This is a genomic window from Sphingomonas sp. GC_Shp_3, assembly GCF_026540945.1.
Taxonomy (GTDB): Bacteria; Pseudomonadota; Alphaproteobacteria; order Sphingomonadales; family Sphingomonadaceae; genus Sphingomonas.
The window spans coordinates 346,030-458,718 of sequence record NZ_JALNUT010000002.1 but is presented as its reverse complement, the minus strand read 5'-3'; the positions used below and the strand labels follow the sequence as shown (position 1 = coordinate 458,718).

110 protein-coding genes, 2 tRNA genes, 1 other RNA gene and 1 pseudogene (2 of these 114 cut by a window edge) are annotated in these 112,689 nt (G+C 67.2%); 79 read left to right on the top strand and 35 right to left on the bottom strand.

Annotated features, from left to right (window positions below):
- Together OXR00_RS07850 and OXR00_RS07845 are read right to left on the bottom strand one after the other, a co-directional pair.
- Positions 1-695, bottom strand: the 5' portion of a protein-coding gene (locus OXR00_RS07850; RefSeq protein WP_267387637.1) for a tetratricopeptide repeat-containing protein. 517 nt of this gene lie to the left of the window's left edge; only the first 695 of its 1,212 coding nucleotides appear in the window; its start codon is at positions 693-695; its stop codon lies beyond the left edge, outside the window.
- Between the two features lie 9 nt (positions 696-704).
- On the bottom strand, positions 705-2,186 hold the full coding sequence (locus OXR00_RS07845) for a pyridoxal-dependent decarboxylase (RefSeq protein WP_267387634.1): 1,482 nt from the start codon (positions 2,184-2,186) through the stop codon (positions 705-707).
- 225 nt (positions 2,187-2,411) lie between these two features.
- Here OXR00_RS07845 and OXR00_RS07840 point away from each other — a divergent pair, with 225 nt between their 5' ends.
- The 3 genes from OXR00_RS07840 to OXR00_RS07830 are packed head-to-tail and all read left to right on the top strand — an operon-like array spanning position 2,412 to position 4,925.
- Positions 2,412-2,969, top strand: a complete 558-nt coding sequence (locus OXR00_RS07840) for a hypothetical protein (RefSeq protein ID WP_267387631.1) — start codon at positions 2,412-2,414, stop codon at positions 2,967-2,969.
- Positions 2,969-4,687, top strand: coding sequence for a hypothetical protein (locus tag OXR00_RS07835; RefSeq protein ID WP_267387630.1), 1,719 nt, complete (start codon positions 2,969-2,971; stop codon positions 4,685-4,687). Before OXR00_RS07840 ends, OXR00_RS07835 begins: the two co-directional genes overlap by 1 nt.
- 13 nt (positions 4,688-4,700) lie before the next feature.
- Entirely contained in the window at positions 4,701-4,925 is a 225-nt protein-coding gene (locus OXR00_RS07830) for a hypothetical protein (RefSeq protein WP_267387628.1), read from the top strand.
- A gap of 30 nt (positions 4,926-4,955) precedes the next feature.
- On the opposite strand, the gene OXR00_RS07825 is transcribed toward OXR00_RS07830, so the two are convergent.
- Positions 4,956-6,509, bottom strand: a complete 1,554-nt coding sequence (locus OXR00_RS07825; RefSeq protein ID WP_267387626.1) for a carbohydrate porin — start codon at positions 6,507-6,509, stop codon at positions 4,956-4,958.
- A 184-nt stretch (positions 6,510-6,693) separates the two neighbouring features.
- Between OXR00_RS07825 and uvrA the strand changes: the two genes are divergently transcribed.
- The 4 genes from uvrA to OXR00_RS07805 all read left to right on the top strand — a co-directional run bounded on the left by uvrA (position 6,694) and on the right by OXR00_RS07805 (position 11,568).
- Entirely contained in the window at positions 6,694-9,642 is a 2,949-nt protein-coding gene (gene uvrA / locus OXR00_RS07820) for an excinuclease ABC subunit UvrA (protein WP_267387625.1), read from the top strand.
- Between the two features lie 114 nt (positions 9,643-9,756).
- The gene (locus tag OXR00_RS07815; protein WP_267387624.1) at positions 9,757-10,611 is read left to right on the top strand and encodes a DUF4747 family protein; all 855 of its coding nucleotides are present in this window, start codon (positions 9,757-9,759) and stop codon (positions 10,609-10,611) included.
- 3 nt (positions 10,612-10,614) lie between these two features.
- Entirely contained in the window at positions 10,615-11,274 is a 660-nt protein-coding gene (locus OXR00_RS07810) for a hypothetical protein (protein WP_267387623.1), read from the top strand.
- A 75-nt stretch (positions 11,275-11,349) separates the two neighbouring features.
- Positions 11,350-11,568, top strand: a complete 219-nt coding sequence (locus OXR00_RS07805) for a hypothetical protein (RefSeq protein ID WP_267387622.1) — start codon at positions 11,350-11,352, stop codon at positions 11,566-11,568.
- 224 nt (positions 11,569-11,792) lie between these two features.
- Here OXR00_RS07805 and OXR00_RS07800 read toward each other — a convergent pair whose 3' ends face one another.
- Complete coding sequence (locus OXR00_RS07800; protein ID WP_267387621.1) at positions 11,793-12,233, bottom strand: UrcA family protein; 441 nt, start codon at positions 12,231-12,233, stop codon at positions 11,793-11,795.
- A 171-nt stretch (positions 12,234-12,404) separates the two neighbouring features.
- Here OXR00_RS07800 and OXR00_RS07795 point away from each other — a divergent pair, with 171 nt between their 5' ends.
- The 4 genes from OXR00_RS07795 to OXR00_RS07780 are packed head-to-tail and all read left to right on the top strand — an operon-like array spanning position 12,405 to position 15,300.
- Complete coding sequence (locus OXR00_RS07795) at positions 12,405-12,773, top strand: hypothetical protein (protein WP_267387620.1); 369 nt, start codon at positions 12,405-12,407, stop codon at positions 12,771-12,773.
- A gap of 58 nt (positions 12,774-12,831) precedes the next feature.
- Positions 12,832-13,404, top strand: a complete 573-nt coding sequence (gene hslV, locus OXR00_RS07790; protein ID WP_267387619.1) for an ATP-dependent protease subunit HslV — start codon at positions 12,832-12,834, stop codon at positions 13,402-13,404.
- Positions 13,405-13,418: 14 nt separating this feature from the next.
- Positions 13,419-14,714, top strand: a complete 1,296-nt coding sequence (gene hslU / locus OXR00_RS07785) for an ATP-dependent protease ATPase subunit HslU (RefSeq protein WP_267387617.1) — start codon at positions 13,419-13,421, stop codon at positions 14,712-14,714.
- Between the two features lie 52 nt (positions 14,715-14,766).
- Positions 14,767-15,300: a TlpA disulfide reductase family protein gene (locus tag OXR00_RS07780; protein ID WP_267387615.1), complete on the top strand. Its 534-nt coding sequence runs from the start codon at positions 14,767-14,769 to the stop codon at positions 15,298-15,300.
- A 1-nt stretch (position 15,301) separates the two neighbouring features.
- Here the strand turns inward: OXR00_RS07780 and OXR00_RS07775 are convergent, their stop codons facing one another.
- Genes OXR00_RS07775 through OXR00_RS07755 form a run of 5 tightly spaced genes read right to left on the bottom strand, consistent with a single transcriptional unit; the run spans position 15,302 to position 18,433 of the window.
- Entirely contained in the window at positions 15,302-15,706 is a 405-nt protein-coding gene (locus OXR00_RS07775) for a hypothetical protein (protein ID WP_267387613.1), read from the bottom strand.
- 39 nt (positions 15,707-15,745) lie between these two features.
- Positions 15,746-16,480 carry a hydroxyacylglutathione hydrolase gene (gene gloB, locus OXR00_RS07770; protein ID WP_267387611.1) on the bottom strand — a complete coding sequence of 245 codons (735 nt, stop codon included), beginning with the start codon at positions 16,478-16,480 and terminating at the stop codon, positions 15,746-15,748.
- A 4-nt stretch (positions 16,481-16,484) separates the two neighbouring features.
- Positions 16,485-16,901, bottom strand: coding sequence for a VOC family protein (locus tag OXR00_RS07765; RefSeq protein ID WP_267387609.1), 417 nt, complete (start codon positions 16,899-16,901; stop codon positions 16,485-16,487).
- 60 nt (positions 16,902-16,961) lie between these two features.
- Complete coding sequence (locus OXR00_RS07760) at positions 16,962-17,717, bottom strand: hypothetical protein (protein ID WP_267387607.1); 756 nt, start codon at positions 17,715-17,717, stop codon at positions 16,962-16,964.
- A complete protein-coding gene (locus OXR00_RS07755) occupies positions 17,714-18,433 on the bottom strand; it encodes an alpha/beta hydrolase (protein ID WP_267387605.1) in 720 nt (239 codons plus the stop codon). The genes OXR00_RS07760 and OXR00_RS07755 overlap by 4 nt, the downstream gene beginning before the upstream one ends.
- A 107-nt stretch (positions 18,434-18,540) precedes the next feature.
- Between OXR00_RS07755 and OXR00_RS07750 the strand changes: the two genes are divergently transcribed.
- From OXR00_RS07750 to OXR00_RS07715, 8 genes are all read left to right on the top strand, one after another.
- Positions 18,541-19,809, top strand: a complete 1,269-nt coding sequence (locus OXR00_RS07750; protein WP_267387602.1) for a hypothetical protein — start codon at positions 18,541-18,543, stop codon at positions 19,807-19,809.
- A gap of 190 nt (positions 19,810-19,999) precedes the next feature.
- Positions 20,000-20,881, top strand: a complete 882-nt coding sequence (rfbA, locus tag OXR00_RS07745) for a glucose-1-phosphate thymidylyltransferase RfbA (protein ID WP_267387599.1) — start codon at positions 20,000-20,002, stop codon at positions 20,879-20,881.
- Positions 20,878-21,423 (top strand): dTDP-4-dehydrorhamnose 3,5-epimerase, encoded by a 546-nt coding sequence (rfbC, locus tag OXR00_RS07740; protein WP_267387596.1) that lies wholly within the window; start codon positions 20,878-20,880, stop codon positions 21,421-21,423. The genes rfbA and rfbC overlap by 4 nt, the downstream gene beginning before the upstream one ends.
- Positions 21,420-22,277 carry a dTDP-4-dehydrorhamnose reductase gene (gene rfbD, locus OXR00_RS07735; RefSeq protein ID WP_267387593.1) on the top strand — a complete coding sequence of 286 codons (858 nt, stop codon included), beginning with the start codon at positions 21,420-21,422 and terminating at the stop codon, positions 22,275-22,277. Before rfbC ends, rfbD begins: the two co-directional genes overlap by 4 nt.
- Positions 22,270-24,399, top strand: coding sequence for an acyltransferase family protein (locus OXR00_RS07730; protein WP_267387590.1), 2,130 nt, complete (start codon positions 22,270-22,272; stop codon positions 24,397-24,399). The genes rfbD and OXR00_RS07730 overlap by 8 nt, the downstream gene beginning before the upstream one ends.
- 52 nt (positions 24,400-24,451) lie before the next feature.
- Positions 24,452-25,516 (top strand): dTDP-glucose 4,6-dehydratase, encoded by a 1,065-nt coding sequence (rfbB, locus tag OXR00_RS07725; protein ID WP_267387589.1) that lies wholly within the window; start codon positions 24,452-24,454, stop codon positions 25,514-25,516.
- A 5-nt stretch (positions 25,517-25,521) separates the two neighbouring features.
- Positions 25,522-26,691: a glycosyltransferase family 4 protein gene (locus tag OXR00_RS07720; protein ID WP_267387911.1), complete on the top strand. Its 1,170-nt coding sequence runs from the start codon at positions 25,522-25,524 to the stop codon at positions 26,689-26,691.
- Between the two features lies 1 nt (position 26,692).
- Complete coding sequence (locus tag OXR00_RS07715; protein WP_267387588.1) at positions 26,693-27,910, top strand: glycosyltransferase; 1,218 nt, start codon at positions 26,693-26,695, stop codon at positions 27,908-27,910.
- Between the two features lie 27 nt (positions 27,911-27,937).
- Here OXR00_RS07715 and OXR00_RS07710 read toward each other — a convergent pair whose 3' ends face one another.
- Positions 27,938-28,693, bottom strand: coding sequence for a glycosyltransferase (locus OXR00_RS07710; RefSeq protein ID WP_267387586.1), 756 nt, complete (start codon positions 28,691-28,693; stop codon positions 27,938-27,940).
- A 41-nt stretch (positions 28,694-28,734) separates the two neighbouring features.
- Positions 28,735-29,037: a DUF1972 domain-containing protein gene (locus tag OXR00_RS07705; protein ID WP_267387584.1), complete on the bottom strand. Its 303-nt coding sequence runs from the start codon at positions 29,035-29,037 to the stop codon at positions 28,735-28,737.
- Positions 29,038-29,550: 513 nt separating this feature from the next.
- Here OXR00_RS07705 and OXR00_RS07700 point away from each other — a divergent pair.
- The 3 genes from OXR00_RS07700 (at position 29,551) to OXR00_RS07690 (ending at position 33,657) form a co-directional block, all read left to right on the top strand.
- Entirely contained in the window at positions 29,551-30,105 is a 555-nt protein-coding gene (locus OXR00_RS07700; protein WP_267387910.1) for a polysaccharide biosynthesis/export family protein, read from the top strand.
- Positions 30,106-30,218: 113 nt separating this feature from the next.
- On the top strand, positions 30,219-31,478 hold the full coding sequence (locus OXR00_RS07695; protein ID WP_267387583.1) for an outer membrane beta-barrel protein: 1,260 nt from the start codon (positions 30,219-30,221) through the stop codon (positions 31,476-31,478).
- Between the two features lie 46 nt (positions 31,479-31,524).
- Complete coding sequence (locus OXR00_RS07690) at positions 31,525-33,657, top strand: AAA family ATPase (protein ID WP_267387582.1); 2,133 nt, start codon at positions 31,525-31,527, stop codon at positions 33,655-33,657.
- 72 nt (positions 33,658-33,729) lie between these two features.
- Here OXR00_RS07690 and OXR00_RS07685 read toward each other — a convergent pair whose 3' ends face one another.
- Positions 33,730-34,503, bottom strand: coding sequence for a hypothetical protein (locus tag OXR00_RS07685; protein ID WP_267387581.1), 774 nt, complete (start codon positions 34,501-34,503; stop codon positions 33,730-33,732).
- A gap of 22 nt (positions 34,504-34,525) precedes the next feature.
- Between OXR00_RS07685 and OXR00_RS07680 the strand changes: the two genes are divergently transcribed.
- The 29 genes from OXR00_RS07680 (at position 34,526) to OXR00_RS07540 (ending at position 62,342) form a co-directional block, all read left to right on the top strand.
- Entirely contained in the window at positions 34,526-35,161 is a 636-nt protein-coding gene (locus tag OXR00_RS07680; RefSeq protein ID WP_267387568.1) for a response regulator transcription factor, read from the top strand.
- Positions 35,158-36,897, top strand: coding sequence for a CHASE3 domain-containing protein (locus OXR00_RS07675; RefSeq protein ID WP_267387567.1), 1,740 nt, complete (start codon positions 35,158-35,160; stop codon positions 36,895-36,897). Before OXR00_RS07680 ends, OXR00_RS07675 begins: the two co-directional genes overlap by 4 nt.
- A complete protein-coding gene (locus OXR00_RS07670) occupies positions 36,894-37,274 on the top strand; it encodes a response regulator (RefSeq protein WP_267387565.1) in 381 nt (126 codons plus the stop codon). Before OXR00_RS07675 ends, OXR00_RS07670 begins: the two co-directional genes overlap by 4 nt.
- 498 nt (positions 37,275-37,772) lie before the next feature.
- Positions 37,773-38,495 (top strand): hypothetical protein, encoded by a 723-nt coding sequence (locus OXR00_RS07665; RefSeq protein ID WP_267387564.1) that lies wholly within the window; start codon positions 37,773-37,775, stop codon positions 38,493-38,495.
- A gap of 11 nt (positions 38,496-38,506) precedes the next feature.
- Positions 38,507-38,995 (top strand): hypothetical protein, encoded by a 489-nt coding sequence (locus tag OXR00_RS07660; protein WP_267387563.1) that lies wholly within the window; start codon positions 38,507-38,509, stop codon positions 38,993-38,995.
- Between the two features lie 50 nt (positions 38,996-39,045).
- Entirely contained in the window at positions 39,046-40,143 is a 1,098-nt protein-coding gene (locus OXR00_RS07655) for a hypothetical protein (RefSeq protein ID WP_267387561.1), read from the top strand.
- 80 nt (positions 40,144-40,223) lie between these two features.
- A complete protein-coding gene (locus OXR00_RS07650) occupies positions 40,224-45,221 on the top strand; it encodes a hypothetical protein (protein WP_267387560.1) in 4,998 nt (1,665 codons plus the stop codon).
- Complete coding sequence (locus OXR00_RS07645) at positions 45,218-45,745, top strand: hypothetical protein (protein WP_267387559.1); 528 nt, start codon at positions 45,218-45,220, stop codon at positions 45,743-45,745. The genes OXR00_RS07650 and OXR00_RS07645 overlap by 4 nt, the downstream gene beginning before the upstream one ends.
- A 10-nt stretch (positions 45,746-45,755) precedes the next feature.
- Positions 45,756-46,589 carry a PilZ domain-containing protein gene (locus OXR00_RS07640; RefSeq protein WP_267387558.1) on the top strand — a complete coding sequence of 278 codons (834 nt, stop codon included), beginning with the start codon at positions 45,756-45,758 and terminating at the stop codon, positions 46,587-46,589.
- 92 nt (positions 46,590-46,681) lie between these two features.
- Positions 46,682-47,116, top strand: a complete 435-nt coding sequence (locus tag OXR00_RS07635; RefSeq protein WP_267387557.1) for a hypothetical protein — start codon at positions 46,682-46,684, stop codon at positions 47,114-47,116.
- On the top strand, positions 47,113-48,435 hold the full coding sequence (locus OXR00_RS07630; protein WP_267387556.1) for a terminase family protein: 1,323 nt from the start codon (positions 47,113-47,115) through the stop codon (positions 48,433-48,435). Before OXR00_RS07635 ends, OXR00_RS07630 begins: the two co-directional genes overlap by 4 nt.
- A 46-nt stretch (positions 48,436-48,481) precedes the next feature.
- Positions 48,482-49,150: a spermidine synthase gene (locus OXR00_RS07625; RefSeq protein ID WP_267387555.1), complete on the top strand. Its 669-nt coding sequence runs from the start codon at positions 48,482-48,484 to the stop codon at positions 49,148-49,150.
- Positions 49,151-49,286: 136 nt separating this feature from the next.
- Positions 49,287-50,417, top strand: a complete 1,131-nt coding sequence (locus tag OXR00_RS07620) for a phage portal protein (protein WP_267387554.1) — start codon at positions 49,287-49,289, stop codon at positions 50,415-50,417.
- A complete protein-coding gene (locus tag OXR00_RS07615; RefSeq protein ID WP_267387553.1) occupies positions 50,414-50,722 on the top strand; it encodes a DUF6127 family protein in 309 nt (102 codons plus the stop codon). The genes OXR00_RS07620 and OXR00_RS07615 overlap by 4 nt, the downstream gene beginning before the upstream one ends.
- On the top strand, positions 50,719-51,084 hold the full coding sequence (locus tag OXR00_RS07610; RefSeq protein ID WP_267387551.1) for an HK97 family phage prohead protease: 366 nt from the start codon (positions 50,719-50,721) through the stop codon (positions 51,082-51,084). Before OXR00_RS07615 ends, OXR00_RS07610 begins: the two co-directional genes overlap by 4 nt.
- 73 nt (positions 51,085-51,157) lie before the next feature.
- Positions 51,158-52,207: a phage major capsid protein gene (locus tag OXR00_RS07605; protein WP_267387549.1), complete on the top strand. Its 1,050-nt coding sequence runs from the start codon at positions 51,158-51,160 to the stop codon at positions 52,205-52,207.
- A gap of 58 nt (positions 52,208-52,265) precedes the next feature.
- Positions 52,266-52,823 (top strand): hypothetical protein, encoded by a 558-nt coding sequence (locus tag OXR00_RS07600; RefSeq protein WP_267387547.1) that lies wholly within the window; start codon positions 52,266-52,268, stop codon positions 52,821-52,823.
- Positions 52,817-53,014: a hypothetical protein gene (locus tag OXR00_RS07595; protein WP_267387546.1), complete on the top strand. Its 198-nt coding sequence runs from the start codon at positions 52,817-52,819 to the stop codon at positions 53,012-53,014. The genes OXR00_RS07600 and OXR00_RS07595 overlap by 7 nt, the downstream gene beginning before the upstream one ends.
- Positions 53,011-53,397, top strand: coding sequence for a DUF3168 domain-containing protein (locus tag OXR00_RS07590; RefSeq protein WP_267387545.1), 387 nt, complete (start codon positions 53,011-53,013; stop codon positions 53,395-53,397). Before OXR00_RS07595 ends, OXR00_RS07590 begins: the two co-directional genes overlap by 4 nt.
- 34 nt (positions 53,398-53,431) lie before the next feature.
- Entirely contained in the window at positions 53,432-53,839 is a 408-nt protein-coding gene (locus OXR00_RS07585) for a phage major tail protein, TP901-1 family (RefSeq protein WP_242147461.1), read from the top strand.
- Positions 53,836-54,147, top strand: coding sequence for a GTA-gp10 family protein (locus OXR00_RS07580; RefSeq protein WP_267387543.1), 312 nt, complete (start codon positions 53,836-53,838; stop codon positions 54,145-54,147). The genes OXR00_RS07585 and OXR00_RS07580 overlap by 4 nt, the downstream gene beginning before the upstream one ends.
- Entirely contained in the window at positions 54,144-54,341 is a 198-nt protein-coding gene (locus OXR00_RS07575; RefSeq protein ID WP_267387541.1) for a phage tail assembly chaperone, read from the top strand. The genes OXR00_RS07580 and OXR00_RS07575 overlap by 4 nt, the downstream gene beginning before the upstream one ends.
- On the top strand, positions 54,334-54,915 hold the full coding sequence (locus tag OXR00_RS07570; protein WP_267387540.1) for a tail tape measure protein: 582 nt from the start codon (positions 54,334-54,336) through the stop codon (positions 54,913-54,915). Before OXR00_RS07575 ends, OXR00_RS07570 begins: the two co-directional genes overlap by 8 nt.
- Before the next feature lie 4 nt (positions 54,916-54,919).
- Complete coding sequence (locus tag OXR00_RS07565; RefSeq protein WP_267387539.1) at positions 54,920-57,205, top strand: DUF2460 domain-containing protein; 2,286 nt, start codon at positions 54,920-54,922, stop codon at positions 57,203-57,205.
- Positions 57,202-58,011: a DUF2163 domain-containing protein gene (locus tag OXR00_RS07560; protein WP_267387538.1), complete on the top strand. Its 810-nt coding sequence runs from the start codon at positions 57,202-57,204 to the stop codon at positions 58,009-58,011. Before OXR00_RS07565 ends, OXR00_RS07560 begins: the two co-directional genes overlap by 4 nt.
- A complete protein-coding gene (locus OXR00_RS07555; protein ID WP_267387536.1) occupies positions 58,008-58,403 on the top strand; it encodes a peptidoglycan endopeptidase in 396 nt (131 codons plus the stop codon). The genes OXR00_RS07560 and OXR00_RS07555 overlap by 4 nt, the downstream gene beginning before the upstream one ends.
- Before the next feature lies 1 nt (position 58,404).
- Positions 58,405-60,582, top strand: coding sequence for a phage tail protein (locus OXR00_RS07550; protein WP_267387535.1), 2,178 nt, complete (start codon positions 58,405-58,407; stop codon positions 60,580-60,582).
- Entirely contained in the window at positions 60,579-61,082 is a 504-nt protein-coding gene (locus OXR00_RS07545) for a DUF2793 domain-containing protein (protein WP_267387534.1), read from the top strand. The genes OXR00_RS07550 and OXR00_RS07545 overlap by 4 nt, the downstream gene beginning before the upstream one ends.
- 135 nt (positions 61,083-61,217) lie before the next feature.
- Complete coding sequence (locus tag OXR00_RS07540; protein ID WP_267387533.1) at positions 61,218-62,342, top strand: OmpA family protein; 1,125 nt, start codon at positions 61,218-61,220, stop codon at positions 62,340-62,342.
- 176 nt (positions 62,343-62,518) lie between these two features.
- Here the strand turns inward: OXR00_RS07540 and OXR00_RS07535 are convergent, their stop codons facing one another.
- Complete coding sequence (locus OXR00_RS07535) at positions 62,519-63,256, bottom strand: folate-binding protein (RefSeq protein WP_267387532.1); 738 nt, start codon at positions 63,254-63,256, stop codon at positions 62,519-62,521.
- Positions 63,257-63,300: 44 nt separating this feature from the next.
- Here OXR00_RS07535 and OXR00_RS07530 point away from each other — a divergent pair, with 44 nt between their 5' ends.
- Entirely contained in the window at positions 63,301-64,626 is a 1,326-nt protein-coding gene (locus tag OXR00_RS07530) for a dihydroorotase (RefSeq protein WP_267387531.1), read from the top strand.
- Between the two features lie 22 nt (positions 64,627-64,648).
- Here OXR00_RS07530 and OXR00_RS07525 read toward each other — a convergent pair whose 3' ends face one another.
- From OXR00_RS07525 to OXR00_RS07515, 3 genes are all read right to left on the bottom strand, one after another.
- A complete protein-coding gene (locus OXR00_RS07525; RefSeq protein WP_267387529.1) occupies positions 64,649-65,752 on the bottom strand; it encodes an ATP phosphoribosyltransferase regulatory subunit in 1,104 nt (367 codons plus the stop codon).
- Positions 65,753-65,901: 149 nt separating this feature from the next.
- Entirely contained in the window at positions 65,902-67,479 is a 1,578-nt protein-coding gene (gene serA, locus OXR00_RS07520; protein ID WP_242147437.1) for a phosphoglycerate dehydrogenase, read from the bottom strand.
- Positions 67,480-67,575: 96 nt separating this feature from the next.
- On the bottom strand, positions 67,576-68,718 hold the full coding sequence (locus OXR00_RS07515; RefSeq protein WP_267387527.1) for a phosphoserine transaminase: 1,143 nt from the start codon (positions 68,716-68,718) through the stop codon (positions 67,576-67,578).
- A gap of 144 nt (positions 68,719-68,862) precedes the next feature.
- On the opposite strand from OXR00_RS07515, the gene OXR00_RS07510 reads away from it, so the two are divergent.
- The 3 genes from OXR00_RS07510 (at position 68,863) to OXR00_RS07500 (ending at position 70,702) form a co-directional block, all read left to right on the top strand.
- Positions 68,863-69,522, top strand: a complete 660-nt coding sequence (locus OXR00_RS07510) for an extensin family protein (protein WP_267387526.1) — start codon at positions 68,863-68,865, stop codon at positions 69,520-69,522.
- A gap of 44 nt (positions 69,523-69,566) precedes the next feature.
- The gene (locus OXR00_RS07505) at positions 69,567-70,451 is read left to right on the top strand and encodes an LOG family protein (RefSeq protein WP_267387525.1); all 885 of its coding nucleotides are present in this window, start codon (positions 69,567-69,569) and stop codon (positions 70,449-70,451) included.
- A gap of 184 nt (positions 70,452-70,635) precedes the next feature.
- A tRNA-Pro gene (locus OXR00_RS07500) sits at positions 70,636-70,702 on the top strand.
- Between the two features lie 3 nt (positions 70,703-70,705).
- On the opposite strand, the pseudogene OXR00_RS07495 reads toward OXR00_RS07500, so the two are convergent.
- A pseudogene (locus OXR00_RS07495) lies at positions 70,706-71,188 on the bottom strand (cytochrome c family protein); the annotation flags it as partial.
- A 107-nt stretch (positions 71,189-71,295) separates the two neighbouring features.
- Here OXR00_RS07495 and OXR00_RS07490 point away from each other — a divergent pair.
- Positions 71,296-72,186 carry a prephenate dehydratase gene (locus tag OXR00_RS07490; protein ID WP_242147428.1) on the top strand — a complete coding sequence of 297 codons (891 nt, stop codon included), beginning with the start codon at positions 71,296-71,298 and terminating at the stop codon, positions 72,184-72,186.
- An 18-nt stretch (positions 72,187-72,204) separates the two neighbouring features.
- On the opposite strand, the gene nudC is transcribed toward OXR00_RS07490, so the two are convergent.
- Genes nudC through OXR00_RS07475 form a run of 3 tightly spaced genes read right to left on the bottom strand, consistent with a single transcriptional unit; the run spans position 72,205 to position 75,424 of the window.
- Positions 72,205-73,074 carry an NAD(+) diphosphatase gene (gene nudC / locus OXR00_RS07485; RefSeq protein ID WP_267387519.1) on the bottom strand — a complete coding sequence of 290 codons (870 nt, stop codon included), beginning with the start codon at positions 73,072-73,074 and terminating at the stop codon, positions 72,205-72,207.
- Positions 73,071-74,390, bottom strand: coding sequence for a serine hydrolase domain-containing protein (locus OXR00_RS07480; protein WP_267387517.1), 1,320 nt, complete (start codon positions 74,388-74,390; stop codon positions 73,071-73,073). Before OXR00_RS07480 ends, nudC begins: the two co-directional genes overlap by 4 nt.
- On the bottom strand, positions 74,387-75,424 hold the full coding sequence (locus OXR00_RS07475) for an A/G-specific adenine glycosylase (protein WP_267387516.1): 1,038 nt from the start codon (positions 75,422-75,424) through the stop codon (positions 74,387-74,389). The genes OXR00_RS07480 and OXR00_RS07475 overlap by 4 nt, the downstream gene beginning before the upstream one ends.
- 26 nt (positions 75,425-75,450) lie before the next feature.
- On the opposite strand from OXR00_RS07475, the gene OXR00_RS07470 reads away from it, so the two are divergent.
- Genes OXR00_RS07470 through OXR00_RS07450 form a run of 5 tightly spaced genes read left to right on the top strand, consistent with a single transcriptional unit; the run spans position 75,451 to position 81,417 of the window.
- On the top strand, positions 75,451-75,981 hold the full coding sequence (locus tag OXR00_RS07470; protein ID WP_267387515.1) for a DciA family protein: 531 nt from the start codon (positions 75,451-75,453) through the stop codon (positions 75,979-75,981).
- Positions 75,978-76,655 (top strand): thioredoxin domain-containing protein, encoded by a 678-nt coding sequence (locus tag OXR00_RS07465; protein ID WP_267387514.1) that lies wholly within the window; start codon positions 75,978-75,980, stop codon positions 76,653-76,655. The genes OXR00_RS07470 and OXR00_RS07465 overlap by 4 nt, the downstream gene beginning before the upstream one ends.
- Before the next feature lie 29 nt (positions 76,656-76,684).
- Positions 76,685-77,434 carry a thioredoxin domain-containing protein gene (locus OXR00_RS07460; RefSeq protein WP_242147418.1) on the top strand — a complete coding sequence of 250 codons (750 nt, stop codon included), beginning with the start codon at positions 76,685-76,687 and terminating at the stop codon, positions 77,432-77,434.
- Between the two features lie 23 nt (positions 77,435-77,457).
- Positions 77,458-80,871 (top strand): chromosome segregation protein SMC, encoded by a 3,414-nt coding sequence (smc, locus tag OXR00_RS07455; RefSeq protein ID WP_267387511.1) that lies wholly within the window; start codon positions 77,458-77,460, stop codon positions 80,869-80,871.
- Between the two features lie 60 nt (positions 80,872-80,931).
- A complete protein-coding gene (locus OXR00_RS07450) occupies positions 80,932-81,417 on the top strand; it encodes a hemerythrin domain-containing protein (protein ID WP_267387510.1) in 486 nt (161 codons plus the stop codon).
- A 252-nt stretch (positions 81,418-81,669) separates the two neighbouring features.
- Here OXR00_RS07450 and ssrA read toward each other — a convergent pair.
- Positions 81,670-82,019: a transfer-messenger RNA gene (gene ssrA, locus OXR00_RS07445) on the bottom strand.
- 42 nt (positions 82,020-82,061) lie between these two features.
- On the opposite strand from ssrA, the gene OXR00_RS07440 reads away from it, so the two are divergent.
- A complete protein-coding gene (locus OXR00_RS07440; protein WP_267387509.1) occupies positions 82,062-82,496 on the top strand; it encodes an Rrf2 family transcriptional regulator in 435 nt (144 codons plus the stop codon).
- A gap of 7 nt (positions 82,497-82,503) precedes the next feature.
- On the opposite strand, the gene mscL is transcribed toward OXR00_RS07440, so the two are convergent.
- Entirely contained in the window at positions 82,504-82,944 is a 441-nt protein-coding gene (mscL, locus tag OXR00_RS07435; RefSeq protein WP_267387508.1) for a large conductance mechanosensitive channel protein MscL, read from the bottom strand.
- Positions 82,945-83,029: 85 nt separating this feature from the next.
- Between mscL and OXR00_RS07430 the strand changes: the two genes are divergently transcribed.
- The 4 genes from OXR00_RS07430 to OXR00_RS07415 are packed head-to-tail and all read left to right on the top strand — an operon-like array spanning position 83,030 to position 85,672.
- Complete coding sequence (locus tag OXR00_RS07430) at positions 83,030-83,614, top strand: LemA family protein (protein ID WP_267387507.1); 585 nt, start codon at positions 83,030-83,032, stop codon at positions 83,612-83,614.
- A 14-nt stretch (positions 83,615-83,628) separates the two neighbouring features.
- Positions 83,629-84,495, top strand: coding sequence for a TPM domain-containing protein (locus OXR00_RS07425; RefSeq protein ID WP_267387506.1), 867 nt, complete (start codon positions 83,629-83,631; stop codon positions 84,493-84,495).
- Positions 84,495-85,160, top strand: coding sequence for a hypothetical protein (locus OXR00_RS07420; RefSeq protein ID WP_267387505.1), 666 nt, complete (start codon positions 84,495-84,497; stop codon positions 85,158-85,160). The genes OXR00_RS07425 and OXR00_RS07420 overlap by 1 nt, the downstream gene beginning before the upstream one ends.
- Positions 85,157-85,672: an NUDIX hydrolase gene (locus tag OXR00_RS07415; protein ID WP_267387504.1), complete on the top strand. Its 516-nt coding sequence runs from the start codon at positions 85,157-85,159 to the stop codon at positions 85,670-85,672. The genes OXR00_RS07420 and OXR00_RS07415 overlap by 4 nt, the downstream gene beginning before the upstream one ends.
- 72 nt (positions 85,673-85,744) lie before the next feature.
- Here the strand turns inward: OXR00_RS07415 and OXR00_RS07410 are convergent, their stop codons facing one another.
- The 3 genes from OXR00_RS07410 to hrpB all read right to left on the bottom strand — a co-directional run bounded on the left by OXR00_RS07410 (position 85,745) and on the right by hrpB (position 88,935).
- On the bottom strand, positions 85,745-85,999 hold the full coding sequence (locus tag OXR00_RS07410) for a hypothetical protein (RefSeq protein WP_267387503.1): 255 nt from the start codon (positions 85,997-85,999) through the stop codon (positions 85,745-85,747).
- A gap of 153 nt (positions 86,000-86,152) precedes the next feature.
- Entirely contained in the window at positions 86,153-86,434 is a 282-nt protein-coding gene (locus OXR00_RS07405; protein ID WP_267387502.1) for an ETC complex I subunit, read from the bottom strand.
- 32 nt (positions 86,435-86,466) lie between these two features.
- Positions 86,467-88,935, bottom strand: coding sequence for an ATP-dependent helicase HrpB (gene hrpB, locus OXR00_RS07400; protein ID WP_267387501.1), 2,469 nt, complete (start codon positions 88,933-88,935; stop codon positions 86,467-86,469).
- 142 nt (positions 88,936-89,077) lie between these two features.
- On the opposite strand from hrpB, the gene OXR00_RS07395 reads away from it, so the two are divergent.
- Entirely contained in the window at positions 89,078-90,019 is a 942-nt protein-coding gene (locus OXR00_RS07395) for a cation diffusion facilitator family transporter (RefSeq protein ID WP_267387500.1), read from the top strand.
- Here OXR00_RS07395 and OXR00_RS07390 read toward each other — a convergent pair.
- Positions 90,016-90,801, bottom strand: coding sequence for an alpha/beta fold hydrolase (locus OXR00_RS07390; RefSeq protein WP_267387499.1), 786 nt, complete (start codon positions 90,799-90,801; stop codon positions 90,016-90,018). The two genes, OXR00_RS07395 and OXR00_RS07390, sit on opposite strands and share 4 nt — an antisense overlap.
- Before the next feature lie 91 nt (positions 90,802-90,892).
- On the opposite strand from OXR00_RS07390, the gene OXR00_RS07385 reads away from it, so the two are divergent.
- On the top strand, positions 90,893-91,789 hold the full coding sequence (locus tag OXR00_RS07385) for a LysR family transcriptional regulator (protein WP_267387498.1): 897 nt from the start codon (positions 90,893-90,895) through the stop codon (positions 91,787-91,789).
- A gap of 120 nt (positions 91,790-91,909) precedes the next feature.
- Entirely contained in the window at positions 91,910-93,250 is a 1,341-nt protein-coding gene (locus OXR00_RS07380; RefSeq protein ID WP_267387497.1) for a cation:proton antiporter, read from the top strand.
- Positions 93,251-93,278: 28 nt separating this feature from the next.
- On the opposite strand, the gene OXR00_RS07375 is transcribed toward OXR00_RS07380, so the two are convergent.
- A tRNA-Gln gene (locus OXR00_RS07375) sits at positions 93,279-93,353 on the bottom strand.
- Between the two features lie 69 nt (positions 93,354-93,422).
- Complete coding sequence (locus OXR00_RS07370; RefSeq protein WP_267387496.1) at positions 93,423-94,547, bottom strand: branched-chain amino acid aminotransferase; 1,125 nt, start codon at positions 94,545-94,547, stop codon at positions 93,423-93,425.
- 71 nt (positions 94,548-94,618) lie between these two features.
- Between OXR00_RS07370 and OXR00_RS07365 the strand changes: the two genes are divergently transcribed.
- Positions 94,619-95,107: a helix-turn-helix domain-containing protein gene (locus OXR00_RS07365; protein ID WP_267387495.1), complete on the top strand. Its 489-nt coding sequence runs from the start codon at positions 94,619-94,621 to the stop codon at positions 95,105-95,107.
- A gap of 10 nt (positions 95,108-95,117) precedes the next feature.
- Here the strand turns inward: OXR00_RS07365 and OXR00_RS07360 are convergent, their stop codons facing one another.
- Positions 95,118-96,668, bottom strand: a complete 1,551-nt coding sequence (locus tag OXR00_RS07360; protein ID WP_242147384.1) for an MFS transporter — start codon at positions 96,666-96,668, stop codon at positions 95,118-95,120.
- 179 nt (positions 96,669-96,847) lie between these two features.
- Positions 96,848-100,444, bottom strand: a complete 3,597-nt coding sequence (putA, locus tag OXR00_RS07355) for a trifunctional transcriptional regulator/proline dehydrogenase/L-glutamate gamma-semialdehyde dehydrogenase (protein ID WP_267387491.1) — start codon at positions 100,442-100,444, stop codon at positions 96,848-96,850.
- Between the two features lie 98 nt (positions 100,445-100,542).
- Here putA and OXR00_RS07350 point away from each other — a divergent pair, with 98 nt between their 5' ends.
- Both OXR00_RS07350 and OXR00_RS07345 read left to right on the top strand, forming a co-directional pair.
- Positions 100,543-101,013, top strand: coding sequence for an Lrp/AsnC family transcriptional regulator (locus tag OXR00_RS07350; RefSeq protein WP_267387490.1), 471 nt, complete (start codon positions 100,543-100,545; stop codon positions 101,011-101,013).
- Between the two features lie 66 nt (positions 101,014-101,079).
- Positions 101,080-101,598, top strand: a complete 519-nt coding sequence (locus OXR00_RS07345; RefSeq protein WP_267387489.1) for a phosphoribosyltransferase family protein — start codon at positions 101,080-101,082, stop codon at positions 101,596-101,598.
- Between the two features lie 7 nt (positions 101,599-101,605).
- Here the strand turns inward: OXR00_RS07345 and OXR00_RS07340 are convergent, their stop codons facing one another.
- Positions 101,606-102,589, bottom strand: a complete 984-nt coding sequence (locus tag OXR00_RS07340) for an alpha/beta hydrolase (RefSeq protein ID WP_267387488.1) — start codon at positions 102,587-102,589, stop codon at positions 101,606-101,608.
- Between the two features lie 174 nt (positions 102,590-102,763).
- On the opposite strand from OXR00_RS07340, the gene OXR00_RS07335 reads away from it, so the two are divergent.
- Positions 102,764-103,423: a DUF6250 domain-containing protein gene (locus OXR00_RS07335; protein WP_267387487.1), complete on the top strand. Its 660-nt coding sequence runs from the start codon at positions 102,764-102,766 to the stop codon at positions 103,421-103,423.
- Between the two features lie 25 nt (positions 103,424-103,448).
- Here the strand turns inward: OXR00_RS07335 and OXR00_RS07330 are convergent, their stop codons facing one another.
- Both OXR00_RS07330 and kdsA read right to left on the bottom strand, forming a co-directional pair.
- Positions 103,449-103,754 carry a hypothetical protein gene (locus tag OXR00_RS07330; RefSeq protein WP_267387486.1) on the bottom strand — a complete coding sequence of 102 codons (306 nt, stop codon included), beginning with the start codon at positions 103,752-103,754 and terminating at the stop codon, positions 103,449-103,451.
- A 38-nt stretch (positions 103,755-103,792) separates the two neighbouring features.
- Positions 103,793-104,650 (bottom strand): 3-deoxy-8-phosphooctulonate synthase, encoded by an 858-nt coding sequence (gene kdsA, locus OXR00_RS07325; RefSeq protein WP_267387484.1) that lies wholly within the window; start codon positions 104,648-104,650, stop codon positions 103,793-103,795.
- Between the two features lie 226 nt (positions 104,651-104,876).
- Here kdsA and OXR00_RS07320 point away from each other — a divergent pair, with 226 nt between their 5' ends.
- The 5 genes from OXR00_RS07320 to OXR00_RS07300 all read left to right on the top strand — a co-directional run bounded on the left by OXR00_RS07320 (position 104,877) and on the right by OXR00_RS07300 (position 110,145).
- Entirely contained in the window at positions 104,877-105,800 is a 924-nt protein-coding gene (locus OXR00_RS07320; protein ID WP_267387483.1) for a KpsF/GutQ family sugar-phosphate isomerase, read from the top strand.
- Positions 105,801-105,858: 58 nt separating this feature from the next.
- Positions 105,859-106,662 carry a manno-octulosonate cytidylyltransferase gene (locus tag OXR00_RS07315; RefSeq protein WP_267387909.1) on the top strand — a complete coding sequence of 268 codons (804 nt, stop codon included), beginning with the start codon at positions 105,859-105,861 and terminating at the stop codon, positions 106,660-106,662.
- Positions 106,662-107,270 (top strand): histidine phosphatase family protein, encoded by a 609-nt coding sequence (locus OXR00_RS07310; protein WP_267387482.1) that lies wholly within the window; start codon positions 106,662-106,664, stop codon positions 107,268-107,270. Before OXR00_RS07315 ends, OXR00_RS07310 begins: the two co-directional genes overlap by 1 nt.
- Before the next feature lie 83 nt (positions 107,271-107,353).
- Positions 107,354-108,955, top strand: a complete 1,602-nt coding sequence (locus tag OXR00_RS07305; RefSeq protein ID WP_267387481.1) for a beta-3-deoxy-D-manno-oct-2-ulosonic acid transferase — start codon at positions 107,354-107,356, stop codon at positions 108,953-108,955.
- Complete coding sequence (locus OXR00_RS07300; RefSeq protein ID WP_267387480.1) at positions 108,952-110,145, top strand: glycosyltransferase family 1 protein; 1,194 nt, start codon at positions 108,952-108,954, stop codon at positions 110,143-110,145. The genes OXR00_RS07305 and OXR00_RS07300 overlap by 4 nt, the downstream gene beginning before the upstream one ends.
- On the opposite strand, the gene OXR00_RS07295 is transcribed toward OXR00_RS07300, so the two are convergent.
- Positions 110,142-110,753 (bottom strand): sterol desaturase family protein, encoded by a 612-nt coding sequence (locus tag OXR00_RS07295; RefSeq protein WP_267387479.1) that lies wholly within the window; start codon positions 110,751-110,753, stop codon positions 110,142-110,144. The genes OXR00_RS07300 and OXR00_RS07295 overlap by 4 nt on opposite strands.
- A 175-nt stretch (positions 110,754-110,928) precedes the next feature.
- Here OXR00_RS07295 and OXR00_RS07290 point away from each other — a divergent pair, with 175 nt between their 5' ends.
- Positions 110,929-111,690 (top strand): SDR family NAD(P)-dependent oxidoreductase, encoded by a 762-nt coding sequence (locus tag OXR00_RS07290; protein WP_267387478.1) that lies wholly within the window; start codon positions 110,929-110,931, stop codon positions 111,688-111,690.
- On the opposite strand, the gene OXR00_RS07285 is transcribed toward OXR00_RS07290, so the two are convergent.
- Positions 111,671-112,689 carry the 3' portion of an LTA synthase family protein gene (locus OXR00_RS07285; RefSeq protein WP_267387476.1) on the bottom strand. The gene runs 436 nt beyond the window's last position, so the window shows 1,019 of its 1,455 coding nt (coding positions 437-1,455); the start codon falls outside the window, past its right edge; the stop codon is at positions 111,671-111,673. The genes OXR00_RS07290 and OXR00_RS07285 overlap by 20 nt on opposite strands.

The window sequence follows — 112,689 nt, the reverse complement described above, 5'->3', positions numbered from 1 at the left end:
CCGCCGCCGGCATGCGTTCCGAGCGGACGGATGATGATCGGAAACGACAAGCCGGCAACCGTTGCTTCGAGTGTCACGGTGCCCGCCGCAACGGCGGCCAGTGCGGCGCGACCGACATGGTGCGTGCGCGGCACCAGCAGTGCGGTCTCGTCCGCGAACATCGCGCTTACGCCGTCGCGGGTGAGACTGGCGATCTTGTGAGGGTCGGCATTGAGGACGGGAGTAGGCAGCCCGGGCAGCAACGCCGCCATCCGCACCAGGACCGGTCGATGCGCAGTCGCCTCGCCGATCGCGAGCAGCGCGACGTCATGTTCGGGCAGATCGTCGAGATCGGGGGTTTCGGCATCGACATAGTGCAGCCACAGCACCGCATCCGATCCGTTCAGCAGGCAATCGACCGGCGTGTTCGCCATGAAATCGCCCGGCGTGACGAAGGCGAGCAGGCGGATGCCGCTGCCGTCGCCGTGGACGACGCGGTAGTTGCGGCGGATTTTCAGCGCCTCCGCCATCATCGCCAGCGCCTCGTCGGTGCGAGCATGGGCTTGCAGGATCATCGACAGGTCCATCATCGCCGCCGCATCGCCGGCGTCCGCCGCGACACGAGCGGCGCGGTCGGCCCACAGCGCGGTCATGTCCTGCCGCTCGAACGCCATCGGCAGGATGCGGTGCAGGCCGAGAATGTCGGAGTCGGTCATAGATAGTCCTCAGGCGCGGTCAGCGTGGCCGAAGGCGAGCACACCCTCGATCAGCGCATCGACATCGCGGGTCGTGGTGCGATGGTTGACGAACGCGGCGCGGATGGCGGGAACGCCGTCGAGCAGCGTGATCGAGGGCGCGATGCGCCCGGCGGCGTGGAGCCGCTCGACGATGCGGCGGTTGCGGTCGCCATCCTCCACCCCGCGCCGCGCGAAGCCGAAGCACACGATGTTAAGCGCGACCGGCGCGCGGAGCACGAGATCGGGGTGATCCTCGATCCGTGCCGCCAGCGTCCGCGCAAGCTGGCAATTCGCGTCGATCGCCGCGCCGAGTGCCTTCAGCCCATAGGTCTTCAGCGTGAACCACGTTTTCAGCGCCCGAAATCCGCGCGACAGATCGGGGCCGAGGTCGCACGGCCAGCGCGCGCCCGCGGCCAAGCCGGTTTGTGCGCGGGTGAGATAGCTTGCCTCCGCCGCGAACGTGTCGTGCTGCCACGCGCCGTCGCGCACCAGCAGGAAACCGGCGTCGTAGGGAACATGCCCCCATTTGTGGAAATCGAACGCGATGCTGTCGGCGCGTTCGATGCCGGCGAGCAGCGGCGCGATCGCATCCGACAGCATGCCGAGTGCGCCGAGCGCCCCGTCGACGTGGAAGTGCACCGCCTCGCGCGCGGCGACGTTGGCGAGCGCATGAAGATCGTCGATCGCGCCGATATCGACGCTGCCGGCGGTGCCGATCAGCAGGAACGGCTGGAAACCGGCGGCGCGATCGGCGCGGATCTGGCGGGCGAGTGCGGCCACGTCGATCGCGCCGCGCGCGTCGGTCGCGATCCGCCGCAGCGCGTCACTGCCGAGCCCGGCCATCTCCAGCGCGCGCGGCACGCAGCCGTGTACCGCGTTGGAAGCATAAGCGAGCAGGCGCGGTGCCGCCGCCACGCCGCCGCTGCGGACCGTGCGGCAGGCGCGGGTGCGCGCGATCAGCAACGCGACGAAGTTGGCTTGCGACGTGCCGGTCAGGAACAGGCCGTCCGCGCACGCCGGGAAGCCGAACACCTCGCGCATCCAGGCGACGATCTGGCGTTCGACCGCGATCCCCATATGATCGCGCCCGCCGCAATTGGCGTTGAGCCCGCCCGCCAGCATCTCGGCCAACATGCCCACCGGCGTGCCCGCGCCCTGTACCCAGCCCATGAAGCCGGAATGGAGGTTGCCACTGGAATACGGCAGGATCGTCTCGCGGAAGATCGCATGCGTATCGACGAGATCGGTCGGGCCGAGTGGCAACGGCCCGGCCATCGCCGCGCGGGCGGCGGGTGGCGGAGCTTGCCAGACCGGTTGTGCATCAAGTGTCTGGAGGTGATCGAGCATATCGTCGAGCATGCGGTGCGCCTGCGCGCGCAAGCTCGGCCAGTCGGCAGAATCGAGCGTCGTCGCGCCTGACAGCGCGGGCGGGAAGGTCGCGGGGCGGGGGAGCGTGCGTTCAACGGCCATCAAGGTCTTTCCGATCGGCTCCACCAGGCGCGTGGAGGAGGCGGTGCGTGGTCTCGCGTAGCGTCGCATGGTTAATCCGCTCCTAAACCACGCCCATCCTTCTCATTATAGGACGGCGCACGTGCACCTGGCCGAACCGCATTTGTAACCAAATCGGTAAAAACTCTGTCCTACAGCGTGTCTGTGTCGGTAGCGAGCGGCGCTCACAGCCAGAAGGACTTTGATATGACGAGATATCTCCTTGCCGTGGCCGGTGCGCTCGCGCTTCCGCTGTCCGGTGCGCCAGCTCATGCGCAGACGGCGTCCTCGGTGCAGGCACCTGGCGGCTTTGCGCCGATGCAGGCGCCGTGCGTCCGGCAAAGCGACGGCAGCTGCGTCCCCGTCAGCCCGGTCGCGCCATGGCCGATCACGCAGGGGCCGCTCGCCGCCGCGATCTCGACGCCGCTGGCCGGCACTGTCACCAGCGGCACCGTCACTCCAAGCTCGGGCGCGGCCGGTTTCGCCAACGGTTCGGCGGTGATCGGCCCGCTGACGCCGCAACTCGGCCGCGATGTCGGCCTTAAGCTGTGGACGACCAACAATGCTGCCTATTCCTGCCAGCTGGTCGACAGCATCGACGGCGGCGCAACCAAGCTGCCGCTGACCATCTTCGACGCCGCGACCGGCGGGCCTTACACAGGTCCGGTCAACAGCATCATCACGAACGAGACGATCGCCAACACGCAAGTTTACCTGCTGTGCACCGTCGCATCGGGCACGCTCAATTATGTGGTGGCACAATGATGGCGGTCCGCGTCCCGCTCGTCGCGGCGATCGCTTCGCTGCTCGCCGCCATGCCCGCCCAGGCGCAACAGGACCGCGCCGCGCGCGCGCTCGCGCTGCAGGCGAAGATCGCGGCCGCCACTCGTATGCCACGGCTTTCGGTCATCTCCGGTGCCGAACAATGGTACGGGATCGGTGTCACGCTGCCTGCCGCCGGGCCGTACAACACCGTGCGCGTGCTGCACCGTAACCTCGCGCGGTGCACGGCATCGGGGCTTCGCCTGCTGGCCGGCAATTACGGCTGGGCCACCACCAGCACGGGCGGCACGCCGTCCGCGCCCAAGGAACGGCAGAATCCCGGCACGATCCTGGTGCACAGCGCGATCGAGTTCGCGGGCACCAAGACCGACCAGTCGGCACCGCGCATGCCGGTGCGCTGGGGCGGTCAGGCGGTCGCGACGATGAGCCCGTCGTCGGCGGCACTTGGCTTCCCGAACCTGCTGCTGTCCGATCCGGTGTCGGGCGCGATCGCGCCGGGGGCGACCTTCTACGAACGCTCCTCGGTGACGGTGGCGACCGCCGGGCAGTTGTTCTTCAGCGCGCTGTCGCTGCGTGGCGGCAGCAGCGGCTTCGGCACCGACAGCGGCGAAGGTTCGGCCGCGAACTCCACGGCGGAGCGTGCGTTCGACAATGCCGGTGGCGACGTCACCGTCGCTGCGCCGCAATTCGCCGCCGGCTGGTCCGCGCTGGCGGTGCTGGGCTATTGCTCGGACGGGTCGGTCGCGCCGTCCATCGCGATCGCCGGCGACAGCATCGTCACCAAGGGCGATGATGCCGGGTACGGATATTTCACCGGCGGCTGGGCGCTGCGGTCGTTCGCCGCCTATCCGCATATGCTGCTGGCCCTGCCGGGCGAGCGCGAGGTCGATGCGGTGCAGCCGTGGAACTTCGCGTCGCGGCTGGAAGCGTCGGGATATGCGACGCACGTGCTATGGGCCTATGGTCGCAACGATCTGAGCTACGACCTGGGGACGCTCGGCTACACGCCCGCGCAGGCCCTTGCCGCGATGAAGGCGGTGCGGTTGCAGGCGGCCAGACAGTTCATGATGCCGCGCGGCGCAGCACCCGGGCAGGTATTCGTCGCCGCCACCATCCTGCCGGCGCCGACGTCGAGCGACGGGTTCCTCACCCTGTCGGGTCAGAGCAAGGACGTGTACGAAGCGGGTCGCGTCCTCTTCAACGACTGGCTGCGGGATCCCGGCGCGGGCGGCTTCGTCGCGCAGGCCAACGCGCAGGTGGCGGGCGTCGCCAATGCCGGCACCGCGCGCGTTGCCGACCCGTGCGCCGGACTGGAGGTCAACGCGGCGGGCGTGCCGACGCTCGACGGCGGGTTCTCGCCACCGGCCACGCAGACCTACGCGAGCGGTACCTCCTCGGGCAGCAACCCCGGCAACGCGTTCAACGACACGGCGAAGGCCTGGACGCCCGGCCAGTATCGCGGTGCCGAGCTTCAGATCGTGTCGGGCACCGGCGCCGGGCAATCTCGCGGCATCGGCGGCAACAGCGCGACGCAACTGCTGATCGCGGATGCGTGGACGACCGTGCCCGATGCGACCAGCACCTATCGCATCACCGATGCGCCGGGCTGGAACGGCGTGCATCCGGGCACGCGCGGTGCGATCCTGTCGGCGGGCGGCGTCAATGCGGCCACGCTGATGCAGCCGCTGCCGGTCCGTTGAGCGGGAAGGGGAGATGATGCGCCAGCGCGACCATCTTATCGCCTATCTCGCGACGCTCGCGACACTGACGCTGATCTTCACGATCGCGATCGTGGCGGGCGTCATCAGCGAGCATGTCATCGGCAAGATCGAGGCGTTCGGCCTCGGCACCATCACCGGCGGGCTGATCGGCGTCCTGCGCCTGCCCACCAGCCAGTCCGCCGAAGCCAGCGGCGCCTCGGCACGCAGCAGCGACTGAACTGGCCCCCGCCGGCCGCGGGGGCTTTTCTTAAAGCGTGATCGCCGCCTTCAGGCCAAGCACGCCGACATCGCTCAACGTCTTCACGCCGCCGGGATGGTGGATCAGTTGCACGTTCGGCTGCAACTCCAGCCACGGCACCGGCGTGATGCTGTAATAGAGTTCGGCGGCATATTCGGCGTCGCGCACCGGCGTACCGGGGACCAGCGTGTCCGCCTGCGCCGCGCGCCCGTTGACGTTGGTACGGCCGACCGCGACGCCCAGCACGTCGCCCGACACGCCCGGCAGCAACCCCTTGTAGAACACGCCGAGCGCGACCTGGTTGTCGGTCACGCTGGTGGCGCGGTCGGCCTGTGTCACATTCGCGAACACGCCGAGCCCGGTCAGCGCCTTGCCATCCTTGGACGTGCCGGTGATCTGCTGCTGCATGCTGGCGAACACGCCGTAGCGGCCGGAATGTCGCAGCGGTGCGAGCCCGGTGATGACGATCGGGCGCCGGTCGATGTCGAGCAGCACGTCGTCGCCCTTGGTCGTCGAATACCAGCCGCCGATCTTGTACGCGCCGACATGGCCGCCATCCAACCCACGCGTCCAGCCTGCCTCGACCGGGATCAGCACGCCGTTCGCGCCGCGAAACCGCGCGATGAAGAAGCTGTTCTTCAGGTCGTTCGGGTTTTCGACATAACCGCCGATCTGCACATAGGCGCCATGCCCGACATCGGCATGGAGGATGCCGGCCCACTGCGCGATCGGCCAGTTCGTCCAGTAGTCGCCGACCAGATTGCCCGGCTGCGCGCCGCAGAAGGTCAGGTTCATGAAGTGGCACGAGAACACCGCGAAGTCCGCACCCGGATTGGTGCGGCCGAGCTTCACCTCGACCTGATCGCCGAGCTTCTGCTGGTACCAGAGCTCCGTAACGCGCACGGTCTGGCCGCGACCATAGACCTCCTGCACCTGTTGCAGCGTGTTGAGGCCGGCATCGTCCGACAGGTTGCGCCCGCGCCGCCACGTCACCGTCGCCTGGAATGTGCCGCCATCGATCCCGGCGATCGTGTCGAGATCGAACTTGGCGCCGACGTCGAATTGCCCGGTCTCGGTTACCTTCTCACGTTCACCGCCGGTGACGTTCCACGCGCTTTCCGAGGCATAGCGCGCCGACACCGCGATGCCGCGCTTGCCAAGGTACGTGCGCGTCTTGCGCCAGTCGCCGAACAGCCCCGGCGGCGCCTGATAGCGCGTATCGCCGATCGGTGCGTTGGGTGACGTGTCATAGGGGTGCAGCGCGTGGGTGTAGCGACGCCGCGCGGCCGGTGTGTTGGCGGGTGGCGCGGCGTTGGCGGGTGCCTGCGTGTCGGTTGCGGATGCCGCCTCCGGCGCGGGTGCCGGCGCGCCGATATCGACGGGGGCCGACGGCGCGGCCGGCTTTGCGGTCGGCGGCTTCTGCGTATCGGTCGGCGGCTTCTGCGTGTCGGTCGGGGGCGGGGCGGCGTCGGTGGGCCGTGTCTGCGCGTAGGCGCTTGCGCCGGTGAGCAACCCGGCCGCACCCAGTACGGGGGCGATACGGCGGACCGTCGTCACGATCATGGTCGAAGTACATCCTTGGGCGCGATCGCTGCGATAGGCAGCGCGCAGGTTGCGGGGGCCAGTGCGGTTCTCGCCATAATCGCTTTGTGGCGAAGGTGAAACGAATATGCACCCTCGCAGCGCGCGGTAACCGTTCCTATCTCCGCTCTGGAAACCCCTTCAGAACAAAGCTAGAACCACCGGCATGGCCCTTACCACCATTTCCGTACGCGGCGCGCGTGAGCACAACCTCAAGAACGTTTCGGTCGACATTCCGCGCGATACGCTGACGGTCATTACCGGCCTGTCCGGCTCCGGAAAATCGAGCCTCGCGTTCGACACGATCTATGCCGAGGGGCAGCGCCGCTACGTCGAATCCTTGAGCGCCTATGCGCGTCAGTTCCTCGAAATGATGCAGAAGCCCGATGTCGATCACATCGAGGGCCTGTCCCCCGCCATCTCGATCGAGCAGAAGACCACCTCGCGCAACCCGCGCTCGACGGTGGCGACCGTCACCGAGATCTACGATTACATGCGCCTGCTGTGGGCGCGCGTGGGTATCCCGTACTCGCCCGCCACCGGCCTGCCGATCGCCGCGCAGACGGTGTCGCAGATGGTCGACCGCGTGATGGCGCTGCCCAAAGGGACGCGGCTGTACCTGCTTGCCCCCGTCATCCGTGGTCGCAAGGGCGAATATAAGAAGGAGATGATGGAGTGGCAGAAGGCCGGCTTCACCCGCGTCCGCATCGACGGCGAACTGCATGAGATCGAGGAAGCGCCTGCGCTCGACAAGAAGCTCAAGCATGACATCGAAGTGGTGGTCGATCGCCTCGTCGTGAACGCCGACAGCGCAACCCGCCTCGCCGAGAGTTTCGAGACCGCGCTGAAGCTCGCCGAGGGGCTTGCCTATGTCGATCTCGTCGACGCGACCGTCGCCGGTCTCGCCGGGAACGCGCCGATGCCGGTCAGCGAAGGGCAGGCCGAGGGCGAGACGATCGCCAAGGGCAAGGCTGCGCCGAAGAAGATGAAGGGCACCGGCATCCCGGACAACCGCATCGTCTTCTCCGAGAAGTTCGCCTGCCCGGTCAGCGGCTTCACCATCGCCGAGATCGAACCGCGCCTGTTCAGCTTCAACGCACCGCAGGGCGCCTGCCCGGCCTGCGATGGCCTCGGCGAGAAACTGCTGTTCGACGAAGACCTCGTCGTCCCCAACCACGCGCTGTCGATCAAGAAGGGCGCGGTCGTGCCGTGGGCCAAGTCCAACCCGCCGTCGCCCTATTACATGCAGGTGCTCGGCTCCCTCGCGCGCGAATACGACTTCAACCTCGATACGGCGTGGCAGGAGCTGCCGCCCGAGGTCCAGCGCGTCATCCTCCACGGCACCGAGGGCAAGCCCGTCACGCTCACCTTTATCGACGGGCGCAAGAGCTACGACGTGAAGAAGCCGTTCGAGGGCGTGATCGGCAACCTCAACCGCCGCATGCTCTCCACCGAGAGCGCGTGGATGCGCGAGGAACTGTCCAAGTACCAGAGCAGCGCCCCCTGCGAAGTGTGCGGCGGCGCGCGCCTCAAGCCCGAGGCGCTCGCGGTCAAGATCGGCATGCGCGACATCTCGTCGATCACGCACCTCTCGGTCGTCGACGCGCTGGCCTGGTTCACGGCCATCCCCGAAGACCTCACCGGCCAGCAAAAGGAAATCGCCGAACGCATCCTCAAGGAAATTCTCGAACGGCTCGGCTTCCTCAACAACGTCGGCCTCGATTACCTCAACCTCGATCGCACCTCGGGCACGCTGTCGGGCGGCGAGAGCCAGCGCATCCGCTTGGCGTCGCAGATCGGCTCCGGCCTGTCGGGCGTGCTCTACGTGCTCGACGAACCCTCGATCGGGCTGCACCAGCGCGACAACGACATGCTGCTCGCCACGCTCCGCCGTCTGCGCGATCTCGGCAACACGGTGCTGGTGGTCGAACATGACGAGGATGCGATCCGCACCGCCGATTACGTGATCGACATGGGGCCGGGTGCGGGCGTCCACGGCGGCGCGGTGATCGCGCAAGGCACGTTCGAGGAGGTGCTCGCCACCGAAGGCAGCATCACCGCCGATTACCTCTCCGGCCGCCGCAAGGTGCCGGTGCCGGACAAGCGCCGCAAGGGCAACGGCAAGAAGCTCACCGTCCACAATGCCACCGCCAACAATTTGCGCGGCGTGACGGCGAGCATCCCCTTGGGCACCTTCACCTGCATCACCGGCGTGTCCGGCTCGGGCAAGTCGAGCTTCACCATCGACACGCTCTATGCCGCCGCCGCGCGGTCGCTCAACGGCGCGCGCATCGTGCAGGGCAAGCACGACAAGATCAGCGGCCTGCAATATCTCGACAAGGTGATCGACATCGATCAGTCGCCGATCGGCCGCACCCCGCGCTCGAACCCGGCCACCTATACCGGCGCCTTCACCCAGATCCGCGACTGGTTCGCCGGGCTGCCCGAGGCGCAGGCGCGCGGCTACAAGGCCGGGCGGTTCTCGTTCAACGTCAAGGGCGGCCGCTGCGAGGCGTGCCAGGGCGACGGCCTGCTCAAGATCGAGATGCACTTCCTCCCCGACGTCTACGTGACGTGCGACGTCTGCCACGGCCAGCGCTACAACCGCGAAACGCTCGAGGTGAAGTTCAAGGGGCTGAGTATCGCCGACGTGCTCGACATGACGGTCGAGGATGCGGTCGAGTTCTTCAAGGCGGTGCCGCCGATCCGCGACAAGATGGCAATGCTGGCGGAAGTGGGCCTCGGCTACGTCAAGGTCGGCCAGCAGGCGACCACGCTATCGGGCGGCGAAGCGCAGCGCGTGAAGCTCGCCAAGGAACTGTCCCGCCGCGCCACCGGCCAGACGCTCTACATCCTCGACGAGCCGACCACCGGGTTGCACTTCGAGGACGTCCGCAAACTGCTCGAAGTGCTCCACGCGCTGGTCGAGCAGGGCAACACCGTGGTGGTGATCGAACACAATCTCGACGTCATCAAGACCGCGGACTGGGTAATCGACCTCGGCCCGGAAGGCGGCGTGAAGGGCGGCGAGATCGTCGCGGAAGGCGTGCCGGAGAAGGTCGCGAAGGTGGCGGCGAGCTTTACCGGGCGGTATTTGGCGCCGTTGTTGGGGTGAGGGCCGATTGGATCTGCTTTTTTAGCTCTGCGCTCCATCCAATTAAACACGCCTTGACAGTCTTGAAGTAGCCTGCCTCTCTGTCCCGACAGGGAGGACTTAATGGCGCGAAGGTTGAAACTCGAGGTGGGGGCTATCAACATTCGCCTCCATCCGCACTCAGAGGATCTCTACCGGAATCTATTCCAACGCCTCTTTGAATTAAGGCGTGTAGCCAACATACGGGGTGATCGATCGGGCTTGATAACTTCTTTAGGACGCAGTCGTACTGATAGCGCATATATAAACGGAGTTATTACTACTTTCCTGGAGTTCGACTCAGACGGAAAATGGTTTAATACTGATACGTTAGAAGAAGCCTCAACCAACGAATTACGTCAAATCAACATTCCGGAAAACCTTCGCCCAAACTCAAGGTCTTATTTATTCCGCTTTGATGTAGAAAATCACGAAATGATCTTTGAGCATTACGCTAACGGACATCGATTTTCACATAGTTCGGCGTTGTCCTTTATAAAGGACCTGGTGGCCGATGAAAGAATTTCTAGCGAGTTTGGCGATGTAAAGGCTACGATTGTTCAATCTCGTGGGAGTATCGACCGTATTTTTTCGATATCTCGGATAACCGATATCGAGATCTACATCGAGAAGCCCAATGCAGACCTTTGGGGCGCTGACTTTGAGGAGCAGGCCGAGGAACATCTCGATGATAAAAATGCGAGAAGTATGACCGTGTCTTATAAGGCTGAACAAGGCTTAGGAATTAGTCGGGACGAGGATTTGGGCCGGCTTATTCGCGCCAGTATCAGGAACGGGCGGACTGTAGCAAAAGGCTATGGTGATAGCGGCCATGAAGTGGTCACAACTGATAGATTTCCTAAAGTGGTTCAAGATAAGTATGATGAGGATGAAATGAGTCAGCCTCAAATGTTTGAAAGTTTGGCAAATAGCTTTCGAAGAAGGCGGTAAAATTTGTATGTAGCTTTATTCATGGTTTTAAAAGGATATTGGCGTGATAACGGAGGTTATCGCGCTTGGGTATCTTCGCCATTTTTTCATGGAAGTTTCCTATTTTCAGCGCTGTACTTATTTAACGTAATAGATTTTGACTGGCGAGAAGTTGCAAGAAATTCTTTGCCAACCATTCTCGGGTTCAGTCTCGCGGCTTACACAATAACTTTTACTTTGATGGGCAGCGCACTTCACCGTGCTTTGTCAACCGCCATCGATAAAAAGTCGGGTATACCGCTAATACGAATTGTCAATGCTTCGTTTTTTCACGTCATATTGTTCCAAGCGTTTGCACTTCTTTTTGCCTTAAGTACGAAAGGTGACTTTTTTATAAGGCAGTTTGGAAGCAAAGCTGGAGCATCGAACTACAAAGAATTGATCATTGGAGTAACGTATTACGGTGGAGCATTTGTCGGATGCTTTCTCACTATATATGCTATATTTCTTTTGATCTCGGTTGGTATTGCGATGTTTAGGTTGGGCGCTCTAGCGGCTCGTCCGCCACGCGTGCAAGTTGCTGAAACGAATACAGTCGTTAATTTGCCGACTGCGGATATTACCAAGACACTGCGTTTTTCGCTCGTTAGGAAGTTTGCGCAGTTGCTCAGGTTATATGACTAAGCCTTCCAGTAGCCCTGTCCTACACACCCCAATCCCGCATACCCTTTCGTCCTCCGGCAAACGAGAGGCACAGCCATGTCCACCACCCGTCACCCGCAGTCGGTCCCGCTGTCGCGGCCCGGCCAGATCGATGGCGTCCACACCGGCGCGGATTGCGATGCGCGGGCGCATTGGCAGGCGCTGGTCGATGCGCGGTTGATCGGCAACGTCCAGCCGCTCTCGCCCGAAACCCTCGCCACCATCGCTGCGTGGGAAGAGGTGCTGGGCGTCCGCAAGCGCGGCGGCATCTGGTGAGCGGGTCGGTGCGGACGGCTGGCGTGGGCGCGGTCACGCCCCCGTGCGGCGGCAAAGCTCATGGCCGTATACGCGCGATGTTGGTGAAGATTGGCCGGCGCCCGGCGGGGCGGGCGGGGCGTCTCGGCGGCGCGCGACGCGGGAGTAAATCCCGCGTCGTCGGACGGCGCTTTGGCGCCGCCGGCCGCACGCGGCTTTAGTTCGGATTTCGCTTTGCGAAATCCTTACCGCCGCGTGGTGTACTCATCCTCCACCGACCATTGCCGCTCCGGCAGCCAGACATGCGCGGTGTCGGCATAATAGCGCGGGCGTTCATTATACCGGCTCTCGACGATGCGGACCTGGCGCATCGCATCGCGCTTCGCGGTCTCGGTACAGGACGGCACGTAGCTCGACCCATAACCACGATCCCCCAGCGAATCGCACAGTTCCTCCGCCGTCACGCTCACCCGGCGGCGCAGCTCGCGGCGGTCCTCGGGATATTCGAGGTGCAGGTCGCGGTAGCTCACCCGCTGCGACACCGAGTCGACATATTCGGGGATCGGCTGATGCCCATAGACAACGATATCGTCGCGCCCGAAGTTCTGCGCCGACGCCGGCATGGCACCGGACACGGCAACGCCCGCGGCGATCGCGGCAATGGACAGGTGGGACAAGCGTTTCATCGAAAGCTCCTCGGCTACGCTGCCCGCGCGTGTGCCGGCAGGCATCTGATCCTGCGTTAACCATTACCACACCGGCACGTTCCGGCAAACCGCCGCCTCTGAAGCGGGGGAACGGACCGGCCGCTCGACCCGTTGGGAAGCTAACGCCTCCACCACAAAGGACTCGATGCAATGGCCGCCAAGCCGAAAAATCCGAAACCCGCCGCGCGCAAGACCAACGCTCCCAAACCGGAGCGGACCCGCTCCAGCGCCACGATAGGCCTAGCGGCCGGCGCGGTCGCGGTGCTTGGCGGTCTCGCCGCCGCCTTCCGCTTCGGGACGTTCGACCGGCTCATCGCCAAGGCGTCGCGCACCGCCAACGAACACGCCGCACCCGATCTCGCGCCGACCAAGCCGCACAACGACGGCAGCGTCCGTGCGCCCGAAGCGTTCCGGCCCGATCCCACCGCCCCCGTCTCCGCGGCGGAGCGCGACGCCTTTCGCCCGGCCACGGTCCCCGTCGGCGGCACGCCCGACAAGCACACCGACGCGGTCCACTAAACCGCTTCGTCGCGGCGGCGGATTGCGGAGGCGGGAAACCGCTCCCATATCCGCCGCCATGAGCGAACAATCCCATCGAGTGGTGTGGCACGGCACCACGATCCTGTCCGTGCGCAAGAATGGTCGTGTCGTCGTCGCCGGAGACGGTCAGGTGACGCAGGGCCAGACCGTGATGAAGCCCAACGCCCGTAAGGTCCGTCGTCTGGGCGATGGCTCGGTGATCGGCGGGTTCGCCGGCGCGACCGCCGATGCCTTCACCCTGTTCGAGCGGCTGGAACGCAAGCTGGAACAGCATCACGGCCAATTGCTGCGCGCAGCCGTCGAACTCGCCAAGGACTGGCGCACCGACAAATACCTCCGCAATCTCGAAGCGATGATGATTGTCGCCGATAAGGACGTGACGCTGATCCTCACCGGTAACGGCGACGTGCTGGAGCCGGAGGCGGGCATCGCCGCGATCGGATCGGGCGGCAATTACGCGCTCGCCGCCGCGCGCGCGCTGGTCGAATATGAAGCCGATGCCGAAACGATCTGCCGCAAGGCGATGAAAATCGCCGCCGAGGTGTGCGTCTACACCAACGAACGCCTCACCGTCGAAGCGATCGACAACGCCGCCGACGCTGCCGCCTGATCCGAAAGACCCCCATGAACGACGCCCTGACTCCCAAAGCTATCGTCCGTGCGCTCGACGCGCACATCATCGGCCAGACCGACGCCAAGAAGGCGGTGGCGGTTGCGCTGCGCAACCGCTGGCGCCGCCAGCGGCTCGGCGCCGATCTGCGTGACGAGGTTTCGCCGAAGAACATCCTGATGATCGGGCCGACCGGTTGCGGCAAGACCGAGATCAGCCGCCGCCTCGCCAAGCTGGCCGATGCGCCCTTCATCAAGGTTGAGGCGACCAAGTTCACCGAGGTCGGCTATGTCGGCCGCGATGTCGAACAGATCGCGCGCGATCTCGTCGAGGAGGCGATCCGGCTGGAAAAGGAACGCCGCCGCGTCGCGGTGAAGGACAAGGCGGAGGAGGCGGCGATGGCGCGTCTGCTCGATGCGCTCACCGGCAAGGGCGCGAGCGAAGCGACCCGCGAGGCGTTCCGCCAGCGTTTCCGTGACGGCCATCTCGACACCACCGAGATCGAGATCGAACTCGAACAGGCGCCGCAGATGCCGTTCGAAGTGCCCGGCGGCGCGCCGCAGATGATCAACCTGTCCGAGATGATGGGCAAGGCGTTCGGCGGCCAGCAACTGAAACGGCGCAAGCTGACCGTGCCTGCCGCATGGGAAAAGCTGGTCGAGGAGGAGGCGGACAAGCGGCTCGATCAGGACGAATTGAACCGCGTCGCGCTGACGGATGCGGAGGAGAACGGCATCGTCTTCCTCGACGAGATCGACAAGATCGCAGTTTCGGACGTGCGCGGCGGCTCGGTCAGCCGTGAAGGCGTGCAGCGCGACCTGCTCCCGCTGATCGAGGGCACCACCGTCGCCACCAAATACGGGCCGATGAAGACCGACCACGTGTTGTTCATCGCGAGCGGCGCGTTCCACGTAGCCAAGCCGAGTGACCTGCTGCCCGAGCTTCAGGGCCGCCTGCCGATCCGCGTCGAGCTGAAGGCGCTGACCGAGGACGATTTCGTCGCGATCCTGTCCGACACCAAGGCATCGCTTACCCAGCAGTACGTCGCGCTGATCGGCACCGAAGGCGTCGGGGTCGAGTTCGCCGAAGACGGCATCCGCGCGGTCGCGCGCATCGCTGCGGAAGTGAACGGCGAGATCGAGAATATCGGTGCGCGCCGCTTGCAGACGGTGATGGAGAAGCTGCTGGAGGAAGTCAGCTTCGAGGCAGAGGATCGTCAGGGCGAGACGGTGCTGGTCGACGCCGCCTATGTCGAGAAGCAGCTCGCGAGCATCGCGCGCAACACCGACCTCAGCCGCTTCGTCCTGTAGCCTTGACGCCAGTTCCCGCGCCGCCGATTGTGGCGACGGGGGAAATGTGGCGATGGCAGTTCGGACGTTTTGGGGTGCGGCGCTGGCCGGATTGGCGCTCGTCGCGACACCTGCGGCGGCGCGGAAGATCGTGGTGGGTCAGCCCGCGCCCGATTTCCGGTTGCGCCTGCCCGGTGGCCAGCGGGTGTCGCTTGCCGACCTGAGAGGGCAGGTCGTCATCCTCAATCTATGGGCAACGTGGTGCGGGCCGTGTAAGCGGGAGATGCCCGAGCTCGACCGGATCCAGGCCAACGGCGCGCAATATGGCCTGCGGGTTTTCGGCGTGCTGGCGATGGACCCGACGCCGCTGTCGGCGCTGCGTCCTTTGACCAAGGTGCTGCACTACCCGCTCGTCGATCACATTGGCAGCGATTATGTCGCGGTCGGCAATGCGATCCCGACCAACTACATCATCGATCGTGCCGGGATCGTCCGTTACGCACAGGCAAACGCGCTGACCGCGCGCGACTATGCCGAGATCATCGCGCCCTTGTTGACCGAAAAGGCGCCGGTCACCACGCTCGCCGTGCCGGCGGCGACCCACTGACTCATTTCGGTGCGCGGTATGGCACGAACGATCGAATCGTGCACACACCACTGGGAATATGGCTGAGCAGATCGATCGTACGGATCGGATCGCCCGCGCACAATTGCGAGCCGAATTGCTGCGAAACGATCGCGTCGCCCCGGTCGAGGCCGTAGCAACCGCCATTGGTGTCGGCGCGGTAAATCAGCCTGCGGGATTGTTTGTACAGGATCGTGTTGCCGATCCGCTCGGTACCGGCCGCATCGCGCGCGTCCAGACACTGCTGTGGCTTGCCCGGTAGCAGCCCGGCGAGCGCCTTGTCGAGCTTGGCGCGATCCGCGGCCTTGCGCGCCGCGACGCCATGATCGGACGATAAGGCGGCAGTGCCGGCGCAGAGCAGAACGACGGGCAGGATGAAGCGGTACACGCGCGGTTCCTCCGGTTGCGAGACTTGGCTACAACGCCGCTACCCCCGGAAACTATCCTTCTCCGCGCGTCGTTTGGCCAACTGCTGCACATCCGCGGCCCGCAGGAACGGGTTGGTCGCGCGTTCCAGCGCGATGGTGGTCGGCACCGTCGCTTCGCCGGCGGCCCGCAGCGCATCGACGTCGCGCATTCGCGCCACAATGTCGCTGTTATCCGGCTCCGCGACCAGCGCGTAGCGGCCGTTCGATTGGGTATATTCGTGTGCGCAGAACACCTGCGTCTCATCAGGCAACGTAGCGAGATGCTGCATGTTGGCGAACATCTGTTCCGGCGTGCCTTCGAACAACCGGCCGCACCCCATTGCGAACAGCGTGTCGCCGGCGAGCAGCACCGCATCGCCGGCAAGGTGGAACAGGATGTGCCCGGCGGTATGCCCCGGCGCGGCGATCACCTGCGCGACATGGCTGCCGATCCGCACCGAATCGCCCTCTGCAAGCTTCACGTCGAGCGTCGGGATCTTGGCCGCCTCCGCCGCCGGGCCGCTGATGATCGCATCGGTCGCCGCCTTAACCTCGGCATTGCCGCCGGTATGATCGTCGTGCCAGTGCGTGTTCCACACCTGCCCGATCGTCCAGCCGCGCCGTGTGGCCTCGGCGAGCGCGGGCGTCGCCTCGCCGGGATCGACCACCACCGTCTCGTCCGCAACCGGATCGTGGATCAGCCAGATGTAATTGTCGGTGAGCGCCGCCACGCGGACGATCTCGAGGTCGGTCATGTGCTTACCAGACGCCGGTGTTCGGCATCGACGCCCACGGCTCGGCGGGTTCGAGATGGCCGTTCTGAAGCAGCTCGACCGAGATGTCGTCGGGCGTGCGCACGAACGCCATATGGCCGTCGCGCGGCGGGCGGTTGATCGTCACGCCAGCGTCCATCAACCGCTGGCATGTGTCGTAGATATCGTCGACCTGAAAGGCGAGGTGGCCGAAATTGCGCCCGCCGCTATAGCTTTCCGGGTCCCAATTGTGCGTCAACTCGACCTCGGCGACGCCTTGCTGCCCGGGTGCTGCCAGGAAAATCAGCGTGAAGCGGCCTTTTTCGCTGTCGATCCGCCGCACTTCCTCAAGCCCGAGCAGGTTGAAGAACTTCACCGTCGCTGCCGGATCGGTAACGCGGATCATGGTGTGGAGATATTTCACCGCAAGGGCTCCTGTTGTGACGCCCCCGCAAATAGGTGCGCGGACCACGCCGCGCCACCCTCAGGGTGTATTGGGCGTGTCGAATTGCGCCAGCGCGGCGATGGCGCTCTTGTTGGCGGCGCTGCCCGGCTGGAGTGCGGCGGCGCGGCCCCAAGCGGCCTTGGCGCCCGCCTCGTCGCCATCCTTGGCGGCGATGTTGCCGGCTTCCAACTGCACCGAGGCGTCGTCCGATGCGCGTGCGAGCGCCTCCGCGATGTCCTTTTTCGCCCGCGCCAGATCGCCGGTGCGGCGTGCCAGCGTCGCGGACAGCAGCCAAGCAAGCGGATCGCGGTCCGCCTCGACCACGGCATGGTCGAGATCGGCGCGCGCCGCCGCCATGTCGCCGGTCGCCACATAGGCGCGCGCGCGGTCAAGATAGGCCTCGCCGCTTTGCAGCCCGACCAGCGTGTGCGGGCTGAGCGCGGCATCGAGGTCCGCGCGTGCCTTGCTCGCGTCCTTGGCAGCAAGCCAGGCGTTGCCGGCCTGCGCCCAGAAATACGCCGCGCGGTCATCGCGCGCGACATCGGCGCCACGCGCGGCGATCTCGAACTCGGCCGCACCCGCCGACCAGCGATCGCGTGCGGTGTAGGACAGACCGAGGCACTGATGCGCGAGAAAGGTGCCGCCGCCCAGCATCCAGCTGGTCGCTTCCTTCTCCGCCGCAGGCGGGTCCTTGGCGGCGAGCTCCAGGCAATGTTCGTAGCGCTGCCGCACCGGAGAGATGTCGGCGGTCAGCGCTGTCGGGGCTTGTGTGGCGAGAACCATTGCGAGCATCATGCGGCGGGCATCACTTGTTCGATCAGGCCGATCAGACGGGCGATGTCGCCATCGCGCGAGAGCCGGTGGTCGCCGTCCTTGACGAAGGTAAGCTGCACATCGGGTGAACGGATCAGCTCGACCAGCCGCACGCTGCGGTTCCACGGCACGTCGCGGTCCTGCAAACCGTGGATCATACGCACCGGTACGTCGATGGCGATCGGCCCGAACATCAGCCGGTTGGCCTCGCCCGATTGCCAGAACGCGCGCGAGTAGACGGTCGGGGTCGGTGCATAGGGCGAGGGCCGCTCAAGCCGGCCGTCGGACAGAAGTGCCAGCTTCTCCTCGATCGTGAAGCCCCAATCAGTGAAATCGGGCGCGGGCGCGATGCCGACCAGCGCGGCGACCTTTTCGGGGTGGTCGCGCGCGATCAGCAGCATCAGCCAGCCACCCATCGACGATCCGACCAGCACCGCCGGCGCACCCACCACCTGATCGAGTAGTTCGAGCGTATCGTCGCGCCAGTTCGCCAGCGTCTGCTCCTCGAACACGCCCTCGCTCGCGCCGCAGCCGCCATAGTCGAAGCGCAGGAACGCGCGGCCGCTCGCCTTCGCCCAGGCTTCGATCGCGAGCGCCTTGGCGCCGGTCATGTCCGAGGCGTAGCCGGGCAGGAACACGATCGCCGGGCCGGTGCCGGGTGTGAAATGATACGCGAGCGCGGGGCGGGGATCAGGCATGGTGACGCTCTACGCGCAGGAGGCGGTACGGGCAACGTGGCGCTCGGCGATGTGAAACGCGCGGGGAGGCTATGCGGATCGGTGGGCTCTGCTAAGGCGGCCGAACCGTGCGCCGCCTCACCCTCGCTTTGCTGTTGTTCGCCTTGCTTGGCTGGGCCTGCGTCGCCCGCGCTCAGGTCCTGTCGCCAGCGATGAGCCAACCGCTACCCGAGCCAGGACCGCAGAGTGAAAGCCAGTCGCTGTTTCAGGACGGCGCCGAATATGCGCGGCAATATGATGTGCCGATCGAGGAAGCGATCCGGCGCTTGCGCGCGCAAGCCGCGAGCGTAACCGCCACCGATGCGCTGGCGGAGCGCTTTCGCGCGCGTCTTGCCGGTATCGCGCTCGAGCATCGGCCGCAGTACCGCATCGTTGTCGCGTTGACCGGTACGGCGGCGGTTCCGCCCGAAGTGATCGACGCTGCTGGTATGCGCGTGCCCGTGCTGTTCCGTACTGGCGCCAAGACGACGCGCGAGCAGGTGTTGTGGGCGATGACCAACCATCAGGCCGCGATCCGCGCCGCGCTCCCTTCTCCGCCCAGCATGGGGCTCGACCCGCGCACCGGCGAACTCGTGATCGCGATCGGCAGCGCGACGCCAGCGGAACAGTCGGCGATCCGCGGGCGCATGAGCGCGATTGCCGGCGTGCCGGTCCGCATCCGCCAGATCGAGAGCCGCGAGATCAACCTGGCCCCCGAAGGCGGCGCGCGCGTGGAGGGGATCAATTCCGAGGACGGCCGCCGCTATTACTGCACGACCGGGTTTACCGTGACCGACGGGACGCGCTTCGGCGTCACGACCGCGGCCCATTGTCCGGATGTTTTGAGTTACCGTGACCCGCACGGCGGCACGGTGCCGCTCGATTACCTCGGCCAATGGGGCTGGGGCTATCAGGATGTGCAGATCAACCTCAGCGCGGCACCGCTCGATCCGCTGTTCTTCGTGGATGCCGCGCGCACCATCGAGCGGCCGGTCGCGGCCCAGCGCGCGCGTGCGTCGACGCGGGCGGGCGATTTCGTGTGCCACCGCGGCGAGCGCACCGGGTATAGCTGCGCGCTGGTCGAGCTGACGGATTTCGCGCCGGGTGGTGAGTTGTGCGGCGGAGCGTGTCTGCCCAACTGGGTCACGGTGGCGGGGCCGACCTGCAAGGGCGGCGACAGCGGTGCACCGGTGTTCAGCGGCACGACCGCATTCGGCATCCTGAAGGGCGGCAGCTACCGCCATGACGGAAGTTGCGCCTTCTACTTCTATATGTCGGTCGATTATCTGCCAACCGGGTGGCACCTGATGAGTACCGCTGCGCCGGTAATTACCAGTCCCACTTTGGTGGCGGGATGATCCTGAAACGGTCTTTCCGGCGGTGTGAACGCCCGTATAAGGAGTGTCGGCGATACTGGTATGCTGATCCGGGCACTGTGTAACCGCCTAGCGACAGCCGTTGATCATCAAAGTTCTAGCGGTTTGGAATGCTGCATTACAGCCTGTAGCTGGTCAGGTACGTAGAACACAGCAACAACAGGGGTCGACTTTGCGCAAGGGTATGATTCTCGCGGGCGGCTCGGGCACGCGACTGTATCCGCTGACCAAGGGCGTGTCGAAGCAGCTGATGCCGATCTACGACAAGCCGATGATCTATTACCCGCTGTCGACGCTGATGATGGCGGGGATCCGCGAGGTGCTCATCATCACCACCCCGCACGATCAGGCGGCGTTCAAGGCACTGCTCGGCGACGGTAGAGAGCTCGGCATGGTGCTGGAGTATGCGGTACAGCCCGGGCCGGCGGGTCTTGCGCAGGCGTATCATATCGGCGCCGACTTCGTTGGTGACATGCCCTCGGCGCTCGTGCTCGGCGACAACATCTTCTACGGCCATGGCCTGCCCGCCCTGCTGCGCCGCGCCTCCGACCGTGATGCAGGCGCGACAGTGTTCGGCTATTACGTCAAGGACGCGACCGCCTACGGCGTAGTCTCGTTCGATGCTAACGGCCGCGCCGAGACGATCGAGGAAAAGCCCGAACAGCCGAAGTCGAACTATGCGGTGACCGGGTTGTATTTCTACGATCAGGATGCGGTTGCGCTGGCGCGGGATCTCAAGCCAAGCCCGCGCGGTGAACTCGAGATCACTGACCTCAACCGGCTGTATCTCGAAGCGGGCAAGCTCTCGGTCGAGATCATGGGGCGCGGCTATGCGTGGCTCGACACCGGCACGCACGGCTCGCTGCTCGATGCAGCACTCTACGTGCGGATCACCGAGGAGCGGCAGGGCCTCAAGATCGCCTGCCCCGAGGAGATCGCCTGGCGACAGGGCTTCATCGACGACGCCCAGCTCGAACGCATCGCCGGGCCTTTGCGCAAGAGCGGCTACGGCCAGTATCTGCTCGATCTGCTCGACGGCAAGGTGATCGCATGAAGTTCATCGAGACCGCCGTCCCGGGGCCGATCATCGTCGAGCCGGCAGTGTTCGGCGATGATCGCGGCTTCTTCCTGGAAAGCTGGAACGTCGCCAAGTTCCGCGATGGCGGGCTCGACCTCGCCTTCGTGCAGGACAACCACAGCCGTTCGGCCAAGGGCGTGCTGCGCGGGCTGCACTTCCAGAACCCCAATCCACAGGGCAAGCTGGTCCGCGTGACCGCAGGTGCAGTGTGGGACGTCGCGGTCGACGTGCGCCGCTCGTCGCCGCATTTCGGCAAGTGGGTCGGCGTCGAGCTGTCGGCCGCCAACAAGCGGATGTTCTGGGTGCCGCCCGGCTTCGCGCATGGCTTCCTCACTCTCGAGGATGATACCGACTTTCTCTACAAGTGCACCGCGCTCTATGAGCCGGCGAGCGAACATTCGCTGCTGTGGAACGACCCCTCGCTCGGCATCGACTGGCCGCTCGATGGGCTCGAGCTCAACTTGTCCGCAAGCGACATCGCCGGCACGCCGCTTGCCAATATCAAGGGTTTTGCATGAAGGCGCTGATCGTCGGCGCGGATGGCCAGCTCGGCCGTTGTCTCGCCGTCACCGCGCCCGAAGGTGTCGAGCTTGTGGCCCTTGAGCGCACCACGCTCGACATCACCGATGCGGCCAGCGTCTACGCGGTGGTTGCGACGGAAACGCCCGATCTGATCCTCAACGCCGCTGGCTATACCGCTGTCGACAAAGCCGAAAGCGACGAAGCTTCGGCTTATGCCGTTAACGCGGCGGCGGTCGGCCTCCTCGCCGATGCGGCCGAGAAGCATGGCGCCAAGCTGGTGCATGTCTCGACCGACTTTGTTTTCGATGGTCAGGCCGGCACGCCCTACACGCCCAGTGCCGCGACCAACCCCTTAAGCGCCTATGGTCGCACCAAGCTCGCCGGGGAGCGGCTGGCCGGTCCCGGCGCGCTGATCGTGCGCACCGCCTGGGTGTATGCGCCGACCGGCGGCAACTTCGTGCGCACGATGCTCCGCCTGATGCGCGAACGCCGCGAGGTCCGCGTTGTCGTCGACCAGATCGGCACGCCCACCTATGCGCCGGGGCTGGCCGCAGCGCTGTGGGCGATGGTGGGGCAGGGCGTCACCGGCATCCACCACTACACCGATGCGGGCGTGGCGAGTTGGTACGACTTCGCCGTCGCGATTCAGGAGGAGGCGCTTGCCGCTGGCCTCTTGTCCACGCAAGCGCCGGTGATCCCGATCGCCACAAGCGACTTCCCCACGCCTGCCAAACGGCCGAGCTACTCGGTGCTCGACAAGGCTTCGACCTTCGCCGCGCTCGGCGGCCCGACCCCGCACTGGCGTACCAACCTGCGCACCATGATCGCCGAAATCGTTGCGCATGGCTGAGCAGGCGGCGGCGTCCGCCGGTCTCGATGTCGCGCCCCGCGCACGATCGCGGTTTATCGGCGGGATCAGCGGCTTGCGCGCGATCGCGGTGTTGTCGGTGGTGGTATTCCACGTCAACCCGCACTGGCTGCCCGGTGGCTTTGTCGGCGTGGACGTGTTCTTCGTGATCTCCGGGTTCGTGGTCGCGCACTCGGTTTCGGACGTACGGGTCAGTTCCTTCCGCGCGTATTTCTTCTGGTTCTACCGTCGTCGCTTCCTGCGCATCCTGCCGGCCATCTACCTGTATGTTCTGGTGGTGGTGGCCCTTGGGGTTCTGGTGTTGCCGACGTCGGATGTGACCCGATATGTCGAGGCGACCGGTATCGCCGCATTGTTCGGCGCCAGCAACGTCGTACTGCTCTGGAAAGCCGGAAGCTATTTCGCGACGTCCAGTGAATACAACACCTTCACGCATACATGGTCGCTGGCGGTGGAGGAGCAATATTACGTCCTGTTCCCGATCTTCTCCTACTGGTTGATCGTCAGGAAGCCGAGCAGCCCACGCCTGAGGATGTTGTCCGTCGCGGCGGTGGTCGCCGCCTGCCTGCTGTCGCTCGCCTCGGCATGGTACTTCACGCATCGCTGGCCGGCCTTTGCCTTCTACATGCTGCCGACGCGATTGTGGGAACTGGGGATCGGCTTTTTGCTGCGCTATCAAGGCTTCCGACTGGTACGCGGCGTCGCCTTAGCCGGTCGCAGCCGCGTCGTAGCAGCCGGTTCGGTGCCAGTATTGGGCACGTTGCTGGCAAGTCTCGTTCTTACATCGACAAACGCTTTTCCGTGGCCGGGCGCGCTGGTGCCGTGTTTCGCGACCGCCGTGGTGATTGCGATCGTCTGGCTTGCCCCGGGCGGTTGGCTTGACCGACTGCTCCAATTACGCGGGTTACGCTTTTTTGGAGATCTCAGTTACTCGCTCTATCTGTGGCATTGGGGCGTGGTGGTGCTGATGCGCTGGACGGTCGGGCTCGACACGCTGCCGCTGCAACTGATCGCCGTTGCGTTGATGCTGGCGCTCGCACTGATGAGCTATCACTTCGTCGAACGGCCGCTGCGGCATGATCGCCGTCTGCTCGCGCTGGGAACGCCGTTATTTTTCGGGATCTACGCTTTGGTCGGCGTCGTCATCGCCGGTACTTGTCTTGCGTTGTTGCACGAAAAACCGCGTCTTGGCCTTGCAGCCTCGAACGAAGTTGAGATCTGGGATCCTGCTCGGGTTGCTGTCGCCGAGCCGGCCGGAACCTGTCCGATCGCGCGGAGTAGCGCCGATTTCGGCACCGGCCTGAAAATCAGCTATCGTCCGACCTGCGCGTCGGTCGCGCCGCGCCGCATCTTCGTCGTCGGCGATTCCCATGCCGGCGCCTATCAGTTGATGATGAACCACGTCGCGGCGCGACGCGCGACCCCGATCGTGCTGTACTGGTCGGGCGGTTGCCGCGTGCTCGATATCGACGATTCGGTGCTTCTTGCCGGCTGCGAAGGCTTCCGCGACGCTGCGCTGGCCGAAGTGCGTGCGGCAGCGAAGCCGGGCGATCTGCTGTTCCTGCCCGGCCTGTATACGCCGCTCTACCGCAAGATTTGGGACGATGCGGTTCCCGCCGACACGGGTCTGGGCAAGGCGGAGTTGCCGCTCGACCCGGCAAAGATCGCACGGTCGCAGGCGCTGCTCGGCGGTTTTCTGAAGCAGGGGCTGTCGATTATCATCGAGGCGCCGAAGCCCAATATGCCGACAGCGGTGTTTCGCTGCGCCGACTGGTTCAACCGGGACAACGATTATTGCCGCCCCGGCTGGCGCGTACCGCGCGCGGAGATCGAACAACGCCGCAGCCGCCCGCTCGCCGCGCTGGTGTCGATCCAGCAGCACCTGCCTGCGATCCACTTGTGGGACCCGTTGCCGATGCTGTGTGACGCTCATTTCTGCAATGGCTACAAAGACGGCAAGCCGATCTATTATGATACGCATCATCTTACCGCATTCGGGGATGACCTGCTGCTGCCGGACTTTCTTGCAATACTGGACAGGACCGTGGCGAACGCCAGCGCGCGCACTGCCAAACCAGTTGTGAGGCGCGGCGTATCACCATGACGAACAGCGCTTCAACGACACATCCGATCGCCCTGACAGGATCGCAAACGCTATGACTACCATTCTCGTGACCGGCGGCGCCGGCTTCATCGGCGCAAACTTCGTGCATCACTGGCGCAAGGTGAACCCGGACGATGCCATCGTCGTGCTGGATGCGCTGACCTATGCGGGCAACCGCGCCAATCTCGACGGGCTCGATCAGATCGATCTCGTCGAGGGGGATATCTGCAATACCGATCTGGTCGGCAGGTTGCTTCGTGAGCGCGGGGTCGACACGCTCGTCCATTTCGCCGCCGAGAGCCATGTCGATCGTTCGATCACAGGGCCGGATGCGTTCGTCACCACCAACGTGGTCGGCACGCACAGCCTGCTGAAGGCGGCGAAGACGGCGTGGCTGGACACCGGCACCGGCCGTCCACACCGCTTCCACCATGTCTCGACCGACGAAGTGTACGGCTCGCTCGACCCCGACGATGCCGCCTTCAGCGAGACGACGGCCTACGCACCGAACTCACCCTATTCAGCGTCCAAGGCCGGGTCCGACCATCTCGTGCGGGCCTATCATCACACCTATGGCCTTCAGACGACCACCAGCAACTGCTCGAACAACTACGGCCCGTTCCAGTTTCCCGAGAAGCTGATCCCGCTGTTCACGCTGAACGCGCTGTCCGGGCGTAACCTGCCGATCTACGGCGACGGCATGAACGTGCGCGACTGGCTGCACGTCGAGGACCATTGCTACGCGATCGAGCTGATCCTGAAGAAGGGCCGTGTCGGCGAGGTCTACAACGTCGGCGGCGGGCAGGAACTGCCCAACGTCGCGGTGATCGAGGAGATCTGCCGCGGCGTCGATGCCGCCTTCGCCGCCGATCCGGAGCTCGCCAGGCGGTTCCCGGACGCACCGGCGGCGAACGGCGAATCGAGCCTCGAGCTCAAGACCTACGTAACCGATCGCAAGGGCCACGACCGCCGCTACGCGATCGACGAGAGCAAGATCCGGGGCGAACTTGGCTACGAGCCCAAGCGTGATTTCCCGCAAGGGTTCGCCGAGACGCTGGTCTGGTATCTCGCCCGCGAGGATTGGTGGCAGCCGCTGCTGCGCCGCGCTGCGCTGTGAGCCGAATGGGGGACGTGGTCGCGACAGAGGCGCCGTCGATCCTGTGCGTTCACCCTAATCGCGAACTTTACGGGTCCGATCGCACGTTTCTGCAATCGGTGCGGGCGCTGCGGGAACGTTGGCCTGCGGCGCGGATCACGGTGCTGCTGCCCGGACCCGGCCCGCTGTCTGAACCCATGGCGGAGATCGTGGAGGATATCCGGTACCAGGACATATTCGTGCTACGCCGCAGTGAGTTCGGCCCGCAGTTCCTGCTCCGCTTGCCCGCGCTGATCGCGGCGATGCGCCGCGCGCGGCGTGCGATAGCCGCACATGACCTCACCTATATCAACACGGTAGTGGTGCTCGATCATCTGCTGGCGAGCCGGTTGCAGCGCAAGCGGGTTCTCACTCATGTCCACGAACTCCCGACGGGCGTGACTCGGATCGCGTTTTCCGCGCTGCTGTGGCTGTCGCGCAGCGTGCTGGTGTATATTTCCGACGCGACCCGTTGCGGCTTTCACTGGCTCGACGCGAAGCCCGCCGTCATCGTCTGGAACGGTACGCGCACCGTGCCGGTCCTGTCTCGCGGGGTCAGCGCCGGGCCGTTGCAGTTGCTGCTGATCGGGCGTTTCAACGCCTGGAAAGGTCAGCCGCTGCTGCTCGACGCGCTTGCGCTGCTCGAACCGGAGGAGCGCGCGCGGCTGGCGGTGCGGCTGGTCGGCAGCGCCTACGAGGGGCAGGACCACTTCGCCGACGCGATTAGCGATCGTATCGAACGGCTGAATCTGCAGGATTGCGTCACGGTGATGCCGTTCACGCCCGATCCTGCCGAACACTATCGATGGGCCGACGTGGTCGCGGTGCCCTCGACCGAGCCCGAGCCGTTCGGACTCGTCGCGATCGAGGCAATGGCAGCAGGCTGTGCGGTGGTGGCTGCGGGGCATGGCGGGCTTGCCGAGATCGTCGTCGACGGGGTGAGCGGGACGCACGTCCCGCCCGGCAACCCCGCAGCGCTGGCGGCCGCGATCCAGCGCTATCTTGCCGATCCTGCGCTGGCGGTGACGAAGGGCCGGGCAGGGCAGGCGCGTTTCGCCGAGTGTTTCGATGAACGCCTCTACATGCGCCGCATCGCCGATATTGCCGCGACGATGCTGGCCGGTCAGGCGCCCGCTCCAATTGCGCAGGGGGAATAACATGGCCGCCGACAAGCGCCTGATCGTTCTGACCAACGATTTGCCGTATCCGCCCAATCACGGCCACAAGGTGGATCAGTATCATCGCTGGCGCGCATTTGCCGCACAGGGCTGGCGGTTGCGGCTGATCTGCTGGCGGTCGCCCAACGATCCACCGGTTTCGCCCGAGGACGAACGCGTGTTGCGCGACACATTCGAGGCAATCGACGTGTTGCCGATCCCGCACCGCCCGCCCGCGCTGGCGGCAAGGATCGCGCGGCTCGGCCGCTATCCCAGCCATGTCGCCTCGCGCATCCCAGCTGCGACGACGCGGAAGCGGCTGACGCGCGAGGCGATGGCGTTTGCGCCGGCGGCGGTGGTAATTGATAACATCTATGGCGGTGTGCTCGGCGAGACACTAGCGCGGGCGTGCGGGGTGCCGGCGATACTGCGCGGCCATAACATCGAACATCGCTATCTCGCCCAGCAGGCGGCGGCGACCACCAGCCTGCGCTCGAAGCTGGCATGGACCATCGCGCGATTTGGCCTCGAACGGTATGAAGACGCGCTTGTGCGTCGCGTCGCCTGGACATTCAATATCTCCGCCGATGACGTGGCGTTCTGGCGCGGACGCGGGATCGAGCGGATTTCGTGGGTGCCGACCGTCTTCCCCGATGCCGGGGCGGTGACGATCCTGCCACCGGCGGAAAAACGCTGGGACATCGCCTATATCGGCAACCTGCGCCTGCCTAACAACCTGCGCGGCATCGGCTGGTTCATCGATGCGGTGTTGCCGCATCTCCGCGCGGCGCGGCCGGGTCTCAGCATCGTGTTCGCGGGTGCCAACCCGAGCGCGGCGGCGTTGGCGATGTTCGCGCGCGCGCCGGATATCGAACTGGTGCCGAACGCGCCGAGCGCCGACCGCATTCTGGCGAACGGCCGCGTGCTGATCAACCCGATCCGATCGGGTAGCGGCGTCAACGTGAAGTCGATCGACATGCTGCGCTATGACGCACCGATCGTCACGACGACCATCGGTGCGCAGGGGTTCGGCCCGGAGGTCGACGGGCAGTTCCAGGTACACGACGATGCAGCCGGCTTCGCCAACGCGATCGTCTCGGCGCTGGCCGATCCGCATGCGCCGGCAGGACGTGCCGAGGTGCGCCGGCTGTTCGGCGATGTTGGCGTCGCCAACCAGATCGCGCTGATCGCGCGGATCGCGGGTGTCCCGGTCGACTAGCGGTTGTCCGGACCGGCAGGAAGGGCGTCAGTCCGACCATTTCTCGATCAAGGCTTCGTATTTCGACAGCACCATGTCCCAGGTGAACTCTTCCCGCCAGCGCGCGACGGCGGCGGTGCGCAGTTCGGCGCGCAACGGCTCGGACGCGATGATCTGGTCCATAAGGTCGGAAATCTGATCCTCTGACGCGAAGTATAGCCCTGCGTCCGCGGCGACCCATCGATTGAAGCGGTTATCATGCGCGATGATGGCGTTGCCCGCGCCGAGCGCCTCGACCAGCGACGGGTTGGTGCCGCCGACCTGATGGCCGTGAAGATACGCCGCGCTGTGCGCCCGTAGCGCGTCGACCGTGAGCCGTTCATAGATCGCACCGGGCATGATCACTTCCGGGCCCGCCGCCTCAAGCACCGTCGCGTGATAGGGGTTGGCGCGGTCGTACTTGCCGAGCAGCACCAGCTTGACGCCACGCTTCTTGCGAGAGAATGCGCGAACGATCTCCAGTACGGAATTCTCCGGCTCGGGCCGTGCGATCAGCGTGAAGAAGCGGTTGGGCTCGATCCCGAAGCGCGCGAGCGGTGCGGTCGGCACGTCGACCAACGGATCGCCGCCATAGGGGATCACCACCGTCTTGGTGCGCGGCGCGCGGGTGGCGAGGTGATCGGCGATCGACGGATGATCGGCGATCAGGGCGTGGCCCGACAGTGCGGCCAACCGCTCGTTGACCCACAGGAACACGCGCGGCCCGATGGTATATTTGGCGCGCTTCCACTCCAGCCCGTCCATGTTGATGAGGTTAACGCGCCGCCGCGCACGCAGATAGCCGCTCAGGAAACGGTGTTGTATCCGAGCGTCAGGATCGTGCCGGGAATCTTCAGCGAGTCCGCCGCAGAGGCGATGTCGAACTGGATGGTCCCGAGCGGCCCTTTAGCCTTCACCGGCATGTGGATGCGGCGAATGCCCTCCCACTCGTCCTCTTCGCGTTTGCCGCTGGCGGAACCCTGGCAATAGATGGTGACGGTCCAGCCGCGATCACGCAGCCAAAGCGCGAGGCGTTCCGCAAACGTCTCGAACCCGCCGTGCGCGGCGGGGATGCCGCGGATGCCGAGGATGATGAGCGATCGCGTCATGCCGGAACGCTGCCGCACACCCGTGAGAGGTGCGCGCGAGACACCGTGGTGCACAACTGGCCGGCAGCGTTATCCCGTATGCGGCACCCGTCCGATCCAGGCACAAAGACGATCTTCAAGGCGACTCTTCTTCAGAACGGGACACCGGTAAAACCGACCGCGACAAGCTCGACTGGTACCGAAAGTATGGTTGCGTGTTGCGCAGCCTACTTACCGGACCGAAGCCTATGGTGGTGAGATTGTGTGCCGTCAAACCTGTGCGCGGAGCATCATCGCGTTACATCGAAATGCGATGCTGCCGAACATGCTGGTTGATCTTCGGTTCACGACACACAGGCGCGCGTTGCGATCGGCAGGTTTCGCGTACGCCGGTTGCTCGACCCGCGACGCTGCGCCGCAACAAGATGGCGCGGTATATTGCCTGGCGTACTCGGCTGTGCCAATTGTTGCACAGCACAATTCGCGCCGCAGAGCGCTGTGACGGGAGCTTTAGTGGGAATCCGATCAGCGATAGTGTTGTGCGTCCTCGTCCTGGTGGCAGGGTGCGGCGGGCACGGCGGCAACGTCATCTCGACGGGCGAACGCTACGTCTCCGATCGATCGGGCGTCACCGATTACCGGCTTGGTATCGGTGACAAGGTTCGTATGTCTGTGTTCCGTGAGCCCGACATGTCGGGAGAGTTCTTGGTGGGCCCCAACGGCACGATGGCGCTGCCGCTGATCGGGGAGACCCCCGCGCTTGGGCGGCGGGTCGAGGACGTGGCCAGCGATGCCGCCGCCCGGTACGGCGCCGGCTACCTTCGCAACCCACAGGTCAATATGGAAGTGGTCGGCTTTCGGCCGTTCTTCATCCTGGGTGAAGTCACCACGCCGGGACAATATCCTTACTCGATCGGCTTGACGGCGTTCAACGCGATCGCAACCGCGCAAGGGTTCACGCCCCGTGCTGACCGCTACACGGTTCATATCCGACGTGAGGGTGCGGCCGTGGAGGAAACCTACCAAGCGATGCCGAACCTGCGGATCTATCCGGGCGATACGGTGCGTATCGGGGAACGCTTCTTCTGATCGGTTGCAGGCAACAAACGGGGAGTTGCGGCCGCTCGCTTCGGTCGGGCATCGTTACGGGCGTTGATTCACTTGGAAGGGCGCTGGCTACGCGGCTGCTGATCTGTGCGGCGATGCCGGTGTTGGTGGTCGGCTCCGCGCAGGCTCAGGTCGGCGAATCTTTATTGCTGCCGCCGGTGATCCCACCGGGCTTCGACCGTGGCCGCAACCAGAGCGTGCTCGAACTGCCACGCAAAGCCTATGACCCGGTCGGGATCCGGATCAATTCATTCGATCTGTTTCCGTCGATCAAATCCGGGGCAGGTGCCACTTCGAACACCTATTACACCGTTGACCCCGTCGCCTCGACATTCCTGACCACGACCCCAGCCGCGGAACTGATTTCGCGTTGGAGCCGACACCAGTTGATGCTGTCGGGAACAGGCACGTTCCGTCAGTATATCGGCCAGCCGCGCCGTAACGAGACGACCTGGCAGACCGACGCGCGGGGCCGCGTCGACCTCGGCCGCTTCACCACCGTCACGCTCGAGGAGATCTCGGCACAGCTTACCGAAAATCAGTTCTCGGGCGAAACGGCGCCGACCGTGGCCGCGCTATCGCGGTATCGCCGCGACTTCGTCAGCCTGCGCGCGGTCAATCAGGTCGGGCGGATGCGACTGACCGTCGCAACCGACTATGCACTATTCTGCTTCAAACCGCTGCCGTTGCTGGCCGGCGGAATCCGCAGCCAGGAAAACCGCGACCGCAACGTCGCGCGCGCGACCGGTCAGTTCGAATATGCCCGTTCGCCCGATCTGGCGTTCTTCGTGCAGGCATCCTACGCGGATCAGGCGTTCAAGACGCGGTTAAGCGCGACGCTGCCGAACCTCGATTCAACCGCATATCGCGTGCTGAGTGGTTTCAATTTCGACGATCCCGGGTTCGCACGCGGCTCCCTCGGCGTCGGCTATACGCACCAGACCTTCACCGCGCCGAACTATAAACCGGTCGGCGGTGTTTCGGTCGAAGCGAGGGTTGAGGTCTTCCCATCCCGGTTGACGACCGTACTGCTCGGCGCGCGCCGGACGCTAGAGGTCACCAGCCTCTATACCGGTGGTGCTTACTGGAATAACCAGCTCACGCTGCGGGTGGATCGCGAGATCTGGCACAGCGTCCTGGTCGACGTCATCGCGGAACGTTTCAAGCAAAGCTACATCCAGTCCGGCCTGATAGCGAAGTCTTATCAACTAGGGCTCGGCGCGCAGTATCTCTCGTCACGCCGGGTCATGGTCGATGCTTCGCTGAAGTACGGCAACCGCAGCGCCGCTTCGGCGGTCCTCGGAAATCCATTCGATGAAATCCGCAGTGAGATTGGTTTGACCTTCCGGATTTAATCCGTTCTCCGGAACAGAACGCTTCTAGCAAGGTAACAGGACGCTCATGGAAGTCAGACAGGAAGCCGGGCAGTCCGAGGCGCAACTCGCGGATATCGTCGAGATGGTTCGCGACACCGTCATGCGTCGGTGGCCGGTGCTGCTTATCGTTTTCCTGGCCGTGTCGGCATTGGGTATCGCCGCGGTGCAGTTCCTGCCCGTGTCCTACTCGTCCGTCGCCAAAGTGCGCATTGACCCGACGCTGAACCCGCTCGCCACCAAATCGGCGGACGGCAAAGCCGAGCTTACGTCCGAGGCGATCGAAACCGAGGTCGCGACGATCCAGTCGCTGTCGCTCGCGCGCGGGATCGTGCAGCAATTTCACCTGGAGAACGATCCCGATTACGCAAAGGTGCTGAAGGATAGCGGCACCGGTCCGTCGAACCCGCAGAACCGTGAGACGCTGCTTGCCAACGCGGTTCTGAAGAAGCTCTCGGTGCAGCGTGAAAAACTGACCTACATCCTCGACGTTGCCTTCACGTCGCCCGATCCGATCAAATCCGCGCGCATCGCCAATGCCTTTGCCAAAGCCTATATTGCGGCGAAGATCGGCAACAAGGCGGGTGCGGCTGACCGCCAGTCGCAATGGTTCGAGCGCCGCCTGAAGGAGCTCGCCGACGATGCCCGCGCGGCCGATGCGCAGGTTGCCGATTACCGCGCCAAGGCCGGCATCGTCGAGAGCGACGGCGGCAACTCGAACGGCAGCACGATCACCGATCAACAGATCGCGCCGCTCGCCGGCTCGCTCGCTACCGCGCAGGCGGATGCCGCCGCCGCCCAGTCGGACCTCAACGCGGCACGCGGCCAGACCGCACGCGGTGCGCGCGATTCGGTCAGCGGCGTGCTAAGCTCGTCGGTGGTGCAGGATCTGCGCCGCCAGCGCGCGGAGCTGGTCCGCAACCTAGCCGAGATCGGCGTGCGGTACGGCGACCGGCACCCGGAAACGATCCGCGTGCGCGACCAGCTTGCCGGCATCGATACGCTGATCCAGAACGAAGAACGCCGCGTGATGTCGTCACTGGCGGCAAATGCCGCCTCCACGCAGGCGCGCGTTGCGAGCTTGAAACACGCGATGACCGATCTGGAGTCCAGGCGGGCAAACGACACGCGTAGCGCCGTGATCGCCGATGGCCTGGAGCGGGAGGCGACCGCGAAGCGTGCACTGTACGATCGCATGTCGCTGATGGCGCTCGACAGCATGCAAGAGGCACGCGTCTCGATCGCGCCGGCCGAGGTGGTCGAGGTCGCGCAGCCGCCAGCCAAGCCGACCAGCCCGAACAAGCTCTTGTTCTATCCCGTCGCGCTGGTGCTCGGCCTGATCGCGGGCGGCGTGGTGATCGCGGTGCAGGAACTCATGGCGGGTGGCTTGCGCTCGGCCGAGGACGCCGAACGCACGCTCGGCCTGACGATGCTCGCCGCGATCCCCAAGGTCGCGAAGGGTGTCAATCCGGCCGATCTGCTCATCACCGAACCGACCTCGTTCTTCTCGGAATCACTGCGCATCGTGCGCGCGGCGGTGCTGGGGCAGCGTGGCCAGGTGACGCCGAAGGTGATCGCGCTCACCTCTGCCTTGCCGGGCGAGGGCAAGAGCACGACGGCGCTGGCGTTCGCGCGCACGCTCGCCATCGCCAACGCCAAGACGCTGCTGATCGAATGCGACATTCGCCGCGCCGTCATGCAGCGCATGGTCAAGGGCGCGCCGCCGCGCACTGGTCTGGTCGAGGTGCTGCACGGCGATGCGAGGGTGGACGAGGCGATCGTGCCGGGCGACGTGCCGGGGCTCGACCACATGCTGGTCGTCTCGCGCTATTTCAGCTCGGAGGATATCTTCGGCGGTGGCGCGATGGATCGGCTGCTCAACGAATTGCGAGGACGCTACGATCACATCGTGCTCGATCTGCCACCATTGATGGGTCTTGCCGACGGCCGTTTCCTGGCGGCGCTGGCGGATGCGACGATTCTGGTGGTGAAGTGGGACGATACACCGGCGGCGGCGGCCTCCTCCGCGATCAACTGGCTGCGGACCGACGGCGCCAACCCGATCGGCATGGTGTATGCGATGGTCGGGGCGGGTGCGGAAGGTGTCGGCGGCTTGTATTACTACTCGCGCAAATACGCCGGATATTACCGGAGCGCATAATCGGGTGGTCTGAGCGCGGTTGGCGCAGACCCTGACCCGGGCCTCATCGCAGCCGCCCGATCGACGGCGATGTTAAAGAAGCGGTCCCGCTCCATACCGGGCGAGGTCATCGTGTTCGATCTGGGCTAGGACAATTCGGCTCGCCGCTACGGCAGCACCACGCGCGGAAATGTCCTGCTCAGCGGCACGCCATGCCAGGCTGAGGTCCGTATAGCCGAGCGCGCCGGCGATACCCGCGAGCCGGTGCGCTTGATCGGTAGAATCCGTGTCTTCTGCCAGCGCCGTGCAGAGCGTGTCGGCGAACCGTGCGATCATGGCCGCAGCGTCGCGCGCGCCGAGCAGACGGACCAGCCGATAGAACGGGGAGAACGGCGCAACGCGCAATGCGTGATCGCTCAAGGCCCCCGTAAAGACCTCGATCGCAGCCACCAGCATGGCCGCGTCCCCAGGCGGCAACAGGGCATTTGTTCCGGGCCAGCGCACGTCGCCATGCTGGAGTACGGGCACGCCGGCGGCAGGCAGTGCGGTGCCCCGCAGTCGGGCGAGTACGTCGGCAGCGCCGACCGCGCGCGAGTCGAGAAGCACCAGCGCCACATCCGGCGTGAGCGCACCGATCGCCCGATCAGGATCGGCGGTGATGGTGGTGCGCCAACCATTCGGCGTCAGCAAGCTCGCCCATGTGCGGCACAGATCGATGTCGTCGCTGAATAGAATGGCAGCGCTGGTCACATCGGCGGCTTCTCTGGGGCGTTGTGCGGCGATATCGGAGGAATATCGGCTTGTCCTCACAACGTCGCTTGATCGTTTTGGCAATTTGGACAAGAATTGCCCAGTAAACAAGGTCATATAATAAAGCGAAAGGGCGGTTATGGTCGCGGCGCGGCGGCTTCTGGTGGCGGACGATCATCCGCTCATCAGCAACGGCATACAACTCGCCGTGCATGCACGCATTCCGGACATTGCGATCGACACGACCACGACGATCGCCGGTGCGCGCGCGCTGATCGCGGCCCATGGCGGTTATGATCTGGTCCTGCTTGATTTTCGGCTGCCTGACGCGCGTGGTTTCTCCGGGTTCTTCGAGTTGCAGCAGGATCTCGGAAACCGGCCGATCGCAATCATTTCGGCAAGTGACGACACGACGCTGGTCGCTGCCGCGCGCGCGGTCGGCGCGTCGGGGTTTTTGTCCAAGGCGGACTCGCTTGACGCGCTGGTTGGTGCGGTTGGCGCGCTGCTTGCCGGTGAAAGGGTGTTTCCGCCCGTTGACAGCGGCGCGCTAGACTCTCTTCAGATGCGGCTTGCCACGCTTTCGGCGTCGCAACGGCGCGTGCTGGTGGCGCTGGTCGAGGGGCGGCTCAACAAGCAGATCGCGGGCGATCTCAACGTCACCGAAGCGACCGTGAAGGCGCACCTCACCGCGATCTTCCGCAAGATCGGTGTGCAGAACCGCGTGCAGGCGATCCTAACGATGCAGCCGTTGCTCAATCCGCAACATTCCCTGTGAACGACATCCCGGTTCTCACGCCAAATTGGGAACCGAAGCTGTGGCGGACGTTCGGTGCCGCCGCCGCACTGTCACTGGGCCTGTTTCTGCTCGCCGCCGTGTTCGGGGTGGAATACGACCATTCCACCCAGACCTCCGCAAACGTAAATCGCACGTATCGGGAACGGGTCGAGATCGACACGTTGCTCGCCGCCCTGCGGGACGCCGAGACGGCTCAGCGCGGCTATGTCATCACCGGCGATGCGGCGTTTCTCGTTCCCTACCGCACCGCACGGGCAGGCTTCGAGCGGCAGGCGACCTCGCTTGGCGATACGTTTCGCCATCTACCGGGCCAACAACGCAGGCTGGCGCGGCTGCGCGAGCTTGCCACGGCCAAGTTCGCCGAAATGGAGAAGATGAGCGCGCTACGGGCAGCGCAGGGGCTCGATGCAGCCGCGGCAGGCGTTCGCGAAGGCGAGGGCGCGCGGCTTATGTCTGCGATCGGTAACATACACGCCGCGATGGTCGACGAACAGAATCGCTTGCTGCGCGATGGCCTCGCTCGCCAGCGCACGCGCGTGGCCGCGACGCGCCGGATGATCTGGGAACTGGTGCTGACGATGGCGGTTAGCGCGTTCGTGCTCGGCTATCTGTTCTGGCGCGCTCGCAGCCACGCCCACAGTCTTGCGCTGAAGGCGGTGCGTTTCGGCATCCATCAGAACGCCATCTTCGATGCCGCGCAGGATGCCATCGTCCTGCTCAATCCGCATGGATGCATTGAAACGGTGAACCCTGCCGCAGAACGCTTGTTCGGCTATGCAGCGCCCGACCTGCTGCGGCGCGATATCGCTGTGCTGGTCGACCTCGCACCGGGGAAGGGACTGTTTCTTGATCGGCTCGGCTATCGTGCCGAAGGGCTGGCCGATCCGTTCCGAACGCAGTTGCACGCGCGGCGGCAGAACGGTGCGCTGCTTCCGGTGGAGGCGTCGCTCGGTGCGATGGCGTTGCCTGATGGCACGCATGTCGTCGTCGCCTTCCGCGATGTCAGTGAGCGTGAGCGGGCAGAGGAACTCCGAGCCCGCTTCCTCTCGACCGTGAGCCACGAACTGCGCACGCCGCTGACTTCGGTGATCGGTGCGCTCGGGCTTTTACGCGGCGGCATCGTGGCCGGCGTACCGGCGGAAGCCCAGCGGCTGGTGGCGATCGCCGAAGCCAATGCGACCCGGCTGATCCGGCTGGTCAACGATCTGCTCGATATCGAGACGCTGGAGGCGGGCGCGATGCGTTTCGACTTCCAGTCATTCGATCTGCGGGGCGCGATGGCGGACGCCATCGAGACGATGCGCGGCCTGGCCGAGGGGCGCGGCGTTGCGCTGCGACTTGAGACCGGTGAGAGGCCCGCGATCGTGCACGGCGACAGCGACCGTTTGGTGCAGGTCTTGAGCAACCTGTTGTCGAACGCCGTCCGATTTTCGCCAGAAAACGGCGCGGTGGTGCTATCATTGGAGGTGACGCTCGCGCGCGCAATCGTATCGGTGCAGGACGCGGGGCCGGGAATCGATCCGGAGCTCGGCCGGAGACTGTTCACGCGCTTCGGGCAAGGTGCCCGCCCGGCGGGGGCATCGGCGGGATCCGGGTTGGGGCTGACCATCGCGCGCGAGATCATGCGGGCGCATGGCGGTCGCATATGGCATGCTCCGTCCGAACAGGGGACGCGTTTCTGCTTTGAACTGCCGCTGTGGAGCGGTGACGCATGAACATTCTTTATGTCGACGACGAGACCGACATCCGCACGATTGTGGCGTTGGCATTCCGGCTCGACCCTGGTCTTGACGTCAAGATGGCGGAATCCGGCCCGGATGCTCTGCGCATCGTCGATGCGGGCGGCTGGAAGCCGGATATCGCCATGATCGACATGATGATGCCGGACATGTCGGGGGCGGACCTGCTCAGCGCCCTGCGCATGCGCGCCGGGCTGGAGGCGCTGCCTGTGCTCTTCGTCACCGCGAGCGCGCGCCCCGACGATATACGGGCGTATCTCGACCTTGGCGCGAACGGCGTCATCACGAAGCCATTCGATCCGATGTCGCTGGCACGGACAGTGCGACGTCGCTACGCCGAGATCTCCGCCTAGGCACCGACGTGCCGAATCGCTAGGTGGAGGAGCGCATCGAGATACCGTGCCGCGATGACGCTGTGACGTCATGACCGACGTGCGACCCGTTCTGCCTTTACGACCCTGGTCGAAAGTTCCTGCGACGTTGGTCGAATCAGCCTTAGACCTTGGTCGCAAATGCGCCTGATACGTAGTGCGCTTGTAAGTGCTGCTTAACCGAGGTGCGTGTTCTTGCCCCTGTGCACATCAAAGTGCGCAAGGGTCGTTGCAATGTCTCCGCTTTCGATACAGCAAGACAAAATCCGGTGTGTTCGCCGTATTGCGGTGTCATGTGTGTTGCTTGCAGCAATTACACCCGAGGTATTTTACTCCTCTGCGTCTGCGCAGGTCGCTGCCGGCACTATAATTCCTAATGTGGCGACTGCGATATACGAAACAAGCGGGGCGAAGAACTCAACGTCATCAAACCTAGCCTCCGTGCAGATCGCGGAGAAGCTTGATGTTGCAGTTGCTGTCGTGACGCCACGTACCGTTATAACCGGCGATGCTGCCGTCACTGGCGTGCCGTTCGTCGTCACCAACACAGGAAACGGCAGCGAAGCGTTCGCGCTTTCCGCGACGACCAACCAAGCAGCGGCTACCGTGACAGGCTACGCGATCGATCGCGATGGCAACGGCGCTTACGATGCCGCTGTCGACACGCTGCTGAGCGGTGCCGTGCTGCCGGCGATCGGCGCGGGTGTGCAGCAGCGCGTCTTGGTGCTGGTCGCCGCTGCCGGCGTCGCCGGTGACGACGTTACGGTCACGACGAGCGTGCGCGCGACCACGGGGACTGGTGCGCCAGGAACGACCTTTGCGGGTCAGGGGGATGGTGGCGGCGACGCGGTGGTTGGCACGACCGGAGCGGCGGCCAGCGCGGAGGCGCTGCTGGTACGCGCGGTCGCCGCGCCGACGCTCGTCAAGGCGCAGAGCGTCGCCGCGCCCGATGGCAGCGCACGCGCGATCCGCGGCGCGACCATCACCTACACGCTCACCGCGCATTTCTTTGGCGCCACGCCGGCGGCGGTGATCGCCGATCCCGTTCCCGCCGGCACCCGCTACCGCGCCGGCTCGCTCCGGCTCGACGGCGGTGCGCTTGGCGACGCCGGCTCTTTCGACGGCAGCACCGTCCGCGTCGCGCTCGGCGACATCGCGGCGGCGGGCGACCGCGTCATCACCTTTCAAACGACGATCCAGTGAGGAGTGCACCCGTGAACCGCAACGCCAAGACCATCCGACTGTTCGCCGCCGCCGCGCTTGCGGCGGCGCTCGCCACACCGGCCTTCGCGGCTGGTCCGCTTCAGGTCGCCTCCAAGGTGCTGACCGAGAAGAAGACCGCCGCCGCCGACGGCACCACCCGCGTCGCGCTGGTGCAGGCCACGAAGGTCGTGCCGGGCGACAAGGTCGTGTTCGTGCTCGATTACCGCAACACCGGCACGCAGCCGCTCGGCAACGTGGTGCTCGACAATCCGGTCCCGCAGCAGCTCGCCTACCGCAGCGCCGCGCAAGGATCGCCCACGCCCGAGGTTTCGGTCGACGGCCACACCTATGGAGAGCTCAGCGCACTGCGCGTGCGGACCGCCGCCGGCGGCACGCGCCCCGCGAGCCCCGATGATGTCACCCACGTCCGGTGGCGCCTGACGAGCCCGATCACGGCCGGCTCGCATGGCCAATTGGCGTTCCAGGCCGTGCTGAAATGATCCCCGACCCGTCCTCAACCAAACCAAATGATCGCAGGGAGTTACACTACATGTTCGTCAACAAGGTCAGGCTGATGCTGTTATCCGGCACGGCCATCATCGCCACCGCTGGGACGGCGCAAGCCGCGCAGACCCAGGCGGGCACTACCATCACCAACACCGCGCAGGTGACCTACACCGTCAACGGCTCGGCGCAGACCACCAATTCGACGACCGCGACCTTCGTGGTCGATCGCAAGGTCAACTTCACGCTGATCACCGATCAGACGTCGAACACCAAGGTCAACGTCGGCCAGATCGGTGCGGTCACCAGCTACAAGCTGACCAACACCACCAACGGCACGCAGGACTTCCTGCTCGATACGGCGCAAGCGGTGCCGCTCGGCGCGCTGCCCGGCACGCCCGACTTCACGCTGAACAACATCAAGGTGTTCGTCGATGCGAACGGCAACGGCGTGTACGATCCGGGCACCGATACCGCAACCTATGTCGACCAGCTCGCGCCCGATGCCTCGGTCGAGATCTTCATCGTCGGCGACGTGCCGACGACCGGCAGCTCGAACCTCGCGCAGGTCGCGCTGCACGCTACCGTGGCGGACGGCAACGCCGCCAACGTCAAGGGCACCGCGCTGATCCCGACCGACCTCAACCTCGCCAATGCCGACCAGACCGTCGATATCGTGTTCGCCGACAATGACAGCGACGGTACGCTGTACCTCGGCGATATCGCGCGTAACGGCCAGGCGATCGCCTATGCCGGATATGAAGCCGGCGCGCGCAATGTGGCACTGACCGTCACCAAGACCGCGCGGGTGATCTCCGACGACGTAAACAATCTGGTCAATCCGAAGGCGCTGCCCGGCGCCGTCGTGGAATATTGCCTGACCGTCAACAACGCGACCGCCGGCGTTCCAGCCAGTAACGTGGTGCTGACCGACGTCGTACCGGCCAACACGACGTTCGTGCCCAACACGCTGACGATCGGCGCGCCCGGCGTGGCCGGCACATCGTGCACGCTGGCATCGCTCGGCACCACCACCGGCTATACCGGTGCGTACGACACCTCGACCAAGACGGTGACGGCGACGATCCCGAGCGTCGCCGGCAGTGCCTCGGTCGCTGCGTCATTCCGCGTGACGATCAACTAAGCGCTACCAGACCCCAATCGCACTACAGGAGAACCGCGCTTCCGGCGCGCGCAGCCACGCGCGCCGGAACGTGACACCCCATGTCCATATTCCGCCACGCCTTGAAGACCAGCGCGGTTGCGCTTTGTCTCGGCACTGTCGCCGCACCCGTGTGCGCGCAGACGGTGGATCATGTCGATAATACCGCCACGCTGACCTTTACGGGCGCGCGCGGACCCACCACGATTTCATCAAACACCGTCAGCCTCGCGGTCGACCGGACCAAGGTTCCGACCCGGCTGAGCTTCCGCCTTCTCCCCATCGGTTATCAGCTCACCGGTATGACATGCGAGACCGTGCCCGCGGTCCGCTTCACACCGGCGCCGATCGACGCCGCGACGCTCGCGGCAGCTCCGCCCACCAAGACGCTGGACGTGAACGAAGCGCAGATCATCGTTCTGGAAAATGCCGGGGCGAACCACGACCCGAACACGCGCGATACGGTTGCGATCACCGTAACGTCGGGTGGTCACAGCAACCCGCTGCCCTTGCTGGAAACCGGGCCGAACACGGGTGTCTTCGCCGGAGGCGTGCCCGCGATCTCCGATCACAGCGCCGGGATCGCAGCATGCAACCCGCAGACGGATCGCGGCGTGAACCTTTCGCTGTCCTTCGCCGAGGACGATGACAGCTACGGATCGACCGCCTCGATCCTGGTCGATCCCGCCGGCTATGTGTTCGATTCCACCTCCGGTGCGCTGGTCGACGGCGCGATCGTCACGTTGCTCGACGACAACGACCAGCCCGCCAAGGTCTATGGCGACGACGGGATCAGCGCCTATCCCTCCACCGTCACCAGCGGCGCGTCGGCAAACGATGCGAGCGGCCGCGTATATACCTTCAGCCAGGGCAATTACCGCTTCCCGCTGGTTGCGCCGGGTACCTACCACATCAAGGTGACGCCGCCGGGGCACTATACCGCGCCTTCCGTGAAGTCGGCGACGGAGCTGGCGGCGTTGCGCGATCCGGTCGGCAAGCCGTTCATTCTGAACGTGGCCTCGACCGGCGGGCGCTTCACTATCGCCGACGCCAACCCGTTCTATACCGACATCCCGCTCGACCGGCCGAAGGACGCGATGTTGCTGCTGACCAAGACCGCGTCAGTGCGCGAGGCGGCGCCGGGCGATTTCGTCCAGTACCGGCTGACGCTGGCCAACCGCGACACGATTCCGGTCACCGATATCCACCTCACCGACCTGTTGCCGTCGCCCTTGCGCTATGAGCGCGGCTCGGCACGCGGGGTCGCGGAGCCGACCGTCTCGACCGATGGCAAGAATCTGGCCTTCATCGTGCCGCGCCTCGCGCCGGCGCAGTCGATCGATGTAACCTATGTGGTTTCCGTAAAGCCCGGTGCGGCCACCGGCGAGGCGCTCAACCGCGTGCTCGGGTCTGGCAGCAACGGCGCGACTTCGAACGAGGCGGCGGCATCGGTGCGCGTGCGCCCGCTGCTGTTCACCGACGGCTTCACCATCATCGGCCGCGTCACCGAGGGCGCGTGCGGCGATCCCGTCTCCAAGCGCAAGGGGCTGCCCGGAATCCGTCTGCTGATGGAGGACGGCACCTATGTGTCGACCGATCGCGACGGCCTGTACCATTTCGAGGGCGTCCGCGTCGGCCGGCATGTCGTCCAGCTCGATACGCAGAGCATCCCCGCGACCTATGAAGCGGTGGCGTGCGACAAAGATACGCGGCAGGCGGGCAGCGCGATCTCGCGCTTCGTCGAGGCGGATGGGGGCCTGCTCAAGCGCGTCGATTACCAGCTCCGCCCGACCGGCAAGAAGGCCGCCGCCGCGCAGCCGCTGCCGATCACGGTGGCAAGCGATGCCGACGCGGCGGGCAACCGCGACTGGCTGGCCGGTCAGGCGCCAGGCGTCGCCATGCTGTTCCCCGCCGAGGGCCACAACCCGCGCGCGCCGACGCTGCGTGTCGTCATCAAGCATCTCCCCGGCCAGCGTGTCGCGCTCCGCATCAACGGTGCGCCGGTCGATACGCTCGCGTTCGACACCACCGATACCGATGCCGCGCACGGCGTGGCGGTGTCGCGCTGGACTGGTATCCCCCTGAACGAAGGCGATAACCAGCTCGAAGCACGCGTGCTCGACGCGCAGAGCAACCTCGTCACCACGCTGACCCGCACGGTCCATTCCGGCAGCATCGCGGTGCGCGCGACCTTCGCGCCCGACAAGAGCCGCCTCGTCGCCGATAGCCTGACCCGCCCGCTGATCGCAGTGCGTGTGACGGACCGCGACGGCCGCCCGGTGCGCGACGGGACGATCGTGCCGTTCCGTGTCGACCAGCCCTATACCGCGGCGGTCGAGGCCGAACTTGAACAGGCGCGCCAAACCGCCGGCAAGGGCCGCAGCGCCACCACCGCGCGCGTGACCGGCGACGACGGCCTCGCCTTCATCGCGCTCGAACCCACCACGCAGGCCGGCGCGGTACACGCCACCGTCAGCCTGACCGAGGAGAAGGTTACGCGCGACAGCGACATCCGTGCGTGGCTGGCCGGGTCCGCGAAGCAGTGGACCGTGGTCGGGTTCGGTGCGGGGACGCTCGGCTACGACACGCTGAAGTCGCGCTCCAGCGCGCTGCCGCGCGCCGATCGCAACCGCGTTGTCACCGACGGGCAGATGGCGTTCTATGCCAAGGGCCGCGTCAAGGGATCGTGGCTGCTGACGCTCGCTTACGACAGCGACCGCAAGTACGACCGTGATCGGGGCCTGCTCGGCCAGATCGACCCCGACAAATATTACACCGTTTATGGCGATGGCTCGCGCCAGGGCTATGACGCGCCGACCGCGAAGAAGCTTTACGTCCGGCTCGAGCGCAAGGAACTCTATGCGCTGTTCGGCGACTATGAGACTGGCCTCACCGACACGCAGTTGATGCGCTACAGCCGCACGCTGAACGGCGCCAAGGTCGGCTACGAGGGCCGCCACCTGCTCGTCACCGCGTTCGCCGCCAAGACCGACCAGCGTTATGCGCGCGACGAGATCCAGGGCAATGGCCTGTCCGGTCCGTACCGCCTGTCCGGCCGCGACATCGTGCCGAACAGCGATCAGGTGCGGATCGAGGTGCGCGACCGCTTCCGGTCTGAGCTGATCGTCTCCACCACGCAGCTGACGCGGCATATCGATTACGACATCGACACCTCGCTCGGCACGCTGCGCTTCCGCTCGCCCGTGCTGACGCGCGATGCCAACCTCAACCCGACCTTCATCGTGGTCGATTACGAGACCTATGGTAGCGGCGACAAGGTCGTCGGCGGTGGCCGCGTTGCGACGCGCTTTGCCAAGGGCAAGGTCGAGGTCGGCGTGAGCGGCCTGCACGACGAGACGGCGGGCAACGCCTCGCTGTTGGGCATGGACGTAAAGGCCAAGCCGACCCGCACCACCGAGATTCGCGCGGAAGCCTCGACCGGCGGCAAGACCGGCCTCTCCGATGGCAAGGCGTTTCTGGCGGAAGTGGAGCATCATTCGGCGGGCAAGGACGGGCTGTTCTACGTGCGCCAGCAGGATTACGGCTTCGGCGTCGGCCAGCAGAACGTGGTCGAGGCGGGCACGCGCAAGTTCGGGTTTGACGGCCGGGTCGTCGTCACGCCCAAGATCACGGTGACCGGCAGCGCCTGGCATCAGCAGCAGCTCGACACGGCGGGCACCCGCACCGCCGCCGAGGTTCGCGCGGAATATCGCCGCGCCACCGGCACGATCTTCGTCGGCGGGCAACTGGCGATGGATCGCGGCATCGACGGCAAGGATCGCGACTCGCGGCTCCTCACGCTCGGCGGCACGCAGGCGCTGATGGGCGGCAAGCTCGGCATCACCGGCCAGACGCAGTTCGCGCCGGGCGGCGACAAGGCGAGCGTGGACTTTCCCGTGCGCCACCAGATCACCGCATCGTATCGCATCACGCCCGGCATCCGCCTGATCGGCGGCTACGAGATCGCGAATGGCAAGGATTACAGCGCGAACACCGCGCAGGTCGGTTTCGACGTCAAGCCGTGGACCGGCGCCAAGCTGATGAGCACGATCAACCAGCAGGCGATCGGCGAGAACGGCCAGCGTACCTTTGCGCAATATGGCATGAACCAGTCGCTGCCGATCGGTCAGCACTGGACGCTGGACGCCTCGCTCGACGCCAGCACCACGGTACGCGGCAAGATCCCAACGGGTGCGGTCATCAACGCGTTCCAGCCGGTCGCCTCTGGCGGGAGCCTGTCGCAGCAGGGGCAGGACGCCAACGGCAATTACGTCGCGGTGACGTTGGGTGCGGGCTACCGCGCGGCGAAATGGTCCTGGAACGGGCGCGGCGAATATCGGGGTGGCAGCAACGACACGCGCTGGGGCTTCACCAGCAACCTGCTGCGCACTTTGGGCGAAGGCAAGACGCTCGCTTCCGGCGTCAAGTACAACCGCGTGACCGACAAGACCGGCAAAGTCGCCACCTTCCTCGATGCCGATCTCGCGCTCGCTTACCGACCGCTCGACAGCCGCTGGTCGGTGCTGGAACGGCTCGAACTGCGCAACGAGAAGGCGGATGCGGGCGTGAGTGCGGGCAACGTGCTGGGCGTGTCGAGCTATGGTGCTGCGGGGCAGACCACGCTGCGGCTCGTCAACAATCTCGCGCTCAACTACCGCAGCGGCGCGGAAGGCGTCGGCCACGGGTTTGAGGCGACGGTCTATTACGGCGCGAAGTGGGTGCGCGGCAGCTTCGGCGCGGACGATTACACCGGCTATATCGACGTGACCGGCTTCGACCTGCGCAAGGATATCGGCCGCAAGTTCGATATCGGCGTGCAAGGTTCGGTCCAGCACGCCTGGGGCCGCGGCAGCTTCGCCTTCTCGGGCGGGCCGTCGGCGGGGGCGTCACCGGCGCCGAACCTGTGGATCAGCGCGGGCTACAACGTGGCGGGCTACCGCGACCGCGATTTCGAACAGGACCGCTATACCCGCAAGGGTCCATATGTCACGATGCGGCTGAAGTTCGACCAGCTCGGCCTCGGGTCGATCGGGCGGCGGTTCATGGGAGCGGGGCGATGAACAGGATCGTGACAGCCCTGATCGCGTTCCTGTCGGTACTGGCGCCGGGCAGCGCCTTTGCCGACCAGATCACGATCACCCGGGCGACGACGGTGATCTCCGACACCATGAACAACGCGAACCCGCGCCTGTTCACGGATTCGGTGATGGACTACAAGCTGACCTTCAACAACCCGCTAGGCAATGCGCTCACGCCGGTCCGGAACATGGTCATCGTCGAGAACATCCCGACGAACTGCGACCTTCAGGTCACCGATCTCGCCGGCACCAGCAAGGGGCCGGTCGAGTTCCTCGACGGCAGCCTGCTCGGCACCGGGCTGGCCAGCAGCGGGCTGACCTACACCTACAATCCGGCGGTGGTCGATAGTATCGAGTTTTCCACCGACGGCAGCACCTGGACGTCCAATGCCAGTGCCACATCCGGGAATTACAATCCGAGCATCCGTGCGATCCGAATCACGTTGGCGGGCACCTTCGCGACTTCGACCGCATTCCAGCTTCGGTACCGGGTGAAGATCAGATAGGGAGAGAGCCATGACCAAGACCAGGCCACCGCGCGCGATCGGCCTGTCCGGATGTGACGAGGTCATCGCGCGCAGGGCGGCGGACCTGTTGGAGAATACGGCGGCAAGCGGGACACTTGCCATCGAATCCGCCATCGCCACCGCCATTCGGGAGCGTCGGCTCGACGATGCGGTGACGCTGCAACGCGCGGCATTTCGCGCGCGGATGCTGGGCGGGATCAACCGTGCCCGTAGCGGCTTCGACGAGGAGCAGCGCGTGCTGCTCGACATGCCGGCGGAGCGGCGCGCGCGGCGACGATCGGTGACGTTGCTGACGATCGGCAAGATCGCGATCGGCCGGGTCGAGCATCCGTGCATGGTGCGCGACCTGTCGGAGGCGGGAGCGGGTATCGCCTGCGAGGTTGCGCTAGCGGTCGGGCAGGCGGTGACGCTGGCGATGCGTGGCCTGCCGCCGACGCCGGCACGCGTGCGCTGGTACGACGGCAAGTTCGGTGGCGTGCAGTTCGAGTCCGTGCAGGACGCGCAAGTGATCCTGAGCGTATCGCTCCGGCGCGACGCCGACGTGCCGCGTGCGCCGCGCGTGGCGATCGAAACGCCGGTGGTGCTCACCGCAAGCGACCGGTGCTTCGCGATGGTGGCGGCGGATATCTCGCCCGGCGGCATGAAGCTGCGCGGCGGCTGCGACGTCGTGGTCGGCACGACGGTGGAACTGCGGGTCGGTGCGATGCGCGAGGTGCTGTCAGGCACGATCTGCTGGCGGCAGCCGGACCTGATCGGCATCCGTTTCACGCAAATGCTCACCGCCGCGCAGATGGCCCACCTCGTAGCTACGGGAAGTGTATAACCAAATAGGATAAAAATCTCTGTCCTACAGCATCCCGCCACGTCTAGGAGACTTGGCATGACGGGGCGTCGCCTCCAGCGGGGGAATGCGGGATGGGTGAAGGTGTTGATGATCCGCGACGTCGTGGGCGCGCGATGGTCGGGTGGACGAAGCGGATGCGCGGCGTGTTTCTCGATTCGCTGGCGCTGGGCGGCAACGTGCGGCAGGCCGCGGAGGCGGCGGGTGGGACGCATGATAGCGCTTATGCGCTGCGGCGGCGCGATCCGGCGTTCGCGGAGGGTTGGGACGCGGCGGTGGCGACCGTCTACGCCCGGCTCGAGGCGGAGCTGCTGGCGCGTGCGATCGGCAACCGGCCGGTCGACTTTGACGCGGCGCTGGCGCTGAAGGTGCTGGCGCGCTACGAATCACAGGTGCCGCGTGGGCGGATGCGGGCGGGCACGGAGCGCACCGCCTCGCTCGACACGGTTGAGCGGTCGCTGACGCGCAAGCTGGCGGCTTTGGCCAAGCGCATGCCGGTGGCATCGTGAACGGAGAAGGGCTGGTGCTGCTGGTGCGGCAGCTTGCGGCGTTGCCGACGAAGGACCGGGTGCGGGTAATCCGCAGCCTGCCGCCAGAGGAGAAGCGCGCGCTCAACGCGGCCTGGATCGCCTGGGCGCATACCGGGCAGTACCGCCCCGCTGGCGACTGGCGGGTGTGGCTCATCAAGGCCGGGCGCGGCTTCGGCAAGACCCGCGCGGGCGCGGAGTGGGTGAGCGAGATCGCGCGGCAACGCCCGGGGGCACGGATCGCTTTGGTCGGCGCGACGATCGAGGATGTGTCGCGGGTGATGGTGGAGGGCGACAGCGGCATCCTGTCGGTCGCGCGACCCGACGAAAGTGTCGGCTGGCAGCGCAGCACCGGCGAGATCGTTTTCGCTTCCGGCGCATCGGCCTACACCTATTCGGCGGAGGCGGCGGAGAAATTGCGCGGGCCGCAGCATCATGTCGCGTGGTGCGACGAGGTCGCCAAATGGCGGCATGGCGAGGCGGTTTGGACCAATCTGATGCTGGGGCTTCGGCTGGGCGAGCGGCAACAGGTGCTGGTGACCACGACACCGCGGCCGGTGCCGCTGCTCAGGCGGATCATGGCGATGGACGGTCTGGCGACGACCGGCGGCGCCACGCGCGACAATCCGCATCTGGCGGCGGCGTTCGTCGCCGCGATCGAGCAGGAATATGGCGGCACGCGCACCGGGCGGCAGGAGATCGACGGCGAGCTGATCGAGGAGCTGCCGGGCGCACTGTGGACGCGCGCCGGGATCGAGGCGTGCCGGGTGCGACACGCGCCCGCGCTGGTGCGCGTGGTGGTCGGCGTCGATCCGCCCGCTGGCACGGCGAGCGGCGACGGCGATGCGTGCGGCATCGTCGCGGCCGGGCTGGGCGAGGATGGCCATGGCTATGTGATCGAGGATGCCAGCGTGGTCGGCGAAAGCCCGGAGGGTTGGGCGCGTGCGGTAGTGGCATGCGCTGGCCGCCACGCGGCGGACCGGGTGGTGGCGGAGGTCAACCAGGGCGGGCAGATGGTGCGTTCGGTGCTGGAACGGGCCGAGCCGTCGCTGCCGATCGTCACCGTCAATGCGACGCGCGGCAAGGCGGCGCGCGCGGAGCCGGTGTCGATCGAATATGCGCGGAGGCGCGTGCATCATGTCGGTGCGTTCCCGCAATTGGAGGACGAGATGTGCGGGCTGATCGCAGGTGGCCGCTATCAGGGGCCGGGGCGATCGCCCGACCGCGCGGATGCGATGGTATGGGCGCTGGCGGAATTGCTGCCCGGCGCGGTGGGCCGCGCGGGCGTGCGGACCCTGTAGTCCGGAGCTTTAGTTGTTATCGCGGCGCGAGCCGTTAGGAGGACGTATGGTTCCAAGGGTTTTGATCGATACGGCACAGGTGCCGGGCGGCGGCGAGATGCGGCTGGTGCAGCGTGGGCCCGATTTCTTCATCATGCTCGGCAACGAGGAATTGATGAGCAGCCGGATGAGCGGTTCGGAAGAAGCTCTCGCGACGATGGCGTGCGAGCGGGTGTCGGTGGAAGCGCCGCACTTCCTGATCGGCGGTTACGGCATGGGCTTCACCTTGCGCGCGGCACTGGCGCACTTGGGTGCGAAGGCGCTGGTTTCGGTGGCGGAATTGGTGCCGCAGGTGGTGGAATGGGCACGCGGGCCGATGGCGGCGTTCACCGGCGACAGTCTTGCCGATCCGCGCGTGGCGATCATCGAGGACGATGTCGGCGCGGTGATCGCTGACGGGCGGGGGACGTATGATGCGATCCTGCTCGATGTCGACAACGGCCCGGACGGGCTGACCCGGCGCGGCAACGATCGCCTCTATTCGCCGCGCGGGCTGGAGGCGGCGCGGGCTGCGCTCAGGCCGGGCGGGGTGCTGGCGATCTGGTCGGCGGCGCCCGACGTGAAGTTCGCGCGACGGCTGCGCGAGACGGATATGGCGGTGGACGAGGTGACGATCCGCGCGCGCGCCAGCGGCAAGGGCGCGCGCCACGTGATCTGGTTCGCGAAGAAGGTTTAGCGCGGCGCTGCTTTCGTAGGCCTTTTATTGGCGGCGGCCTGGGCCAAGATTATCGACGGCTCTGTATCTAAACCCCGGCTCGCGCCGGGGAAGGTGAGGTCGCGTCACTGACGCACGCACGAACAAGGACAACACCATGAAACTCTTCGGCTGGAAATCGGCCGGGCGCGACGTGCGTCCGGTGCTGGCGCGGCATGGCCTGTGGACTGGCGGTGGCGCAGGCGGCGAATGGAGCGACGATTACGTCGCGCAGGTCCGCAGCGGGTATCTCAACAATGCGATCGCGCAACGTTCGGTGCGGCTGGTCGCGCAAGGGTTGGCGAGCGCGCCGGTCGAGGCATCCTCGCCCGAACTGCTCGCGCTGGTGGCGGCGCGATCGGGCGGGCAGGCGCTGATCGAGACCGTGGCGGCGCATCTGCTGCTGCACGGCAACGCCTATGTGCAGATCATGGTCGATGCCGCCGGTGAAGTCGCGGAACTGTTCGCATTGCGCCCCGAACGGGTGAGCGTCGAGGCGGATGCGGGCGGCTGGCCGGTGGCGTATCGCTACCGCGTCGGCGAGCGGGTGACGCGGCTGATCGCGGACGGTCCGCGCCCGGAGGTAGTGCACCTCAAGAGCTTCCATCCGCTTGACGATCACAATGGTCTGGGGTGCCTCGGCGCGGCGGCGGGTGCGGTCGCGCTGCACAATGCGGCGGCGCGCTGGAACAAGGCGCTGCTCGACAATGCGGCGCGGCCGTCGGGTGCGCTGGTGCATGATCCGGGGGATGGCTCGGTGCTGTCGCGCGACCAGTTCGACCGGCTTCGCGCCGAGATGGAGGCGGGCTTTGCCGGCGCGGCCAACGCCGGGCGGCCGATGCTGCTGGAGGGTGGCCTGAAATGGCAGGCGATGAGCATGACGCCTGCCGATATGGATTTCGTTGGGCTGAAGGCGGCGGCGGCGCGGGAGATCGCGTGCAGCTTCGGGGTGCCGCCGATGCTGCTCGGCCTGCCCGGCGACGCGACCTATGCCAATTACAAGGAGGCGAGCCGGGCGCTGTGGCGGCTCGCGATCCTGCCGCTGACGGACACGATCTTCGCGGGGCTGTCGCAGGGGCTGGCGGGCTGGTTCGACGCGCCGTGGCTGCGCGTCAACGTCGACAAGGTGACCGCGCTTGCCGAGGACCGCGAACGATTGTGGGCGCAGGTGAGCGCGGCGGAATTCCTCAGCGACGACGAGAAACGCGCGATGCTCGGGCTCGCGCCGGAAGCAGGAGGTACGGCATGACCAAAGGTGCGGTGCTGGCGCAGTTAATGGCGCAGGGGCAGGCGGAGGGCGGCGATCTCGTGACGCTGCGCGCGATCGCCGAGGAAGCGGGCGAACTCGGCGCGAGCCGGGCGCTGGCGAGGCTCGGGCTGGATGATGCGGGTGCGGCCAAAGACATGGCGGAGCTGCGCGAGTTGCTCGGCGCGTGGCGGGATGCCAAGCGTTCGGCGTGGAAGGCGGTGCTCGGCTGGGTGGCGCGGATCGGCGGGGCGCTGCTGCTGGCGGCGCTCGCCACGCGCTACGGCTTTTCGGACTGGATCAAGTGACGCGCTTCGCCGGCTATGCGGCGGTGTTCGACCGCGCGGATCGCGGTGGCGACGTGGTGCGCGGTGGTGCGTTCGGCGACGTCGGGCCGGTGCCGCTGCTGTGGCAGCACCGTGGGCAACCGGTCGGCGTGATCGAACAGGCGGGCGAGGATGCGCGCGGGCTTCGCGTTATCGGGCGGATCGACAATGCCGATCTGGCACGGCTGGTGCGCTCCGGCGCGGTGTCCGGCCTGTCGTTCGGCTACCGCGTGCAGGCCGCTCACCACGGCCACTATCGTGAACTGACCGCGCTCGATCTGATCGAGGTCAGTCTGGTGGCGCAGCCGATGCAGCCGCTCGCGCGAGTCCACGCGGTCGCCTGACAACACCACAGTTTCAACAGGTTTCAAGCCCGGCGGCGGTGTCGCCGGGACGGGTTTCGCATGGGAGAATGACATGATCGAAGTGAAGGCAGATGCGCTCGAAACGACGTTCGCGGGCGTCGAACCGGGCGGCGCGGTGGCGCGGCCGTTGTTGAGCGGGGCGCGGGCGCAGAACGGCGCGTTCGGCGGGTTCCTGCGATCGGGCGCGAGCGTGGAGATGAAGTCGTTCACCGGCGTGACCGGCGACAGCGGCGGCTATGCGATCCCCAGGGAGATCGATGCGGTGATCGGGGCGACGCTCGCCTCGGTTTCGCCGATCCGCAGCATCGCCAATGTCGTGCAGGTCGGCTCGGCCGGCTATCGCAAGCTGGTGACGGCGGGCGGCACGCCGTCGGGCTGGGCGAGCGAGGTGGATGCGCGGCCCGACACGGGTACGCCAACCTATTTCGAGATCGCGCCACCGATGGGCGATCTCTACGCCAACCCGAGCGCGAGCCAGGCGATGCTCGACGATGCGTTATTCGACGTGGAGGGCTGGCTCGCCACCGAGATCGCGCGTGAGTTTGCGCGCGCCGAGGGGGCGGCGTTCGTGAGCGGGTCCGGCGTGGGGCGGCCGAAGGGGTTCCTCGCCGCGCCGGTGTCGAGCGCGAACGATGGTGCCCGCGCGTTCGGTACGCTGCAATATCTCGCGAGCGGCGCGGCGGGCGATTTCGCGGTCAGCCCGCAGGACCGGCTGATCGACCTCGTGCAGGCCCTGCGCGGGCCGTACCGGCAGAACGGCACGTGGGTGATGAACTCCGCCACGCTGGCGCGGATCCGCAAGTTCAAGACCAGCGACGGCGCGTTCATCTGGACGCCGGGCTTGAGCGCCGGCCAGCCGGCGACGCTGCTCGGCTATCCGGTGATCGAGGCGGAGGACATGCCCGACATCGGCGCGAATGCGCTGGCGATCGCGTTCGGCGATTTCCGCTCGGGCTATCTCATCGCCGAGCGCGGCGAGACCGGCATCCTGCGCGATCCGTATTCGAACAAGCCGTTCGTCAATTTCTACGCGACCAAGCGGATCGGCGGCTGCGTGAGCAATTCGGAGGCGATCAAGCTGATGAAGTTCGCGGCGAACTGATCGTTCGGGGCGACCTCCGGGTCGCCCCACCCCTGACGGGTTAAGTGGGGAATTGGGCATGAACGACGTGACGCTTGAGGCCGGGGATCGCGCCGCCGCGCTGGCCGAGGTGAAGGCGATGCTGCGGCTGGTTAGTGTTGAGGAGGATGCCCTGATCGCCGCGCTGGCCGAAACCGCGCTGGGGCTGGCCGAGCAGTTCATCGGCCAGGCGCTGATCGCGCGGGAGATGCGCGACGTGCTGCCGGTGAGCGCCGCGTGGCAGCGGCTGGCCTATGCGCCGGTGCGATCAATCGGCGCGGTGGCGGCGGTGGACTTTACCGTCGTGGGCGGGGCTGCCTTGGCGAGCGAGGCGTATGCGATCGATATCGATGCCGCTGGCGATGGCTGGGTGCGGGTGATCGACGCGGGCGGTGCGGGCCGGGTCGCAGTGACGTTCGTGGCGGGGCTGGCGGACGGGTGGGGCGCGATCCCCACGCCGATCCGACAGGGCGCGGTGCTGCTGGCGGCGCATTTGTTTACCGAGCGAGATGCCGCCTCGGCGGTGCCGGCGGCGGTGACGGCGCTGTGGCGGCCGTTCCGGCGGATGGCGCTGGGGCTGAGGGTGCGCGCGTGTTGAGCGGAGTGGTGGCGCGCGGGCGCGACATTGCGGAGGCGGCGCAGGCGCGTGCGATCGCGGAAGGCGCGGCGCGGTTACAGGCGGCGTTTCCGGAGCTTGCGGTGACGGCGCAGGCCGACGCGATCGTTCTGACCGGGAGGATTGACCCGGAAGACGCGCGGCTGCGCTGGATCGGGAGTGTGCTGACATGAGCGCGGAAGGCGTGGTGCAGGCTGCGCTGCTCGCCGCGTTGCGCGGGGTGGTGGGCCTCAACGGCGTATTCGAGGGGCCGCCGGTCAAGGCGACGCCACCTTATGCCGAGCTCGGCGAGACGCTGAGCGGCGACTGGAGCGTGAAGGACCGCGACGGGCGCGAGCTGCGGCTGATGGTGACGGTGCGCGACGTGGGTGAGCTGTCCGCACGGGCGCAGGCGCTTGGCGACGCGGTCGGTGCCGCGATCGCGGGCGTGCCGCGCGATCTCGGCGCGTGGCGGATAGCGAGCCTGGTGTTCGTGCGATCGCGGTTGCTGCGGCCGGCACCGGGGCGGTGGAGCGTGGTGGTGGAGCACCGGGTGCGGGTGCTGGCGGCGGATTAGCGCAACGGGTTTTCAGAACAGCGAGGAGCAAGACATGGGCGCGGAAAGTGGCAGGGCGTTTCTGTTGAAGGTCGGTGATGGCGGTGCGCCGCCCGCCTTCACCACGGTGGCGGGGCTGCGCACGACGCAGTTGTCGATCAACGGCGAGATGGTGGCGATCACCTCGAAGGATTCGGGTGGGTGGCGCGAATTGCTGTCGGGCGCGGGGGTGCGCTCGGTCAGCGTATCGGGGGCGGGCGTGTTCACCGGCTCGGGCGCGGAGGTGCGGCTCAAGGGCAATGCGCTCACCGGTGTGATCGATGATTACCGGCTGAGCTTCGAAAGCGGCGAGACGCTGACCGGGCGGTTCCTCGTCACGCGGCTCGATTACGCCGGCGATTACAACGGCGAGCGCAGCTACACGATCGCGCTGGAAAGCTCCGGCCCGGTGGTGCCGGCATGAGCGGCGCCAACCCTGTGCGCGGCGAGGCGGCGTTGCGGATCGCGGGCGAGACGGTGGTGCTGCGGCCGAGCTTCGCAGCACTGGTCGCGGCGGAGGCGGAACTCGGGCCGCTGTTCGCGCTGGTCGAGCGCGCGGCGGCGGGGCAGCTTTCGCTCGCCGAACTGGTCGGGCTGTTCTGGCATTGCCGCCATGCCGCCCCGCCCGCGCTCAGCCGCGAGACATTCGGCGAGAGCATCGTCACGAGCGGGCTGGCGGCGGCGACGCCGGTGTTGCGGGTGCTGCTGGCGCAGATCCTCGGCGGGCGATGAGCGACCGCTTTGCGCTGGCGGCGGGCCGGCTGGCGGGGCTGGCGGGGGTGGCGTTCGGCTGGTCGCCCGACCGGTTCTGGAACGCGACGCCCGCCGAACTGGCGGCGCTGGTGGCGGTACTGGCGGGCGAGGGTGTCGCGCCGCCCGATGCCGCGACGATCAGGACATTGCAGGAGGCATTTCCGGATGGATGAGGAAATCGACCGGCTGGTGGTGAGCGTGCGCGCCGACACCAGCGGCTTTGCGCGCGACGTGGATACGATGCGCGCCAGTCTCGACGGGCCATTGTCGAGCGGGGCGGATCGGGCGGGGCGATCGATCGAGAGCGCGCTGGTCAAGGCGGCGAAGACCGGATCGCTCGGCTTCGAGGATCTGCGCAAGGTGGCGCTGTCGGTGCTGGGCGACATCGCCGGCGCGGCGATCCGGGGCGGGATCGGCGCGGTGGTGGGCGGCACGAGCGGCGGCGGCGGGGTGTCGGGCGGCGGGCTGCTGTCTGCGCTCGGCAGCCTGTTCGGCGGATCGCCGGGGCGGGCGACCGGCGGGCCGGTCTCGCCGATGCGCCCGTACATGGTGGGCGAGCGTGGGCCGGAACTGTTCGTGCCGACCACCAGCGGCAGCGTGGTGCCGGCGGCGAGCGGCGGCGACGGTGGCCGCGACGTTCGCGTCGCGATCACGATCAACGCGGCTAAGGGCGAGAGCGGCGCGGCGCTGACCGCATCGAGCCGACAGGTGGCGCGCGCGGTGAAGGCCGCGCTGGCGACGGAGTAAAAGTATGGCATATTGGCTGGCGTTCGAACGGACGGTGCAGAGCGAGGGCGTGATCTCGCGCTTCGATCCGCGGTTCTGGACGGTGAACTTCCCGCGTCCGATGATGGCGGCGGTGACGACCACGGCGGCGGATGCGCTGCGAGTGGATGCGGTGTTCTACCGCGCCGACGATCTTGCCGGGTTGATCTGGGAGGCGGAGGACCGGTTCGATCATCCGTTGCTGACGTACGAGACGGCGCGCGATTTTCGTGGGTGCCGGCTGGCGTTCCGGTGGCGGTCGGGTGGGGTGAAGCCGCTCGATGCGGTGAACGGACCCGTGCTGACGATCGAGGGGCGCGACGCGGATGGCGCGGCGCGCGCGTGGTACGTGCGGCTGTGGAACTATGCGACCGGCACGCCGGAGGACGCGCGCGTGGCGATCGACTTCGCGCGTGTCGACGGTGGGTTCCTGCTGCCGGGCGAGGCGGTGCCGGTATGGGCGGGCGATATCGACCGGATGTTCGTATCGCTGGTGCCACCGGATTACGACGGCAGCGATGCGGTGCTGCCTGCCCCGGCGGAGGGATGGGTCGAGCTGAGCGAACTTACCTGCGACGGGCCGGGTGCGGTGCTGGCGATCGGCGACGTGGTGGTGCCCGCGCACGGCTTCGAGATTGCGGGCGGGTATGACGACAGCTACAACCTCACCCCGGCGCGGCTGCTGAGGAACGCGGTGCAGCTCGGCTATCGCGGCGCCATCGTTCATTATCTCGGCATGAGCCATTACTTCCGGCTCGGCGACGGGCTGCTGGTGACGCTGGAGGGCGGTGCGCTCAACGTGGCGGCGCGGGCGTGGCAGCGCGATTATGCGGCGCGCGCGCAGGCGCTCGGCTACGATCTGATCTGGTCGCTTAGTTACGAACTGTTCGACGCGCATTGCCCGGCGGACTGGAAGCAGCGCGCGTGGGATGGATCGCCCGCGCTGACCGGGTGGGTGCCGCCCTCGACTTTGTTGTCGCCCGCGCATCGCGACGCGATGGCGTATCTGCGTGCCGTGGCGGTCGAGGTGATCGGGATCGCGCTGGCGGCGGGGCTGGCGCCGAAGTTCCAGGTCGGCGAGCCGTGGTGGTGGGTGATGGCGGATGGCCGGCCCTGCCTGTACGATGCGGCGGCGCGCGTGGCGTTCGGGATGCCAGTCGAGATCGCCGATGTGCGTGGGCCGCAGCCGGCGGCGGCGGTCGTGCTGCTGGATGCGGCGGGAGTGCTGCTCAGTGCATCGACGGCGGCGCTGGTCGCGGCGGTGCGCAGCGTGGCGCCAACTTGCGAGACGCATCTGCTCGCCTATCTGCCAAGCGTGCTGGCGGCGGGCGCGCCGGAGGTGCGGCGTGTCAACCTGCCGCTCGGCTGGTCGGCTCCTGCGTTCGATGTGCTGCAACTCGAGGATTACGATTACGTCACCGCCGGCAACACCGCGCTCAGCGCGCGTGCCATCGCGGCGGCGCAGGCGCGGCTCGGCTATGCGAGCGACCACACCGATTATCTGTCCGGCTTCGTGCTCAAGCCAGAGGATTCGTCCGACTGGGCGACGATCGACGCGGCGGCGGATGTGGCGCGGGCGCGCGGCGTGAAACGCGCGGTGATCTGGGCGCTGCCGCAGGTGATCCGCGATGGATACGTCCATTTCGATGAGGAGACAGGCGACGTGCAGGCATTCGATGATGTGCTGTTTCCCCTCGCGCTTGGCCGCGAGGCGGAGGTTACGCCGGAATATTCCACCGCGATCGTGACGAGCGCGGGCGGCAGCGAGGCGCGCAACGCCGACTGGGCGGCAGCGCGGACGCGGTACGATGTCGGACCGGGCGTCCGGTCCGAGGCTGACATCGCGGAACTGCTCGCCTTCTTCCGCGCGCGACTAGGGCCGGCGCGCGGCTTCCGGTTTCGCGATCCGTTCGATGCGTCGTCCGGCGGCGCGGTGCCCGGTGCGCTCGACCAGCAACTCGGCATCGGCGATGGTCTCGGCACCCGCTTCGCGCTGGTAAAACATTACGGCGAGGCGGTGCGGCGGATCACCCGGCCGGTCGGCGGCAGCGTGACGGTGGCGGTGGACGGGGTAACGACGGTGGCGTTCTCGCTTACCGATGGCGGCATGGTCGAACTCGACACCGCGCCGGCGGCGGGTGCGGTGGTGACGGCGGGGTTCCTGTTCGATGTACCGGTGCGTTTCGCCGAGGATAGCCTCAGCGTGACGCGCGCGACGTTCCTGGCGGGATCGGCGGCATCGGTGCCGCTGATCGAGGTGCGCGAGGCATGAGCTTCCTCGATGGACCTCTCTCGACGATCGCGCTGTGCTGGCAGATCGAGCGACGTGACGGAATTGCGATTGGGCTGACCTCGCACGACCGCGACCTGACGATCGACGGCCTGATCCACCGTGCCGCGCCGGGGATGACGCCCTCCGCGATCAAGCGCAGCGACGGGCTGGATGCCGACACGATGGATGTTGCGGGTGCACTGACCAGCAATGCGATCAGCGCGGCCGATCTTGCCGCCGGGCGGTGGGACGGGGCGGCGGTGCGGCTGTTCGCGGTGGATTGGACTGGCGGCGCAGGTCGCGTCGATCTCGGCGATGGGACCATCGGGGCGGTCGAGACGAAGAACGGCGCGTTCACCGCCGAACTGCGCGGGTGGAGCGCGGCGCTTGACCGACCGGTGGCGGAGGAAACGTCGGCGGAGTGTCGCGCCGAACTTGGCGACACGCGCTGTCGCGTGGCGATGGCGGGACGGCGGCGGTTTGCTCGCGTCGTTTCGGTGGCCGCGCGAGCGGTAACGATCGATCAGGCCGAACGGGCCGAGAATACCTGTGGCGGTGGGCTGCTGCGATGGTTTGGTGGTGCGAACACCGGGCTGGAAAGCGCGATCGCATTGTCGGATGGCGCAGTGGTGACGCTGCGGAGCGAGCCGGTATACGCGCCCGCGCCGGGCGATCTGATCGAGCTGATCGAGGGCTGCGACAAGAGCCTTGCCACGTGCGCCGCACGGTTCGGCAACGCCGTGAACTTTCGCGGCGAGCCGTATCTGCCCGGCATCGACCTATTGACGCGGTATCCCGGCGCATGACCGGCCGCGAGGACGCAGTGGCGGCGGCCCGCGGTGCGATCGGCGCGCGCTTCCGGTTGCATGGGCGCGACCCGGTGTTTGGGCTCGATTGCGTCGGACTCGCCGCGATCGCCGCGCGCGGTGGCGGGTTCGCGGGGGCGATCCCTGCCGATTACGCGATCCGGGGTGCCGACCCGAGCCGCGCGATCGACTCGGCGGGTTTATCGCGCGCGGTGCCTGCCGCGCCGGGCGACCTGCTGCTGTTCGCGGCAGGTCCGGCGCAATTTCATCTCGCCGTGATGGTGCCGGGCGGGATCGTCCATGCCGACGCGATGCTGCGCCGCGTCGTCGAACGGCCCGGGACGCCGCCCTGGCCGCTGGTCGGCGCGTGGTGTTTCGAAGGGGAGGACTGACATGGCGACATTGGTGCTGACGACGATCGGCAGCGTGGTGGGCGGGCCGATCGGCGGCGCGCTCGGTGCGATCCTGGGGCAAGCGGTCGATCGCGACGTGCTGTTCAGACCGGAAGGTCGCGAGGGTCCACGCCTGACCGAACTCGCGGTGCAGACATCTTCCTACGGAACGCCGATCCAGAAGGTATTCGGCACGATGCGGGTGGCAGGCAGCGTGATCTGGTCGACCGACCTGATCGAGAGCCGGAACTCCACCGGCGGCGGCAAGGGCCAGCCAAGCGCGACCAGCTACAGCTATGCCGCATCCTTCGCGGTGGCGTTGTCGGGGCGGCCGATCCTGGGGGTGAGGCGGATCTGGGCGGACGGCAATCTGCTGCGCGGTGCGGCCGACGACTGGAAGGTGACGACCGGTTTCCGCCTGCACCTCGGCAGCGAGGATCAGGCGGTCGATCCGCTGATCGCATCGGCGGAAGGTCAAAGCCTTTCGCCGGCGCATCGCGGCGTCGCTTATGCGGTGTTCGAGACCCTGCAACTGGCGGATTATGGCAATCGCATTCCATCATTGACGTTCGAGGTTGTCGCCGATGCAGCGCCGGTCTCGGCGGGGGCGATCGTGGCGGAGCTTTCCGACGGTCTGGTTGACGGCGCCGGCGTGACGCTGCCCGTGTCGGGCTTCGCTGCCTATGGCAATGCGCGCGCGGTGATCGAAACGATCGGCTCCGCGACTGGCGGCTGGTACGCGCCGGCCGGTGGTGGGCTGACGATGCGCGCCGGTGATGCGGCAGACTGCACGATTATCGACAGCGGCGTGGCCGCCGGCACGACCGGCGGCGCGCGCGGGACAGGTGCTACCGCCGCCATCGAGACGGTGCCGCGCACGATGACGCTGGCGCATTATGATCCGGCGCGGGATTACCAAAGTGGGCTCCAGCGCGTGCGGCGGCCGGGAGCCGGTTACGCCGAGGATCGCATCGACATGCCTGCTGCGCTCGAGGCGGTGGCGGCGAAGACGATGGCGCAGGCGGCGCTCGATCGTGCCGAGGCGGGGCGGGTACGGCGCACGGTTTCGCTCGGCTGGGACTCGATCGGGATCGGCCCGGGTGCGCGCGTCGCGATCGAAGGCGCACCGGGGGTATGGCGCGTGACCGGCTGGTCGTTCGAGCGGATGGTGCTGTCGCTGGAGTGCGTTCGACTCGCCGCGGCGGCACAGCCGGTGCGGGCCAGCGCCGGTCGCGTGCTGTCGACTCCTGATGCGCTCAGCGGCACGACGATCGTCCACGCCTTCGAGATCCCGCCGCTCGACGATACGCCGCTGAGTGCACCGCGACTGACGATCATGGCCGCGGGCAGCGCACCAGGCTGGCGGCGTGCAGCGTTGCTTTATAGTATGGATGGAGGGACCAGTTGGGCGAACGCCGGTGCGACGGCGGCACCCGCCACGCTCGGCAACCTGGCGAGTACTCCCGGCCAAGCGCCGGCCGCTTTGCTCGACCGACGTTCGGTGTTCGAGGTCGTTCTGGCGCATGACGGGATGAGCCTTGCAAGCGCCACGGCGGGTACGATCGACGCCGGTGCCAACCTTGCGCTGTGCGGCGACGAGCTGCTCCAGTTCGCCAACGCCGAGCAGATCGGCCCGGCGCGCTGGCGATTATCGGCCTTGTTGCGCGGGCGGCGCGGGACCGAATCGGCGATCGGCACACAGCGGCCGGAAGATCGCTTCGTTTTGCTGGAACCCGGCACGTCGTTGTCGCTGGATCTGCCGTTGACGACGCTTGGCGGAACGGTGCGGGTGCTGGCGGCAGGCGTCGGCGATGTCGCCGGTCCGGCGGCGGCCGCTTGCGTGATCGGTGGCGCATCCGTGTTGCCGCCATCGCCGGTTGCGTTGCGCTGGCACGAAGTCGGCAGTGGCGATGTGGCGATATCCTGGACCCGCCGTAGTCGCGCGGGTTGGCGCTGGATCGACGGCGTCGATGCGCCGCTGGTCGAGGAACGGGAGCGCTACCGCGTCACGCTGACATGGCGCGACGGCACGCGCACGGCCGAGGTCGATTCGCCCGGCGTCAGGCTTGCCGCGGTCGAGCGCGGCGGCGGCACGACCGTCAGCGTGCGACAGATCGGTTCGGTTGGCGAATCCACCGGCGCCAGCCTGTTCATCCCGTCTTTGGAGATACAATCATGAGCGACGATCTCTCCCCACGACTCGCACTTCCATTCCTGAACGCCGGCCAGGCGCAGAAGGAAATCACGCATAACGAGGCCTTGACGCTGCTCGATCTGCTGACCCAGACGGTCGTGGTTGCGGCCGGCGTGAACGTTCCTCCGGAAGCGCCGGTGGCCGGCCAGTGCTGGATCGTCGGAACCAAGCCGGACGGCGCGTGGAGCGGCTCCGCACAGGCTCTTGCCGGATGGAGCGAAAGCGGCTGGCGGTTCTGCTTGCCCGTTCCCGGCATGTGCGCCTGGAGCCTTGCCGATGGTGCGCAACTCCGCTTTGACGGCACCGGCTGGAGCGTCGGCATCCTGCGAGCGGCAGGCGTGGAAATCGGCGGGGTACAGGTAGTAGGCGAGCGCCAGCCGGCCATCGCGGAACCAACCGGTGGCACGGTGATCGATGCCGAGGCGCGCGGCGCGCTTGCCAGTGTCGTTGCTGCACTGCACAACCATGGGCTGATCGGCACGTGAACGCATTTTCCAAGAGGGTATCGCTCGATGTTGCGGATATGCAACAGTAGCCGGTTTTTGTGCGCTTGCGTGGAAACGAACGCAGGACTAGGGAGTTTGGGCTGTCCGAGTGACACCTAAGGAAAGGGGATTTCTATGCGGAAGCTAGCCGTTATCGTAGCGCTTGCCTCCACTGCTCTTGCAACGCCTGCTCTTGCCCGCGACAAGTCGTGGTACGTCGGCGTTGAAGGCGGTGGTATGATCGTCGAAGACATGAAGTTCGATATTGCGAACACGCCTTCGGCAGGAACGTACAACACCAAGACCGGTTATGACGTCGATGGCGTGATCGGTTACGACCTGGGCATGTTCCGGGTTGAAAGCGAAGTCGGTTACAAGTTCGCCAAGGGCGACACCTATCGTTCGTCGGTCAACACGCCGTTCGTGAACACCGGTGCGTTCGCACGCCCCGGCCAGTATGACAGCCCGCACAGCCACACGTCGGCTCTGAGCTTCATGGTCAACGGCCTGCTCGACTTCGGCGATGACGATGCCATTCAGGGCTTCGTCGGCGGCGGTGTCGGTGTTGCGCGCGTGACGCTTGCTGGTCCGCGTGCCGGCAACGCAGCGAGCTTCCTGGACGACAGCGACACGGTTTTCGCATGGCAGGGCCTCGCGGGCGTTCGCGCTCCGCTGTCGAACCATGTCGATCTCTCGCTCAAGTATCGCTTCTTCAACGCCGACAACGTCAAGCTGGTTGGTGTCGAGGGTGCGCAGTACGAGACGCGCTATCGTTCGCACAGCCTGCTCGGTGGCCTGACCTACAACTTCGGCGAGCCGGCAGCACCGCCGCCGCCGCCGCCGCCGCCGCCCCCGCCGCCGCCGCCCCCGGAAGCTCCGGTTGCAGCGCCGCCCGCACCGGTTTGCTCGCCTGGTCCGTTCATCGTGTTCTTCGAGTGGGACAAGTCGGACATCACGCCGGAAGCGTCGTCGATCCTCGACAACGCGATCGCTCAGTACGCTTCTTGCGGCAACGCACAGGTCATGCTGGCCGGCTTCGCCGATCGCTCGGGTACGCCGAAGTACAACGTCGGTCTGTCGCAGCGTCGCGCGGACGCGGTGAAGGCTTACCTGTCGTCGCATTCGATCCCGGAAGCAGCCATGACCACGCAGGCATTCGGCGAAGATCCTTCGCACCTGCGCGTTCAGACCGCCGATGGCGTTCGCGAAGTCCAGAACCGTCGCGTGGAAATCACGTACGGTCCGGGTTCGGGCCAGTAAATCTGACCGGAACGCGAGTTCAAAGAGAGGGGTCGGGAAACCGGCCCCTTTTTTTGTGCGTGGTGCTGGTCGAGAATGAAGCAGCGGCGGCGACGTTACGGTGGCCAGCAGCATAGGCGCGTGGACCAACCCCGAGGCTAGCCGACACGCAAAGGCTGATGGAAGTATCGCGGCTGTCAGGTTGATGCAGGCTCGGCAAGCGCTGCGTCGAGCCACCCGGGACAAAGGGCGTCGCCCAGCGACTCGACCCGGCGCAGTTCGACCATCAGGCCGAGCTCTGCGTAACGCGTGCGGGTTCGATCCCCCGCATCGCCAAGCGGCGCGACCACCAGACGGCGATTGACCTTCGACCGGTGATGCATGCGCGCGGTGTTTTCCTGCCCGATATAGCACCCTTTGGTGAAGCTCACGCCATTCAGTTCACGGGCATTGCATTCCAGCCATAATGTCTGATCGCTGCCGAGTTCCGCAACGCCTTCGGTTACGCCGCGCGTGAGCCGGTGCGCACGCCACGCAGCGTCGGCCGGTGCGCCGCCCGCTTCGCCCAGCCAGCGACACCCGAGATCCGGCAGGCGTGGATCGGCTCCGCCGCCGTCCAGCGGCGACCAATGCACCGCACCCTGCGCCGGCTCAATGGTGATCGCCCGCCGCAACCGATACATCGACAGCCGCCGCGTCAGCGCCTCCGCAGCCGATGCCTCGCAGTCGATCAGAACCGCGTCGCCGTCCGCCCACAGCAGGAAATCGAACAGCGCCTTGCCCTGTGGCGTCAGCAGTCCGCCCCACCGTGGTCCGGACGCGTCGAGACCGGTCACATCCTGTGTGACGAGGCCTTGCAAAAAACCGCGCGGATCGTCTCCGGCGATGCGGATCAGTGCGCGGTCGCTGAGCAGCGTTGGGGTGGTTTCAGTCATCCGCAACAGGTAGGGGGGAGGCGAGACAAGCGAAAGAGGCAGCGATGGCACGCTACGACATGATCCTGACTGGCGGCACGGTGCATTTGCCGAGCGGCCCGGTACAAACCAGCGTCGGCGTGATCGGCGGCCGGATCGCCGCGATCGGCGCGAGCGGCGATGCGGGTGAGACGATCGACTGCACCGGCCTGGACATCCTGCCTGGCGTGATCGACACGCAGGTGCATTTCCGCGAGCCGGGATTGGTCCACAAGGAAGACCTCGAAAGCGGTAGCCGTTCCGCCGTGCTGGGCGGGGTGACCGCGGTGTTCGAGATGCCCAACACCAAGCCCAACACCGACAGCGCCGATGCGATTACCGACAAGCTCACCCGCGCCCACCACCGCATGTGGTGCGACCATGCATTCTATGTCGGCGCGACCAACCATAACGCGCGGGATCTGGCCGAGTTGGAGCGGATGCCGGGCACGGCAGGCGTAAAGATCTTCATGGGTGCGTCGACCGGCGATCTGCTCGTGTCGGAGGATTCCTCGCTCGCCGATGTACTTGCCTCCGGCCACCGCCGCGTCGCGATCCATGCCGAGGACGAGGCGCGGATGAACGCGCGTGCGGGTGAACGCATCCCTGGCGATGCGGCCTCGCACCCGGTGTGGCGCGACGACGAAAGCGCGCTGATCGCGACGCAGCGCATCCTCAAGCTGGCGCGTGAGGCGCGACGGCGCATCCATGTGCTGCACGTCACCACCCCCGCCGAACTCGAACTGCTATCGCGGCACAAGGACATCGCCAGTTGCGAGGTCACGCCACAGCATCTGACGCTGGCGGGGGAGGAGGCCTATCCGCGCCTCGGCACCTATGCGCAGATGAACCCGCCGATCCGCTCCGGCGCGCACCGCGACGGGTTGTGGCACTGGTTGCAACAGGGCGTGCCGGACGTGATCGGTTCCGATCATGCGCCGCACACGGCGGAAGAGAAGGCCAAGCCCTATCCTGATTCGCCCAGCGGCATGCCGGGCGTGCAGACGCTGCTGCCGTTGCTGCTCAACCATTTTGCCGAGGGGCGCACCACACTCCAGCGCGTGATCGACCTGACCAGCGCGGGCGCCCAGCGCATCTTCGGGATTGTCGGTAAGGGGCGGATCGCGGTTGGCTACGACGCCGATTTCACCGTGGTCGACCTCAAGAAGCGCTGGACGATCACCGAGGATTGGCTGGCGTCGCGCTGCGGTTGGTCGCCGTTCACTGGCATGGAATTGACCGGCAAGCCGATCGGCACGATCGTGCGCGGCAACCGCGTGATGTGGGATGGCGCGCTTGCGAATGCGGCAGTCGGCGAGCCGATCCGGTTCGAGGCGATCGAGTTCGGCTGAACGCCTCGGGCAAGCGGCGCGGTTACAGCGCGCGCGGCTCGCCTTCCGCCAGGACATGCGTGCAGAGCTGCGCCTCGGGCGTGTCGCCCGCCTCCAGCGCGGCGACGGTGACCCAGCCGTCCGCGCGCATCGTCGCCGCCACTGCCGGATCGGTGCCGATCGGCACGAACAGCCGGCGTCGGTCGATCTCGCCTAGCCCCGCCGCGACGATCGCATCGGCGTAGAGCGAGAAGCCGACCGCGACTTCCTCCGCGCCATTTTCGTGCACGATCGAATAGCTGCCACCCCGGCCGATCTCACCGCGCACGCCGCGCGCGAAGATCGAGAAGCCCAGCCAGCTCTGATACTCGAAACCGTGCCGCTCGGTCGGATCGAGCGTCAGCCCGACGCGGCCCTTCAGCGCTTCCGCGATCGCCCACAGCCCGTCGAGTCGCGAGCGCAGCGCGCCACCAACGTCGAACTGACACAGCCGGTCATGCGCCGCCGCAAACGGCCCCGCCGCTTCGATCAGCGGCAGGTACGCGCGCGAGATTTCGGCCACACCGCCGGCATCCTTGGCGTCGAGCCGGTCGCACAGTGCGGCGATTTGCGCGTCGTCGATCGGCAGCGGCCCCTTGGCGAGCGTGCTGACCAGATCGGGCAGGGTGAAGTCGATCGAGACGTCGTGCACGCCCGCCGCTTCCAGCGCCTCGACCGCGACGCTGACGATCTCGGTGGCGGCGGCGATCGTGCCGAGGCCGATCAGTTCGCAGCCCATTTGCAGCATCTCGCGCTCTGGGCTGAGTTGCGAGGCGCGCAGCCGCAGCACTGGGCCGGCGTAGGACAATCGCACCGGGCGCGGATGATGGCCCATGCGAGTGGCAGCGATGCGGCCGATCTGCGCGGTGATGTCGGGCCGCACTGCCAGCGTGCGCTGCGACACCGGATCGACGAACCGCACGGCATCCTGCGCGGTGGCGGATTTGAGGCGACCGGCGAGTCCTTCCTCGAACTCCGCCAGCGCAGGATCGGCGCGTTCATAGCCATGCTGAAATGCAGCGCCGAGCACGGCCTGTTCGAGTCGCGCGGTGGCATCGGCGACGGGGGGCAGGCGATCGCGGAAGCCCTGGGGGAGAAGCGAAGTCATCACGGAAGCCTTGTTGTCGCCGTTTCGGCAAAGATCGCGCGTTCCGTCGCTTGCGCGCGCGGTGTCGTCAACCTCGAGTCGCGATTTTCCGGGCAGGACACGAAAAGGCCGTGCACGCTCGCGCGGCACGGCCCTTCCGCTATCGGTGTTTAGAACGCCAGCGCCATCGCGGTCTTAACGCCGGCGAGGTCACGCACCTGCGCGATCAGTTCGGGCGTGACCGGCTCGTCGACCGACAGCAGCAGCACCGCCTCGCCACCGGCGGTGCGGCGGCCGAGGTGGAAGGTGCCGATGTTGACGCCGGCCTGCCCGAGCAGCGAGCCGATCCGCCCGATGAAGCCCGGCGCGTCCTCGTTCACCACGTACAGCATCGGCCCGGCGAGATCGGCCTCGACCTTGATGCCGAACAGTTCGACCACACGCGGCGCGGCATCGCCGAACAACGTGCCCGCCACCGAGCGCTCGCCCGCATCGGTCTTCACCGACACGCGCAGCAGCGTGTGGTAATCGCCCTCACGCTCGGTCTTGACCTCACGCACTTCGATGCCGCGCTCCTTGGCGAGCAGCGGCGCGTTGACCATGTTGACCGTGTCGGTCTGCGTGCGCAGGAAACCGTGCAGCACGGCAGACACGATCGGCTTGGCGTTCAGCTCGGTCGCGGCGCCCTCGGTGTGGATCGAGATACGCGGCACCGCGCCACGGGTAAGCTGGCCGACCAGGCTGCCGAGCTTTTCGGCAAGCGCCATGTACGGCTTCAACCGCGGCGCTTCCTCCGCCGACAACGACGGCACGTTGAGCGCGTTGGTGATCCCGCCGGAGACGAGGTAATCCGCCATCTGCTCCGCGACCTGGATCGCAACGTTGACCTGCGCCTCGCTGGTCGACGCGCCGAGGTGCGGGGTCGAGATGAAGTTCGGCGTGCCGAACAGCGGCGACTCCTTGGCCGGCTCGCTCACGAATACGTCGAGCGCCGCGCCGCCGATATGCCCCGAGTCGAGCCCTTCCTTGAGCGCCGCCTCGTCGATCAGCCCGCCGCGCGCGCAGTTGACGATGCGCACGCCCTTCTTGGTCTTGGCGAGCGCTTCGGCCGAGAGAATGTTGCGCGTCTGGTCGGTCAGCGGGGTGTGCAGCGTGATGAAGTCGGCACGGGCGAGCAGATCGTCGAGCTCAACCTTCTCGACGCCGAGTTCGATCGCACGCTCAGGGCTAAGGAACGGATCGAACGCCACCACCTTCATGCGGAGACCAAGCGCGCGGTCCGCGACGATCGAGCCGATGTTGCCCGCGCCGATCAGGCCGAGCGTCTTGCCGGTCACCTCGACGCCCATGAAGCGGTTCTTCTCCCACTTGCCGGCCTGCGTCGACTTGTCGGCCTCGGGCAGATCGCGGGCGAGCGCGAACATCAAAGCGATGGCGTGTTCGGCGGTGGTGATCGAATTGCCGAACGGCGTGTTCATCACGACAACGCCGGCGGCGGAAGCGGCGGGGATATCGACGTTGTCGACACCGATGCCGGCGCGGCCGACCACCTTGAGGTTGGTCGCGGCGCTGAGGATATCCTTCGTCACCTTGGTCGAGCTGCGGATGGCGAGGCCGTCATACTGGCCGATGATCGCCTTCAGTTCGTCGGGCGTCTTGCCGGTGATCTCGTCCACTTCGACGCCGCGCTCGCGGAAGATCTGCGCGGCCTTGGGGTCCATTTTGTCGCTGATAAGAACTTTTGGCATGGGAAATCCTTTGTCGTCCCCGCGCACGGGGAGGGCGTGCCTCACGGCACTTGATGCGGAGGGCGACCCCGGCGACTCGCCGGGGTGCGGTATCAGTTACGCGGCGGCCGGCGCCTTGGCGGTCGCATAGGCCCAGTCGAGCCACGGCCCGAGCGCCTCGATATCGGCGGTGTCGACGGTCGCGCCGCACCATATGCGCAGGCCGGCGGGCGCATCACGATACCCGGCCACGTCATAGGCCGCACCCTGCTTTTCGAGCAGCCCGGCGAAGGTCTTGATGAACGCCTCGTCCGCGCCTTCCACCGTCAGGCACACGCTGGTCTTCGAACGCGAGGCTTCGTCGGCGGCAAGATGGCCGAGCCACGAACGCTCCGCCACGATCTTGTCAAGTGCTGCGGCGTTGGCGTCGCTGCGCGCGATCAGGCCGGCAGCGCCGCCGATCGACTTGCCCCATTCGAGCGCAAAGATCGCGTCTTCCACCGCCAGCATCGACGGGGTGTTGATCGTCTCGCCCTTGAACACGCCTTCCGCGAGCTTGCCCTTCGCCATCAGGCGGAACACCTTGGGGAGCGGCCAGGCGGGGGTGTAGCTTTCCAGCCGTTCGACCGCGCGGGGCCCTAGGATCAGCACGCCGTGCGCACCTTCGCCGCCCAGCACCTTCTGCCACGAGAAGGTGGCGACATCGATCTTGTTCCACGGCAGCTTGTAGGCGAACACCGCGCTGGTGGCATCGGCGAACGACAGCCCCTCGCGGGTCTCAGGGATCCAGTCGCCGTTCGGCACGCGCACGCCGGAGGTGGTGCCGTTCCAGGTGAACAGCACGTCGGTCGACCAGTCGACGGTGGTGAGGTCAGGAAGCTGGCCGTAGTCAGCACGGATCACGGTCGGATCGAGCTTCAACTGCTTGACCGCGTCGGTCACCCAGCCTTCGCCAAAGCTTTCCCAGGCGAGCGTGGTGACGCCGCGTGCGCCCAGCATCGTCCACATCGCCATCTCGAACGCGCCGGTGTCGGAGCCGGGGACAATGCCGATGCGGTGGGTATCGGGCAGTTCCAGCAGCTCGCGCATCAGGTCAATGCAATAGGCGAGGCGGGTCTTGCCGATCTTCGAGCGATGCGAGCGGCCGAGCGATTCGGTCGCGAGTCGGTCCGCGGACCAGCCCGGAGGCTTGGCGCAGGGGCCGGAGCTGAAGAAAGGACGCGCAGGCTTCGTCGCCGGAAGCGCGGGTAGATCAGTCATATAGTCTCTCCTTACAGAGAGCACGCGCGGCGTTGGGACCGCGTGGCCCGTCGCCGGCCTTAGCGGCGAACGACCGGCTGTCAACCGCGCCGGTTCGGCGCATTTCGCGCGCGCTGGACGGCAAGCCCCGCTAAACGCGCGAGAATGCTACGCCGGATTTTCTTTTTCGCGACGCTCATCGCAACGCTCGGTCTCGCCGGCTGCGGCGGAAAGCCACCCCCGCCACGCCCGCGTGGGTCGAAACCGATCACGCTGAACATCCCCACCAGCCGCGAGACGCAGGCCTGCTTTACCGATCTGTCGCGCGAGGACGTGCGCTTCAGCCCGCTGCCGGATCGCGATTATGGCGGCGGCTGCCAGATCATCGGTGCGGTGCAGCTGATCGACATCGGCCTGCCGGTCACCAACCTCAAGCCGATGCGCTGCGGCCTTGCCCGCGCCTTCACCGGCTGGGCGCGCCATGCGGCGGTGCCTGCGGCGCACCAGATGCTCGGCAGCGATCTGGTCCGCATCGAAACCTATGGCACCTATGTCTGCCGCAACACGATCGGCACGGCGCATGCGCGGCTGTCCGGTCATGCCATTGCCAACGCGGTCGACGTGGCGGCGTTCGTGCTGCAGGACGGGCGGCGGATCAGCGTGCTGGACGGGTGGAACTCGCCCGACGCGCAGATCCGCGGTTTCCTGCGCACCGTGCGCGGTTCGGCCTGCAAGCGCTTTGGCACGGTGCTGAGCCCGGACTACAACAGTGCGCATCGCAACCACTTCCACCTCGAGGACGATCACAAGAGTTTTTGCCGGTGAGGGGAGGGTTCAAACCCGTGCCGCTTTCGCTTACATAAGCACAAATGAGTGATACCAACGTACCGTCGCGCGTCTTCCCGCGCGCTCGCCAGGATGCCGAAAAAGCCAAGACCGGCATCAGCACCCCGCAAACCGAAACGCCGGCCTACCGCCTCGCCTTTCAGGACATGGATTTCCTGCTGCGCGAGGATTTGCGGCCGGTGCGGTTCCAGCTCGAACTGCTCAAGCCCGAGCTGATCCTCGAGGAGGCGAACATCGCCTCGACCTTCGTGATGTACGGATCGGCGCGGATCCCAGAACCGACGAAGGCACGGGCGATGCTCGATCTCGCGCAGGGCGACGAGGCAAAGGCGATCGCCGAGCGGCTGGTCGCCAAGTCGCATTACTACGACGTCGCGCGCGAGCTTGCCGGCCTCGCCAGCGCGTTCCCCAACGATGCGGATGGCAAGCGCCACTTCGTGGTCTGTTCGGGCGGTGGCCCGTCGATCATGGAGGCGGCGAACCGCGGCGCGGCGGAGGCGGGCCACGAGTCGATCGGCCTCAACATCGTGCTGCCGCACGAACAGGCACCGAACCCCTACGTCACGCCGGCGCTGTCGATGCAGTTCCACTATTTCGCGCTGCGCAAGATGCACTTCCTGCTGCATGCCCGTGCGCTGGCGGCGTTCCCCGGCGGGTTCGGCACGTTTGACGAGCTGTTCGAACTGCTGACGCTGATCCAGACCGGCAAGATCGCGCCGATCCCGGTGCTGCTCTACGGTCGCGACTTCTGGAACCGCGTGGTCAATTTCGAGGCGCTGGTCGAGGAAGGCGTGGTGTCACGCAAGGATCTCGGCATCTTCACCTTCGTCGAGACCGCGCAAGAGGGTTGGGACGTGGTGCGCGACTTCTACCGCGATGCCGACCCGGCGGTGTTCCCGGCGGAATAACGGCGCGCACTTCGCCGAAACGGAGAAGGGCCCGAACGGAGAAGGGCGGGTGGAAATCTGTCGCCCGCTTACTTCTCCACCGGCGCCTGTACGTTGGCCGGCGTCGCCACATTGGACAGGCCTTCGACGCTCGGCTTGGCCTTGTCGCCCGGTGTCGCGGGCGCGGACCCCGGCGGCGCCTTCGCATCCGTGGCGGTCGGCGCACCCGCCTTGGGAGCGGGCAGCGGCAGGTTAGAGCCCTGCTGGTTGAGGTACAGGATCACGTCGGCGCGGTCCTTGCCCGCCGAAAGCCCGGCGAAGGTCATCTTGGTGCCGGGAACGAACTTGCGCGGGCTCGCCAGCCAGGAATTAAGCGACTCGAAGTCCCAGTTCCCGCCCTTGCTCTTCAGCGCGTCGGAGAAGGCGAAGCCCGCCTTGCCCTGGCCCTTCGCCTCGCCGACGGTCGCATACAGGTTCGGCCCGATGCCATTGGCGCCACCCTGGTTGATGGTGTGGCAGGCGGCGCATTTCTTGAACACTTCCGCGCCGTGTGCCGCATCGGCCTTGGCGAGCAGATCGGCGATCGGCACCTCCGCCTCGCCACCGCCCGCCGCATCGGCGGATACGCCCTCGACCGGGTAGCCCGCCTTCTCCGGCTTTTCGGCGGTGAACAGCGTGCTGCCCGCGATGGTGAGCGCCAGCGCCGCAGTGCACGCGCCGAGCGTCCACCCCGCGATCGTGTTGGTACGGCTGTCCATCGTGCGTGGGCCCCTCTCCGATGTTTGGATCATCCTTAGATTCGCGCGCGCGCCACCGCAAGCCGTGCTTGTGCGCACGCGAAGCCGTCGCTACGGCCTCGCCGATCATGGAAAACTTCGCAGCGCCCGCGCGACCGATCGTCGCGCGCATGATCGAACAGGCCAGTGCCGAACCCGCCCGCGCGGTCGCCTTCCAGGGCGCGCCCGGCGCCAATTCGCACATCGCCGCGCTGGAGGCGTTCCCGGATTGCCTGCCGCTGCCGTGTTTCGACTTCGCCGATGCGATCGACGCGGTGCGCGACGGGCGGGCGGATTGCGCGATCATCCCGATCGAGAATTCGCTGCACGGCCGCGTCGCCGACATCCACTTCCTGCTTCCCGAATCGGGCCTCGTCATCACCGGCGAGCATTTCCTGCCGATCCGCTACGCGCTGATGGGCCTCGGCCCGGTCGGCGGCGTGCGCAACGCGATGAGCCATCCGCAAGCGCTCGGCCAATGCCGCCACTGGCTGCGCGAACACGGCATCGCGCCGGTCAGCTACCCCGACACCGCCGGTGCGGCGGCGATGGTGGTGGAACTGGGCGACCCCGCCACTGCCGCGCTGGCGCCGCCGGGTGCCGCCGGGATTTACGGCCTCGAAACGCTGGCCAGCGATATCGCCGACGCCGATCACAACACCACGCGCTTCGTCGTGCTGGCGCGCGCGGGGCACCCGCCGGTTGGGGAGGGGCCGTACATGACGACGCTGATTTTTCAGGTGAAGAACGTCCCCGCCGCGCTTTACAAGGCGATGGGCGGCTTCGCGACCAACGGCGTCAACATGACCAAGCTGGAAAGCTACCAGCAGGGCGGCACCTTCGCCGCGACCGAATTCTACTGCGATATTGAAGGCCGCCCCGGCGACGCCAACGTCGACCGCGCGCTCGAGGAACTGGGGTTCCATTCCAAGTCGGTGCGCGTACTCGGCGCCTATCCGAGGGCGCGCGCGCGGGGGTGACGTCGCGCGGGCGCCCGGTCAGTCCTGCTCCGCCCACACCTTCAATAGCGTATGCGCGATCGCATAGAACGGTGGCGTGATGAACCGCCCCGGCTCCCCCGCCAGTGCGGCGCGAACCTCGGCGCGGGTCGCCCAGATCGCATCCTCAAGCTCATGCGTGTCGAGCGTGATCGCATCGTCCAGCGCGGTCCCCACGCACGCGATCATCAGCGATGACGGGAACGGCCACGGCTGGCTGGCGATATAGCGCACGTCAGTCACCGCCACGCCAGCTTCCTCGTGGATCTCGCGCGCGACCGCTTCCTCGATGCTCTCGCCCGGTTCGAGGAACCCGGCGAGCGCAGAGTAGCGCCCCGGCGGGAACGCCGGTTGCCGCCCCAGCAAAGCGCGCCCGTCGTGCTCGGCGATCATGATGACGACCGGGTCGACGCGCGGGAAGTGCTCGGTCCCGCAGTTCGGGCAGCGCCGCCCCCAGCCGGCGCGGAACAGCGCGGTGGCGGTGCCGCAGTTCGCGCAGAACCGGTGCCGCGCATGCCAGTCGAGCACGCTGCGCGCTGCCGCATAGGTCGCCGCCTCGCCGGGTGCGAACTGGTCGAGCAGCCCCATCACCCGCGCCGAACGGAACGACGGCGCCGCACCCGCCGCGACGAACGCGGCGAAATACGGCACGCCCGCGTCGACGCCGAGCAGCACCGGTTCGGCCCCCGCCGGCGCATCCGCCATCGCGTCCCACACCAGCCGCCCGTCGCCGTCCACATCCGGCTCGTACCCGTCGAGCCGCAACAGCCGCGCGCGGGGATCGCGAATCGCCGCGCGCAACCCCTCGGCATCATGCCGCAACGCGTCCGAGCGATCGAGCAGCCCGCCGGTAAACCCCGTCGCGATCATCGGTAGCGCGCCAGATCGGTGAGCAGCGCGTGCGTCACGTCGCTGCGGATCGGCCATTTGTCGCTCGGCAGATAATTGACCATCACCGTACCGCGCGTGTGCCGCACCGGATCGACCCAGAACAATGTCCCCGCCGCACCGCCCCAGGCATAGGTGCCCTTCGCCGCGCGCCCGGGCACATCGACGAGGTTGACCGAACCACCCGCACCGAACCCGACTGTCGCCGGCCCGCCCGCCGTCCCGCCGGTCGCGCCCGATACGCTGGTGTAGACGACGCCGGGCGGCAACAGGTTGGACATCATCAGCGCCGCCGTCTCCGGTTTCAGCAGCCGCACGCCGCCAAGCGTGCCGCCATCCTGCAACAGATGCGTGAAGCGATCGTAATCGCGCGCCGACGTCACCAGCCCGGCACCGCCATAGGGGAAGCTCGGCGGTTGGAGGAACACCGAACTCATCCCCCGGTCGAGCGGGATGCGGCCTTGCCCGACCCAGACATAGCCGGTCGCCAGCCGGTTCGCCGCGCGCGCCGGCACGGTGAAGAACGTCGATGTCATGCCCAGCGGCGTGAATATGCGGGATTGCAGGAAGTAATCGAACGGCATTCCGCTCGCCACCTCGATCACGCGGCCCATCACGTCGAGGCCGATCGAATAGCTCCATTTGGTGCCGGGCTCGGCGATCAGCGGCAGCGTCGCGACCTTGTTCGCGAACTCTTCCAGCGTCTTCGGGCGGGTTAGCCGCATCCGCGCCTCGCTCTTCGAATCGGCGGTAAAGGGGGTAATGCCCGCCTTCTCATACGCATCGAGCAGCGGCCCGCGCGTGACGATGGTGTAGCCGAGCCCGGCGGTATGCGTCAGCAGTTCGCGGATCGTGATGGCGTGCGCGGCGGGTTTGCTGGCGAGCGAATCGGGGCTGATCTGCACGCGCATATTCTTGAACGCCGGGATGAAGTCCGACACCGGCTCGTCGAGTTTGATCTTGCCCTCATCGATCAGCATCATCGCGGCGAGCGCGGTGATCGGCTTGGTCATTGAATAGACCCGCCACAGGCTGTCCGGCCCGGCGGCCGGGGCGGTCGCCTCGTCGGCGATGCGCCCGGCCGAGACGAACACGGTTGGCATATCGCCCGCGCCGAACGCACCGACGATGCCCGGCATCTTATCCTCGCGGATATAGCTGTCGAACAGTGCTTGCGTTGCGGGCAACGGGCTTGGGCGGGCGGCATTGGGGGCAGGCGACGGTACGGCCTGACCGGCGAACGCCGCTCCCGCCAGCACGGCGGCGAGGGCGCCGGCGAAAACCATCTGTCGGATCATGCGCTCAATCTCCTGATCTCAGCCGCCGCCTTGGCGAACACGGTGGGCAGACCGGCCGATTCGAGGTCCGCCACCGGCCACCATTCGCCCGCCGCCGCATGCCCGTGCGCCTGCCCGACCGCAAGCGCGAGTTCGAGGCGGAAATGCGTGAAGACGTGGCCCACCGTCCCCGGCAGCATCTGCCAGTTGGACGGTGCCGGCGCCGCCTCCAGCACCGGCGGCACGCTCGCCCACGGACCCGTCGGCAGCGCGCGCATCCCGCCGAGCAGACCCTTGGGCGGGCGGCGCACCAGCAATACCCGGCCGGTATCCTCCAGCCAGAAGATCGTGCCGTAACGCTGTGGCTTGGCGGTCTTGGCCGGCTTGACCGGATACGCTTCCGGCTCCCCCGCCAGATAGGCCGCGCAGGATGGATGCAGCGGGCAGGCGAGGCAGGCGGGCTTGCGCGGGGTGCAGATGCTTGACCCCAAGTCCATCATTGCCTGCGCGAAATCGCCGGGCCGGTCGGTGGGGGTGATCGTGTCGGTGGCGGCGCGGATCGCCTCCATTGCGCCGGGCAGCGGCGCGGCAATCGCGAACAGCCGCGCCACCACCCGCGCGACGTTGGCGTCGACCACCGCCGCCCGCTCGCCGAACGCGATCGCGGCGACGGCGGCGGCGGTATAGGCGCCGACGCCGGGCAAGCCACGCAGCCCCGCCTCGGTCTCCGGGAACGCCCCCGCAGCCGCCACCACCCGCGCGCAGGCGATCAGATTGCGGGCGCGGGCATAATAGCCAAGCCCTGCCCACGCCGCCATCAGCTCGGCATCGTCCGCCGCAGCCAGCGCCTCGACACTCGGCCAGCGCGCCACGAACGACTCGAAGCGCGGCCGCACCGCCGCCACCGTGGTCTGCTGGAGCATGATCTCGGACAGCCACACCCGATACGGATCGGCGCGCGGCTCCCCCGGCGGGCTGCGCCACGGTAGCGCGCGGGCGTGGAGGTCGTACCAGTCGAGGAGAGCGGCGGCGATGGATGAAAGCTTGGCGGGCACGCCCCGGCTATGGCATGGACGGCCGCATGAGCAAACGCCGTCCTCCCACCGAACCGGCGCCGCCCGCCCGGCGCGGCGGTGCGGCACGTGCGGTGTCCGAACTGCTGCCCGATGCGACGCGCACCGCGTTTCGTCGCTTCGGCTTCGTGCAGAGCGCGGTGGTCACCCGCTGGGGTGAGATCGTCGGCAGCCGCTATGCCGGCGTGTCCGCCCCCGAATCGATCCGCTTCCCGATGGGGGAGCGTACCGGCGGCACGCTCAACCTCGTCGTGCGCGGCGCGCATGCCACAATGATGCAGCATATCGCGCCCGAGATCGTCGAGCGGGTCAACCGCTTCTTCGGCTATGCGGCGGTGGCGCGCGTCATCATCCGGCAGGGCGACGTGCCCGCGCCGCGCCCGCGTGCGGCACCGCCGTCGCTCAAGCCGGTGCCGGCCGAGCTTGGCATGAGTCTCCGCACCATCGCCGATCCCGAATTGAAGGCGGTGCTGGAAGCGCTGGCGGCAGGTGTCGCCTCGACGCGCGGCACGCCGGTGATCGGAAAGGGTGAAGAATGAAGCGTTGGTTGTTCGCGTTGCTGGTTCTGGTCGGGCTTGCCACCGCGTTGCCTGCCGTAGCCGCGCCCGATTGGACCAAAGTCGCCACCAAAACAGCGACCGGATCGTACGTGATCGGCAATCCCAAGGCGAAAGTGAAGCTGGTCGAATATCTCAGCTACACCTGCCCGCACTGCGCCGCGTTCAGCAAGGAATCGGCCGCCACGCTCAAGGGCCAGTTCGTCAAATCGGGCTCGGTCAGCGTGGAACTGCGCAACGCGGTCCGCGACCGCGCCGACCTCGCCGCTGCGCAACTCGCGCGCTGTGCCGGCCCGGCGGGCTTCTCCGGCGCGACCGAAGCGATCTTCGCCGCGCAGGACACTTGGTTGCCGGAAGCGATAAAATATAGCGAATTCAATGCTGCACGGATCGCCAGCTATCCGATCAACGTGCAGTTGCAGAAGGTCGCAGCCGGCGCCGGTCTCGACACGCTGATGCGTGCGCGCGGCATGAGCCAGGCCGCGTTCGACGCCTGCTTTGCCGACACCGCCGCGATCGACGCCATCGCGAAGATGAGTGACGCCTCGTGGCAGGCGATCCACGCCACCCCGTCCTTCCTGCTCAACGGCGCGGCCTATGACTATAAAGGCTGGCCCGATCTCGAAAAGGCGCTCCGCGCCGCCGGCGCCCATTGATCCCGACACCCTCAGGAGCTGATCTACCCATGAACACCCGTTTCGCGGTCGCCATCCTCGCGGCAACCACCCTCGTCGCCTGCAAGCCCGCCGCCGACGCCAACACCGATACCGCATCCCCCGCCGCGCCGGCCACCGCCAAGGCGGCGCCTGCCGGTGAGAAGTGGGTCGATGTCGTCGCCAAGACCGACGATGGCGGCTATCGCATGGGCAATCCCGACGCGCCGGTGAAGCTGATCGAATATGGTTCGCGCACCTGCCCGCATTGCGGTGTGTTCGATGCCGAGGGTCTGCCCAAGCTGAAGGCCGGGCCGATCGCGGCGGGCAAGCTGTCCTATGAATTCCACGATTATCCGGTCCACAACCAGCTCGATCTCGGCCCGATCCTGCTCGGCCAGTGTGTCGAGCCGGCGCAGTTCTTCCCGATGCTCGACCAGATGTTCGCCAACCAGGAAACGCTGATCTATCGCAAGGAGCAGATCTCGCCCGCCGAGCAGGCCAAGCTCAGCAACGCTTCGCCCGCGCAGGTCATCAGCTATCTCGCCAATTTCTACGGCTATGTCGATTTCGTGAAGCAGCGCGGCGTGCCCGAGGCGAAGGCCAACGCCTGCCTCAACGATCCCAAGGCGCTGGAGGCGATCGCCAAGCAGACCGATACCGCCAACCAGAAGTACAACATCACCGGCACGCCGACCTTCATCGTCAACGGCAAGGTGGTGCCCAATGCCGCCGCCTACGAACAGCTCGAACCCGCGCTGAAGGCTGCCGGCGCACTGTAAAGCGGCCGACCGGGGGCGGGGGCGTGCAGATCAAACGGCTGCGATTGTCGGGCTTCAAAAGCTTCGTCGATCCAGCCGATCTGCGCATCGAACCCGGCCTGACCGGCGTGGTTGGCCCGAACGGCTGTGGCAAGTCGAACCTGCTCGAGGCGTTGCGCTGGACGATGGGGGAGACCTCCGCCCGGTCGATGCGGGGGGCGGGGATGGAGGACGTGATCTTCGCCGGCACCTCCACCCGCCCGCCGCGCGACTTCGCCGAAGTGTCGATGTTGACCGAGGTCGACGGCCCGGATGGCCCGCAGGAGACCGAGATCGTCCGCCGCATCGAACGCGGCGCCGGTTCCGCCTACCGCATCGACGGGCGCGACGTGCGCGCCAAGGACGTGTCGCTGCTGTTCGCCGATGCGGCCACCGGCGCGCATTCGCCGGCGCTGGTCAGCCAGGGCCGGATCAGCGCGGTGATCGCCGCCAAACCTGCCGAACGCCGCGCGATGCTGGAGGAAGCGGCGGGGATCGCCGGCCTGCATGTCCGCCGCCGCGATGCCGAGGCCCGGTTGCGCGCCACCGAAGCCAATCTCGCCCGGCTTGACGAACTGATCTCCGATCAGGACGCGCGCGTCGCGTCGCTGCGCCGCCAAGCACGGCAGGCGGAACGGTACCGCGCCATTTCCGATCAGATCCGCATCGCCGAAGCGCGGATGATCTTCGCACGCTGGCGCGACGCGCAAGCTGCATCCGATGCCGCCAAGGCCGAAGCCGCCGCCTGCGAAACGCGTGTGAGCGAAGCCGCCGAAGCGCAGCGCGCCGCCGCTGTTCATAGCGCGCAAGCGACCGAAACCGTGGCCCAGGCCCGCGCCGCCGCGCAGGTGGCTCGCGATGCGGCGAGCGAGGCGGGGCACATCCTCGCCGGCTTGCGCGCCGATCATGCCACGGTGCTGCGCCGGATCAAGGATCTCGACGACAGCACCGCCCGACTCGCCGCCGACCGTACGCGGGAGGGCGCGCTGGCGAGCGACGCCGCCGCGGCGATCGCACGGCTGGCGGACGAGGCGAAGGCGCTCGACGCACGGCTTGCCGGGGCGGCTGCGCGCGCACCCGAACTCGACTCTGCGGTCGCCGAGGCGGAGCGGGCAGGGCGCGATGCCGAGGTCATGCTCGCGCAGGGGCTCGCCGCGCAGGCCAGCGAGATCGCCGACGTCCGCGTCGCCGATGCCGCGCTCGCCGCCGCCCGCGCCCGCGTCGAGCGCGCCGCGCGTGATCTCGCCCGCGTGTCTGGCGAGGCGAACGCACTCGCCGACGCCGCACCATTGCTCGCCGAACGCGCCCGCGCCGCCGAGGCTCGCGCACAGGCGCTGCGTCATGCCGAGGCGGCGCGGGCCGCGCTGGCCGGCGCGGATGCCAGCGAACGCGCCGCGATCGGGTCACGTGACCATGCCCAGTCGCAGCGCTCCGCCGCGCACGCCGACCTCGCCGCACTCGATAGCGAGGCGGCTGCGCTCAGCAAGGCGACGCGCCGGGGCGACGGACGCGACCGGCTGCTCGATCACGTCCGCCCCGAGCCCGGCTACGAACGCGCGCTGGCGGCGGCACTTGGCGACGACCTTGAAGCCGGGCTGGACCCGACCGCCGAGCGCCATTGGGCGGGTGCGTCGATCCAGCCCGACGATCCGCTTGCGCCATCCGGCACGACGCCGCTCATCGGCCACGTCGCCGCGCCCGATGCGATCGGCCGGCGGCTCGCGCAGGTGTTCGTTGCCGACACGGACGCGGGCGCGCCGCTCGCGGTCGGTCAGCGCATCGTTACGTTGGCGGGCGTGCTGCGCCGTTGGGACGGGTATGTCGCGCGCAGCGGCGGGGCGGCGGCGGCGGAGCGGCTCGCACGGCTCAACCGCCTGCGCGCGATCGAACAGGTGCGGCCCGATCTGGTGCGCGCGGTGGACGCCGCCGATGGCGAGTTGCGCCGCATCGACGTCACCATCGCCGATGCGCGCCGCGTCGCCGCCGACGCCCGCCGGTTGCTCGATTCGTCCGAAGCCACCGCGCGCGACGCTGCCCGCGCCGAGGATCGCGCCGCCACCGCGCTCGAACGGCTCGATGCGCAACGCGCCGATCTCGCCACGCGGAGTGAGCGCGTGCGCGGGGAACATGCCGAGGCGTCCGCCGAGGTCGATCGCGCCACCATCGCCCGCGCCGCGCTACCAGACGGCAGCGAAACCCGCGCCCGCGTCGCCGCGCTCTCTGCCGACGCGGAGGCGAAACGCGCCGCCATCGCCACCATCCGCGCCGAACGCGCCGGGCTCGACCGCGCGATCGCCGATACCCGCGAGCGTCTTGCCGCCGGCACTGCCGAGGCGAAGGGCTGGCGCTCCCGCGCGGGCGAGGCGGCCAAGCGCATCGCCGAAATGGACCGGCGCGCGTCCGACTTGAGCGCGGAGGCGGTGACGCTGGCCGACCGCCCCGCCGCGCTCGCCGCCGGGATCGCCGCCGCCGAAGCCGCGCATACTCAAGCCCGTGCCATCGCGGACGAGGCCGCAACTGCCGAACGCGCCGCCGAGGTTTCCCTGCGCGACGCCGAAGCGCGCACCCACGCCGCTGCCGAGGCGCTTGCGCAAGCGCGCGAAGCGCGTGCCGGTGCGGCCGCCCGTGCCGAAAACCAGGAACTGCGCCGCATCGAGATGAACCGGCTTGCCGGCGAACGCTTCCAATGCCCGTCGGTACTGCTGCCGGAACGCGTCGGCTTCGACGGCGCCACCGTTCGGACACCGGCCGAAGAATCCGCCGCTCACGAGAAACTCAGCATCGATCGTGAGCGGATCGGCCCGGTCAACCTCGTCGCCGGGCAGGAACTCGCCGAGCTTGAAGCGTCCAGCGCCGGCAACGCCGCCGAGCGCGAGGAACTCGGCCTCGCCGTCAACCGGCTGCGCGGCTCGATCGGCACGCTCAACCGCGAGGGGCGGCAGCGCCTGCTCGCCGCGTTCGAGGCGGTCGACACGCATTTCCGGCGGCTGTTCACTACCTTGTTCAACGGCGGGCAGGCGCATCTCGAACTGATCGATTCGGACGATCCGCTCGAGGCGGGGCTGGAGATCATGGCGCAGCCCCCCGGCAAGCGGCTGCAATCGCTCACGCTGCTGTCGGGCGGCGAACAGGCGTTGACGGCGGTGGCGCTGATCTTCGGCCTGTTCCTCACCAACCCGGCGCCGATCTGCGTGCTCGACGAGGTGGATGCGCCGCTCGACGATGCCAATATCGAACGGTTCTGCGACCTGCTCGACGCGATGGCGCGTGAGACGCTGACCCGCTACCTTATCGTCACGCATAATGCTGTGACGATGAGCCGCATGCACCGGCTGTTCGGCGTGACGATGATCGAACAGGGCGTCAGCCGCCTGGTCTCGGTCGATCTTGGCGGCGCGACCGGATTGCTCGCCGCCTGAGCGGACCTTAGCACGCCGCCGAGTGTTGGTGCCGCGATACTCCACGCACAGGGGACCGTTATGGCCGAAGCGCAAATCTACCTCGATCTCAAGCGCGATCACGACAAGCAGCGCGACATGCTCAAGCAGCTTGGTGAGCTCACCGGCGCATCGGAGGAGCGTCAGTCTCTGTTTGAGGCGTTCCGGGTCGAGTTGCAGGGCCATGCCGCCGCCGAGGAAGAATCGCTGTACGCGACCATGCTTGGCGATCCCGAACTGCGTGACGATGCGCGCCATTCGGTGTCGGAGCACAAGGAAGTCGACGATCTCATCGGCGAAATGAGCGACCTTGAGTTCGGCTCGGACGCCTGGAGCGAAAAGTTCTTCCACATGCGCCGCCGTTACGAGCACCACATCACCGAGGAAGAGGAGGAGATGTTCCCCGCCGCTGCCGAGGAACTCTCCGACGAAACCGAAGCCCACCTCGCCGAGGTGTACGAGAAGCGCAAGCCGATCGAAAGCGCCGAGGCCAAGGCCAATCCGCCGAGCAGCGACGAGCGGGAATAAGCGTCAGGGTGGAAGCGGGGCGGACGGTGGCACGTCCGCTACCATTCCGCCCGCTCCGCTCGCTGCGGCGAACACCGGAGTTCAGCCTGGGGGTGCCGCAGAACCAGCGCCGCGTGTGCTGACGTCAGCGTGCCTGACGGAACGCCGGTCGCTCCGGCCTCATGGATAACGGTGGCGACCGGTAGTCCGCCGTCCGGAATGCATAGAAGAGGAAGTGGGGAGCTTCTGTTGCTCGGTGCCCCCCGTACCGCCGGTGTCCGCTTCTGTTGCCCGGTGCGGCCCGAACCGCGTTTATGCGTCGTAACCTAAGCCGTTAGGCTTTCAGTTACGCGGCAATCGCGAGTGCTTCGTTATCGTTAGCACTTGTGGTTTTGAGCCTTGAACGGGTTACTCAGCCCGGGCAAAAACAGCGCCTTTCAATACACGTCGATCCTGGTTCGACCCCGTCATAGCCCGTCCTGAAAGAACAGGCTGTGGTGGAGTCGCCGGGTACTGCCCCCGGGTCCGCTGCATCTATTTCACGCCGCACTTTATCGCCATAGCCACCGGACGAACCGGCCTGCACGATCCATATAGGGCAGCCGAAACGTATTGCAAAGGGGCGCCTTCCGCTCGCCACATTAGGCGCCCATAGCGCTTGAACTATGTTGACGCAGCGTTCCCGATACGCGCTCCGCGCGATGATCTTCCTTGCCGAAGCTCCCGCCGACACCGCGCCCATTCCGATGAACCGCATCGCCACCGAAGCGAACGTGCCGCGCAAGTTCCTCGAACTCATCCTCGCGGATCTGCGCGAAGCCGGCTTCCTGCACAGCCATCGCGGCAAGATGGGAGGCTACCGCCTGTCGCGGCCGACCCACCTGATCTCGCTGGGTGAAATCATCCGCGTGATCGAGGGGCCGCTCGCGCTCGTGCCATGCGTCAGCCGCACCGCCTATCGTTCCTGCACCGATTGCAAGAGCGAGGCGGCGTGCGCGATCCGCCGTGCGATGCTGCGCGTTCGCGACGAAACCGCGCGCATCCTCGATGGCACCAGCCTCGCCGACGCGGCGGCGGTCGAGGTGCTCGCCGCCGCCTGAACTACCATCAGACTGTCGGGCGATTCTTCAGTTCGTCGCGGATCTCGCGCAGCAGCGCGATGTCTGCCGGCTCCGGCGGCGCGACAGCTGCGGGTACCTCGGGCTTGACCGTCAGCCGGTGCACGGCGCGCACCAGCAGGAAGATGATGAACGCCAGAATCAGGAAGTTGACCGCGGCGGTGATGAACGCGCCGTAGCCGAACACCGCGACGCCGGCCTTTTTCAACGCGGCATAATCGGAGGATCCCGCCAGCGCCTCGGGCACCTTGCCGAGGATGATGAAATGGCTGGAAAAATCCAGGCCGCCGGTGATGAGGCCGATCACCGGCATGATGATATCGTCGGTCAACGACGACACGATCTTGCCGAATGCCGCGCCGATGATGACGGCAACCGCGAGATCGAGCACGTTGCCGCGCGCGATGAACGCCTTGAATTCCTGGATCACAGCAGCTTCCCCATGCGATTTTGCTTCCGCGCGACGATGCTATCCGGGTAAGACGGTGCCGCCAAGACTTGAGGGAAGGTAATCGATGAAGTTTCGTGCCGTGTTCACGATCGCCGCCGTCGCGATGCTGTCCGCCTGCGGGCTGAACTCCGTGCCGACCGCCGAGGAGAATGCCAAGGCGAAGTGGGGCGAGGTCGAGAACCAGTACCAGCGCCGCTCCGATCTCATCCCGAACCTCGTCGCCACCGTGAAGGCGGCCGGCGCGCAGGAGAAATCGATCCTGGTCGAGGTGACGCAGGCGCGCGCCGCCGCCAACACGGTCAAGGTGTCGGGCGACGACCTGAAGGATCCCGCCAAGGTTCAGCAGTTCGCGCAGGTGCAGGGTGCGCTGAGCCTGTCGCTGCAACGCTTGCAGGAGGCGTATCCGGACCTGAAATCGCAGGGCAACTACACCACGCTGATGAGCCAGCTCGAAGGTACCGAGAACCGCATCACGATCGCGCGGTCGGACTATAACACCGCCGTGCAGGCGTATAACGTCACCATCCGCACCTTCCCCGACGCGATCGGCGCCAAGATCTTCTACGGCGCCAAGCCGATGGTGCTGTTCAAGGCGACGACGCCCGCCGCCGAAACCGCGCCAAAGGTCGATTTCGGGAACGGTAACTGAGCCGGATGCGGCCGATGCCGCTGCTTCGGTGGATGTTGCTGCTGCTCGCTGCGCTGCTGGTGGCCGCGCCGGCGACGGCACAGACGTTTCCGCCCCTTACCGGGCGGGTGGTGGATGACGCGCATCTGCTCGACGCGGCGCAGATCGCGCAACTCACCGCGCGTTCGGCTGAGATCGAGAAGGCGTCGTCGCGACAGTTCGTCGTCGCCACCCTTCCCGATCTGCAAGGCTTTCCGATCGAGGAATATGGCTACAAGCTTGGCCGCGCGTGGAAGATCGGGCAGGCGGGCGCGAATAACGGCATCATCCTGATCGTCGCGCCGAAGGAGCGGAAGGTCCGCATCGAGGTCGGTCGCGGGCTCGAGCCGATCATGACCGACGCGCTGTCGAGCGTGATCATAAACCAGACGATCCTGCCCAAGTTCAAGGCCGGGGACATGGCCGGCGGCATCGTCGCCGGCGCGGATGCCATCGCCGAGCAGATGAAACTGCCGCTGGAGGCAGCCGAACAACGCTCCGCCAAAATTCTCGCCACGCAGCAGCAGCAGCAGGCGCGTCGGCAGGACGCCAACGCCGGCTTCGCGGCGGTGCCGGTCATCCTAATCGTGCTGGTCGTCGCCTTTGTCGGCCTGTCGTTCTTCCGGCGTGGCGCCGGCGGGCAGCGTTACACCGGCGGGGGCGGCGGCGTAGGCGGAAGCGGCATCGGCAGCACGGTGGCGAACGTCGCCTTGTGGTCGGTGCTCGATGGCCTGTCGAGCCGCGACCGAGGTGGATCGTGGGGTGGCGGATCGTCCGGCTGGGGCGGCGGCAGCAGCGATGGCGGCGGCTTTTCGGGCGGTGGTGGCGATTTCGGGGGCGGTGGCGCCTCGGGAGACTGGTGATGGCGCGCTTTGCCCTTACCCCAGCCGATCGTGACCGGATCACCGCCGCGGTCGCCGAGGCCGAGCGCGGTACCGATGGCGAGATCGTCACGATCGTCGCCCGCGACTCGGACCGGTATAACGACGTGCCGCTTCAGTTCGCGGCACTGGCGATGCTGCTCGTCACCGCACTGGCCGCGTTCCGATGGCACTGGTTGCTGATCGGTGCCGATGCCTGGGCCGAACCCGATTTCGGCCGTGCGTTGCTGGTGCTGCTGGTCGTGCAGACGGTCGTGTTCCTGATCGTGCGCTACTTCGTCGGCTGGGCGCCGGTGCGCGCCGCGCTCACCCCGCGCACCACGCGGCGGCGGCGGGTGCGGCGGCGCGCGCTGCTCTGCTTCAAGATCGGCGCGGAGAACCGCACGCAGGCGGGCGTCGGTATCCTGCTCTACCTCTCGACGCAGGAACGCATGGCGGAGATCGTGGCAGACGCGGCGATCCACCGCGCGGTCCCGCCCGAACGCTGGGGCGACGCGATGGCCGCGCTCGTCGCGCATGTCCGTGACGGCCGCGCTGGCGACGGCATGGTCGCCGCCGTCGGAGCGATCGGCGCGATCCTGTCGGAGACCTTCCCCAAGACGGAGGATGACGTGAACGAACTCCCCGACCGGGTGATCGAACTGTGAGCGATCCTGTCGAGACCGTATGGCAGGGCAAGTTCATCACCGTGCGCAAGCAGGGCACGTGGGAATATGTCGGCCGCGCACGCGACATCCACGCGGCGGTGATCCTTGCGGTCGAGGATGGCCACGTCCTGCTGGTCGAGCAATATCGCGTGCCGCTCGGCCGCTCCTGTATCGAGATGCCTGCGGGCCTCGTCGGCGACGAGACCGAAGGGGAGAGCATCGCTCACTCGGCTGCGCGCGAACTGGAGGAGGAAACCGGCTATCGCTCCGCGCATATCGAGGTGATCGGCGCGTTCTGCTCCTCGCCGGGGATGGTGTCGGAAAGCTTCACGCTGGTGCGCGCGAGCGGCCTCACCAAAGTCAGCGAAGGCGGCGGCGTGCCGGGCGAGAACATCACCGTTCACCGCGTGGCGCTTACCGCGCTACCGAAGTTCATCGCCGCCAAACGCGGCGAAGGGCTGGCGGTGGATGTAAAGTTGCTGCTGCTGCTGGGTGCGTCGATTTTGGGGTGAACGGCTTGCCGGTGGTTGCCGGGAACCGGCAGAACTTGCTTCGAGAATGGTGGCAAGCGGCCGATTGGAGGATCAACGGACGGGCGGAAATGCCTGTATGTGACGCACAGTTACAAGAATCATCATTCCTGCGACGCCGCATGCGAAAACGGTGGCGTGAACGGAATGATCCACTTCTGCGTATCGGCTCGACATAAACAAGCCGAAGGCCGAACCTACCAGAGCGTAGCGCGCGAGTGCGGGAAGATATTGTGGCCGCATCGCCATCATGATCACAACCGCGACGCCGCAGATAGCTGACGCATAGCTGAGCAGATCACTGATCACAGCCAAACGCCTCCAGCTTCGGGCACGGTGTGGCGGACAACGGATGAGTCCGCAATGTCCGCGACTGGGCGTAAGCAGTCTCCCGCCCGCGCGTAAACGTTCGCAACGCCTGCCATCGCGGCAGGGCCGGACGACGCTGCAAGGCAGGCCAGCTTACCGGAAATTATCCGCGTACGCCTGCAACTTCAGCTTCCGTTCGGGTGCAGCCACGACGAAGTATTCCAGCCCCTCGCGTTCCGCATAGGCGACTGCGGCTTCGCATGTCGGAAACGCCATGCGAACCTGGTTCTGGGTGTCGCCCGAGCCAGCCCAGCCCATCAGCGGATCGGCAGAGCGTGCTTCTGCCTGCTCGAAATCGAGCATCCAGCCGTTGGTGCGGGCGCGGCCCGACTGCATCGCATTCTTCGGGTGCTGGTAGATACGGGCGGTAGCCATCGGTGTTCGGTTTCCCTCTTGATCGAACCCTCTTAACGCGTGGAACGCGCCCTTGCATCCGCGTTTTTCGTGCGCGTCGTCGGCACGGCGGCGGCGGGGTCGTCCGGCCAGGGGTGGCGCGGGTAGCGACCGCCCATTTCACGCGCGACATCGGCCCAGCTTCCGCTCCAGAAACCGGGCAGGTCGCGCGTGGTCTGGATCGGCCGGCCGGCAGGCGAGGTGAGGCTCAGCACCAGCGGCACGCGCCCGCCCGCCACGCTCGGGTGTGCAGCCAGCCCGAAGAGTGCCTGCGGGCGCAGGTCGACGCGCGGGCCGCCTTCGGCCGCATAGTCGATCGGGTGGCTGGTTCCGGCCGGCGACTGGAAGTGGGTCGGCGCCTCGGCATCAAGCAGTCGCAGCGTGTCCCAGCCGATCACCCCCCGTAAGCCTTCCGCCAGCGCGCCCGGGTCGATCGCGTCGAGCCGCCGCTTGCCGGTCAGCAGCGGCGTCAGCCATTCGTCGGCGCGCGCCAGTAACGCCGCCGCGTCGATCGCCTCGACCGGGCGGCCCTGATCGCGCAGGAACGCGATCCGGGCGAGCAGCACTTGCGCCGCCTCGCTCCACGGCAGCAGCGCGAAGCCACCTGCGCGAACGCCATCAAGCAACGCTTGGGTAATCGCATCGCGGTCGGGATCGGCATCCGGGCCGCTCGACAGCCGGATCGCGCCGAGCCGCCGTTCCCGCGTGGCGCGCACGCCCCCGGTCGCCGGATCAAACGCGACGGTGCGGTGCGTAACGATAGCGTCTCCGAACAGCGCTTCGACCGTGGCCTGGTCGATCGGCGCGGCCGACAGGATGCGCGCGCCCGCCGCCATGCCCTGCGTCTCGGCCACCGCCAGCCACTCCGCGCGGGCGAGCGATGAGGTCGGATCGAGCCGGAAGCCGCGTCCGCCAACCGAAGCCCATGCTTCGCCGCTGGCATCGCGCCGCCGCGCGATCCGGTCCGGAAAGGCGAGCGCGATCGCGGTGGCAAGGCCGTCCTCACCCGCCGCGCCCGCGTGGCGGACCAGGCTTGCCCAGCGTTTCGCCAGCCGCCGCCCGCCCTCCGCGCGCGCACCCCGCTCGCCACGCCAGCGCCGCAGCCGCATTTCGAGATCGGCGTCGCTGCCGCCAAGCCCACGCTCGCCGAGTAGCACCGCCACCTCCGCCGCCACCGCGCCCAGCCCGATGTCTCCGGCACGCACCAGCATATGCCCGAGGCGCGGCGGCAGCGGCAGCTTCGCAATGGCTGCGCCATGCGCGGTCGGGCGTCCGCCGTCGTCGATCGCGTCCAGCGTGCGCAACCGCGCGCGCGCCTCATTGACAGCGGCCTCGGGTGGCGGATCGAGCCACGCCAGCCCGCGCGGGTCGCTTACCCCCCAAAGTGCGCAGTCGAGCGTCAGCGCCGACAGGTCCGCCTCCAGGATCTCGGGCGGATCGAAGCGCGGCAGCCCGGCGGTGGCGGCTTCCTCCCACAACCGGTAGGCTGTGCCCGGCCGCTGGCGCGCGGCGCGGCCGGCGCGCTGCGTCACCGCCGCCTGGCTCGCGCGTTCGGTGACGAGCCGGGTCATCCCCGCCGCGCGGTCGTACCGCGGGCGCCGCGCGAGGCCGCAATCGACCACCACCGAGATGCCGTCGAGCGTCAGGCTGGTTTCCGCGATCGCGGTCGCCAGCACGATCTTGCGCCGCCCGTGCGGGTCGGCCGCGATCGCGGCGCGCTGCGCGCCGGGGTCTAGGTTCCCGTGCAGCCGGTGCAGCGCGATGCCGTCGCCCAATCCGGCCAGCCGCTCGGCAGTACGCTCGATCTCACCGACGCCGGGCAGGAAGGCGAGCACACCGCCGTCCTCCTCGCGCAGCGCGGTGCGGATCGCGGCCGCCACCGCATCCTCGATCCGCGCCTCACCTGCGCGACCGAGGTGATGCAGCGTCAGCGGAAACATCCGCCCCGCGCTCTCGATCACCGGGGCTGCACCCATCAACGCCGAGAACCGCCCGCCGTCCAGCGTCGCCGACATCGCCACCAGCCGCAGGTCCGGTCGCAACCCGCCTTGCGCGTCCAATGCCAGCGCCAATCCGAAATCGCTGTCGAGGCTGCGTTCGTGCACCTCGTCGAACAGCACCGCCGACACGCCGGTCAGTTCCGGGTCGCTCTGGATGCGGTTGACGAAAATGCCCTCGGTCAGGACCGTGACGCGGGTCGTGGACGAGCGTTTGCTATCCATCCGCGTCGCATAGCCGTAGGTTTGCCCGACGGTCTGCCCCGCCAGAACCGCCATCCGCTCCGCCGCCGCGCGCGCCGCCAGCCGGCGCGGCGACAACAGCAGGATCTCGCCGGTGCACCAATCCTCACCCAGCAAGGCTGGCGCCACCGCCGTCGTCTTGCCCGCCCCTGGTGGTGCCACCAGCACCGCGTTCGCTCCTGCGCGCAGGGCGGCTAGCAGGTCAGGCAGAACGGCGAGGACGGGCAAAGTGGGTTCGGTCACGATCCTTGCCATAGGCGCAGGCCTATGCGCGCGAAAGTCGTGTCCGCCTGTCGGCATGACGGCGATTTTACCTGTCTTGTCCTAGTATCACCTGCGGCGGCGGTGCTAACCGTCGCGGAAGCAAGCAACGCGCGGAGTTCCCTTGGGCGGCCATCACCATCACGCGCACGATCATGGCGGCCACGACCATGCGCACGGCCACAGCCACGGCCACGGGCATTCCCACGCGCCCGCAGCCTTCGACCGCGCGTTCCTGATCGGCATTTCGCTCAACATCGCGTTCGTCGTGGTGGAGGCAGGGTTCGGCTTCGTCGCCGATTCGGTGGCGCTGCTCGCGGATGCCGGGCACAACCTTTCCGACGTGCTCGGCCTCGCGGTCGCATGGGGCGGCGCGACGCTCGCGCGGCGTGCGCCGTCTAAGCGCTTCACCTACGGCTACAAGGGTTCGACTATCCTCGCCGCGCTGTTCAACGCGATCTTCCTGCTGGTCGCGCTCGGCGCGATCGTGCTGGAGGCGGCACAGCGGCTCGCCACGCCCGCGCCGGTGGCGGGCGCGACGGTATCGGCGGTCGCGGCGGTCGGCCTCGTCATCAACCTGTCGACCGCGCTGCTGTTCGCGCGCGGGCGCAAGGACGACATCAACATCCGCGGCGCATTCCTCCACATGGCGAGCGACGCGGCGGTGTCGGCGGGCGTAGTGATCGTCGGCGGCGTGATCTTGCTCACTGGCCTCACTTGGCTGGACCCGGCGGTGAGCATCGTCATCGCGCTGCTGATCGTGTGGCAGACCTGGGGGTTGCTGCGTGAATCGGTGGAAATGTCGCTGGCGGCGGTGCCGCGCGCGATCGACTATGACGCGGTCGGGGCGGCGCTACAGGCGCTGCCGGGTGTGGCGCGTATCCATGATCTCCACATCTGGCCGATGAGCACGACCGAGACGGTGCTGACCGCGCATCTGCTGATGCCAGCCGGTCAGCCGGGCGACGCTTTCCTGCTCGAAACGCAGGAGATGCTACGCACGCGCTTCGGCATCGGCCACGCCACCGTGCAGGTCGAAACCACCGACTGCGAAGCCGGCTGCTAGGCGGCGCGGTCGCGCGCCAGCCACCATTTCAGAAGCGCGGTGGTCTGCTCGGGCAGTTCCAGCGCGGGCAGGTGGCCACAGTTTTCGAACACATGCAGGTGCGCGCCGGGGATCAGCGCCGCGATTTCCTCGGCGTCGCTGGGCGGCGTAATGCGGTCACCATCGCCGACCGCGACCAGCACCGGCACGCGAACGCCGGGCAGGATGTGGCGCAGGTCGGCGCGGTCGAGGATGGCATGTTGCTGGCGCAGGAACGCAGCACCACCGACGCGTAGCGCCATTGCCCTCAGCGCTTCCGCGACCGGCCCGTCCGTCTTGTCCGCGCCGACCAGCCGCTCCAGCAACTGCCGGGTGATGCCAACGAAGCGCCCGCGTTCAAGCGAGGCCATCCCCACCCGGCGCTGTTCCGCGCGCTCCGCCGAATCCGCGCGCGCACTGGTGTCGAGCAGCGCGACGGAGGTCACCCGCTCCGGCGCCTGCCGCAGGATTTCGAGCGCGACATAGCCGCCCATCGACAGCGCGACGAGCGCGAAGCGCGGTGGCGCCGCCGCCAGCACGCGCCGCGCCATCGCCGGGACGCTGTCGTCGAGGGTGAGGTCCGCCACCATCGGCGCGACCAGCGGCGCGAGCGCGTCGATCTGCGGCCGCCACAACGCCGCGTCGCAGAGCAGGCCCGGCAGGAACACCGTCGGCAGCAACGGCTGTGGGACCGGCGCGAGCGTGGCGAAATCCTGATCGTCAACGGCTGGGACGAAACCAAAAGCGTCAAAATCGGTGAACATGAGCGAGTCTCCGTTGCACATCATGTGGCGTATCGCCGGTCATTGGTCTAATATCTGGCATGCATCATCGTGATAGCTTTTGGAGATAGCTATGGAGCTGCGGCACGTTCGTTACTTCCTCGCGGTGGCGGAGGAGGGAAACTTTACCCGCGCCGCGCGACGGCTTGGGATCGGCCAGCCACCGCTCAGCCAGCAGATCCGCGATCTCGAGACGGAGATTGGCGCTCGCCTTTTCCACCGCGTGCCGCACGGCGCGGAGCTGACGGAAGCGGGGGCGGCGTTTCAGGCGCGGGTGCGCGATCTGCCGCACCTGGCGGAGGCCGCGATTCACGCAGCGCAGCGCGCCGGGCGTGGCGAAACCGGCGCGTTGCGGGTCGGTTTCACCGGATCAGCGGCGTTCAACCCGATCGTGCCGAGCGTGATCCGCGCCTACCGCCGCCGCTTCCCCGACGTTGAACTGAGCTTGCGTGAGGGCAATTCGCTCGATCTCGTCGCAGCATTGCGCGACGACATGCTCGACGCGGCGTTCCTGCGCCCCGATGCGGTCGATCTCGCCGGGCTCGCGATCCACGACCTCGACGACGAGCAGCTGGTCGCCGCCGTGCCGGTCGCGCACACGGCCGCCCGGAACGCTGCGCTTCCGCTCGCAACCCTCGCGGGCGAGGCATTCGTGTTGACCCCGCGCGATCTCGGCCCGACGCTGTTCGATGCTGCCATCGGAGCCTGCCACGACGCCGGGTTCGAGCCGATGCTTGGCCAGTCCGCGCCGCAGATCGCCTCGGTGCTGGCGTTCGTCGCGGCGGAACTCGGCGTGTCGCTGGTGCCCGACAGCATGCGGAGCGCGCTGATCCAGGGTGTCGTCTACCTCGACCTCAGCGACGTGCGCCGCAGCGTGCGCATGGCAATCGCGCACCGGCGCGGTGACCTGTCCACCGCGCTGCGCCACTTTGCCGGCGCGGCGCGGGCGCATGCCGTGCAGAGGGCCTGACCACACCCGCATCCGTGCGGCGCGCATGTTGCCCAGCCACGGTCGCGCGTGATAGCGCGGGTACGCAGTCGCAGCGTCGCCGTACGAGCGGTCGCCGACGCCGGGGGTGTGGGGCTGACGATGCAACGGGTTTCTGACAGTCTCATCCATACCGTTGGCGGCATTCTGTCCGCACACGGCGCGCCTGCTCCGGCGATGCCCGCCAGCTATGCGCCGGCTGATTTCTCCGTACACTTCTTCCTGCAACTCGCGGTGATCCTCCTCACCTGCAAAGTGGTGGGCTGGTTCGCGCAACGCTTCCTTGGCCAACCGCAGGTGGTGGGCGAGATGATCGCCGGCGTTGTGCTCGGCCCCTCGCTGTTCGGTCTGCTCCTGCCCGATGTCGCCGGCGCGGTGTTCCCTAAGGAAACGCGGAACGTGCTCTATGCGGGTGCGCAGGTGGGGGTGGGGCTATACATGTTCCTGGTCGGCACCACGCTGCGTGTCGATCACATCCGGTCCAAGGTTCGCAGTGCCGCGAGCGTGTCCATGGCGGGGATCGCCGCGCCATTCGTGGTGGCCGTGCTGCTCACGCCGTTTCTGCTGAATATACCGGGCCTGTTCGCCGCCGCGATATCACGAACCGACGCGACCCTGTTCCTCGGCGCCTGCATCGCGCTGACCGCATTTCCGATGCTGGCGCGGATCATCAACGAACGCGGACTTGCCGATACCGCGCTCGGCACGCTGACGCTGACGGCGGGTGCGTTCGACGATGTCGCATCGTGGTGCGTGCTGGCGCTGGTGCTCGCGACGTTCGGCGGCGGGCCGGGCGTGGTGGTGCTGGCGATCGGCGGCGGCGTCGCATGGGCGGTGGCGGTGTTGCTGCTCGGCCCCAAGCTGCTGCGGCCGCTCGCGCGTGTCGTCGAGCGCGACGGCGCGATGAGCAATGCCACACTGGCCAGCGTGCTGGCGCTGTTCTGCCTGTCCGCGTTCCTGATGGACGCGTGCGGCATCCATGCGATCTTCGGCGGCTTCGTGCTGGGCGTAGCCATTCCGCGCGGCGCGTTTGCCGAGGAAATCCGCCGCAAGCTCGAACCAGTCACGGTGGTGCTGCTGCTCCCGATGTTCTTCGCCTATTCCGGGCTGAACACCCGCCTCGACATGGTGGGATCGCCGACGCTGCTGCTGATCGCGCTGGGTGTGCTGGCCGCGTCGATCCTCGCCAAGGGTGGCGCCTGTTACCTTGCGGCGCGATTGGCCGGGGAGGACAACCGCACCGCGCTCGGCATCGGCGCGCTGATGAACTCGCGCGGGCTGATGGAACTCATCATCGTCAACATCGGCTTGCAGAAGGGCATTATCGGCCCGACCTTGTTCGCGATGCTGGTGCTGATGGCGATCGTCACCACGATGATGGCGGGGCCACTGTTCGAACTGGTCTATGGCCGCCACGTGCGCGCATCAACCAGTCCCGCCTGAACGCATCGGCTACGGCGATCGGAGTGACTGGCTGGGGCGGCAGGATTCGAACCTGCGGTACGCGGCATCAAAAGCCGCTGCCTTACCACTTGGCTACGCCCCAACAGCGAAGGCAGGCCTTTAGGCGCAGCCTTCGTCGGTGGAAAGACCCTTTTGCAAAGGATCGTCTCGATCAGGCGACCCGCTCGACCCAGCCGTGCTGGTCCACCACCTTGCCACGCTGCAACCCGGTGAGTGCATCGCGGATGCGCATCGTGGTCTGGCCGGGGCCGCCGCTGCCGATGGTGAAGTCGCCGTCCGCCATCTTCATCATGCCGATCGGCGCGACGACGGCGGCGGTGCCGCAGGCGAACGCCTCGCGCAGGCGGCCGCTCTCCGCATCGGCGCGGCAATCCTCGATCGCATAGGGCTCCTCGCGCACGGTCAGCCCCATGTCGCGCGCCATCGTGATGATCGAATCGCGGGTGATGCCGGGCAGGATGGTACCGGTCAGCGGCGGCGTGGCGAGGCTGCCGTCGTCGAACACGAAGAAGATGTTCATGCCACCCAGTTCCTCGATCCAGCGGCGTTCGACCGCATCGAGGAACAGCACCTGGTCGCAGCCCTTGCGGATCGCCTCGGCCTGCGCGACGAGGCTGGAGGCATAGTTGCCGCCGCACTTGGCCGCACCCGTGCCGCCGGGGGCGGCGCGCGTGTAATCCTGCGACACCCACAAGGATACCGCGCCAGCGCCGGCCTTGAAATAGGCGCCGACCGACGAGGCGATCACCGCGTAGAGATATTCGGAGGACGGCTTGACGCCGAGGAACACCTCGCTCGCGATCATGAAGGGCCGCAGGTACAGCGCGCCGCCCTCGGCCTCCGGGATCCAGTCCTGCTCGACCTTCACCAGTTCGCGTACCGAGGCGAGAAACAGATCCTCGGGCAGCGGCTCCATCGCCATGCGGATCGCGGAATCGTGGAAGCGGCGGGCGTTCGCCTCGGGCCGGAACAACGCGGTGCTGCCGTCGGCGAGGCGGTAGGCCTTCATGCCCTCGAAGATTTCCTGCGCATAGTGCAGTACGGCCGATGCGCCATCCATCTGGAATGCGGCGCGCGGCACGATCTTGGCATCATGCCAGCCCTTGTCTTCCGTGAAGCGGATCAGCGCCATGTGATCGGTGAACACGCGCCCGAAGCCGGGGTTCTCCAGCAGGCGCGCGCGCTCGTTCGCCTCGACCGGGCTGGCGTGGCGTTCGAATGAAAATGACGGGGCGCTGGCGCCGCGATCCGTAGCGAGTTCGATCTGATCGGGCATGGCAACCTTCGTACATCTTGATACAAATTTTGGGTTGAACCCTGATAGGGTTAGGGTCAAATCCGGTCAACATGGCAGGGCAGAACACCGCCGCGTCGCCGCTATTCCTGCGCGAACCCGAGCTTAGGCGCGGGCTCGAACTTTTGTATTTCGGGAACAGCCATCTGACGCGCAGCATCGATCAGGGACTCGCGGACCAGGGTTTGGGCCGGGCGCACCACCGTGCGCTCTATTTCATCGCGCGTCAGCCCGATCTCACGGTTAGCCAGCTGCTCGGGCTGCTGGCGATCACCAAACAGTCGCTGGGGCGCGTCCTCAACGAACTGATCGAACGCGGCCTGGTCGAGATGCGGCCGGGCGACCGCGATCGGCGGCAGCGATTGTTGCGGTTGAGCGATGCCGGGCGCGGTCTGGAGAACCAGCTGTTCGATGCGCTGCGTGAGCGGCTGTCCGCTGCCTATGCCAGCGCGGGGCAGTCGGCGGTGAGCGGCTTCTGGGCGGTGCTCGAAGGGCTGATCCCTCCGGAGGAACGCGTGCGGATCGGCCAGCTCGGCGATTGAGCGCGCCGGTTCAGGCGGAGACCTTTTCCGCAGTCGCCGGCTCACGGTGGCCGCTGATCTCCGCACCGGCATCGCGCGCGAAGCGGACATTCCACAGCGTCGCGCTGAGCGAGATCGCCGTCACCACCCAGAACGCGACTGAAAAATCGCCCAGCGCCGGCGTGATGTGGCCGTTCGCCAGCATCGCCAGATGGAGCGCGATCGCGGCGATGCAGATGCCGAGCGACAGCATCAACTGCTGGAAGGTCGAGTAGAACGACGTGGCGCTGCTCATGTGGCGCTTGTCGACCCCGTCATAGGCGATGGTGTTGTAGGCGGTGAACTGGAACGACATGAAGAAGCCCGAAATCGCCAGCATGCCGAACATCGCCCACACCGGCCAGCTCGGCCGGAACAGTCCGCAGATCGCATAGCCGCCGGTCGCCAGCACACCGTTCCAGATCAGCGCGCGGCGAAACCCGAGACGGCGTAACACGCGCTGCGCCAGACCCTTCATCGCCAGCGACCCGATCGCGGTCGCCACCGTGATCGTACCGCTGCGCGCGGCGGTGAAGCCGAAGCCGACCTGCATCATCAACGGCAGCAGGAACGGTTGCGCGCCCTGCGTGATGCGGGTGATCGAGCCGGCGATGACCGACAGCCGGAAGGTGGGATCGCGCATCAGCGACAGATCCAGGATCGCGCCCTCGCGCCCGCGTGCGTGGCGGATGTAGAAGAACCCTGCCACCGCGCCGATCGCGACCAGCACCGCCGCCGACGTGCCTTCGCCGGGGCGGCTGACCATCTCGAACCCGAACAGCAGGCAGCCGAGCGACAGGCCGCTCAACACGAAGCCGCGCACGTCGAACACGGGCGGCACGTCTTCCTTGATGTTGGCGATGAAGCGCCCGACCAGCCACACGCCGAGCACGCCCATCGGCAGGTTGATGTAGAAGATCCAGCGCCAGTCGAGATAGGTGACGATGAACCCGCCCAGCGGTGGCCCGATGATCGGCCCGATCAGCGCGGGCACGAGCAGCCACGACATCGCGTTGACCATGTCCTGCTTGGCGACCGAACGCAGCAGCACCAGTCGCCCGACCGGGATCATCATCGCGCCGCCGATGCCCTGCAGGAACCGCGACACGACGATCATCTCGAGCGTGCGCGATTGCCCGCAGGCGAGGCTGCCGAGCATGAACAGCACGATCGCGGTGCGGAACACGGTGCGCGACCCATAGCGATCCGCCAGCACGCCCGACGCCGGGATGAAAATCGCAAGCGCGAGCAGATAGGAGGTGAGCGCGATGCTCATTTCCGGCGCGCGGACGCCGAAATCGCGCGCCATCGTCGGCAGCGCGGTGGCGAGCACGGTCGCGTCGACGAACTCCATGAACAGTGCGCTGGCGATGATGAGCGCGACGATCCGGTAATTGGGGCCGGATGTCGCCGGGCCGATATCCTGCGTGGTGGTCAGCGATCCCGCCGCCGGGATGATGCCGTCGCGTACCTCCGCGTTGACCGAGGCGACACCGCGCCGCCGTGGCCGCGAACTCGGGCCGGAGGGGTGGAGAAGGGACATGACGATTACCCGTGGACGAAGTTGACCGCTCTCCCGCGAGAAGGCCGTCCATCTGTCACGCGGGCGTGCCGGGGTGAGCGGGGTATATGGGCGCGGGCGATGGGAATGGAAACCGCAAGGGCGCGGAAAGGTTGCGCGCCGGCCGACGCGCTCGCGCGTTCGCCGGCGTCACGACCGTTTCAGCCGATCGCCATCAGGCTGGCGTTGCCGCCAGCGGCCGTCGTGTTGATCGATGTCGAAACCTCCTCGACCAGCCAGATCGGATCGTAGGCGAGCGGACGTGACGGATTGGCCCGGTATACCGGGACGATCGCGCCCGGCATGGCCGCCACTGCCGCGAGCGTTGCGGAGGCGTCATCCTCGACCAGCGCGACCGCGAACGGCGGCACGCTGCCTTCCGAAAACACCGCCGCCACCGTGGCGGGCAGGCCGATGGGGAGCGGCATGCCCGCCACGGTGGCGGTATTGCCGGTCGCCAGCACCACCGCCATCTGCTCGATCAGTCCGGCTTGCGTGGCGGGCTTGAGCAGCACGCGGCCGCGCGGGTGAAGTTCGTAGAGGTTCCGTTCGCCGACGGGCCCGGGCAGCACGTGCTCGAGCCAGACGGACGAGGCCGCACCATAAAGCAGCGCCCGCGCGGCGGCGTCCGGGTCGGCGTTGCCGAGCCAGTCGGCGAAGTCGCGCAACGCCTTGGGAAAGCGGCCGGTATGTTCGGCAACGTCGGGTGCGATCTGCGTCAGTCGACCGAGGTACAGCGGCCCGCCCGCCTTCGGACCCGTGCCTGACAGCCCACGCCCGCCGAACGGCTGCACGCCGACGATCGCGCCGATCACGTTGCGATTCACGTACAGGTTCCCGGCCTGCACCCGCGCCGTCACCTTGGCCACCGTTGCATCAAGCCGGGTGTGTAGACCGAACGTCAGGCCGTAGCCGGTCGCGTTGATCGCGTCGACCAGCGCAGCCAAGCCGTCGCGGCGGTAGCGCAGCACGTGCAGGACAGGGCCGAACACCTCGCGTTCGACATCGCCGATCGACGCAATCTCGATGATCGCCGGTGCCACGAAGGTGCCATGCGCCGCGTCCTTGGGAAGCGGGGCTTGCGTGACCCGGTGGCCACGCGCGCGCATCGCTTCGATATGGGTGGTGATGCCCGCCTGTGCCTCGGCGGAGATGACCGGGCCGATATCGACCGCAAGCCGGTCGGTACGGCCGAGGCTGAGTTCGGCGAGCGCACCCTTCAGCATCGCCAGCGTGCGGTCCGCCACCTCCTCCTGCAAGCACAGGATGCGCAGCGCAGAGCAGCGCTGGCCCGCGCTGTCGAACGCGGAGGCAATCACGTCCGACACCACCTGTTCGGCGAGCGCGGAGGAATCGACGATCATCGCATTCTGCCCGCCGGTTTCGGCGATCAGGGGAATCGGGTTGCCGGTGGGCGACAGGCGGGTGGAAAGCTGGCGTTGGATCAATCGTGCCACGTCCGTTGAGCCGGTGAACACCACGCCTGCCGTTTGCGGCGCGGCGACCAGCGCCGCACCGATCGCACCATCGCCGGGGAGCAGTTGCAGCGCGTCCATCGGTAAGCCCGCGGCATGAAGCAGGCGCACCGCTTCGGCGGCGATCAGCGGGGTTTCCTCGGCGGGCTTGGCGAGCACGGGATTGCCGGCGGCGAGCGCGGCGACGACCTGTCCGGTGAAAATCGCCAGCGGGAAATTCCACGGGCTGATGCACACCACCGGGCCGAGTGGCGCCTGTTCGAGCGTGAAGGTGCTGCGCGCCTGCTGTGCGTAATAGCGCAGGAAGTCGATGGCCTCGCGCACTTCGGCGATGGCGTTGGGGATCGACTTGCCCGCCTCCCGCACGATCAGGCCGAGCAGGACGGGCATGCGCGCCTGCATCGCCTCGGCGGCGGCTTCAAGGATCGCGGCGCGCTCGGCGACGGGCGTTGCAGCCCAGGTCGAAGCGGCCGCGCGGGTGGCGGCGGCTTGCGCGTGCGCCACCGACGGCTCGAACACGGTGCCGACCACATCGCGGTGATCTGCGGGGTTGAGCACCGGGCGCGCTTCACCCTCGCCGGATGGCGGCGTGGCGATCCAACCGGTCGCCGCACTCTCCCGAAGTGCGGCATGGAGTGCCGCCAGTGCATGTTCGTCGGCAAGGTCGATACCGGCCGAATTGTCCCGATCCGGGTAAAGTCGGGCCGGCAGTGCGATCTGGTCGTGATGCGCGCCGGGGTGCGGCATCGCCCGAACGATCTCTACCGGATCGGCGATCATCGTCTCGATCGGCACCGCGGCATCGTTGATGCGGTTGACGAACGACGAATTCGCGCCGTTCTCGAGCAGGCGGCGCACCAGATAGGCGAGCAGCGTCTCGTGCGTGCCGACCGGCGCGTAGATGCGGCAGGGGCGGTTGAGCCGGTTGCCGCCGACCACCTGTTCGTAGAGCGGTTCGCCCATGCCGTGCAGGCACTGAAACTCGTAGTCGCCGGTGACGAAATCCGGGCCGGCAAGGTGGTAGATGGTGGCGAGCGTCTGCGCGTTGTGCGTGGCGAACTGCGGGAATACGACGTCGCGCGCCGCCAGCAGCTTCCGCGCGCAGGCGACATAGGCGATGTCGGTGTGAAGCTTGCGCGTGTAGACCGGGAAGTCGGCGAGGCCGTCGACCTGCGCGCGCTTGATCTCGGCATCCCAATACGCACCCTTGACGAGGCGGACCATGATGCGGCGATCGGCGCGGCGGGCAAGATCGACGATCCAGTCGATCACGAACGGGCAGCGCTTGCCATAGCCCTGCACGACGAAGCCAAGCCCGTTCCAGCCGCTCAGATCCGGGTCCAGCGCAAGGCTTTCGAGCAGATCGAGCGACAGTTCGAGGCGGTCGGCCTCCTCCGCATCGATGTTGAAGCCGATGTCATAGCGCTTCGCCAGCAGCGCCAGCGCCTTCACGCGCGGCAGCAGTTCGGTCATCACCCGCGCGGCCTGCGCGCGGACATAGCGCGGGTGCAGCGCGGAAAGTTTGATCGAGATGCCCGGCCCGCCATAGATGCCGCGCCCCGCCGAGGCCTTGCCGATCGCATGGATCGCGCGTTCGTAATCGGCGAGGTAGCGGGTGGCATCGGCGGCGGTGGTGGCCGCTTCGCCGAGCATGTCATAGCTGTAGCCGAAGCCCTTAGCCTCAGCCGTGCGCGCACGACGCAGCGCCTCGTCGATGGTCTCGCCGGTGACGAACTGCTCACCCATCATCCGCATCGCGAGATCTACGCCGCGCCGGATCACCGGTTCGCCTGCGCGCGCCACCAGCCGGGTCAGCGCCGCGCCAAGCCCGCTTTCATCCACGCTGCCGACCAGCTTGCCGGTGACGACCAGACCCCAGGTCGCCGCGTTGACGAACAAGGATTTGCCGCCGCCGACATGCGCGCCCCAGTCGCCATCGGCGATCTTGTCGCGGATCAGCGCGTCGCGGGTGGCATCGTCCGGAATGCGCAGCAAGGCCTCGGCGAGGCACATCAGCGCGACGCCCTCCTGAGAGGACAGCGCATATTCCTGCACCAGCCCCTCGACGCCGCCGCCGCGCTTCTGCGCGCGCAGCGTGGTGACGAGGTCGCGGGCGGTGGCGGCGACGTGCGCGCGCATCGTACCGTCCAGCGTCGCCGCCTCGATCAGCGGGGCGAGCGCCTCGGCCTCGTCGCGGCGATAGGCGGCGGTGATCGCGTCGCGCAAAGCAGTGGCGGGGCGGATCGGAGGCGCGAACGCGGTGAAGGGGGCGGGGCTGGTCATGCCTCGAACCTAGCGAAAAGCGCCGAGACTTTTCGGCTTTTCACTAGGCTATGGTGTTCCGGATCGACTTGTTTCGTTGCCCGCGCTAGGCAAACTTCATGGAAAAGGCGGCAAAAGCAGGCGATCTGGACGAGTTCGACAATCGCCTCGTCGCCGCGTTGGTAAAGGACGGGCGGATGACCGTGACCGATCTGGCGGAAGCGGTCGGCCTGTCCAAGACGCCGACGCAGATGCGGTTGCGTCGGCTGATCGCCAGCGGCGTGATCCGCGGGTTTCGCGCGATCGTCGATCCGGCGAAACTCGGGCTCGACCATGTCGCGTTCGCCGAGGTGAAGCTGTCCGACACGCGCGAGGCGGCACTGCGCGCCTTCAACGACGCTGTCCGGCGCATCCCGGAGGTGGAGGAATGTCATATGATCGCCAGCAGCTTCGACTATCTGCTCAAGGTTCGCACCGCCGACATTCGCCGCTACCGCATCGTGCTGGGCGAGAAGATCTCCAGCCTGCCGCATGTCGAGAGTACCTCCACCTTCGTCGCGATGGAAACCGTGAAGGAGCGCGGTGGCTAGATTGCCGTACGCGCGGGTTCGCGATAGCGGGGGGCGCTTGCCAACCTGTCGGATGTGCCAACGATCATGAGTCCGGACCTCTATTACATCCCCTACGACACGTTCCTCGCCGACGTGCGCGCGGTGGCGGCGAGCGTGGCGCAGGGCGACTGGCAGCCGGATTTCGTGATCGGCATTGGGCGGGGCGGCCTGGTGCCGGCGGTGTTCATCTCGCACCAGCTCAACCTGCCGATGCTCTCGATCGATCATTCCTCCAAGGTGGCGGACTTCGCCGACGAACTGCTCGGCAAGGTCGCCCGCAAGAGCGCGGGCGGCGAGCGGCTGCTGTTCGTCGACGACATCAACGATACCGGCGGCACGATCGATCATATTCGCAAGGCGCTGACCGACGCCGGCTGCGACAGCAGCAATCTGCGCTTCGCCGTCGTAATGGACAATGTGCGGTCAAAAGCGCGGGTCGATTACCGCGCCGAGACGATCGACCGGGACAGCGACAAACGCTGGTTCGTGTTCCCGTGGGAAGCGGTCGGCGCCGCCGCGACGATCACGCAGGAGGCGTTGTCGGTGCCCGAACGGCTGGCCTGAACACCTGTCAGGTCGGCCAGCCGTGGTCCCGCGTGAAGCCGAGGAACGCACCCACCCAGTCGACCGGCGTCCCGTCCTTGTGCGCGCTCGGCGGGCCGTGGCCGCCATGTTCGTACACGGTGAGCGCGGCCGGCACCTTGGCGGCGTGGAGCGTCTCGTACATCAGCAGGCTGTTGCGCATCGGCACGACCGGATCGTCGCCGTTGCAGGCGACATAGGTCGGCGGCATGTCGGCAGGGAGATCGAGCTGCGCGGCGTAGCGGCGTTGCCATTCGGCATCGGCGGCGTGGGACCCCAGCAACTCGCGGCGCGACTGCGCGTGCACGCCATCGTCGAACATGGTGATGACCGGGAAGAACAGCCCCGCCACCATCGGCCGTGCCGACAGCCGGTCGGTGGCGTCGGCCGGAGTGTAGACCGCCTGTGCCGACCGAGACGCCAGCCGCGCGGCGAGATGCCCGCCCGCCGAATAGCCGGTGACGGCGACACGCGCGGGATCGATCGTCCAGCGCGTGCCAGCGCCGGCGCGGATCACCCGCATCGCCCGTTGCGCATCCTGAAGCGGCGCATCGGGGCCGGCCGCCCAGCCATCGTGCGGCAGGCGGTACAGCAGTTCGAACGCGGTGATGCCGCGCGCGGCGAAATCGCGCGCGATGCCGCTGCCCTGCCGGCCGACCGCGACGCGCGCATACCCGCCGCCGGGACAGATCAGCACCGCCGCACCGTTGGGGCGGGCGGGCTTCACCACCGTCAGCATGGGTGTGGCGACATGCGGCCAGGCGATATCCTCCGGGTCCGGACGGCTGGCGGAGCGCTGCACGAACTGATCCGCGACGGTGAGACCGTCGCCGCCGGGCGGCGCCTTCGGCCAGAGCGGGAAGCGCTCGACCGCCAGCGCCGTATCGGGTGCGCGCAGCGGTCCCTGTGCGTGCAGCGGCAGCGGCAACATCCCGGCGAGTGCGCCGGCCAGCACAGTGCGGCGGCTCGTCATGCCTCAAGGTCCATCGAACGCATCCTCCGCTATGTGTCGCCATGCTGCCCCGTCCTCTGCCAGAACGGTGCAAGAGGTTTACGCCCAATCCCACAGGACGCAACAACAACCATATCGTGGAATATGGTTTCACATTGCGTTATGCGTGCCGCCCCCCGACGACAGGAGCAGCGCATGAGGTCATACTACGCGGCATTGTCGCTCCTTGGGTTCGTGATTCCCACCGCCGCTTCTGCGAAGCTGACACACTGGTCGATCGAGGCCGAGTCGCCGCAGGCCCGTGTCTCCGAGCGACACGGCACTATCGACATCGATACGCCCAAGGGGCTGACGCTGTGGTGGCGCACGCCGTTGCACGCGCCGGTCACGATCGCGTTCGATGCGATGATGGTGGATCATGGCGGCACCAACGATACGGTGAGCGATCTCAACGCGTTCTGGATGGCCCGCGAGGTCGGTGGCGGGTCGGTGCTGGCGCATCCGCGCAGCGGCGCGTTTGCGGCCTATGACACGCTTCAGACCTATTATGTCGGCATCGGCGGCAACCGCAATACGACCACGCGCTTCCGCCGGTATATCGGTCGGCCCGGTGACCGGCCGCTACGGGCCGAGGACGACCGCCACGCAGCCGCCGACATGCTGAAACCGAACGTCTGGACGCACATCCAGCTGATCGCCGATGGCCATACCGTGGCGGTCGAGCGCGACGGGGTGCGGCTGTTCACGCTGCGGGACGAGCAACCCTATACAAGCGGGCACTTCGGCCTGCGCACGACCTGGAGCCATGTGCGGGTGCGGCATGTGCGAATCCGCGAGGGGGTGGACGCAGGCTGATGATCGCGCGCCGGTCGGCCGGGCGCTACCGCCGCGTGACCACCGCCGCCAGCGCCACCGACGCCGCGATCGCCACGGCGGTTTCGGACAGCGAGTGCGCGTTCCAGTCCCATATTTCCAGCCCGGCATAGCCCGGCATATTGGCGCGGTGGCCGCCGCCGAACTGCTCGATCCACTGGTATTCGCGCTGCGTGATCTCGCGCATGATGCACACTGCGGCACCGGCGAAACAGCCGAGCCACAGCGACGCCCGGGTCGAAGCACCAAGCCGCCAGCCCAGCGCCCAGCACGCCAGCTGGATACCAATGGCAACAGGAACATGTGCGAACATAACGACTTACCGCGCAGGTGCCGGGCCGGGTTGCGCGATCAGGCGACCAGATCCTGCTCCTCGAACGGGGCGCTTTTCACCACCGTGTCGATTGCCAGCAGCCGCTCCAGCAGCGGCTCGAGTCGGTCGAGCGGCCAGCTATTGGGGCCGTCCGACATCGCTTTCGCCGGATCGGGGTGCGTCTCCATGAACAGGCCCGACACGCCCGCCGCCACCGCCGCGCGCGCCAGCACCGGCACATGCTCGCGCGTGCCGCCCGAGGTGGTGCCTTGCCCTCCCGGCAACTGCACCGAATGGGTGGCGTCGAACACGACCGGACAGCCGGTTGCGCGCATGATGGCAAGGCTGCGCATGTCGGAAACGAGGTTGTTGTAGCCGAAGCTAGCGCCGCGTTCGCACACCATGAACGCGTCCGACGGCACGCCGGCCGCTTCCGCCGCCGCGCGCGCCTTGGCAACGACGTGCGTCATGTCGGCGGGAGCGAGGAACTGCGCCTTCTTGATGTTAACCGGCTTTCCGCACGCCGCCACCGCCGCGATGAAATCGGTCTGCCGGGCGAGAAAGGCGGGGGTCTGCAACACGTCGACCACCTGCGCGACGGCACGCACCTGCGCCTCGTCATGCACGTCGGTCAGCACCGGCAAGCCGGTTTCGGCCCGGACTTTTTCGAGGATGCGAAGGCCTTCGTCGATGCCCGGACCGCGAAACGACGTGCCGGAACTGCGGTTCGCCTTGTCGAACGAACTCTTGTAGATCAGCAGCACGCCGAGCCGCTCGCCGATCGCGCGGAGCCGTTCCGCCGTTGCCAGCGCGAACGACTCGCTTTCGATGACACACGGGCCGGCGATGAAGAAGATGCGCCGATCTGGACCAATCTCCTTGCCACACAGAAGCATAATCGTCCTTTGTTCCTTGCCCTGCATACGCTCGTCTCTCTAGGAGAACAGGCGGTCGCTTGCCGCTTCCCTGCGCCGCAGAAGTGCTGGAAGTCAATGCGATGGCGCTTTAGGGGGACGGTATCCGTCCGATGCGCGAGTGTTGAGTATGACTATGCAGGCGACGGCTCCGGGTGGGTACGACGAATCAGGGCTATTATCAGCCCTGCGCACAACGCGAATCGAGATGGATGCGCTGCGCGCGTTATCGGATGCGCTCCGCATGGCGCCGCTGCGCGACAGTTTCGTCGCCTCTGTCAGCAAGATCAGTTCGCACACCGGCCGCTTGATCGTCAGCGGCATGGGCAAGAGCGGTCTGGTTGCGCGCAAGATCGCCGCGACGATGACGTCGACCGGCACGCCCGCCATGTTCCTCCACCCCGGTGACGCGAGTCACGGTGATCTTGGCATGATCGGCCATGGCGACACTGTGCTGGCGCTGAGCTGGTCCGGCGAAACCACCGAATTGGGCGATATCATCGCGTATTGTCGCCGCTTCGGCGTGACGCTGATCGTCGCCACCGCGTGCCCCGACAGCACTGCCGGGCGCGCGGCGGACATCTGCCTTGCGCTGCCGCAGGTGCGTGAGGCGTGCCCGAACGAACTCGCACCGACCTCGTCGACCACGGTGCAGGTCGTGCTGGGCGATGCGCTGGCGGTTGCGCTGATCGAGCGGCGCGGCTTTACCCGGTCGGACTTCCTCACCTTCCACCCCGGTGGCCGGCTCGGCGCGCAGCTTGCCACGGTCGGCCAGTTGATGGCGCGTGGTGATGATGTGCCGGTGGTGCGGATCGGCGCGAGCCTGGTCGACGCGACGATCGAGATGAGCCGAAAGCGCTACGGCTGTACCGCGGTGGTGGATGAAGACGACCGGCTGGTCGGCGCGTTCACCGATGGCGATCTTCGCCGCAGCTTCACCAGCCAGCATCTAGGCGACGACATTCGCCACCACATGACCGCGACGCCGATCTCGATCGTGCCGGAGACGCTGAGTTCGGATGCGCTGCGCATCCTTAACGAACGCGCGGTTTCGGTGCTGTTCGTCTGCGAAAACGAGCGGCTGGTCGGCGCGATCCACCTCCACGATATCCTGCGGGCAGGCGTTGCCTGACGCGATACTGCCCGCCGACGTGCGTTCCGATCTGCCTCCGGACCTGCCACCGGATCTTATCGTCATACCGGCGCGCTACGGTTCGACGCGGCTGCCGGGCAAACCGCTGATTGAGATTGCCGGCCGCAGCCTGTTATCGCGGGTCGTCGCGATCGCGCGCGAAGGCGCCGCCCGCGTCGGCAACGCCGATGTGGTCGTCGCGACCGATGATCCCCGCATCGCCGATCACGCGCGGGATCTCGGCTGCGAGGTGGTGATGACCGACACCGCGATCAGCTCCGGCTCCGGCCGGGCGTGGGCGGTCGCGCGCGGCCGGTCGGTGCCGCCGCCGATCATCGTCAACCTGCAAGGCGACGCGCCGTTCGCGGCGCCGTCGATGATCGCCGCGTTGATCCACGCGCTGCGTGCTGCGGACTGCGCGGTCGCGACGCCGGTGGTGCGGCTCGACTGGGCCGCACTCGATGCGCTGCGCCGGCACAAGTTGGCGTCGCCGTTCAGCGGCACCACCTGCGCGCGGGGTGCCGACGATCGCGCCTTGTGGTTCTCGAAAACCATCATTCCCGCGATCCGTGGCGAGGCGGCGTTGCGCGCGTCGGGCGATCTGTCGCCGGTGTACCGTCACATCGGGCTGTACGCGTATCGCTACGCCGCGCTGCGCCGCTTTGAGGAGACCGCGCCGACGCCGTATGAGGTGCTGGAGGGGCTGGAGCAGCTCCGCTTCCTCGAATCGGGCGCGGATATCCTGACCGTGGAGGTCGCGCCGCCGCGCCACGCGATGTCGGGCATCGACACGCCCGAGGATATCGCAATGGCGGAGGCGCTGATCGCCGAGCATGGCGAACCGCATCTGGCGTGGACGTGATGACGGGCGAGCTGATCGTCACGATCGTGCGACACGGCGATACCTTCGAGATGGGCGAGCCGCCGCGCCGGATCGGGGCGCGCACCGACCTTCCGCTGGTTGCGAACGGTTTGGCGCAGGCGCGGGCGCTTGGCGCGGCGTTTGCGGGCGAGACGTTCGACCGGGTGCTCGCCGCACCACTTCAGCGCACGCGTGCGACCGCCGAGGCGATCCTGGCCGATCGCATGGGTGCGCCCGATCTGTCCACGGCGGACTGGCTGACCGAGATCGACCACGGCCCCGACGAAGGACAACGTGAGGAAGATGTGCTCGCCCGCATCGGCCATGCCGCGCTCGATGCCTGGGACTCGGCGGCGCGTGCGCCGGATGGCTGGATCGTCGATGCCGAGCGCCGCCTTGCCGGCTGGCGTGCGCTGTGGGCGCAGGGCGCGGGCCGGGTGCTGATCGTCACCAGCAACGGCGCGGCGCGCTTTGCTTTGCTGTCCGATGCCGGATTGCAGCGGCAGGCGGCGGCGCTGCCTTCGCTGAAGCTGCGCACCGGCGCTTACGGCACGATCGTGCGCGAGGCGGGCGCTCTCCGCCTGCTCGGCTGGGACCAGCGGCCTTGAGGGCGTCACGCCGCGCTTGCAACGCAGCGGCACTTCCCCGACAGCGCGCGTGATGATCCGCGCAGCCGCCCTCTAGCCCGTCGATGGACACACCGTTGCTCCGTGCACCGCCGTTTCCCGGCGTTGACGCCACCGTGTCGCGCGCCGGTGATGCGCCACCGGCTGAACGGGTGACGCCAAGCGCGATCGACCGGGTGTTCGACGCAATCCGCACTGCGCGCGTCGGCGGGTGCTTCTGGGCGGCGCCCGCCGCGCTCGGCAGCGCCACCATGATCGTGCGCGGCAGCTTGGCGGAGGCTGGCTCGCTGCTCGACGAGGTTGATCCCGCGACGGTGCTTGCGGTGCCGCGCGACGACGCGACCGATCCGTGGTCGCTGCTTCGTGCCGGGCTCACGCTGATCGCGCACGGGGACGATCCGTGGGTGGCGCTGGCGATCATCGCGGGATGTGAGGTCCGGCTGCTGTCCGCCGGGCGCTTCGGGGTGCCGGGTGCGGACCCGGCGGCGCAGCGCGGCCGCGTCGCCGCTGACCTGCTGACCACGCAGTACCGCGACCCGTACTCCGGCGCGGCGGCGGGCATCGACGAGACGATCGCAAAGCTGGCGCAGTGGCGGCGGCTGTTCGAGGCGAACCGCGGGATCGTCGCCGGTTGCGGCTTTAGCTGGTGGAAACGGCGCGAGATCGCGCGGTTCCTGTGGACGCCGACGCAGCGGCTGCGCTTCTTCCGTTCCGAAGCCGGCGCGCTCCGCTATGCGCGTCGGCAGGGCGGGGCGGTGGCGGTGTGGCCGTCACGCGTATCGGCGGCGATGGTGGAGCAGGCGGCGGCGCAGGGCGTGCCGCTGGTGCGGGTCGAGGACGGATTCGTGCGATCGGTCGGACTCGGCAGCAATCTGGTGCCGCCATCATCGGTGACGGTCGACCGGCGCGGCATCCATTACGATCCTGCGCGGGAAAGCGACCTCGAACACCTGCTAGCGCACGACGACTTCTCGCCCGAACTGCTCGCCCGCGCGGCGCATCTGCGCGAGACGATCGTGCGGGCGGGGATCAGCAAATACGCCAGCGGCGGCGCGCATGTGTTCCCGGAACGCATGCCGGGCAAGCGGCTGGTGCTGGTGCCGGGGCAGGTCGAGGATGACATGTCGGTGCGGCTCGGCGGCGCGGGGCTGACCAGCAATCTCGATCTGGTGCGTCGCGCGCGTGCGCTGGAGCCGGATGCCGAAATCTGGTTCCGGCCGCACCCCGATGTCGATGCTGGCCACCGCGTCGGCGCGGTGCGGGACGCCGATGCGCTGCTTCATGCCGACCGGGTGGTGCGCGGCGGCGGCATGGCGGCGCTGCTCGATATCGTCGATGGTGTGCACGTGCTCACCTCGTTGAGCGGATTCGAGGCGCTGTTGCGCGGGCGCGACGTGACCTGCCACGGCGTGCCGTTCTACGCCGGCTGGGGGCTGACCCGCGATCTTGCTGCCGTGCCGGATCGGCGCGGGCGGGCGCTGACGCTGGACGCGCTGGTCGCAGGGGTTTTGATTGCCTATCCGCGCTACCTCGATCCGGTTACCGGGTTGCCGTGCGCGCCCGAAATCCTGATCCGCCGGATGCAGGACGGCGCCGCGCACAACCGGCTCGGCTGGGTAACGCGGCTGAAGCAGGTGCAGGGACGACTGATGAAGCGGCGGACATGAGCGGAGCGGTGATCCTCGACATATCGCGGCTGGTCTCGCGCATCCGGCACCATACGCCCTCGGGGGTGGACCGGGTCGAGATGGCGTATGCGCGGGGATTGCAGGAACGGTACGGCGACCGGCTGCGCTACGCCATCGTGCATCCGTTCGGACGCTACGGGCGGCTGCCAGCGGGCAAGGCGGTGCGGTTTCTCGATCTGCTCGAAGCACGCTGGGCGGAGGAAGATGGCGACGTCAGCCCGCGTTCGTTGCCGCAGGTGCTGCCGGCATTGCTCGGCCTGCTGCCGGAGGCGCCCCGGCCGGTGCTGGGCAGCGTCTATGTGCAGGCCTCGCCGCATCACCTTACCAAGGCCGATCTGGTGCGCCGCATCCTCGCGCGGGAGCAGGCGCGGTTTCTGTGCTTCGTCCACGATCTGATCCCGATCGATTATCCCGAATATGCCCGGCCCAACGGCGCCGACCTCCATCGCCGGCGGATCGAGACGATGGCGGCGTGCGCGGACGGGGTGATCGCCAATTCCGCCGCGACGGCCGCCTCGATCCAACCATGGCTGGAGCGCAGCGGGCGCAAGGTCGATCTCCACGTCGCCCTGCTGGGTACGCAGGCGCTGCCAGCCGGTCCCGCACTGGGCGCGGTGCCGGTTGATCCGTATTTCCTCTGCGTCGGCACGATCGAGCCGCGCAAGAATCACCTGTTGCTGCTCAACCTGTGGCGCGCGATGGCCGAGTCGTTGCCGGCAGTTGCGGTGCCGAAGCTCGTCATCGTCGGGCGGCGCGGGTGGGAGAACGAGCAGGTCGTCGACATGCTGGAACGCTGCCCCGCGCTGGTCGGCCATGTCGAGGAGCGCAACGGCTGTTCGGACCGGGCGCTGACCGTTCTCCTGCGCGGTGCGCGCGCACTGCTGCTGCCGTCGTTCGCGGAAGGGTATGGCATGCCGGTGGCGGAGGCGTTGTCGGTCGGCACGCCAGTGCTGTGCAGCGATTTGCCGGCACTGCGCGAGGCGGGTGGCGATGCGCCCGACTTCCTCGATCCGCTGGACGGGCCGGGTTGGCGCGCGGCGGTCCTCGATCACCACGGTGGCGGCCCGATGCGGGCGGCGCAGCTACGCCGCGTGGCGCAGTGGCGTTCGCCGACCTGGGAGGATCACATCACGGTCGTGTGCGACGCGATCGAGGCGTTGCGCGGTTAGCGGCGCTTGGCGGGGACTTCGGTGCCGAACACCCAATCCCAGAAGATCGCGGTGATCGCATAATTGCCCTCCTCGCGCGCGTGATGGTGGCGCAGGTGGTGGCGACGCAACTGGCGCAAAATCGGGCCGCGCATCGGCAACTGGTGGCAGGCGTAATGCACGCAGTCATAGCTGACATAGCCGATGCCGAAGCCGAGGAAGACCACCGACCCGGCCGGTCCGAACATCGCGTACAGCAGCGCCCATACGCCGAGCGAGATCGTCACGCTCACCACCGGCGGCATCAGGTTGCGCATCCGGTCGTTCGGCACGGTGTGATGATTGCCATGCGTCAGGAAGATCAGCGCCCGGCCGAACCGCGACTCGAGCTTCATGTGGAACAGGAACCGGTGCATCGCATATTCGAACAGCGACCAGATCAGCAGGCCGGCGAACACCAGCCCGACCCACGCGAACACGTTGGTCACGCCCCAGCTCGCCCACAGCGCGACCGCGAGGAACACCGTCCAAGTCAACGCAAAGGCGATCGGCGAGATCAGCGTGAACTGTTCCAGCAGATCGTTTCGAAACAGTCTGACACGTTTCGGGTCGGCCCCGGACTTCATCATCGACAGTTTCGCTTTTTCCCGGATCGACGCACATACATTAGCACGGTATGGCCACCGCCCGCCACCGCCTGTCAAGCTGCAATGCAGCAAAACGCGCTGCAAGCCCGAAAGGTGACGATGGGATGTATGTAAGCCACAGTGCGATGACCGTTACGCGGCAAGGGGTTGCTGCTTCGTGAACCGCATCCTCATCACCGGGGCTTCGGGCGGGCTTGGGATGGCGCTGGCGCGGGAATATGCGGCGCCGGGACGGACATTGCTGCTGTGGGGGCGGGACCGTGCCCGGTTGGAATCCGTTGCCGCCACCAGCCGGGCGGCGGGCGCGGTGGTGGCGATCCGTTCGCTCGACCTGACCGACGTCGCCGCCGCGATCGCCGCGATCGAGGCGGATGATGCCGCCGGCACGATCGACCTGGCGATATTCGCCGCCGGGCTTGGCGACATTCGCGCGCCGGGTGCGCGTGTGGAAGATGCCGGACAGGTCGCGCGGCTGGGCATCGTCAATTTCGTCGCGCCGGCGGCGCTGGCGTCCGCGATCGCGGCGCGGATGGCGACACGCGGGCGGGGGCAGGTGGTGCTGGTCGGTTCGGCGGCGGCGTTCCACGCGTTGCCGTTCGCAAGCGGCTATGCCGGTTCGAAAGCCGGGCTGGCGCGGTTCGCGGATGCGCTAAGGATCGGCGCGCGCGAGCATGGCGTATCGGTGACGCTGGTCTCGCCCGGGTTTATTAAAACCGCCGCCGCCCATGCCACGCCGGGTCCGAAACCGTTCAGCCTGTCGCCTGCGCAGGCGGCCGCGCGTATCGCGGCGGCGGCGGCGCAGGGGCGCGCGCATGTCGTGATGCGGTGGCCGTTCGCAGGCTTGCGCTGGTTCGACCGGCTGCTGCCGCGCGGTCTGCGGGACCGTCTGTTGCGAGCGCTTACGCCGCCGGGGCACTGACGCAGGCCAGCACGGCGTGGTGCAGGTCGGCCGGCGTCACATCGACGCGCTCGCCCGTCCCGATCGGCGTGCCGCCCGGCCCGAAGCGGAGCATGACATACGGCGTGTGGCGATCCGCGCCGGGCATGCTGACGCCGGGGATGCTCGGGCGATGATCGCCGTAGAACACCAGCAGCGCCGGCCGACCGTCGGCGGCAAGTCGCGCGGTGAGATCGGTCAGCATCGCGTCGCTGCTGCGGACATGCTTCAGATACGAGTCGAGTTCGCCGGCTGCGCCGTCTTCGCCGTGCCAGGGGCCGTGATTCTCCATCGTCACCGCATAGACGAAGGTGGGGCCGGCCGTGCCCGCGACGAGATCGCCGAGCATCGTGCCGAGGGTGCGGTCGTCGACATAGCGGCCGCCCTGCGGCGAGGTCGACGCAAACGCCTCCAGCCCGATCACCCGGTCGAACCCGCTCGCCGGCATCAGCCGGTCGCGGCCGTAGAAGCGCATGTCGTGTGGGTGCACAAACGTACAGCGATAGCCTGCGCCGCCGAATCGCGCGGACAATGCATGTGAGGTTTCACCGTGCGCGCTGAGGAACGGATCGTAACGGCGAAACCCCAAAGCCGCCTCGCTGCGGCCGAACAACACGCCGTATTCGGTGCGCATCGTGTACGCGCCGAACCCGCTGACGGCGAGGTCGCCGTGGCGCCAGGCCTGCGCGCGCACCGCGGCGAGGCCGGGCAGCGCATGGCGGGCATCGCCGGTGATCGCGACCGGATCGGCGAACGACTCGCACTGGATGACGACGATCACCTCGGGCGGGGCGTGATGTGACCGGTTTACCTGGATCGGAACGGCGGCGGGCGGATCGGCGGTTTCGCGCCAGCGCAGCCAGTATGTCAGCAACGTCGTGATCAACCCGTAATCGCGTAGATCCGGTTCGAGGGCAGGGGTCTGCATTGCTTCGACGAGCCACCGGCTCCGTAGACAAAGCAACAACCCGATCCCCGCAC

Coding starts and splice junctions, on each gene's coding strand:
- OXR00_RS07505 (WP_267387525.1), top strand. CDS start 69,567: ATGAGTGATACCAACGTACCGTCGCGCGTCTTCCCGCGCGCTCGCCAG.
- OXR00_RS07720 (WP_267387911.1), top strand. CDS start 25,522: ATGGGGGACGTGGTCGCGACAGAGGCGCCGTCGATCCTGTGCGTTCAC.
- OXR00_RS07670 (WP_267387565.1), top strand. CDS start 36,894: ATGAACATTCTTTATGTCGACGACGAGACCGACATCCGCACGATTGTG.
- OXR00_RS07545 (WP_267387534.1), top strand. CDS start 60,579: ATGAGCGACGATCTCTCCCCACGACTCGCACTTCCATTCCTGAACGCC.
- OXR00_RS07340 (WP_267387488.1), bottom strand. CDS start 102,589: ATGACGAGCCGCCGCACTGTGCTGGCCGGCGCACTCGCCGGGATGTTG.
- OXR00_RS07570 (WP_267387540.1), top strand. CDS start 54,334: ATGGATGAGGAAATCGACCGGCTGGTGGTGAGCGTGCGCGCCGACACC.
- OXR00_RS07335 (WP_267387487.1), top strand. CDS start 102,764: ATGAGGTCATACTACGCGGCATTGTCGCTCCTTGGGTTCGTGATTCCC.
- OXR00_RS07510 (WP_267387526.1), top strand. CDS start 68,863: ATGCTACGCCGGATTTTCTTTTTCGCGACGCTCATCGCAACGCTCGGT.
- OXR00_RS07840 (WP_267387631.1), top strand. CDS start 2,412: ATGACGAGATATCTCCTTGCCGTGGCCGGTGCGCTCGCGCTTCCGCTG.
- OXR00_RS07605 (WP_267387549.1), top strand. CDS start 51,158: ATGATCGAAGTGAAGGCAGATGCGCTCGAAACGACGTTCGCGGGCGTC.
- OXR00_RS07625 (WP_267387555.1), top strand. CDS start 48,482: ATGGTTCCAAGGGTTTTGATCGATACGGCACAGGTGCCGGGCGGCGGC.
- OXR00_RS07525 (WP_267387529.1), bottom strand. CDS start 65,752: ATGACTTCGCTTCTCCCCCAGGGCTTCCGCGATCGCCTGCCCCCCGTC.
- OXR00_RS07370 (WP_267387496.1), bottom strand. CDS start 94,547: ATGCCCGATCAGATCGAACTCGCTACGGATCGCGGCGCCAGCGCCCCG.
- OXR00_RS07620 (WP_267387554.1), top strand. CDS start 49,287: ATGAAACTCTTCGGCTGGAAATCGGCCGGGCGCGACGTGCGTCCGGTG.
- OXR00_RS07555 (WP_267387536.1), top strand. CDS start 58,008: ATGACCGGCCGCGAGGACGCAGTGGCGGCGGCCCGCGGTGCGATCGGC.
- OXR00_RS07390 (WP_267387499.1), bottom strand. CDS start 90,801: ATGTTCACCGATTTTGACGCTTTTGGTTTCGTCCCAGCCGTTGACGAT.
- OXR00_RS07655 (WP_267387561.1), top strand. CDS start 39,046: ATGTTCGTCAACAAGGTCAGGCTGATGCTGTTATCCGGCACGGCCATC.
- OXR00_RS07380 (WP_267387497.1), top strand. CDS start 91,910: ATGCAACGGGTTTCTGACAGTCTCATCCATACCGTTGGCGGCATTCTG.
- OXR00_RS07295 (WP_267387479.1), bottom strand. CDS start 110,753: ATGATGAAGTCCGGGGCCGACCCGAAACGTGTCAGACTGTTTCGAAAC.
- rfbD (WP_267387593.1), top strand. CDS start 21,420: ATGAAGGCGCTGATCGTCGGCGCGGATGGCCAGCTCGGCCGTTGTCTC.
- OXR00_RS07645 (WP_267387559.1), top strand. CDS start 45,218: ATGAACAGGATCGTGACAGCCCTGATCGCGTTCCTGTCGGTACTGGCG.
- OXR00_RS07830 (WP_267387628.1), top strand. CDS start 4,701: ATGATGCGCCAGCGCGACCATCTTATCGCCTATCTCGCGACGCTCGCG.
- OXR00_RS07690 (WP_267387582.1), top strand. CDS start 31,525: ATGGAAGTCAGACAGGAAGCCGGGCAGTCCGAGGCGCAACTCGCGGAT.
- OXR00_RS07580 (WP_267387543.1), top strand. CDS start 53,836: ATGAGCGGCGCCAACCCTGTGCGCGGCGAGGCGGCGTTGCGGATCGCG.
- OXR00_RS07480 (WP_267387517.1), bottom strand. CDS start 74,390: ATGATCCGACAGATGGTTTTCGCCGGCGCCCTCGCCGCCGTGCTGGCG.
- OXR00_RS07805 (WP_267387622.1), top strand. CDS start 11,350: ATGTCCACCACCCGTCACCCGCAGTCGGTCCCGCTGTCGCGGCCCGGC.
- OXR00_RS07755 (WP_267387605.1), bottom strand. CDS start 18,433: ATGCCTGATCCCCGCCCCGCGCTCGCGTATCATTTCACACCCGGCACC.
- hslV (WP_267387619.1), top strand. CDS start 12,832: ATGAGCGAACAATCCCATCGAGTGGTGTGGCACGGCACCACGATCCTG.
- uvrA (WP_267387625.1), top strand. CDS start 6,694: ATGGCCCTTACCACCATTTCCGTACGCGGCGCGCGTGAGCACAACCTC.
- OXR00_RS07575 (WP_267387541.1), top strand. CDS start 54,144: ATGAGCGACCGCTTTGCGCTGGCGGCGGGCCGGCTGGCGGGGCTGGCG.
- OXR00_RS07530 (WP_267387531.1), top strand. CDS start 63,301: ATGGCACGCTACGACATGATCCTGACTGGCGGCACGGTGCATTTGCCG.
- OXR00_RS07560 (WP_267387538.1), top strand. CDS start 57,202: ATGAGCTTCCTCGATGGACCTCTCTCGACGATCGCGCTGTGCTGGCAG.
- gloB (WP_267387611.1), bottom strand. CDS start 16,480: ATGACCGACCTCGAGATCGTCCGCGTGGCGGCGCTCACCGACAATTAC.
- OXR00_RS07490 (WP_242147428.1), top strand. CDS start 71,296: ATGGAAAACTTCGCAGCGCCCGCGCGACCGATCGTCGCGCGCATGATC.
- OXR00_RS07600 (WP_267387547.1), top strand. CDS start 52,266: ATGAACGACGTGACGCTTGAGGCCGGGGATCGCGCCGCCGCGCTGGCC.
- OXR00_RS07365 (WP_267387495.1), top strand. CDS start 94,619: ATGGCAGGGCAGAACACCGCCGCGTCGCCGCTATTCCTGCGCGAACCC.
- OXR00_RS07430 (WP_267387507.1), top strand. CDS start 83,030: ATGAAGTTTCGTGCCGTGTTCACGATCGCCGCCGTCGCGATGCTGTCC.
- OXR00_RS07615 (WP_267387553.1), top strand. CDS start 50,414: ATGACCAAAGGTGCGGTGCTGGCGCAGTTAATGGCGCAGGGGCAGGCG.
- nudC (WP_267387519.1), bottom strand. CDS start 73,074: ATGATCGCGACGGGGTTTACCGGCGGGCTGCTCGATCGCTCGGACGCG.
- OXR00_RS07685 (WP_267387581.1), bottom strand. CDS start 34,503: ATGACCTTGTTTACTGGGCAATTCTTGTCCAAATTGCCAAAACGATCA.
- OXR00_RS07460 (WP_242147418.1), top strand. CDS start 76,685: ATGAACACCCGTTTCGCGGTCGCCATCCTCGCGGCAACCACCCTCGTC.
- rfbB (WP_267387589.1), top strand. CDS start 24,452: ATGACTACCATTCTCGTGACCGGCGGCGCCGGCTTCATCGGCGCAAAC.
- OXR00_RS07710 (WP_267387586.1), bottom strand. CDS start 28,693: ATGGACGGGCTGGAGTGGAAGCGCGCCAAATATACCATCGGGCCGCGC.
- OXR00_RS07385 (WP_267387498.1), top strand. CDS start 90,893: ATGGAGCTGCGGCACGTTCGTTACTTCCTCGCGGTGGCGGAGGAGGGA.
- OXR00_RS07540 (WP_267387533.1), top strand. CDS start 61,218: ATGCGGAAGCTAGCCGTTATCGTAGCGCTTGCCTCCACTGCTCTTGCA.
- OXR00_RS07845 (WP_267387634.1), bottom strand. CDS start 2,186: ATGGCCGTTGAACGCACGCTCCCCCGCCCCGCGACCTTCCCGCCCGCG.
- hslU (WP_267387617.1), top strand. CDS start 13,419: ATGAACGACGCCCTGACTCCCAAAGCTATCGTCCGTGCGCTCGACGCG.
- OXR00_RS07780 (WP_267387615.1), top strand. CDS start 14,767: ATGGCAGTTCGGACGTTTTGGGGTGCGGCGCTGGCCGGATTGGCGCTC.
- OXR00_RS07835 (WP_267387630.1), top strand. CDS start 2,969: ATGGCGGTCCGCGTCCCGCTCGTCGCGGCGATCGCTTCGCTGCTCGCC.
- OXR00_RS07515 (WP_267387527.1), bottom strand. CDS start 68,718: ATGACTGATCTACCCGCGCTTCCGGCGACGAAGCCTGCGCGTCCTTTC.
- serA (WP_242147437.1), bottom strand. CDS start 67,479: ATGCCAAAAGTTCTTATCAGCGACAAAATGGACCCCAAGGCCGCGCAG.
- OXR00_RS07465 (WP_267387514.1), top strand. CDS start 75,978: ATGAAGCGTTGGTTGTTCGCGTTGCTGGTTCTGGTCGGGCTTGCCACC.
- OXR00_RS07330 (WP_267387486.1), bottom strand. CDS start 103,754: ATGTTCGCACATGTTCCTGTTGCCATTGGTATCCAGCTGGCGTGCTGG.
- OXR00_RS07405 (WP_267387502.1), bottom strand. CDS start 86,434: ATGGCTACCGCCCGTATCTACCAGCACCCGAAGAATGCGATGCAGTCG.
- OXR00_RS07640 (WP_267387558.1), top strand. CDS start 45,756: ATGACCAAGACCAGGCCACCGCGCGCGATCGGCCTGTCCGGATGTGAC.
- kdsA (WP_267387484.1), bottom strand. CDS start 104,650: ATGCTTCTGTGTGGCAAGGAGATTGGTCCAGATCGGCGCATCTTCTTC.
- OXR00_RS07565 (WP_267387539.1), top strand. CDS start 54,920: ATGGCATATTGGCTGGCGTTCGAACGGACGGTGCAGAGCGAGGGCGTG.
- OXR00_RS07420 (WP_267387505.1), top strand. CDS start 84,495: ATGGCGCGCTTTGCCCTTACCCCAGCCGATCGTGACCGGATCACCGCC.
- putA (WP_267387491.1), bottom strand. CDS start 100,444: ATGACCAGCCCCGCCCCCTTCACCGCGTTCGCGCCTCCGATCCGCCCC.
- OXR00_RS07635 (WP_267387557.1), top strand. CDS start 46,682: ATGGGTGAAGGTGTTGATGATCCGCGACGTCGTGGGCGCGCGATGGTC.
- OXR00_RS07800 (WP_267387621.1), bottom strand. CDS start 12,233: ATGAAACGCTTGTCCCACCTGTCCATTGCCGCGATCGCCGCGGGCGTT.
- OXR00_RS07715 (WP_267387588.1), top strand. CDS start 26,693: ATGGCCGCCGACAAGCGCCTGATCGTTCTGACCAACGATTTGCCGTAT.
- OXR00_RS07345 (WP_267387489.1), top strand. CDS start 101,080: ATGAGTCCGGACCTCTATTACATCCCCTACGACACGTTCCTCGCCGAC.
- OXR00_RS07590 (WP_267387545.1), top strand. CDS start 53,011: ATGAGCGCGGAAGGCGTGGTGCAGGCTGCGCTGCTCGCCGCGTTGCGC.
- OXR00_RS07550 (WP_267387535.1), top strand. CDS start 58,405: ATGGCGACATTGGTGCTGACGACGATCGGCAGCGTGGTGGGCGGGCCG.
- OXR00_RS07695 (WP_267387583.1), top strand. CDS start 30,219: ATGCCGGTGTTGGTGGTCGGCTCCGCGCAGGCTCAGGTCGGCGAATCT.
- OXR00_RS07705 (WP_267387584.1), bottom strand. CDS start 29,037: ATGACGCGATCGCTCATCATCCTCGGCATCCGCGGCATCCCCGCCGCG.
- OXR00_RS07450 (WP_267387510.1), top strand. CDS start 80,932: ATGGCCGAAGCGCAAATCTACCTCGATCTCAAGCGCGATCACGACAAG.
- OXR00_RS07470 (WP_267387515.1), top strand. CDS start 75,451: ATGAGCAAACGCCGTCCTCCCACCGAACCGGCGCCGCCCGCCCGGCGC.
- OXR00_RS07535 (WP_267387532.1), bottom strand. CDS start 63,256: ATGACTGAAACCACCCCAACGCTGCTCAGCGACCGCGCACTGATCCGC.
- OXR00_RS07310 (WP_267387482.1), top strand. CDS start 106,662: ATGACGGGCGAGCTGATCGTCACGATCGTGCGACACGGCGATACCTTC.
- OXR00_RS07760 (WP_267387607.1), bottom strand. CDS start 17,717: ATGATGCTCGCAATGGTTCTCGCCACACAAGCCCCGACAGCGCTGACC.
- OXR00_RS07350 (WP_267387490.1), top strand. CDS start 100,543: ATGGAAAAGGCGGCAAAAGCAGGCGATCTGGACGAGTTCGACAATCGC.
- rfbC (WP_267387596.1), top strand. CDS start 20,878: ATGAAGTTCATCGAGACCGCCGTCCCGGGGCCGATCATCGTCGAGCCG.
- OXR00_RS07305 (WP_267387481.1), top strand. CDS start 107,354: ATGGACACACCGTTGCTCCGTGCACCGCCGTTTCCCGGCGTTGACGCC.
- OXR00_RS07795 (WP_267387620.1), top strand. CDS start 12,405: ATGGCCGCCAAGCCGAAAAATCCGAAACCCGCCGCGCGCAAGACCAAC.
- OXR00_RS07825 (WP_267387626.1), bottom strand. CDS start 6,509: ATGATCGTGACGACGGTCCGCCGTATCGCCCCCGTACTGGGTGCGGCC.
- OXR00_RS07585 (WP_242147461.1), top strand. CDS start 53,432: ATGGGCGCGGAAAGTGGCAGGGCGTTTCTGTTGAAGGTCGGTGATGGC.
- OXR00_RS07425 (WP_267387506.1), top strand. CDS start 83,629: ATGCCGCTGCTTCGGTGGATGTTGCTGCTGCTCGCTGCGCTGCTGGTG.
- OXR00_RS07680 (WP_267387568.1), top strand. CDS start 34,526: ATGGTCGCGGCGCGGCGGCTTCTGGTGGCGGACGATCATCCGCTCATC.
- OXR00_RS07440 (WP_267387509.1), top strand. CDS start 82,062: ATGTTGACGCAGCGTTCCCGATACGCGCTCCGCGCGATGATCTTCCTT.
- OXR00_RS07300 (WP_267387480.1), top strand. CDS start 108,952: ATGAGCGGAGCGGTGATCCTCGACATATCGCGGCTGGTCTCGCGCATC.
- OXR00_RS07730 (WP_267387590.1), top strand. CDS start 22,270: ATGGCTGAGCAGGCGGCGGCGTCCGCCGGTCTCGATGTCGCGCCCCGC.
- OXR00_RS07650 (WP_267387560.1), top strand. CDS start 40,224: ATGTCCATATTCCGCCACGCCTTGAAGACCAGCGCGGTTGCGCTTTGT.
- OXR00_RS07360 (WP_242147384.1), bottom strand. CDS start 96,668: ATGTCCCTTCTCCACCCCTCCGGCCCGAGTTCGCGGCCACGGCGGCGC.
- OXR00_RS07320 (WP_267387483.1), top strand. CDS start 104,877: ATGGATGCGCTGCGCGCGTTATCGGATGCGCTCCGCATGGCGCCGCTG.